This window comes from Pseudomonas sp. SWRI154, assembly GCF_014268645.1.
GTDB classification, from domain to species: Bacteria; Pseudomonadota; Gammaproteobacteria; order Pseudomonadales; family Pseudomonadaceae; genus Aquipseudomonas; species Aquipseudomonas marvdashtae.
Genome location: NZ_JABWQW010000018.1, coordinates 1 through 109,626 on the forward strand (window position 1 = coordinate 1; position 109,626 = coordinate 109,626).

Annotated in this window: 97 protein-coding genes and 1 pseudogene; 42 read left to right on the forward strand and 56 right to left on the reverse strand. The window is 60.7% G+C overall.

Annotated elements, in window-relative coordinates; translation table 11 throughout:
* On the reverse strand, positions 1 to 1,504 hold a 1,504-nt coding region (locus HU806_RS16680), incomplete at its 3' end, for a retention module-containing protein (RefSeq protein WP_186612471.1).
* Positions 1,505 to 1,864: 360 nt separating this feature from the next.
* On the opposite strand from HU806_RS16680, the gene HU806_RS16685 reads away from it, so the two are divergent.
* The 7 genes from HU806_RS16685 (at position 1,865) to HU806_RS16715 (ending at position 10,851) form a co-directional block, all read left to right on the forward strand.
* Positions 1,865 to 3,214 (forward strand): TolC family outer membrane protein, encoded by a 1,350-nt coding sequence (locus tag HU806_RS16685; RefSeq protein WP_186612473.1) that lies wholly within the window; start codon positions 1,865 to 1,867, stop codon positions 3,212 to 3,214.
* Between the two features lie 36 nt (positions 3,215 to 3,250).
* Positions 3,251 to 5,407: a type I secretion system permease/ATPase gene (locus HU806_RS16690; protein ID WP_186612475.1), complete on the forward strand. Its 2,157-nt coding sequence runs from the start codon at positions 3,251 to 3,253 to the stop codon at positions 5,405 to 5,407.
* The gene (locus tag HU806_RS16695) at positions 5,397 to 6,764 is read left to right on the forward strand and encodes an HlyD family type I secretion periplasmic adaptor subunit (protein WP_186612477.1); all 1,368 of its coding nucleotides are present in this window, start codon (positions 5,397 to 5,399) and stop codon (positions 6,762 to 6,764) included. Before HU806_RS16690 ends, HU806_RS16695 begins: the two co-directional genes overlap by 11 nt.
* A gap of 376 nt (positions 6,765 to 7,140) precedes the next feature.
* Positions 7,141 to 8,043, forward strand: coding sequence for a TauD/TfdA dioxygenase family protein (locus HU806_RS16700; protein WP_186612479.1), 903 nt, complete (start codon positions 7,141 to 7,143; stop codon positions 8,041 to 8,043).
* A 37-nt stretch (positions 8,044 to 8,080) separates the two neighbouring features.
* Positions 8,081 to 9,106, forward strand: a complete 1,026-nt coding sequence (locus tag HU806_RS16705) for an ABC transporter substrate-binding protein (RefSeq protein WP_186612481.1) — start codon at positions 8,081 to 8,083, stop codon at positions 9,104 to 9,106.
* 5 nt (positions 9,107 to 9,111) lie between these two features.
* On the forward strand, positions 9,112 to 9,972 hold the full coding sequence (locus HU806_RS16710; RefSeq protein ID WP_186612483.1) for an ABC transporter ATP-binding protein: 861 nt from the start codon (positions 9,112 to 9,114) through the stop codon (positions 9,970 to 9,972).
* Positions 9,973 to 9,984: 12 nt separating this feature from the next.
* Entirely contained in the window at positions 9,985 to 10,851 is an 867-nt protein-coding gene (locus tag HU806_RS16715) for an ABC transporter permease (protein WP_186612485.1), read from the forward strand.
* A gap of 158 nt (positions 10,852 to 11,009) precedes the next feature.
* Here the strand turns inward: HU806_RS16715 and HU806_RS16720 are convergent, their stop codons facing one another.
* Complete coding sequence (locus HU806_RS16720; protein ID WP_186612487.1) at positions 11,010 to 11,354, reverse strand: DUF6124 family protein; 345 nt, start codon at positions 11,352 to 11,354, stop codon at positions 11,010 to 11,012.
* Positions 11,355 to 11,826: 472 nt separating this feature from the next.
* On the opposite strand from HU806_RS16720, the gene HU806_RS16725 reads away from it, so the two are divergent.
* From HU806_RS16725 to HU806_RS16755, 7 genes are all read left to right on the forward strand, one after another.
* Positions 11,827 to 12,315: a cell division protein gene (locus HU806_RS16725; protein WP_186612489.1), complete on the forward strand. Its 489-nt coding sequence runs from the start codon at positions 11,827 to 11,829 to the stop codon at positions 12,313 to 12,315.
* The gene (locus HU806_RS16730; protein ID WP_186612491.1) at positions 12,308 to 13,750 is read left to right on the forward strand and encodes a TIGR01777 family oxidoreductase; all 1,443 of its coding nucleotides are present in this window, start codon (positions 12,308 to 12,310) and stop codon (positions 13,748 to 13,750) included. The genes HU806_RS16725 and HU806_RS16730 overlap by 8 nt, the downstream gene beginning before the upstream one ends.
* Positions 13,751 to 13,759: 9 nt before the next feature.
* Positions 13,760 to 16,195, forward strand: a complete 2,436-nt coding sequence (locus HU806_RS16735; protein ID WP_186612493.1) for an alpha/beta hydrolase — start codon at positions 13,760 to 13,762, stop codon at positions 16,193 to 16,195.
* A 234-nt stretch (positions 16,196 to 16,429) separates the two neighbouring features.
* Entirely contained in the window at positions 16,430 to 16,675 is a 246-nt protein-coding gene (locus tag HU806_RS16740; RefSeq protein WP_186612495.1) for a DUF2789 domain-containing protein, read from the forward strand.
* 119 nt (positions 16,676 to 16,794) lie between these two features.
* Positions 16,795 to 17,376: an alpha/beta hydrolase gene (locus tag HU806_RS16745; RefSeq protein ID WP_186612497.1), complete on the forward strand. Its 582-nt coding sequence runs from the start codon at positions 16,795 to 16,797 to the stop codon at positions 17,374 to 17,376.
* A 47-nt stretch (positions 17,377 to 17,423) separates the two neighbouring features.
* Positions 17,424 to 18,359, forward strand: coding sequence for a sigma 54-interacting transcriptional regulator (locus HU806_RS16750; protein ID WP_186612499.1), 936 nt, complete (start codon positions 17,424 to 17,426; stop codon positions 18,357 to 18,359).
* A 182-nt stretch (positions 18,360 to 18,541) separates the two neighbouring features.
* Positions 18,542 to 19,324, forward strand: a complete 783-nt coding sequence (locus HU806_RS16755) for a MetQ/NlpA family ABC transporter substrate-binding protein (protein ID WP_186612501.1) — start codon at positions 18,542 to 18,544, stop codon at positions 19,322 to 19,324.
* A 176-nt stretch (positions 19,325 to 19,500) separates the two neighbouring features.
* Here the strand turns inward: HU806_RS16755 and HU806_RS16760 are convergent, their stop codons facing one another.
* Positions 19,501 to 20,661 carry an AAA family ATPase gene (locus HU806_RS16760; RefSeq protein WP_186612503.1) on the reverse strand — a complete coding sequence of 387 codons (1,161 nt, stop codon included), beginning with the start codon at positions 20,659 to 20,661 and terminating at the stop codon, positions 19,501 to 19,503.
* A 126-nt stretch (positions 20,662 to 20,787) separates the two neighbouring features.
* Between HU806_RS16760 and HU806_RS16765 the strand changes: the two genes are divergently transcribed.
* Genes HU806_RS16765 through HU806_RS16775 form a run of 3 tightly spaced genes read left to right on the forward strand, consistent with a single transcriptional unit; the run spans position 20,788 to position 25,996 of the window.
* The gene (locus tag HU806_RS16765; protein WP_186612505.1) at positions 20,788 to 21,891 is read left to right on the forward strand and encodes an efflux RND transporter periplasmic adaptor subunit; all 1,104 of its coding nucleotides are present in this window, start codon (positions 20,788 to 20,790) and stop codon (positions 21,889 to 21,891) included.
* Positions 21,888 to 22,952 carry an efflux RND transporter periplasmic adaptor subunit gene (locus HU806_RS16770; protein WP_186612507.1) on the forward strand — a complete coding sequence of 355 codons (1,065 nt, stop codon included), beginning with the start codon at positions 21,888 to 21,890 and terminating at the stop codon, positions 22,950 to 22,952. Before HU806_RS16765 ends, HU806_RS16770 begins: the two co-directional genes overlap by 4 nt.
* Positions 22,949 to 25,996, forward strand: a complete 3,048-nt coding sequence (locus HU806_RS16775) for an efflux RND transporter permease subunit (RefSeq protein WP_186612509.1) — start codon at positions 22,949 to 22,951, stop codon at positions 25,994 to 25,996. The genes HU806_RS16770 and HU806_RS16775 overlap by 4 nt, the downstream gene beginning before the upstream one ends.
* Positions 25,997 to 26,086: 90 nt before the next feature.
* On the opposite strand, the gene HU806_RS16780 is transcribed toward HU806_RS16775, so the two are convergent.
* A complete protein-coding gene (locus HU806_RS16780) occupies positions 26,087 to 28,306 on the reverse strand; it encodes a heavy metal translocating P-type ATPase (RefSeq protein WP_186612510.1) in 2,220 nt (739 codons plus the stop codon).
* A gap of 85 nt (positions 28,307 to 28,391) precedes the next feature.
* Here HU806_RS16780 and cadR point away from each other — a divergent pair, with 85 nt between their 5' ends.
* Positions 28,392 to 28,838, forward strand: a complete 447-nt coding sequence (cadR, locus tag HU806_RS16785) for a Cd(II)/Pb(II)-responsive transcriptional regulator (protein ID WP_186612512.1) — start codon at positions 28,392 to 28,394, stop codon at positions 28,836 to 28,838.
* A 59-nt stretch (positions 28,839 to 28,897) separates the two neighbouring features.
* Here cadR and HU806_RS16790 read toward each other — a convergent pair whose 3' ends face one another.
* From HU806_RS16790 to HU806_RS16800, 3 genes are all read right to left on the reverse strand, one after another.
* A complete protein-coding gene (locus HU806_RS16790) occupies positions 28,898 to 29,869 on the reverse strand; it encodes a thymidylate synthase (RefSeq protein WP_186612514.1) in 972 nt (323 codons plus the stop codon).
* Between the two features lie 48 nt (positions 29,870 to 29,917).
* Positions 29,918 to 30,727 carry a prolipoprotein diacylglyceryl transferase gene (gene lgt / locus HU806_RS16795; protein WP_186612516.1) on the reverse strand — a complete coding sequence of 270 codons (810 nt, stop codon included), beginning with the start codon at positions 30,725 to 30,727 and terminating at the stop codon, positions 29,918 to 29,920.
* 69 nt (positions 30,728 to 30,796) lie between these two features.
* Complete coding sequence (locus tag HU806_RS16800; RefSeq protein ID WP_186612518.1) at positions 30,797 to 31,579, reverse strand: TSUP family transporter; 783 nt, start codon at positions 31,577 to 31,579, stop codon at positions 30,797 to 30,799.
* A 283-nt stretch (positions 31,580 to 31,862) separates the two neighbouring features.
* Between HU806_RS16800 and HU806_RS16805 the strand changes: the two genes are divergently transcribed.
* Entirely contained in the window at positions 31,863 to 32,609 is a 747-nt protein-coding gene (locus HU806_RS16805; protein WP_186612520.1) for an NRDE family protein, read from the forward strand.
* Positions 32,610 to 32,736: 127 nt separating this feature from the next.
* Here HU806_RS16805 and ptsP read toward each other — a convergent pair whose 3' ends face one another.
* Positions 32,737 to 35,016, reverse strand: coding sequence for a phosphoenolpyruvate--protein phosphotransferase (ptsP, locus tag HU806_RS16810; protein WP_186612522.1), 2,280 nt, complete (start codon positions 35,014 to 35,016; stop codon positions 32,737 to 32,739).
* A gap of 22 nt (positions 35,017 to 35,038) precedes the next feature.
* Complete coding sequence (locus HU806_RS16815; RefSeq protein WP_003186867.1) at positions 35,039 to 35,518, reverse strand: RNA pyrophosphohydrolase; 480 nt, start codon at positions 35,516 to 35,518, stop codon at positions 35,039 to 35,041.
* A 143-nt stretch (positions 35,519 to 35,661) separates the two neighbouring features.
* Between HU806_RS16815 and HU806_RS16820 the strand changes: the two genes are divergently transcribed.
* Positions 35,662 to 36,318, forward strand: coding sequence for a histidinol-phosphatase (locus HU806_RS16820; RefSeq protein WP_186612524.1), 657 nt, complete (start codon positions 35,662 to 35,664; stop codon positions 36,316 to 36,318).
* A gap of 57 nt (positions 36,319 to 36,375) precedes the next feature.
* On the opposite strand, the gene HU806_RS16825 is transcribed toward HU806_RS16820, so the two are convergent.
* Positions 36,376 to 36,801 carry a DUF2269 family protein gene (locus tag HU806_RS16825; protein WP_186612526.1) on the reverse strand — a complete coding sequence of 142 codons (426 nt, stop codon included), beginning with the start codon at positions 36,799 to 36,801 and terminating at the stop codon, positions 36,376 to 36,378.
* A 50-nt stretch (positions 36,802 to 36,851) separates the two neighbouring features.
* Positions 36,852 to 38,366, reverse strand: coding sequence for a threonine ammonia-lyase, biosynthetic (gene ilvA / locus HU806_RS16830; RefSeq protein WP_186612528.1), 1,515 nt, complete (start codon positions 38,364 to 38,366; stop codon positions 36,852 to 36,854).
* Between the two features lie 252 nt (positions 38,367 to 38,618).
* Here ilvA and rpiA point away from each other — a divergent pair, with 252 nt between their 5' ends.
* Positions 38,619 to 39,290: a ribose-5-phosphate isomerase RpiA gene (gene rpiA / locus HU806_RS16835; protein ID WP_186612530.1), complete on the forward strand. Its 672-nt coding sequence runs from the start codon at positions 38,619 to 38,621 to the stop codon at positions 39,288 to 39,290.
* 46 nt (positions 39,291 to 39,336) lie between these two features.
* Here rpiA and HU806_RS16840 read toward each other — a convergent pair whose 3' ends face one another.
* The 4 genes from HU806_RS16840 to HU806_RS16855 form a co-directional block, all read right to left on the reverse strand.
* Positions 39,337 to 40,251, reverse strand: a complete 915-nt coding sequence (locus HU806_RS16840) for an SdiA-regulated domain-containing protein (protein ID WP_186612532.1) — start codon at positions 40,249 to 40,251, stop codon at positions 39,337 to 39,339.
* Between the two features lie 116 nt (positions 40,252 to 40,367).
* Positions 40,368 to 41,300, reverse strand: a complete 933-nt coding sequence (locus HU806_RS16845; protein ID WP_186612534.1) for an SdiA-regulated domain-containing protein — start codon at positions 41,298 to 41,300, stop codon at positions 40,368 to 40,370.
* 197 nt (positions 41,301 to 41,497) lie between these two features.
* Positions 41,498 to 42,163 carry a fumarylacetoacetate hydrolase family protein gene (locus tag HU806_RS16850; protein WP_186612536.1) on the reverse strand — a complete coding sequence of 222 codons (666 nt, stop codon included), beginning with the start codon at positions 42,161 to 42,163 and terminating at the stop codon, positions 41,498 to 41,500.
* 43 nt (positions 42,164 to 42,206) lie between these two features.
* Positions 42,207 to 43,601, reverse strand: a complete 1,395-nt coding sequence (locus HU806_RS16855) for a D-2-hydroxyglutarate dehydrogenase (protein WP_186612538.1) — start codon at positions 43,599 to 43,601, stop codon at positions 42,207 to 42,209.
* A 203-nt stretch (positions 43,602 to 43,804) separates the two neighbouring features.
* Between HU806_RS16855 and serA the strand changes: the two genes are divergently transcribed.
* Entirely contained in the window at positions 43,805 to 45,034 is a 1,230-nt protein-coding gene (gene serA / locus HU806_RS16860; RefSeq protein ID WP_003186856.1) for a phosphoglycerate dehydrogenase, read from the forward strand.
* 82 nt (positions 45,035 to 45,116) lie between these two features.
* Here serA and HU806_RS16865 read toward each other — a convergent pair whose 3' ends face one another.
* Positions 45,117 to 45,542, reverse strand: a complete 426-nt coding sequence (locus HU806_RS16865) for a DUF4399 domain-containing protein (protein ID WP_186612539.1) — start codon at positions 45,540 to 45,542, stop codon at positions 45,117 to 45,119.
* A 133-nt stretch (positions 45,543 to 45,675) separates the two neighbouring features.
* On the opposite strand from HU806_RS16865, the gene HU806_RS16870 reads away from it, so the two are divergent.
* Complete coding sequence (locus HU806_RS16870) at positions 45,676 to 46,242, forward strand: transporter substrate-binding domain-containing protein (RefSeq protein WP_186612541.1); 567 nt, start codon at positions 45,676 to 45,678, stop codon at positions 46,240 to 46,242.
* A 203-nt stretch (positions 46,243 to 46,445) separates the two neighbouring features.
* On the opposite strand, the gene HU806_RS16875 is transcribed toward HU806_RS16870, so the two are convergent.
* From HU806_RS16875 to HU806_RS16930, 12 genes are all read right to left on the reverse strand, one after another.
* Positions 46,446 to 47,072 carry a class I SAM-dependent methyltransferase gene (locus HU806_RS16875; RefSeq protein WP_186612543.1) on the reverse strand — a complete coding sequence of 209 codons (627 nt, stop codon included), beginning with the start codon at positions 47,070 to 47,072 and terminating at the stop codon, positions 46,446 to 46,448.
* Positions 47,073 to 47,171: 99 nt separating this feature from the next.
* Positions 47,172 to 47,816, reverse strand: coding sequence for a methionine ABC transporter permease (locus HU806_RS16880; RefSeq protein WP_186612546.1), 645 nt, complete (start codon positions 47,814 to 47,816; stop codon positions 47,172 to 47,174).
* Complete coding sequence (locus HU806_RS16885; protein WP_186612547.1) at positions 47,806 to 48,930, reverse strand: methionine ABC transporter ATP-binding protein; 1,125 nt, start codon at positions 48,928 to 48,930, stop codon at positions 47,806 to 47,808. The genes HU806_RS16880 and HU806_RS16885 overlap by 11 nt, the downstream gene beginning before the upstream one ends.
* 2 nt (positions 48,931 to 48,932) lie before the next feature.
* Positions 48,933 to 49,742, reverse strand: coding sequence for a MetQ/NlpA family ABC transporter substrate-binding protein (locus HU806_RS16890; RefSeq protein ID WP_186612549.1), 810 nt, complete (start codon positions 49,740 to 49,742; stop codon positions 48,933 to 48,935).
* Between the two features lie 21 nt (positions 49,743 to 49,763).
* Positions 49,764 to 51,125 carry an LLM class flavin-dependent oxidoreductase gene (locus HU806_RS16895; RefSeq protein WP_186612551.1) on the reverse strand — a complete coding sequence of 454 codons (1,362 nt, stop codon included), beginning with the start codon at positions 51,123 to 51,125 and terminating at the stop codon, positions 49,764 to 49,766.
* A complete protein-coding gene (locus HU806_RS16900) occupies positions 51,125 to 52,318 on the reverse strand; it encodes an SfnB family sulfur acquisition oxidoreductase (protein WP_186612553.1) in 1,194 nt (397 codons plus the stop codon). The genes HU806_RS16895 and HU806_RS16900 overlap by 1 nt, the downstream gene beginning before the upstream one ends.
* 23 nt (positions 52,319 to 52,341) lie before the next feature.
* Positions 52,342 to 53,583, reverse strand: coding sequence for an SfnB family sulfur acquisition oxidoreductase (locus HU806_RS16905; protein WP_186612555.1), 1,242 nt, complete (start codon positions 53,581 to 53,583; stop codon positions 52,342 to 52,344).
* A gap of 292 nt (positions 53,584 to 53,875) precedes the next feature.
* On the reverse strand, positions 53,876 to 54,643 hold the full coding sequence (locus HU806_RS16910; protein ID WP_186612557.1) for a hypothetical protein: 768 nt from the start codon (positions 54,641 to 54,643) through the stop codon (positions 53,876 to 53,878).
* Between the two features lie 461 nt (positions 54,644 to 55,104).
* A complete protein-coding gene (gene tcyN / locus HU806_RS16915; RefSeq protein WP_186612559.1) occupies positions 55,105 to 55,866 on the reverse strand; it encodes an L-cystine ABC transporter ATP-binding protein TcyN in 762 nt (253 codons plus the stop codon).
* Positions 55,867 to 55,869: 3 nt separating this feature from the next.
* Positions 55,870 to 56,535, reverse strand: coding sequence for a cystine ABC transporter permease (gene tcyL, locus HU806_RS16920; protein ID WP_014336021.1), 666 nt, complete (start codon positions 56,533 to 56,535; stop codon positions 55,870 to 55,872).
* Positions 56,535 to 57,335, reverse strand: coding sequence for a cystine ABC transporter substrate-binding protein (gene tcyJ, locus HU806_RS16925; RefSeq protein ID WP_186612561.1), 801 nt, complete (start codon positions 57,333 to 57,335; stop codon positions 56,535 to 56,537). The genes tcyL and tcyJ overlap by 1 nt, the downstream gene beginning before the upstream one ends.
* A 213-nt stretch (positions 57,336 to 57,548) precedes the next feature.
* Entirely contained in the window at positions 57,549 to 58,547 is a 999-nt protein-coding gene (locus tag HU806_RS16930; RefSeq protein ID WP_186612563.1) for a D-cysteine desulfhydrase, read from the reverse strand.
* Between the two features lie 336 nt (positions 58,548 to 58,883).
* On the opposite strand from HU806_RS16930, the gene betT reads away from it, so the two are divergent.
* On the forward strand, positions 58,884 to 60,845 hold the full coding sequence (betT, locus tag HU806_RS16935) for a choline transporter BetT (RefSeq protein ID WP_186612647.1): 1,962 nt from the start codon (positions 58,884 to 58,886) through the stop codon (positions 60,843 to 60,845).
* A gap of 12 nt (positions 60,846 to 60,857) precedes the next feature.
* Here the strand turns inward: betT and HU806_RS16940 are convergent, their stop codons facing one another.
* Positions 60,858 to 61,598 (reverse strand): SDR family oxidoreductase, encoded by a 741-nt coding sequence (locus HU806_RS16940; protein WP_186612565.1) that lies wholly within the window; start codon positions 61,596 to 61,598, stop codon positions 60,858 to 60,860.
* 132 nt (positions 61,599 to 61,730) lie between these two features.
* Here HU806_RS16940 and HU806_RS16945 point away from each other — a divergent pair, with 132 nt between their 5' ends.
* Both HU806_RS16945 and mgrA read left to right on the forward strand, forming a co-directional pair.
* Complete coding sequence (locus HU806_RS16945; protein WP_186612567.1) at positions 61,731 to 62,621, forward strand: LysR family transcriptional regulator; 891 nt, start codon at positions 61,731 to 61,733, stop codon at positions 62,619 to 62,621.
* A 100-nt stretch (positions 62,622 to 62,721) separates the two neighbouring features.
* A complete protein-coding gene (gene mgrA / locus HU806_RS16950; protein ID WP_186612569.1) occupies positions 62,722 to 63,759 on the forward strand; it encodes an L-glyceraldehyde 3-phosphate reductase in 1,038 nt (345 codons plus the stop codon).
* Positions 63,760 to 63,971: 212 nt separating this feature from the next.
* On the opposite strand, the gene tauD is transcribed toward mgrA, so the two are convergent.
* The 7 genes from tauD to HU806_RS16985 form a co-directional block, all read right to left on the reverse strand.
* A complete protein-coding gene (tauD, locus tag HU806_RS16955; protein WP_186612571.1) occupies positions 63,972 to 64,814 on the reverse strand; it encodes a taurine dioxygenase in 843 nt (280 codons plus the stop codon).
* Positions 64,815 to 64,863: 49 nt separating this feature from the next.
* The gene (gene tauC, locus HU806_RS16960; protein ID WP_186612573.1) at positions 64,864 to 65,703 is read right to left on the reverse strand and encodes a taurine ABC transporter permease TauC; all 840 of its coding nucleotides are present in this window, start codon (positions 65,701 to 65,703) and stop codon (positions 64,864 to 64,866) included.
* The gene (tauB, locus tag HU806_RS16965) at positions 65,700 to 66,494 is read right to left on the reverse strand and encodes a taurine ABC transporter ATP-binding subunit (protein WP_186612575.1); all 795 of its coding nucleotides are present in this window, start codon (positions 66,492 to 66,494) and stop codon (positions 65,700 to 65,702) included. The genes tauC and tauB overlap by 4 nt, the downstream gene beginning before the upstream one ends.
* A gap of 26 nt (positions 66,495 to 66,520) precedes the next feature.
* Positions 66,521 to 67,498, reverse strand: coding sequence for a taurine ABC transporter substrate-binding protein (gene tauA, locus HU806_RS16970; RefSeq protein WP_186612577.1), 978 nt, complete (start codon positions 67,496 to 67,498; stop codon positions 66,521 to 66,523).
* A gap of 245 nt (positions 67,499 to 67,743) precedes the next feature.
* Complete coding sequence (gshA, locus tag HU806_RS16975; RefSeq protein ID WP_186612579.1) at positions 67,744 to 69,327, reverse strand: glutamate--cysteine ligase; 1,584 nt, start codon at positions 69,325 to 69,327, stop codon at positions 67,744 to 67,746.
* Between the two features lie 180 nt (positions 69,328 to 69,507).
* Positions 69,508 to 69,891 (reverse strand): PaaI family thioesterase, encoded by a 384-nt coding sequence (locus HU806_RS16980; RefSeq protein WP_186612581.1) that lies wholly within the window; start codon positions 69,889 to 69,891, stop codon positions 69,508 to 69,510.
* Positions 69,891 to 72,215 carry a Tex family protein gene (locus HU806_RS16985; protein WP_186612583.1) on the reverse strand — a complete coding sequence of 775 codons (2,325 nt, stop codon included), beginning with the start codon at positions 72,213 to 72,215 and terminating at the stop codon, positions 69,891 to 69,893. The genes HU806_RS16980 and HU806_RS16985 overlap by 1 nt, the downstream gene beginning before the upstream one ends.
* A 355-nt stretch (positions 72,216 to 72,570) precedes the next feature.
* Here HU806_RS16985 and ompR point away from each other — a divergent pair, with 355 nt between their 5' ends.
* Together ompR and HU806_RS16995 are read left to right on the forward strand one after the other, a co-directional pair.
* Positions 72,571 to 73,311 (forward strand): osmolarity response regulator transcription factor OmpR, encoded by a 741-nt coding sequence (gene ompR, locus HU806_RS16990; protein WP_003186825.1) that lies wholly within the window; start codon positions 72,571 to 72,573, stop codon positions 73,309 to 73,311.
* A gap of 107 nt (positions 73,312 to 73,418) precedes the next feature.
* Entirely contained in the window at positions 73,419 to 74,732 is a 1,314-nt protein-coding gene (locus tag HU806_RS16995; protein WP_186612585.1) for an ATP-binding protein, read from the forward strand.
* Positions 74,733 to 74,830: 98 nt separating this feature from the next.
* Here the strand turns inward: HU806_RS16995 and rimK are convergent, their stop codons facing one another.
* Together rimK and rimB are read right to left on the reverse strand one after the other, a co-directional pair.
* The gene (gene rimK, locus HU806_RS17000) at positions 74,831 to 75,736 is read right to left on the reverse strand and encodes a 30S ribosomal protein S6--L-glutamate ligase (RefSeq protein ID WP_003196697.1); all 906 of its coding nucleotides are present in this window, start codon (positions 75,734 to 75,736) and stop codon (positions 74,831 to 74,833) included.
* Positions 75,733 to 76,215 (reverse strand): retropepsin-like aspartic endopeptidase RimB, encoded by a 483-nt coding sequence (gene rimB, locus HU806_RS17005; RefSeq protein ID WP_458132189.1) that lies wholly within the window; start codon positions 76,213 to 76,215, stop codon positions 75,733 to 75,735. The genes rimK and rimB overlap by 4 nt, the downstream gene beginning before the upstream one ends.
* A 235-nt stretch (positions 76,216 to 76,450) precedes the next feature.
* Here rimB and hslR point away from each other — a divergent pair, with 235 nt between their 5' ends.
* The 3 genes from hslR to HU806_RS17020 all read left to right on the forward strand — a co-directional run bounded on the left by hslR (position 76,451) and on the right by HU806_RS17020 (position 79,721).
* Positions 76,451 to 76,855 (forward strand): Hsp15 family ribosome-associated heat shock protein, encoded by a 405-nt coding sequence (gene hslR, locus HU806_RS17010; RefSeq protein WP_186612651.1) that lies wholly within the window; start codon positions 76,451 to 76,453, stop codon positions 76,853 to 76,855.
* Positions 76,856 to 77,095: 240 nt separating this feature from the next.
* Positions 77,096 to 77,998 (forward strand): Hsp33 family molecular chaperone HslO, encoded by a 903-nt coding sequence (gene hslO / locus HU806_RS17015; RefSeq protein ID WP_186612587.1) that lies wholly within the window; start codon positions 77,096 to 77,098, stop codon positions 77,996 to 77,998.
* A 178-nt stretch (positions 77,999 to 78,176) separates the two neighbouring features.
* The gene (locus HU806_RS17020; protein WP_186612589.1) at positions 78,177 to 79,721 is read left to right on the forward strand and encodes a phosphoenolpyruvate carboxykinase; all 1,545 of its coding nucleotides are present in this window, start codon (positions 78,177 to 78,179) and stop codon (positions 79,719 to 79,721) included.
* Between the two features lie 264 nt (positions 79,722 to 79,985).
* Here the strand turns inward: HU806_RS17020 and HU806_RS17025 are convergent, their stop codons facing one another.
* Complete coding sequence (locus HU806_RS17025; RefSeq protein WP_186612591.1) at positions 79,986 to 81,050, reverse strand: S8 family peptidase; 1,065 nt, start codon at positions 81,048 to 81,050, stop codon at positions 79,986 to 79,988.
* A 253-nt stretch (positions 81,051 to 81,303) separates the two neighbouring features.
* On the opposite strand from HU806_RS17025, the gene HU806_RS17030 reads away from it, so the two are divergent.
* The 3 genes from HU806_RS17030 to HU806_RS17040 all read left to right on the forward strand — a co-directional run bounded on the left by HU806_RS17030 (position 81,304) and on the right by HU806_RS17040 (position 85,034).
* Positions 81,304 to 83,232, forward strand: coding sequence for a RecQ family ATP-dependent DNA helicase (locus tag HU806_RS17030; protein WP_186612593.1), 1,929 nt, complete (start codon positions 81,304 to 81,306; stop codon positions 83,230 to 83,232).
* Positions 83,233 to 83,339: 107 nt separating this feature from the next.
* Positions 83,340 to 84,566: a 3-hydroxyacyl-CoA dehydrogenase gene (locus HU806_RS17035; RefSeq protein WP_186612595.1), complete on the forward strand. Its 1,227-nt coding sequence runs from the start codon at positions 83,340 to 83,342 to the stop codon at positions 84,564 to 84,566.
* A gap of 48 nt (positions 84,567 to 84,614) precedes the next feature.
* Positions 84,615 to 85,034: an acyl-CoA thioesterase gene (locus HU806_RS17040; RefSeq protein WP_186612597.1), complete on the forward strand. Its 420-nt coding sequence runs from the start codon at positions 84,615 to 84,617 to the stop codon at positions 85,032 to 85,034.
* Between the two features lie 84 nt (positions 85,035 to 85,118).
* On the opposite strand, the gene HU806_RS17045 is transcribed toward HU806_RS17040, so the two are convergent.
* From HU806_RS17045 to HU806_RS17060, 4 genes are all read right to left on the reverse strand, one after another.
* Positions 85,119 to 85,601, reverse strand: a complete 483-nt coding sequence (locus tag HU806_RS17045; RefSeq protein ID WP_186612599.1) for a glycine zipper domain-containing protein — start codon at positions 85,599 to 85,601, stop codon at positions 85,119 to 85,121.
* A 251-nt stretch (positions 85,602 to 85,852) separates the two neighbouring features.
* The gene (locus HU806_RS17050) at positions 85,853 to 88,201 is read right to left on the reverse strand and encodes an FdhF/YdeP family oxidoreductase (RefSeq protein ID WP_186612601.1); all 2,349 of its coding nucleotides are present in this window, start codon (positions 88,199 to 88,201) and stop codon (positions 85,853 to 85,855) included.
* Positions 88,198 to 89,037, reverse strand: coding sequence for a formate dehydrogenase accessory sulfurtransferase FdhD (fdhD, locus tag HU806_RS17055; protein ID WP_186612603.1), 840 nt, complete (start codon positions 89,035 to 89,037; stop codon positions 88,198 to 88,200). The genes HU806_RS17050 and fdhD overlap by 4 nt, the downstream gene beginning before the upstream one ends.
* Before the next feature lie 93 nt (positions 89,038 to 89,130).
* Positions 89,131 to 90,018 carry a LysR family transcriptional regulator gene (locus HU806_RS17060; protein ID WP_186612605.1) on the reverse strand — a complete coding sequence of 296 codons (888 nt, stop codon included), beginning with the start codon at positions 90,016 to 90,018 and terminating at the stop codon, positions 89,131 to 89,133.
* Between the two features lie 136 nt (positions 90,019 to 90,154).
* Here HU806_RS17060 and lysM point away from each other — a divergent pair, with 136 nt between their 5' ends.
* Positions 90,155 to 90,595 (forward strand): peptidoglycan-binding protein LysM, encoded by a 441-nt coding sequence (gene lysM / locus HU806_RS17065; RefSeq protein WP_186612607.1) that lies wholly within the window; start codon positions 90,155 to 90,157, stop codon positions 90,593 to 90,595.
* A 47-nt stretch (positions 90,596 to 90,642) separates the two neighbouring features.
* On the opposite strand, the gene yrfG is transcribed toward lysM, so the two are convergent.
* On the reverse strand, positions 90,643 to 91,305 hold the full coding sequence (yrfG, locus tag HU806_RS17070) for a GMP/IMP nucleotidase (RefSeq protein WP_186612609.1): 663 nt from the start codon (positions 91,303 to 91,305) through the stop codon (positions 90,643 to 90,645).
* 88 nt (positions 91,306 to 91,393) lie between these two features.
* On the opposite strand from yrfG, the gene nudE reads away from it, so the two are divergent.
* Positions 91,394 to 91,960 (forward strand): ADP compounds hydrolase NudE, encoded by a 567-nt coding sequence (gene nudE / locus HU806_RS17075; RefSeq protein ID WP_186612611.1) that lies wholly within the window; start codon positions 91,394 to 91,396, stop codon positions 91,958 to 91,960.
* Entirely contained in the window at positions 91,957 to 92,784 is an 828-nt protein-coding gene (gene cysQ, locus HU806_RS17080) for a 3'(2'),5'-bisphosphate nucleotidase CysQ (protein ID WP_186612613.1), read from the forward strand. The genes nudE and cysQ overlap by 4 nt, the downstream gene beginning before the upstream one ends.
* Before the next feature lie 131 nt (positions 92,785 to 92,915).
* Here cysQ and HU806_RS17085 read toward each other — a convergent pair whose 3' ends face one another.
* Genes HU806_RS17085 through rfbB form a run of 7 tightly spaced genes read right to left on the reverse strand, consistent with a single transcriptional unit; the run spans position 92,916 to position 100,015 of the window.
* On the reverse strand, positions 92,916 to 93,371 hold the full coding sequence (locus HU806_RS17085) for a YiiD C-terminal domain-containing protein (RefSeq protein WP_186612616.1): 456 nt from the start codon (positions 93,369 to 93,371) through the stop codon (positions 92,916 to 92,918).
* A gap of 36 nt (positions 93,372 to 93,407) precedes the next feature.
* Positions 93,408 to 94,799 (reverse strand): sigma-54-dependent transcriptional regulator, encoded by a 1,392-nt coding sequence (locus tag HU806_RS17090; protein WP_186612618.1) that lies wholly within the window; start codon positions 94,797 to 94,799, stop codon positions 93,408 to 93,410.
* Positions 94,796 to 96,604, reverse strand: coding sequence for a sensor histidine kinase (locus HU806_RS17095; protein ID WP_186612620.1), 1,809 nt, complete (start codon positions 96,602 to 96,604; stop codon positions 94,796 to 94,798). The genes HU806_RS17090 and HU806_RS17095 overlap by 4 nt, the downstream gene beginning before the upstream one ends.
* Before the next feature lie 36 nt (positions 96,605 to 96,640).
* A complete protein-coding gene (gene rfbD, locus HU806_RS17100; RefSeq protein ID WP_186612622.1) occupies positions 96,641 to 97,522 on the reverse strand; it encodes a dTDP-4-dehydrorhamnose reductase in 882 nt (293 codons plus the stop codon).
* Positions 97,519 to 98,064, reverse strand: coding sequence for a dTDP-4-dehydrorhamnose 3,5-epimerase (rfbC, locus tag HU806_RS17105; RefSeq protein WP_186612624.1), 546 nt, complete (start codon positions 98,062 to 98,064; stop codon positions 97,519 to 97,521). Before rfbC ends, rfbD begins: the two co-directional genes overlap by 4 nt.
* Positions 98,061 to 98,936: a glucose-1-phosphate thymidylyltransferase RfbA gene (rfbA, locus tag HU806_RS17110; protein ID WP_186612626.1), complete on the reverse strand. Its 876-nt coding sequence runs from the start codon at positions 98,934 to 98,936 to the stop codon at positions 98,061 to 98,063. The genes rfbC and rfbA overlap by 4 nt, the downstream gene beginning before the upstream one ends.
* Positions 98,933 to 100,015, reverse strand: a complete 1,083-nt coding sequence (gene rfbB / locus HU806_RS17115) for a dTDP-glucose 4,6-dehydratase (protein ID WP_186612628.1) — start codon at positions 100,013 to 100,015, stop codon at positions 98,933 to 98,935. The genes rfbA and rfbB overlap by 4 nt, the downstream gene beginning before the upstream one ends.
* Positions 100,016 to 100,180: 165 nt before the next feature.
* Here rfbB and HU806_RS17120 point away from each other — a divergent pair, with 165 nt between their 5' ends.
* The 5 genes from HU806_RS17120 to HU806_RS17140 all read left to right on the forward strand — a co-directional run bounded on the left by HU806_RS17120 (position 100,181) and on the right by HU806_RS17140 (position 107,330).
* Positions 100,181 to 103,093: an aminotransferase gene (locus HU806_RS17120; RefSeq protein ID WP_186612630.1), complete on the forward strand. Its 2,913-nt coding sequence runs from the start codon at positions 100,181 to 100,183 to the stop codon at positions 103,091 to 103,093.
* 179 nt (positions 103,094 to 103,272) lie between these two features.
* Entirely contained in the window at positions 103,273 to 104,151 is an 879-nt protein-coding gene (aguB, locus tag HU806_RS17125) for an N-carbamoylputrescine amidase (protein ID WP_186612632.1), read from the forward strand.
* 3 nt (positions 104,152 to 104,154) lie between these two features.
* Positions 104,155 to 105,261, forward strand: coding sequence for an agmatine deiminase (gene aguA / locus HU806_RS17130; protein WP_186612634.1), 1,107 nt, complete (start codon positions 104,155 to 104,157; stop codon positions 105,259 to 105,261).
* Between the two features lie 241 nt (positions 105,262 to 105,502).
* On the forward strand, positions 105,503 to 105,703 hold the full coding sequence (locus HU806_RS17135; protein WP_186612636.1) for a hypothetical protein: 201 nt from the start codon (positions 105,503 to 105,505) through the stop codon (positions 105,701 to 105,703).
* Positions 105,704 to 106,043: 340 nt separating this feature from the next.
* On the forward strand, positions 106,044 to 107,330 hold the full coding sequence (locus HU806_RS17140) for an OprD family porin (RefSeq protein WP_186612638.1): 1,287 nt from the start codon (positions 106,044 to 106,046) through the stop codon (positions 107,328 to 107,330).
* A gap of 59 nt (positions 107,331 to 107,389) precedes the next feature.
* On the opposite strand, the pseudogene HU806_RS26890 reads toward HU806_RS17140, so the two are convergent.
* The 5 genes and pseudogenes from HU806_RS26890 to HU806_RS17160 all read right to left on the reverse strand — a co-directional run.
* Positions 107,390 to 107,587: pseudogene (locus tag HU806_RS26890) on the reverse strand (DUF2247 family protein); the annotation flags it as partial.
* Between the two features lie 7 nt (positions 107,588 to 107,594).
* Complete coding sequence (locus tag HU806_RS26895; RefSeq protein ID WP_527251157.1) at positions 107,595 to 107,888, reverse strand: DUF2247 family protein; 294 nt, start codon at positions 107,886 to 107,888, stop codon at positions 107,595 to 107,597.
* Positions 107,889 to 107,971: 83 nt separating this feature from the next.
* The gene (locus HU806_RS17150; RefSeq protein WP_186612640.1) at positions 107,972 to 108,349 is read right to left on the reverse strand and encodes an Imm50 family immunity protein; all 378 of its coding nucleotides are present in this window, start codon (positions 108,347 to 108,349) and stop codon (positions 107,972 to 107,974) included.
* 93 nt (positions 108,350 to 108,442) lie between these two features.
* Positions 108,443 to 108,832, reverse strand: coding sequence for an Imm50 family immunity protein (locus HU806_RS17155; protein ID WP_186612643.1), 390 nt, complete (start codon positions 108,830 to 108,832; stop codon positions 108,443 to 108,445).
* Between the two features lie 9 nt (positions 108,833 to 108,841).
* The coding region (locus HU806_RS17160) for an RHS repeat-associated core domain-containing protein (RefSeq protein WP_186612645.1) at positions 108,842 to 109,626 on the reverse strand (785 nt) is incomplete at its 5' end.

Sequence of the window (109,626 nt, forward strand, 5' to 3'; positions counted from 1 at the left end):
CGGTGTAGGTGATCGTGCCGTTTTCGTTCACGGTTGGTGTGGCGGTCAACGTCACGGTGGTGGTGTCATCGACATCGCTGACGATGGTGCTAACCGGAGTGGTGTTCGGTGCGATAGCTTCGAGGTTGCCGCCCGATGCCAAGGCAATCGACTCGGTCACGGTGGTTGGACCTTGGTACACGTCGTTGCCAACGGCTACGTCGAGCACGCCCGAGCTTGCGCCGGCTGCGATGGTAATGGTTTTGCCACTGTCCAAAGTCACGGTGACCGGACCGTTCTGAGCGGTGACGGGTTTGCCGTCAGCACCGGTCAAAGTAGCGGTGTAGGTGATCGTGCCGTTTTCGTTCACGCTCGGCGTGGCAGTCAGCGTCACGGTAGTGGTATCTACCGAGTCGGTAATCGTGGTGACCGCAGGCGCAGTGCTCGGCACCAGGTTTTCAAAGTTACCGCCGGTTGCGCCAGTAATTGTCGTGCTGACAGTGCTGCCATTGTTGTAGACGTCGTTGGCCGGGGTATCGACGTTTACGGTGCCGGTAGTCTGGCCAGCCGCGATAGTGATGACCGAGCCGTTGCTCAGGGTAACCGTCACTGGAGTCTGAGCCGGATTGGTCAGCGTGGCGGTGTAAGTGATCTGCCCGCCTTCGGTAACGGTGTTGCCTGCGCTTAAGGTGACGGTCGTGGTGTCGACGGTGTCGGTGATCTGGGTCACGGCTGGCGTAGTCGGCACGGTCACGGCGATGCCGCTGCCGCCAGTGGTGCCGGTGACGGTGACGCTGATCTGGCTTGGGTCGTTGTAGACGGTGTCGTTCGGTGCGAGCGGCACGTTGACGCTGCCGGTCAGTTGCCCGGCCGGGATCACGATGACGGCACCGTTGGACAGGGTCACGGTCAGGTTGGTCAACGGCGCCTGGGTGACGGTCGCGGTGTAGACCAGCACTCCGCCGGCCTCGGTCAGGGTCGGCGTGGCGCTCAGGGTCATCGTTGCATTGAGCACGGCGTTGGCGGTCGTGTCGGCCGTGGTATCGCCGCCCAGGATGTTGTCATCGGTGGCAGCAGCCGCAGCGAGACCTTCGGTCGGAAAGCCGATCGTCGGATCGACGCTGCCGGCCGTGGCATCCAGCACGACGAAGCTGTGGCCGCCACCAGCGGCACCGCCCGTTCCGGCAGCGGTTGGACCAGCGGCGGTGGCTTCCAGGGCCGTCGTCGGGTCGACGCCTGCGGCGATGGCTTGTTGCAGTTCTTCTACAGACGGCGCGGCTTGGGCGGTAGCCTGTTCAAGGTCAGTGGAAGAGTCCGGGGCGCTGGCGCTCCACTGGGTATCGCGGCCCAGGTCCAGCGTGCGGCCATCGGCCAGCTCCAATGTGACGGCGCCAGCAGGCCCAGTGTCCAACTGATCGCCAACGCTCAGGCGATCGCCTTCAATGAGTACGCGCCGAATACCCTCGGGGGATACGGCGAAAACCTGACCAACAATGCTTTTGACAACGGCAATAACACTGCTCATTGAAGACTCTCCGGGTACCACATTCAGTAGACTTCCATGGACCCGATAGCCTTCAGGGCCAAGCGGTCTGGACGTTCATATTTACGATTTGGAAAAGTTTTTGACGCCTGTAAATGACAATTTTTTGACCGTCATTTCGGCCGATTTTGTTACTGCCAAACTATTGACCTTATGCTGGCCATCCTAAACAATCGCCCCTGTAATGTCACATTGATATTTAAGCGGCGACTTGTTCTTTCGGTGCGTGTTCCAGCCCCTGTTTTGGACTTTCCGACATACGGTCATTCCGGTTGCCATCATTCGATGCAGCGCCACGTTTCGCTGTGATTCAAGACAAGAGTTTCGGGAATAAAACCAACCATGCGTTCGCTTCTGCTCAAGGCTTTACCCTTCGCCCTCGCCGCCAGTTTCGTACAAGCACAAACCTTGCCGCAGGCCATGCAACAGGCGTTGGATGTTCATCCGGAAATTCAGGCAGGCGTAAACAGTCGCCTGGCCGCTGACTATCAGCTCAAGGCGGCCAAGGGTGGCTACCTGCCTAGAGTGGACCTTGCAGCCGGGTACGGCCGGGAAGGCACCGACAGTGTCACCACCCGTTCGGGCAGCAATAATCACTGGGAAACCTTGAACCGCAGCGAGTCGAGCCTGCGGTTGTCGCAGATGGTCTTTGACGGTTTTGCGACGTCCAGCGAAGTAGGGCGTCAACAAGCCAACGTCAGTGCCCGCGCCTATTCACTGCTGGATGCCTCCGAGCGCACCGGGCTGACGGTCGCCCAGGTCTACCTGGACGTGCTGACCCGCCGTGAGTTCGTACGATTGGCCGAGGAAAACCTCAAGAGTCACGAGCGCATTTTCGATCAGATCAAACTGCGCACCTCCCGCGGCGTTGGTAGCGGTGCCGACTTGGACCAGGCTGAAGCGCGCATGGCCCAGGCTCGCAACAACCTGATCACCGAACAGACCAACCTGGCCGACGCCGAGACCAACTACCTCAGCGCCGTCGGCCGATTGCCCGACCAATTGGAGCGTCCCGCCGACTTTCTGGCGTTGCTGCCGGCCAACCTGACCGAAGCCCGCGCCCAGATGCTGGAAAACAGCCCGGTGCTGCGTTCGGCCGAAGCCGACATCGCCGCCGCCGAGCAACAGTACGAAGCCGCCAAGTCGAGCTTCTACCCACGCTTCGACGCCGAGTTGGGTCGCACCGCCGACAACGACCTGGACGGCCAGAACGGCCACAACAATGAATGGCAGGCCATGCTGCGCATGCGCTTCAACCTGTACGCCGGCGGCAGCAACAAGGCGGACCTGGAGTCCAAGTCCTACCTGTCCAACCAGGCGCTGGATATCCGCAACAACGCGCTGCGCCAGTTGAATGAAGAGTTGGGCCTGGCCTGGAACGCGCTCAACAACGCCAACGCCCAGGTGCCGATCGCCCAGCAATACGTCGATCGCAGCGCTAACGTGCGCACCGCCTACCAAAAGCAATTCAGCCTCGGCGAGCGGACCCTGCTCGACTTGCTCGACAGCGAAAACGAGCTGTTCAGCGCGTCCCGTCGCCTGGCAGAAATCAAGAATGTGCAGTTGTTCACCCAGTACCGGATCAAGGCAACCATGGGCCAGTTGCTGAAAAGCCAGGGGGTGGTCGCACCGTTGGCATCGGTTGTGCAGAACGACGTGAAACCCAAGGTTCAATTGCCTGGGATGAATTGAGTCATCCATCCGTTTTTCAGCGAAAGAGTGCCGAGCGTGGAATCAGAAGTCAGTCCAGTCGAACTAGTTCATGACCCGCGCACGCTGCACGATGACCCGCTGTTGGATGGTTTGCTGGCGCTCTGCATGTTGCACCAAAAGCCTGCTAGCGCGGCGATGCTCACCACCGGCCTGCCGTTGCCCAAGCAGCGGCTGAGCGTCGACTTATTGTCACGTGCTGCGGCCCGTGCCGGTTTGCAAGGTCGGGTGCTGCAACGCAAGCTGGAACAGATCCCGGCAATCGCCATGCCGGCGTTGTTGCTGCTTAAAGATGGCCGCAGTGCGGTGCTGCTGGGCTGGGTGGGCGACGATCAGGCGCGGCTGCTGCTCAGCGAAAGTGATGGCGGCGAAGTCACCATCAGTCGCGAACTGCTGGCCGACGACTACAGCGGCAAGGTTTTCTTCGCCCAACCGCAGCATAAATTTGACGTTAACCACGGCACGCTCATTCCCCGGGCACGTTCGTGGTTTCGTGACACCCTCAAGCGTTCCCGCTGGCTTTACGCCGACGCCATCGCAGCCAGCCTGCTGATCAACATCATTGCCATGGCCGCGCCATTGTTCGTGATGAACGTGTACGACCGCGTGGTGCCCAACCAGGCGGAATCGACCTTGTGGGTGCTGGCGATCGGCATCACCGGCGCCTACGTGTTCGACCTGATCCTGAAGATGCTGCGCAGCCTTTGCCTGGACCTGGCGGGCAAGAAAACCGACTTGATCATTTCCGCGACGCTGTTCGAGCGCATCGTCGGCATGGCGATGAAATATCGCCCGGCGCGGGTCGGCAGCTTTGCCCAGAACATCCATGAGTTCCAGAGCCTGCGGGACTTTCTCGCGTCGCTGACCCTGACCAGCCTGATCGACTTGCCGTTCACGCTGTTGATCCTGATGGTTATCGCAATCCTCGGCGGACACCTGGTGTGGATTCCGGTGGTGGCCTTTCCGCTTGCCCTGTTGATCGGCTACGCACTGCAGAAGCCCCTGGTTGCAACCATGGAACGCACCATGGCCCTGGGTGCCGAGCGCCAGTCCAGCCTGATCGAAACCCTTGCCGGTCTGGACGCAGTCAAGGTCAACAACGCCGAGAGCGAACGCCAATACCAATGGGAGCAGACCATCGGCACCCTCAGCCGCCTCGAACTGCGGGTGAAAATGCTGTCCGGCCTGGCGATGAACATCACCTTGCTGATCCAGCAACTGGCCGGCGTGATCATGATCGTCTTCGGTGTCTACCAGATCATCGCCGGTAACCTGAGCATGGGCGGGCTGATCGCCTGCTACATGCTCAGTGGGCGCGCCCTGAGCCCATTGGCCTCGCTGTCGGGCCTGCTGACTCGTTATCAGCAGGCACGGGTGACGATGACTTCGGTCGACCAGATGATGGAGCTGCCTCAGGAGCGCAATTTCGAAGAACGCCCACTGAGTCGCAAGGTCTTGCAGGGTGCCATTGAATGTCGCCAGTTGAATTTCACTTACCCGAACCAGCAGAACGCCGCGTTGAAAAACATCAACCTGGTGATCAAGCCGGGCGAAAAGATCGGCATCATCGGCCGCAGCGGCTCGGGCAAGAGCTCTCTGGCCAAATTGCTGGTGGGCCTGTATCAGCCGGACGACGGCGCGTTGCTGGTGGATGGCGTGGACATCCGCCAGATCGACGTCAGCGAACTGCGCTACAACATCGGCTACGTGCCGCAGGACATCCAGCTGCTGGCCGGGACCCTGCGCGACAACCTGACCTCCGGCGCCCGTTACGTCGAAGACGAGCTGGTGCTCCAGGCCGCCGAACTCGCGGGTGTGCATGAGTTCGCCCGCCTGCATCCGCAGGGCTATGAGCTGCAAGTCGGCGAACGCGGGCAAAACCTGTCCGGCGGTCAGCGCCAGAACGTCGCCCTGGCTCGGGCGCTGCTGCTTAATCCGCCGATCCTGCTGCTGGACGAGCCCACCAGCGCCATGGACAACACCGGTGAAGAGCGCTTGAAACAGCGGCTGGCCGCTGTGGTGGAAAACAAGACAGTGTTGTTGGTGACGCACCGGGCCTCGTTGCTGTCGCTGGTGGACCGCCTGTTGGTGGTCGATCGCGGGCAGATCCTGGCCGACGGTCCGAAGGCCGCCGTGATGGAAGCGTTGAAGAAGGGGCAGATCAGTGTTGCTTAAATCAGGTTTCAGGGGCGCTGTCGGCCGGTATTTCAAAGGTTCCGACTCACTGCACGGCCAACCGCTGCCCGAGGTCAACAAAGCACTGATCGAAGATGCCCCGCGCGTGGTGCGACTGACGATCTGGGGCATCATCGGCTTCTTTGTGTTCCTGGCGCTGTGGGCCAACTTCGCCGTGATCGATGAAGTCACCAAGGGCGACGGTAAGGCGGTCCCATCGTCCAAGATCCAGAAGATCCAGAACCTTGAAGGCGGTATCGTCGCTGAGCTGTTCGTCAAGGAAGGGCAGATCGTCGAAGCCGGCGCGCCGCTGATTCGCCTGGACGATACGCGGTTTGTCTCCAACGTCGGCGAAACCGAGGCGGATCGCCTGTCCATGCTGTTGCGGGTCGAGCGCCTGAGTGCCGAGGTCGATGACCGGCCGCTGAAATTCCCGGCCGACGTGCTCAAGGCCGTTCCGGGCCAGGCGGCGAGTGAAGAGTCGTTGTACATCAGCCGTCGCCAGCAGTTGCACGATGAAATCGGCGGCTTGCAGGAGCAGTTGATCCAGCGTCAGCAGGAACTGCGCGAGTTCGTCTCCAAGCAGGCGCAATATCGTTCCGGCCTGGCGCTGCAACGCCAGGAAATCAACATGTCCGAGCCGCTGGTGGCCCAAGGCGCGGTATCGCCGGTGGAAGTGCTGCGGCTCAAGCGCGCCGAAGTCGAAACCCGTGGGCAACTGGACGCGACGACGCTGGCGATTCCACGTGCCGAATCGGCGATCAAGGAAGTGCAGCGCAAGATCGACGAGACCCGCGGCAAATTCCGCAGCGATGCCCTGACCCAGCTCAACGAAACACGCACAGACCTGAACAAGGCCCAGGCCACCGGCAAGGCCTTGGAAGACCGTGTGAGCCGTACGTTGGTGACATCGCCGGTGCGGGGCATTGTCAACAAGTTGCTGGTGAACACCATTGGCGGCGTCATCCAGCCGGGCAGCGACCTGGTGGAAATCGTGCCGCTGGATGACACGATTCTGGTGGAAGCGAAAATCCGTCCCCAGGACATCGCCTTCCTGCACCCCGGCCAGGACGCCACGGTGAAATTCACCGCGTACGACTACACCATCTACGGTGGGATGAAAGCCAAGCTGGAACAGATCGGCGCCGACACCATCACCGATGAAGACAAGAAAACCACTTATTACATCATCAAGCTGCGCACTGAGCGCAGCCACCTTGGCACGCCTGAAAAGCCCTTGCTGATCATTCCTGGGATGGTGGCGTCGGTGGACATCATCACCGGCAAGAAGACCGTGCTGAGCTACCTGCTCAAGCCAATCATCAAGGCCCGGGCCGAGGCATTGCACGAGCGCTAATGCCGAGTAGTTGATTATTCTGTGGCTTGGTAGCTTTTGTGGCGAGGGAGCTTGCTCCCGCTTGACCGGGCTGGCGCTCCAGTGCGCAGCGCTCATCGCTATTTTTGGGGCCGCTGCGCGCCCCAGCGGGAGCAAGCTCCCTCGCCACAGGACCGTGGTGTTCTTGAAATCCCACAGGATCAGAGTTGCTCCCACGGCTTCTGCCATATGGTTATGCATTTTCAGTATTTAAATTAAACTTCTTATACCCTTAAAGTCATCCCCCTGCGTACCTGCCGACCAATCGGCGCGCCGCACGACACAAACCAACACGGTGACCCCGTGAGTTTTGATCGATTGCGCGCCTATTCAAGCGCGCCGTGCGTGGGAGTGATGTATGCCAGCCGTCTCTTTTTCTCCAGATTCAAATGCCGCGGACTTCGCGCCGCAGTCGTTCGAAGTTCGTCCATTCAGCGATGCGGTCGGTGCCGAGATCGTCGGCCTGGACCTGTCCCAGCCGATCAACGACCAGGATTTCGCCCGCATCCACCGCGCCCACCTGGACTATCACGTCGTGGTCTTCCGCGATCAGCGCATCACCCCCGAACAACAGATCGCCTTCAGCCGCCGTTTTGGCGTGTTGCAAATCCATGTGCTCAAGCAGTTCTTGCTAGCCGGGCACCCGGAGATTCTCATCGTCTCCAACATCGTCGAGAACGGCCAATCCATCGGCTTGGGGGACGCCGGCAAATTCTGGCACTCGGACCTCTCCTATAAAGAACTGCCCAGCCTCGGCTCGATGCTCCACGCCCAGGAGCTGCCGAGCGAAGGCGGCGACACGCTGTTCGCCGACATGCACAAGGCCTGGGACGGTCTGCCCGAAGCGCTGCGTAAAGCGGTGGAAGGCCGTTCGGCGGCGCACTCCTACACGGCGCGCTACAGCGAGACCAAATTCGAAGGCAACTGGCGCCCGACGTTGACGCCGGAGCAACTGGCCCAGGTTGCTGAAGTCGTGCATCCCATCGTCCGTACTCACCCAGAAACCGGGCGCAAGGCGTTGTTCGTCAGCGAAGGCTTCACCACTCGCATCGTCGGCCTGCCGGAGGATGAGAGCAAAGCCATCCTGACGCAGCTGTATGCCCACAGCGTGCTGCCGCAGAACATCTATCGGCATCAATGGCAGCCCCACGACCTGGTGTTCTGGGACAACCGTTCGCTGATTCATTTGGCCGCCGGCTGCCCGAGCCATCTGCGCCGCAAGTTGTATCGCACCACTATCCAGGGCGACGCCCCTTTCTGATCGGCTGCGCTGTGCGCAAAAAGCCCGGAGACTCATCATGTCCAAACGCATTGCTTTTGCACCGTTGGCCGCCGCCATCGGGCTTGGGTTCAGTTTGCTCGCCGGCGGCTTGGTCGCGCCCGCCAGCGCCCACGCCGAGGGCGAGATTCGCATCGCCGAGCAGTTCGGCATCGTTTACCTGTTGCTGAACGTGGTCCGCGACCAGCAGTTGATCGAGAAGCACGGCAAGGAGCAGGGCATCGACATCAAGGTCGATTGGACCCAACTGTCGGGCGGCGCGGCGGTCAACGATGCGTTGCTGTCGGGCTCCATCGACATTGCCGGGGCCGGCGTCGGGCCGTTGTTGACGGTGTGGGACCGCACCCGTGGCAAGCAGAACGTCAAGGCCGTGGCGTCCCTGGGCAACTTCCCCTATTACCTGTTGAGCAACAATCCGAACGTCAAGACCATCGCCGACTTCACCGAGAAGGACCGCATCGCGGTGCCGGCGGTGGGTGTTTCGGTGCAGTCGCGTTTCCTGCAATACGCCGCCGCCAAGCAGTGGGGCGACAAGGACTTCAATCGCCTCGACAAGTACACCCTGGCGGTACCGCACCCGGACGCCACGGCGGCGTTGATTGCTGGCGGCACCGAGTTGACCGGGCATTTTTCCAACCCGCCGTTCCAGGACCAGGCCCTGCAAAACCCCAGCGTCCACGTGGTGCTCAATTCTTATGACGTGCTCGGGCCAAACTCGCCCACGGTGCTGTTCGCCACCGAGAAATTCCGCGAGGAAAATCCGAAGACCTACAAGGCCTTCGTCGAGGCGCTGACCGAAGCGGCCGACTTTGCCCAGAAGGACAAAGGCGCGGCGGCGGACACCTACCTGCGGGTGACCAAGGCCAAGATCGATCGGGCGACCCTGCTGAAGATCATCGACAACCCGCAGATCGAATTCACCGTCACCCCGAAAAACACCTACCCGTTGGCGGAATTCCTCTATCGCGTCGGCGCCATCAAGAACAAGCCGGCGTCGTGGGAAGACTACTTCTTCCAGGACGCCAAACCGTTGCAGGGGAGCTGATTGTCATGAACGCGCCATTGCAAGGCCACGCGGCCAGCAACGCCACCCGCACCGACGTGGCATTGTTGTCGGTGGATAACGTCAGCCTGGAGTACCGCACCCCACAGCGGGTGGTGCGGGCCACCCACCAGGTGAGTTTTGAAATCGACCCGGCGGACCGTTTTGTATTGCTCGGCCCGTCCGGGTGCGGCAAGTCCACGCTGCTCAAGGCTATTGGTGGTTTCATCGCACCGTGCGAAGGCGAGATTCGGCTGCAAGGCCAAACCGTCAGCGCGCCGGGGCCGGACCGGATCGTGGTGTTCCAGGAGTTCGACCAACTGCCGCCGTGGAAAACCGTCAAGCAGAACGTGATGTTCGCGCTGCTGGCGTCGGGCACGCTCAAGCGTCGCGAGGCCGAGGAGCGGGCCCTGCATTACCTCGACAAAGTAGGGCTGGCGGCGTTTGTCGATGCTTATCCTCACACGTTGTCCGGTGGCATGAAGGCCCGCGTCGCCATTGCTCGGGCATTGGCGATGCAGCCGAAAATCCTGTTGATGGACGAGCCCTTCGCCGCCCTCGATGCCCTGACCCGACGAAAGATGCAGGAAGAATTGCTGCTGCTCTGGGAGGAGGTGCGTTTCACCCTGCTGTTTGTCACTCACTCCATCGAGGAAGCGCTGGTGGTGGGCAATCGCATCCTGCTGCTGTCACCGCATCCGGGGCGGGTCCGGGCGGAAATCCACAGCCATCAATATGATCTGCACAGCCTCGGCGGCGTGGGGTTCCAGCACACGGCGCGGCGGATTCATTCGCTGCTGTTCGAACAAGGCCAGTCACCGGATGCCGAACGCGAGCTGGGTTTTGCCGACATTCGTATCGCGTATTGAGGGGAACGTTTGATGAGCCAGTTATCGCCTGTGCGCGAAGAATACGAAGTCGACCTGCAACCGCTGACCCATGTGCCGCTGGAGCGGGAATTGCCCCTGGGCCAGCGCCTCTGGCAACAGGGTTGGCTGCGTAAAAGTCTGATCCTGATTGTGCTGGCGCTGCTGTGGGAGGGCGTGGCGCGTTACCAGAACAATGACCTGCTGCTGCCGAGCTTCCTGCAGACCGCCAGCGCGTTGTACGACGGTATGCTCAGCGGTGAGCTGCTGGGCAAGGTCTGGATTTCCCTGGTGGTGCTGCTCAAGGGCTATTTGCTGGGCATCGTCCTGGCGTTTGGCCTGACCACACTGGCGGTGTCGACGCAGTTGGGTCGCGACCTGCTCAGCACCCTGACGTCGATGTTCAATCCGCTGCCGGCCATTGCCCTGTTGCCATTGGCGCTGCTGTGGTTCGGCCTGGGGCAGAACAGCCTGATTTTCGTGCTGGTGCATTCGGTGCTGTGGGCGCTGGCGTTGAACATGTACGCGGGGTTTCTTGGCGTGTCGGAAACGCTGCGCATGGCCGGGCGCAACTACGGGCTCAAAGGCCTGCGCTTTGTCTTGTTCATCCTGATCCCGGCGGCGCTGCCGTCGATCCTCGCCGGGCTGAAAATCGGCTGGGCTTTCGCCTGGCGCACCCTGATCGCCGCCGAACTGGTGTTCGGCGCCACCAGCGGCAAGGGCGGCCTGGGCTGGTACATCTTCCAGAATCGCAATGAGCTTTACACCGACAAGGTGTTTGCCGGGTTGGCGGTGGTGATCCTCATCGGGTTGCTGGTGGAGAACCTGGTGTTCGACAGTTTGGAGCGGGTGACGGTGAAGCGCTGGGGGATGCAGCGGTAAGCCGCGCTTGAACACTACCCCGTGGCGAGGGAGCTTGCTCCCGCTCGGCTGCGCAGCAGTCGCAAACCGGGCAATGCGGTCTGCCTGAAGGAATGCTGGGGCCTGCTTCGCAGGCCAGCGGGAGCAAGCTCCCTCGCCACGGGGTTTGGGGTGACCTCTCAACCTGATGCTTGAACCTCCAACCGATCCATCTCCCGCTCCACCAGCAAATGCACCCCATCGGCCATTCGACTGATCGCCAGGATCACGCTGCGGCGTGAGCCGTCGATGTCATCAGACAGGTCGGCGGCGATGGCGCTGATGGACAGCAGGTCTTCGGAGGCATTGGCCAGCAGGGTTTCGGTGTCGATGTCCGGGGCGACCATGAAGAGTTGGGCGGTTTGGGATTTTCCTGAGGCTGCATCGGTCGGTTTGGGGTTGAGGTAGTAGTCGAGGGCGCGTTGGGCGGCTTCGTCGAGAGTGCTGGGGCTGGGTGAAGTACGCTTCGTTTCTGCTGTTGTCATTGGGAACTCCTAAACGACTAGTAAGGAGCCTTTGCTACACAGCGAATCCAACCGAGATCGCTGAATGGCATGGGCTGTTTCGCCCTAAACAGATATTTCGGACTTGCACGTCCGTGTCACCGTTTTTTCAGTGACAAACCCAGACTAGCGGTGAGCCCCTAGCCGGACAAGTTCACCAACATCGCCGCAACTCGAAGGAAATCTCCTAGGACGCTGCTGTAAGTAAGCAGCACACCAAACCTGTGGCGAGGGAGCTTGCTCCCGCTCGGCTGCGCAGCAGTCGTAAAATCGGGCGATGCGGTGTGCCTGAAGGAATGCTGGGAGCAAGCTCCTTCGCCACAACGGTATTCGGCTCAGGTTTCAAGTGCTCCAGACGGCGGATTTTATTTATCGCTGCCAGCCCATCAGCCCAGTAAATCTCCTTCCATTTCCTTTAGACTGGCCGCCCTCAAGCAAGCCTTCAGGACATGGAATGCCAACCCCCCACAGCCCTCTTCGCAAAGCCCTGGTCGTTTGGTTATACGCGGCGGCCGTGGCGCATCTGCTCGCCGGCCTCACGCTGACGTGGGCCGGTCACTCCGGCTTGCTCGACGGCTATCTGAACACCATCGAACAGGCGTTCTGGGGCATCAATGCCGTGCCCGCTACGGCCCGCGCGCAACAAGTCTGGTGGCTGGCCTTGTTCGGCGCCACGTTGCAGAGCTATGCGCTTTACATGCTTGCCCTCGTGCACATCGGCAATCGATTCAAAAATGCAATGCCTTGGGGCTGGCTGATTGTCGGCATCTTGCTGTGGGCGCCCCAGGACATGCTGGTTTCCGCCCAAGCCCGAGTCTGGTCGCACCTGTGGTTCGACAGCTTCGCACTGCTCGTTTTACTGCCGCCGCTGTTCTGGCTCTATCGCCACGATTGCCGCACTTCCCTGACTGACAACGCGCCGAGTGCATCCAACCATGGTTGATTTTTCACCGCTGGACTGGGCCGTCGCCCTGCTGATCGCACAGGCCATCCTCGGTGCGCTGGACACCTTGTATCACCACGAACTCACCGTCGCCTTGCCCTATCGCCACAGTGCGCGGCTGGAGCTGTCGATCCACGCCTTGCGCTCGTGCTTCTACGGAATCCTGTTCCTGGGCATGGCGCATCTGGCTTTCGAAGGCACCTGGGCGATCGTCATTGCGCTGCTGTTCGCCCTGGAGATTTGCTTGACGCTGTGGGACTTCGTGGTCGAAGACCGTAGCCGCAAGCTGCCGGCCATCGAGCGCATCATGCACACGGTGCTGGCGGTCAATGGCGGGGCGTTCTTCGCGCTGTATGGGGTGCAGCTGGCGCAGTGGGCGAGTCTGCCGACCGGCCTGAGCGGGATCGACCTCGGCTGGCGCGGCTGGCTTCTGACTCTGTTCGCCATCGGGGTCACTGCCTCGGGAATTCGCGACGGCTTGGCGGCCCTGCGCATGCAACGCGCGGGCACGCCCGCCAACCCGTTTGCCGGTGGCACTTATAGGCGAGTGCTAGTCACGGGGGGCACCGGTTTTATCGGCGAGACCCTGGTCAATCAACTGCTCGACGCAGGACACACCGTTAGCGTGCTGGCCCGCGATCCGCTAAAAGCGGCCTACCTGTTTGACGGCCGTGCCCGCTGCCTGCGTTCTCTGGGCAAGCTGGGCCATGATGAAAGCTTCGATGTGGTGATCAATCTGGCGGGTGCGCCGGTGGCTGGGCCGCGCTGGAGCCCCAAGCGTCAGGCGCAACTCATCGCCAGCCGGGTCAACACCACCGAAGCCTTGATGACCTGGTTGAAAAACGCCCGGCACAAACCGGCGTTGTGGATACAGGCCTCGGCCGTCGGTTTTTACGGCATGCGTGACGCCAGCGAAAGCCTTGATGAAAGTGCCGTCCAGGGCGATGGTTTCATGGCCGAACTCTGTGTGCGCTGGGAAGCCTCGGCCCGGCCGGCCACGGAACTGGGCGTGCGCCAGGTGGTGATGCGCCTGGGCGTGGTGTTCGGTCCGGGCGGTGCGTTGCTGCCGTTGCTGATTCCGTTTCGCCTGGGGTTCGGCGGGCGGATGGGCGACGGTAAGCAGATCATGAGCTGGGTGCACCGCGACGACGTGATCCAAGTGATCGCCCGAGCCTTCGACGACGAAAGCCTGAGCGGAACCTACAACCTGGTCGCGCCGGAAACGGTCAGCCAGGCGCTTTTCGCCGAACGCGTCGGCAAGGTGCTCAAGCGTCCGGTGTGGTTGCACATTCCCGCCGCGCCGGTGCGTGCCCTGGCCGGCGAGATGGCCCAGCTGTTTTTCGACGGCCAGCGCGTGGTGCCCAACCGCCTCGTGGAGGCCGGCTATACGTTCCGTTACCCCACGCTCGACGCTGCCCTGCGCGACCTGGCCTGAGGATCGTCCATGGACAAGCCCCGGATGTATCTGCTGGCCGGTAACGGCAGCGCCGCCGATTGGTGGGAGGATGCGTTGCCGCACTTTCAACGCTACGACGTGGTGCCGCTGGAGCTGCCCGGTTTCGGCAACAATCCCCAAGCCCCTTGCGAAGATTTGCCGGCCTACGCCCAAGCGTTGCTGGCGGCGACGGTCCGGGGCAGCGCGATCATGGCGGTCGGAGTGAACGCCTTGCTGGTGCTACACGCCTTGCAACGTCAGCCGGGACACTTTTGCCGCAGTGTGTTGCTGGCGCCGGTGGGCGCATTTTTGTGGCAGCGGCGACTGCCAGCATTGATGTCGCCGCTGCCGATTCGCAAGACCATTCACTGGCTGCTGGCAAACAAGCCGACGTTGTTTGCCCACAAGTTTTCCAGCCAGGCCTGGACGCCCGCGCAGTACCAACGCATGGGCGCCGGCTACGCCCGCTGCCGGGCCTTTGTGCCGCATTGGGACCTGGTGCGTGCCGATACGGCGCTGCCTTTGCTGGAGTGGATCAGCGACCCGATCGAACTGGTCTGGGGCGATCAGGACAAAGTGTTGGGCGTCGCGCAGGCGGCGGCCTGGTCCGCCATTCTGGCCCGTGCCGATTTGACCATTAGCCTGAAACCCGGCTGGGGCCATTATCCGTGGATCGACTCACCGGCGGAATTCGCCGCGTGGCTGGAGTCGGGCGAGCGTGGCTTCGTCGCGCACACCAAGGGCGGCCGTTTGCGTCTGGCGACACTGGCCGGGCAGCCGGTGCCTGCGGCGCTGTCGCTCAATGACGGTGATGATCCGCGCTTGCCAGGTTTCCTGAAGGGCCAGCCGGACGCTATCTGGGCGGTGCGTTCCTCCAGTTATGGGGAAGATCAGGCCGATGCGGCGAATGCGGGCTTGAGCACCACGTTCCTGCGCGAACCGACGCACAACGTGCCGGCGCGGATTGCCGAGTTGAGCGCGACGGGTGTCGAAGAAGTGGTGGTGCAGCGTTTCATCACGCCACGGCTGTCCGGGATCGCGTTCGTACGTCACCTGTCGGTTGAATTGGAATGGGTCGAAGGTCATCTGGAATCGTTGGCCGACGGCCAGGTGAGCCCCGAGCGCGCGGTTATTTCCCGTCTCGGCGAGTCATGGAACAGCGGCTCGTTCAAACCAGTCCACGGCCTGACCGCCGATGCGCTGTGGCGGTTTCTCCAAGGCGTACTGCGGGTCTTTCACTACGTGCCCGGCGATGTCGAATGGGCCTGGGACGGCACCCAACTGTGGCTGCTGCAGTACCGGCCGATCAGCGACTACGGCTGGCGCCGGCACCTGACCGCCGCCAATATCGCCGAGATCCTGCCGCCGCAACCGAGTGTGTTGGTGGAGTACGCCCAGCGCCGTGCGGCGTCGAGCATTCCGGCAATCATGGCGCGTTGGGACCCGCGGGTTTTGCAGGACAACGAGCCCTTCACGGCGGTGTTTGGCGGCGCTTCGTATATCAACAATGACTTGTTTCTCGCCCGGTTGGCCGACTGGGGCGTCAGCGCCAGCAGCTATGCCGGCGAGGTCGGCGGCGCGACACCGCGCCTGCCTTGGCGGCCACTGCGCCTGCTGCGTTCGCTGCCATTGTTCCGGCGCATGCAACGCATCGCCCGCGGGCATTTGCCGACGCTGGAAAACGGTTTGCGACGCTTTGATCGCGAGCTGCACGAACTGATCGGACAGGGCGCAGACGGCCAGCAACTGGCCGACTGGTTTACCCGCTTCTACGTGTTCGTGGTGCAGGGCAACCTGTGCATCGCCAGCGCCTTGGCCAGCAGTGGAGGCGATTGGCTGGGACGGCCACCGACCGCTTATGACAATCTCGAACACAGCCCCCATCGCCTGCCGTGGGAAACCGATCCGGCGACGCCACGCCCGGAGCCCAGCGCGCTGCCATTGCAGGCATTCCCACTATGGCCGTTGGCGATTCGCCTGGCTCATGGGGCCGGCCTGCCTGGGTTGCGCGGTTACTACTTGCAGGTGCGCGAATGGTATCGCGACAACCTGATGCGGATCTTTTTCCGTCTGCACCACGCCATGCCAAGCGCCGACCGCGAGCATTGGTTTGCACCTCACCCGAACATCCGCAGCCGCGACGGCAGCTTCTGGCAGGACGGTCGCGAAGGCACCGAACAGGCGAGCGGCTTCCTGATCTACCCGGGCCAGGCCCAAGGTATTTTGGGTGAGCACATCCTGTTGGAAGACACCCTGGACCCTGGCCGCCACGCCCACTACCAAAGCGCCCGCGCGGTGATCGCGCGCATGGGCGGCCGCCTGTCCCACGGCTCGACGCTGCTGCGTGAGTTGCGTAAACCTTCGGCGGTGCTGCCTCAGGTGGATGTGGGGTGGGTCGGTCGCGAGGTGGTGTATTGCGATGGGGTGTTGAGGTTGGTGGATTAGGCCGCGCGATGATCTGTCGATCACCGAACCCGTGGCGAGGGAGCTTGCTCCCGCTCGGTTGCGTAGCGATCGCAAACAATTTGAATGCGATCTGCCTGACACACCGAGGCGCCAGGATTTGGGACTGCTGCGCAGTCCAGCGGGAGCAAGCTCCCTCGCCACGGTGTGCTCGGCTCCCAGCGACTAGACTGCAGGAATAGAGCCCTGCCATCCGTTCATGCTCAGGAGTGCTACATGGAATCCCCAGTCCATACGCTGCCCGCGTTATTCAAACAACTCGGCCTGGCTGACGATGCCGTCAGCATCGATCAGTTCATCGCCAGTCACTCGCCGCTCAAACCCGAACTTCACCTGGCCGATGCGTTTTTCTGGAGCGAGGGCCAGCGGCAATTGCTGCGCGACGAGATTCTTGAAGACGCGGACTGGGCGTTGGTGGTGGATCAGCTCGACGTGCTGTTGCGTAAGGGACGCATCGAGTGAGTTCCTGTCCTTGAAATTCGTTATTCCTGTATCGAATTAATAAATAGCTTCTTATTCCTTAAATAATATAACTCTCCTCCTTATACTCGTCCGGGAACAGACACGCGGGAGAGCAACCCATGCGCAACGAATCGATTCGCTACCTGATTGTGCCGGGCTGGCAAGGATCGCCGGAAAATCATTGGCAGACCCATTGGCAGAACAGCCTGCCCAATAGTGCCCGGGTCGAGCAGGCCGACTGGCTGACGCCTCGGCGTGAAGACTGGGTCGCCGCGTTGGCCGAGGCCATTGCGGCCGACAACACGCCGGTGATTCTCATTGCCCACAGCCTGGGTTGCATTACGGTCGCGCATTGGGCGGCCACTGCGCCGGTGCAATTGCTGCGGCAGATTCGTGGGGCGTTGCTGGTGGCGCCAGCGGATGTGGAGCGGCCGGCCTGTGCGCCGGCGCTGCGTAATTTTGCGCCGATTCCTACCGATCTGCTGCCGTTCCCCAGCCAAGTGGTCAGCTCCGACAATGACGCAGCGGTGAGTGCCGCGCGTGCTGTGGAGCTGGCGCGCAATTGGGGAGCCGAGGCCGGCATCCTGGCCGGAGCGGGGCACATCAACGTGAAGTCCGGCCACCAGCGCTGGGAGCAGGGCTTCGCTTATCTCTACCGCTTGCAAAGCCGCATGGAGTACCACGCCCTGCGTCGCGCCTGAATTTTTAGCGCCCCCCGTCTCCCGGCGGTTTGGGGCGGGAGCCTGCCATGAGCCTGCATGAAACCGTCGGTCAGCCCTTGCTGACCTTTCCCGATGCGGAAAAAAGCCCCCTGAGTATCCGCGCCAAGGCGCTGGTGTTCGTCGACCCGCGTTCACGGCAGTTGCGCCAGGAACTGGAAGAATTGGCGCCGCGCTCGGTCTCGGTGTTGATTCGTGGCGAGACCGGTACCGGCAAAGAACTGCTGGCCCGGCACATCCACCGTGAAAGCGATCGCGCCGGGCTGTTTGTCTCGGTCAACTGCGGGGCTATCAGCCCGACTTATGCCGACGCCGAATTGTTCGGTTATGCCGCCGGCAGCCATAGCGGGTCGGCCAGTAGCCGGGCAGGGTGGTTCGGCTCGGCCAATGGCGGCACGTTGTACTTGGACGAGATCGGTGACTTGCCGCTGCCGATTCAGATCAAGTTGCTGGCCGCGCTGGAAAATCACGAAGTCACCCGCGTCGGCGCCCACCAGCCGAGCCCCGTGGATGTGCGCTTGGTCGCGGCCACCAGCATCGACCTGGCGCAAGCAGTGGCTGCCGGGAAATTCCACGACCGGCTTTATCACTACCTGGGTGAAGGGCGGCTCGAATTGCCGGCCCTGCGTGAGCGAGTGGGCGATATCCTGTCCCTGGCCGAGTACTTCCTGGGCATTTACAGCCAGCGCTTGGGCCTGACGGTGCCGCTGATCAGCGAAGCAGCGCAACAGGCACTTGAACGGCACAGTTGGCCGGGCAATACCCGCGAACTGGAAAACGTCATTCACTTCGCGTTGCTGGTCAGCACCGGGAAAGAGATTTTACCGGAGCACTTGAATCTGCCGCCCCAGCTTTCGAGCCTGGAGCTGATTGACCAGCAGATATCCCACGTCATTGCGCAGGGCTCGGAAGCCGAGCGCGCGGCTCTGACGGCGCTGATCACTCAATTGGATCAAAAGCTTTAGAGGAAACACCGCCAAGGGCAATTTTTCCTATATGAGCAAAATGAATATGAACTTGAATAAAAGATATTGTTAAGGCATAAAAAATGTCGGTATCTTCCGCATCACGCCAGCGATAGCACTTCGCTGGCACTCCCACGTTGGCCGTCGTCCATGACGACAGTGATATTCGATAAGGACACTGCATGAAAAAGGTTCTGTTGTTCACCGCATTGGCGGCAGCCCTGACCTCGGGCCTGGCCCAGGCGGCGGAGAAACTGGTTGTCGCGGCCACGCCGGTGCCCCACGCTGAAATTCTCGAGCTGATCAAGCCGGCCCTGGCCAAAGAAGGCGTGGATCTGGAAATCAAGGTGTTCACCGACTACGTCCAACCCAACGTACAGGTTGATCAGAAGCGCCTGGACGCCAACTACTTCCAGACCCTGCCTTACCTCAAAAGCTTCAACGAAGGCAAAGGCACCAATCTGGTGACCGTGATCGGCGTGCACGTCGAACCATTTGGCGGCTACTCGAAAAAGGTCAAGAGCCTGGCCGAGCTCAAGGACGGCGCAACCATCGCCATCCCTAACGAAGGCAGCAACAGCGGCCGCGCTTTGATCCTGCTGCAGAAGGCTGGCCTGATCAAACTCAAGGACCCGAAAAACGCCCTGGCAACGCCGAAAGACATCGCCGAGAACCCGAAGAACTTCAAGTTCAAGGAGTTGGAATCGGCCATGCTGCCGCGCGTGCTGGATCAGGTTGACCTGGACATGATCAACACCAACTACGCCTTGGAGGCGGGTCTCAACCCGGCTAAAGATGCGCTGGTCATCGAAGGTGCGGATTCGCCTTACGTGAACTTCCTGGTGGCCCGTCCCGACAACAAGGACAGCCCCGCCATGCAGAAGCTCGCCAAGGCCCTGACCAGTCCGGAAGTGAAGGCGTTCATCGAGAAGAAATACAGCGGCGCGGTATTGCCGGCGTTCTGATTCGCCCGGTAAGCCTTTTCGCAGTTCCCAACGCCGACGGCTTATGCAGCGTCGGCGTTTTTTATGTTGGCGATTGTTAGGGACCAACGCGGTTACCCGTGGCGAGGGAGCAAGCTCCCTCGCCACGGGTATGCGTTCAACAGCGCCCCGCTGCTTGCCAAAGCCGTCAGCCCCAGCTAGTCCGGCCAATGCCACGCTGGCTCATCCAGCGCCCGTTGCCCGACTATCGCGGTCTGTCCCAGTTCCTTCGCCAATACGATGCAATTGCAGTGCTCATCCTGCTCCAATGCGGCGATCAGGCGTATGGCATGGGAAACGACCCACACTTGGCAATCTGCCGAAGCGCGGACAATCAATCGCGCCAAGGCCGGCAGCAGGTCCGGGTGCAGGCTGGTCTCCGGTTCGTTGAGCACCATCAGCGAGGGCGGTCGCGGCGTGAGCAAAGCGGCTACCAGCAGTAGATAGCGCAGGGTCCCGTCCGACAGTTCGGCGGCGGACAACGGCCGCAGCAGGCCCTGTTGCTGGAACGCGATGGCGAAACGTCCACCCTGCAGTTTGTCGATGTGCAATCGAGCGCCGGGAAAGGCATCGCCTATGGCGGCATGCAGGGCTTCGGAGTCGCCTATTTCAAGGATCGTTTGCAGCGCTGCGGCCAGGTCGCGTCCATCGTGATGCAGCACCGGGGTGCGAGTGCCCAGTTGCGGTTGGCGCACCGGGGCGTCGGCGTCGCTGCGAAAGTGGTCGTAGAAACGCCAGCGGCGGATGAATTCGCGCATCTGCAACACTTCCGGCGAAGCCCGCAGGCTGCCGACCTGGTCGAACAGGCTGTCGAAGGTCGGGGTGTGTTGGGACAACACATCCCAGGAGCGACTTTCGCGAGCGCGGACCATCGGTCCGTTACGGTCTACCAACAGGCTGGCGGGGCGAAAGACTGGGCCGGCCCAGATGCATTCCCGCTTGATTTCAGGGTCCAGTGAAAACGCCGAACTGCTGGGCGCGGGCAGGCCCAGTGAAATCGAATAGCTGAAATCTTCCCCGGCAAATCCAAGGCGCAGGCGCTTGGTGCCCTGGCGCACGATCGCTTGGACAGGGACTTCGCCGCTGCGCATGCGTCGGCTGATTTCTTCCGGCCCGGCCCAGAAGGTTGAGTCCAGTCCGCCTTCACGGGCCAGCGCGTTGACCACGCCGCCCTGTGCCGTCTCGGCGAGCAGGCGCAAGGCGCGATACAGATTGGATTTGCCACTGCCGTTGGGCCCGGTGATCAGGTTCAGTCGGCCCAGGGGAATGACCAACTTATTGATGGACCGGTAGTTGGCCACCGCCAGGGTCTTGAGCATGCGAATTCCTTTTCTTGCATGGATGTCAGAGACGAGTCTGCCTCATTGCCGTGCATTCAGTGAACCCTGTTCTAAGCTCACAGTCGTATCGTCACTGGTACGTCCGTACAACGTAAAGGAGTCTGCATGGCTGGTCCTGGAATCAAATTGATTGTTGGCTTGGGCGTGTGTGCGTTGTTGGCGGGATGCGGTGACAAGAAGCCCGAGGAAAAAGCCTTGCCCAGGGTGTTCATACAGCAAGCCACGCCCAGCGAATACGCCGCCTCGGTAACGCTTACCGGTGATGTCCAGGCGCGGGTGCAGGCCGATCTGTCGTTTCGCGTGGGCGGCAAGATCATCGAGCGCAAGGTCGATGTCGGTGACCGGGTCTCGGCCCGGCAGGTACTGGCCCGGCTCGATCCTCGCGACTTGCAGACCAATGTCGATTCCGCCGAGGCCCAGGTGGCCGCCGAACAGGCGCGGGTCAAGCAGAGCGCGGCGGCGTTCGTGCGCCAGCAGAAACTCCTGCCCAAGGGCTACACCAGCCAGAGTGAATACGACGCGGCCCAGGCGCAGTTGCGCAGCAGCCAGAGCGCGCTGACGGCGGCCCAGGCCCAGTTGGCCAATGCCCGTGAACAACTGAGCTATACCGCGCTGATCGCCGAGGCGCCAGGCATCATTACCGCGCGCCAGGCTGAGGTCGGCCAGGTGGTGCAGGCCACGGAGCCGATCTTCAGCCTGGCCCGGGATGGCGAGCGCGACGCCGTTTTCAACATCTACGAATCGCTGCTGAGCGAGCCGCCGTCGGACGCTGCGATTACCATCAGCTTGCTGGATAACCCGGCAATCAAGACCACCGGCACGGTGCGCGAGATCACCCCGGCGGTGTCCGCCCAGACCGGCACGGTGCAGGTCAAGGTCACCCTCGACAACCTGCCCGAGGGCATGCGCCTGGGATCGGTGGTCAGCGCCACCGCCAAGTCCGCCGGCAAGACTGCCGTCGAGTTGCCGTGGTCGGCGTTGACCAAGAACCTCAGCGAACCTGCCGTGTGGCTGGTGGATGGCGAGGGCCGGGCGCAATTGCATACGGTCACGGTCGGTCGCTACCTGACCGGCAAGGTCATCATCAGCGACGGGCTCAAGGGCGGTGAGAAAGTCGTTACCGCTGGCGGCCAACTGCTGCACCCTGGCGTGCGCGTCGAGATCGCTGAAAATACTTATGAGAAATCCACGCCGGGAGCCCAGCCATGAAGCGCTTGTGGATAGTCTCGGCAGGCCTGCTGCTCGCCGCCTGTTCCAAGGAAGAAGCGCCGCCGGAGCCGGTGCGACCGGTGTTGTCCATTGAGGTCCGTGCCCTCGACCAGCAGGCCCTCGGCCGATTCGCCGGGAATATCCAGGCGCGCTACGAGACCAATATGGGCTTTCGCGTGCCAGGACGGATCGCCAGCCGCAACGTCGACGTTGGCGCCGAAGTGAAGAAGGGTGATCTGCTCGCGACCCTCGACCCCACCGACCAGCAGAACCAATTGCGCGCCGCTCAAGGCGACCTGGCGCGAATCGAAGCGCAGTACATCAACGCCCAGGCCAACGCCCGTCGCCAGCAACAGTTGTTCGACCGTGGCGTCGGCGCCCAGGCGCAACTGGACATCGCCCAGACCGACCTGAAGACCACCGCAGCTTCCCTGGAACAAGCCCGGGCCTCGGTCGAGCAAGCCCGCGACCAGCTCAACTACAGTGAACTGCATACTGACCACGACGCGGTTGTCACGGCCTGGAATGCCGAGGCCGGGCAAGTGGTGACCGCCGGCCAGCAAGTGGTGACGCTGGCTCGTCCAGATATCAAGGAGGCGGTGATCGACCTGCCGGCTGGATTGGCTGAGCGCCTGCCTGAGGACGTGGTCTTCGAAGTCGCCGCGCAACTGGACCCGGCGACCCGCACCACCGCCATCGTGCGCGAGATCGAACCCCAGGCCCAGAGCGCCACCCGCACCCGTCGCGCGCGCCTGACACTGACCGACACGCCGCCGGGCTTTCGCCTCGGCACGGCCATCGGCGTGACCCTGAGTTCAGCCATCGAGCCGCGTATCGAGCTGCCGCTCACCGCGCTGCAAGAGGTCGACGGCAAGGCGCGAATCTGGCTGATCAACCCGCAGGACCAGACGGTCTCGCCACGCGAAGTACAAATTCTCGAACGCTCGGCTGATTCAGTGTTGGTGGCTAACGGCATCAAGCCCGGTGATCGCGTAGTCAGCGCCGGCGTGAACAGCCTCAAGCCAGGGCAGAAAGTGAAACTCGACGAGGAAGCACGATGAAAGGGCCTTTCAACTTATCCGAGTGGGCCCTGCGGCATCAGTCGTTCGTGTGGTACCTGATGTTCGTCGCGTTGCTGATGGGCGTGTTTTCATACATGAATCTGGGCCGCGAAGAGGACCCGTCGTTCACCATCAAGACCATGGTCATCCAGACCCGCTGGCCTGGCGCGACCCAGGAAGAAACCCTCAAGCAGGTCACCGACCGCATCGAGAAAAAACTCGAAGAGCTCGACTCCCTCGACTATGTGAAGAGCTACACCCGGCCTGGGGAATCGACGGTGTTTGTCTATCTGCGCGATACCACCGGCGCCAAGGAAATCCCTGAGATCTGGTACCAGGTCCGCAAGAAGATCAACGACATTCGTGGTGATTTCCCAGAGGGACTGCAGGGCCCTGGGTTCAACGATGAGTTCGGCGACGTGTACGGTTCGGTGTATGCCTTCACCGGCGACGGCCTGTCGATGCGCCAGTTGCGCGATTACGTTGAGCAAGTGCGGGCCGAGATCCGTGACGTACCGGGCCTGGGCAAGGTCGAGATGGTGGGTGAGCAGGACGAAGTGCTGTACCTGAACTTCTCCACGCGCAAACTCGCGGCCCTGGGCATCGATCAGCGCCAGGTGGTGCAGAGCCTGCAATCGCAGAATGCGGTGACCCCGGCCGGGGTGATCGACGCCGGGCCGGAACGGATTTCCGTGCGCACGTCGGGACAGTTCCAGTCGGAGAAGGACCTGGCCAACGTCAACCTGCGGCTCAATGACCGGTTCTATCGCCTTGCTGATATTGCTGACATCCGCCGTGGCTACGTCGATCCCGCGACGCCGATGTTCCGCTTCAACGGCACGCCGGCCATCGGCCTTGCCATCGCCATGAAGAAGGGCGGCAACATCCAGGACTTCGGCAAGGCCCTGCATGCGCGGATGAACGAACTGACCGCTGACTTGCCCGTGGGCGTCGGCGTGCACACGGTGTCGGACCAGGCCGAAGTGGTGGAGGAGGCCGTCGGCGGTTTCACCAGCGCCTTGTTCGAGGCGGTGGTCATTGTCCTGGTCGTCAGTTTCATCAGCCTCGGCATACGGGCCGGCCTGGTGGTGGCCTGCTCGATCCCGTTGGTGTTGGCGATGGTGTTCGTGTTCATGGAATACAGCGGCATCACCATGCAGCGGATTTCCCTCGGCGCGCTGATCATTGCCCTCGGCTTGCTGGTGGATGACGCGATGATCACCGTGGAAATGATGGTCACGCGCCTGGAAAAAGGTGACAGCAAGGAACAGGCCGCCACCTTTGCCTACACCTCGACGGCGTTCCCGATGCTCACCGGGACCCTCGTGACCGTGGCCGGTTTCGTGCCCATTGGCCTGAATGCCAGTTCCGCCGGTGAGTACACCTTCACTCTGTTCGCGGTCATCGCCGTGGCGATGCTGGTGTCCTGGATCGTCGCGGTGCTGTTCGCCCCGGTCATCGGCGTGCATATCCTCAGCACCAACATCAAACCCCACAGCGCCGAGCCGGGGCGTATCGGTCGGGCGTTCAACGGCGGCTTGTTGTGGGCGATGCGCAATCGCTGGTGGGCTATCGGCATCACGGTGCTGCTGTTCGTGCTGGCGGTGTTTTGCATGCGCTTTGTGCAGAACCAGTTTTTTCCGTCTTCGGACCGGCCGGAGATCCTGGTGGACCTCAACCTGCCGCAGAACGCCTCGATGGACGAGACCCGCAAAGCCGTCGACCGCCTGGAAGCGACCCTCAAGGATGACCCGGACGTGGCGCGCTGGAGTACTTACATCGGCGAAGGCGCGATCCGCTTTTACCTGCCGCTGGACCAGCAACTGCAGAACCCGTACTACGCGCAACTGGTGATCGTCAGCAAGGGCCTGGAGTCGCGCACGGCGCTGACCGAACGCTTGCAGAAGCGCTTGCGCGACGATTTCGTCGGCATAGGCAGCTACGTGCAAGCCCTGGAAATGGGGCCGCCGGTGGGCCGGCCGATCCAGTACCGCGTCAGTGGCAAGGACATCGACCAGGTGCGCAAGCACGCCATCGAACTGGCCACCGAGCTGGACAAGAACTCGCACATCGGCGAAATCATCTATGACTGGAACGAGCCGGGCAAAGTGCTGCGCATCGACATTGCCCAGGACAAGGCGCGGCAACTGGGGTTGTCTTCGGATGACGTGGCTCGGCTGATGAACAGCATTGTCAGCGGTTCGCCGGTGACCCAGGTCAACGACGACATCTACCTGATCAATGTGGTCGGTCGTGCCGAAGACGCCGAACGCGGTTCGCCGGAAACCCTGCAGAATCTTCAAATCGTTACTCCAGGTGGCACGTCAATCCCGCTGCTGGCATTCGCCACGGTGCGTTATGAGTTGGAGCAGCCGCTGGTCTGGCGTCGCGACCGCAAGCCGACCATTACCATCAAGGCCGCCGTGCGCGATGAAATCCAGCCCACCGACTTGGTCAGGCAGCTACAACCGGACATCGACAAATTCGCCGCCAAGCTGCCGGTGGGCTACAAGATCGCCACGGGCGGTACGGTAGAGGAAAGCAGCAAGGCCCAAGGACCGATCGCCAGCGTCGTGCCGCTGATGCTGTTCCTGATGGCGACGTTCCTGATGATCCAGTTGCACAGCGTGCAGAAACTGTTCCTGGTGGCGAGCGTCGCGCCGTTGGGCCTGATCGGCGTCGTGCTGGCGCTGGTGCCGACGGGCACGCCCATGGGCTTTGTGGCAATCCTCGGCATCCTCGCGCTGATCGGCATCATCATTCGAAACTCGGTGATCCTCGTGACCCAGATCGACGAGTATGAACGTGACGGCTACGAACCCTGGGATGCGGTGGTGGAAGCGACCGAGCACCGGCGCCGACCGATCCTGTTGACGGCGGCTGCGGCGAGCCTGGGGATGATCCCGATTGCCCGGGAAGTGTTCTGGGGCCCGATGGCCTACGCGATGATCGGCGGGATCATCATCGCCACCTTGCTGACATTGCTGTTCCTGCCGGCGCTCTATGTAGCCTGGTACAAGATTCGCGAGCCCAAGGGTGATTGAAGCGGCTTCAAGCGTTGCCCTTGTGGCGAGGGAGCTTGCTCCCGCTGGGCCGCAAAGCGGCCCCATGAAGCCATGCGTCACCCTGGCCTTTTACTTGTGTAACAACCGCAACCCATTGAACACCACCAGCAAGCTCACCCCCATGTCGGCAAACACCGCCATCCACATGGTGGCGAACCCGGCAAAGGTGACGCCGAGAAAGATCGCCTTGATGACCAGCGCCAAGGCAATGTTCTGTTTGAGGATGCTGGACGTCTGCCGCGACAGCCGGATGAACGCCGGAATCTTGCGCAGGTCGTCATCCATCAAGGCGACGTCGGCGGTCTCGATCGCCGTGTCGGTGCCGGCCGCCGCCATGGCGAAGCCGATTTCCGAGCGGGCGAGGGCCGGGGCGTCGTTGATGCCATCGCCGACCATGCCGACCCGGTGACCCTGGGCATACAGCTCCTCGATGGCTTTCAGCTTGTCCTCTGGCAACAAATCGCCACGGGCCCGGTCGATGCCCACCTGTTCGGCAATCGCCTCGGCGGTGTGGGCATTGTCGCCAGTCAGCATCAGCGTCTTGATGCCCAGCCCGTGCAGTTGCCGGATGGCTTCGCGACTGGAGTCCTTCACCGTGTCCGCCACGGCGAACAACGCCAGGGGGCCCGTGCCGTCGAGTAGCAGCACCACGGACTTGCCTTGTTTCTCCAGGGCAAAAAGTTTCTCTTCCAGCTCCGGTGAGCACAGTCCGAGGTCCTCCACGAGTCGGTGGTTGCCCAGATGATACGTCCGGCCGTCGATGTCGCCGCGCACGCCGCGTCCGGCAAGCGCCGCGAAGTTATCCACAGCGTGCTGTGCCCGCTGGTTATCCACAGCCGCATCGGCAATCGCGCGCGACACTGGATGGTCTGAACGCGCGGCGAGGCTGGCGGCCAGCGCCCTGGCGGTGTTTTCCACCGTCGGGTCCAGCGGCACGTAGTCGGTCTGCACCGGCTTGCCATGGGTGATCGTGCCGGTCTTGTCCAAGGCTACGTAATCGAGCTTGTGGCCATTCTCCAGATAAACGCCGCCCTTGATCAGGATGCCTTTGCGCGCCGCTGCCGCCAGGCCGCTGACGATGGTCACCGGGGTGGAAATCACCAGTGCGCACGGGCAGGCGACCACGAGCAGGACCAATGCCCGGTAGATCCAGTCGAACCACAGCGCGCCCATGAACAGCGGCGCAATGACGGCTACGGCCAGCGCCAGGACAAACACTGCCGGAGTGTAAATAGTTGAGAATCGATCGACGAAACGCTGGGTCGGCGCGCGGGAGCCTTGGGCCTGTTCCACGGCATGGATAATCCGCGCAAGGGTGGATTGATCGGCGACGGCGGTCACGGTGTACTCCAACTCGCCGGCCTGGTTGATGGTGCCGGCGAACACTTTGTCGCCCACGGTTTTGTCCACCGGCAGACTCTCGCCGGTGATGGGCGCCTGATCGATGGTCGAACGGCCGGCGACCACGTCACCGTCCAGGCCGACGCGTTCTCCGGGACGGACCCGCACCCGAGCGCCGAGGGCAATGGCTTTGACAGCCTGGACCTGCCAAGTGCCGTCAGCCTGTTGCACGGTGGCCTGCTCCGGGGCCATTTGCATCAGGCCGCTGATGGCGTTGCGAGCGCGGTCGAGGGATTTGGCTTCGATCAACTCAGCCACGGTGAACAAGAACATCACCATCGCCGCTTCCGGCCACTGGCCGATCAACACCGCGCCGGTCACGGCGATGCTCATCAAGGCATTGATATTCAGGTTGAGGTTCTTCAGGGCGACCCAACCCTTTTTGTAAGTGCCGAGGCCACCGCTGAGAATCGACGCCAGCGCCACCAACGCGACGACCCAGTTTGGCGCGGCGTTGGTGAAATGAATCACCTCGGCACCCAGCGCGGTGACACCGGACAGCGCCAACGGCCACCAAGGCTTGGCGGGTGCGGGCAGGTTGTTGGTGGATTCTTCCTGACCGGCCGTAAACGGTTCCGCTTGCATCCCCAAGGACCCGATAGCCTTGATGATCGGCGCATCGCTGGGCAAGTCGTGAGTCACGCCCAGCACCCGGTTGATCAAGTTGAACTGCAGTTGCTGCACGCCTTCGAGCTTGCCGAGTTTGTTCTGTATCAACGTCTGTTCGGTGGGGCAGTCCATGGCTTCGATGCGAAAACTGCTCAGCCGCGCACTGTCCGTTGGCGCCTTGCCAATGTTGACCAGCGATGGCGCCGCCTTGGATGAGCAGCAGGAATGACCGTGATCGTGACCGTGGGCCGATTTGGGTGTGTGGATGGAGTCGCTCATCGGGTTACGTCCGTGAAAAGTGCCTGTTGCACAGTAGAGACCCTGTAGCCACTATAGGGTCAAGCATCTATTTCGGAGGCGTGCCATGAAGATCGGCGAACTGGCGAAACTCACCGACTGCCAAGTCGAGACCATCCGTTACTACGAGCGCGAGGGCCTGCTGCCGGAGCCCGCTCGCAGCGACGGCAACTACCGCGTCTACACCCAGGCCCACGCCGAGCGGCTGACGTTCATCCGCAACTGTCGCACCCTGGACATGACCCTGGAGGAGATCCGTAGCCTGCTGATCCTGCGCGACAGCCCCCAGGACCAGTGCGAGAGCGTCAATGCGTTGATCGATGAGCACATCCATCACGTCAAGGCACGTATCGACGGCCTGCTGGCCTTGCAGGCGCAACTGATCGACTTGCGCCATCGCTGCGGCGAAGGGCCGGACCTGGATCAATGCGGGATCTTGCAGCGGCTGGAAGTCAGCGGCGCGGTGGCGCCGGAAGTGGAGCATTCACATGTGGGGCGTAGTCACGGGCACTGAGCCCTTAGCACCCATGATCGTTCCCACACAGAACGTGGGAGCGATCAATAGTCGTGTTTCTAGACCGCCATTGGCGCGGTCATCGGCGCGTGGTGTTGATAGCCTTCAAGAGAGAAATCGCTCGGTTCTACCAACTCCAGCCATTCAGGCTGGTACACGCCGGTCTTGGCGAACTCCGGCACGCGCTCGGAAATCACCAGTTTGGGCATCGGGAACGGCTCGCGGGTGAGCTGTTCGTTGAGCATGTCCAGGTGGTTTTCGTAGACGTGGGCATCGCCGATGAAATAGGTGAACCAGCGCGGCGTGTAGCCGGTCAGGCGACCGATCAGGCTCAGCAGCGCGGCGCCTTCGGTGAGGTTGAACGGCGTGCCCAGGCCCAGGTCGTTGGAGCGGATGTAGAGGGTCAGGGAGATTTCCTTCGTCTCGACATTCGGGTGGAACTGGTACAGCAGATGGCACGGCGGCAGGGCCATTTCATCGAGCTGGGCGCAGTTCCAGCCATGGAACAGGATGCGCCGGCTGCCTGGGTCCTTGATGATGGTGTCGACGCACTGGCGAACCTGGTCGATGGCTTTGTACAGCACGACATAGGCCTGGCCGTTTTCTTCGCCTTCGGCAATCTGCCGGTAACCCTGGGCCAGCGTCTGCTGGATGGCCGCCGGGTTGTTCAGGGGGATCTGTTTGTAAGCCGGCCACTTGCGCCACTGCACGCCGTAGATCTCGCCCAGGTCGTCTTCACCCTGGCGGAACGGGTTGGCCAGCCACTGGGCGTTTTCGTTGGCGTTCTGGTCCCAGACCTTACAGCCCAAGGCGCGGAACTCAGCGGCATTGTTCACACCACGCAGGAATCCGCACATTTCTCCGATGGCCGATTTGAAAGCCATCTTGCGCGTGGTGATGGCCGGGAAACCTTCTTTCAGGTCATAACGCAGCATCGCGCCGGGAAAACTGATGGTGTTTACACCGGTGCGGTTGGCTTGCTTGGTGCCGTTCTTGATGACGTGGGCCACCAGATCGAGATATTGCTTCATGGGTTACCTGTGTCCTTGACCCCGAGGTTTGAGCCCCGGGTTCGAATTTTAAACCTTGGCCGTCGCAGCCGGCGCGCGATGATAAGCCAGCCAGATCAGTGCCAAGCCGCCAACGATCATCGGCAGGCACAACACTTGGCCCATGGTTAGCCAGTTCCACGCCAGATAGCCGAGCTGGGCGTCCGGAACGCGGACGAACTCGACGATGAAGCGGAAGATCCCGTAGAACAGCGCAAACATGCCCGATACCGCCATGGTGGGTCGCGGCTTGCGCGAAAACAGCCAGAGGATCAGGAACAGTGCCACGCCTTCGAGAGCGAACTGATAAAGCTGCGACGGGTGGCGCGGCAACTGCGCCGGGTCGCTGAACGGGGGGAAGACCATTGCCCAAGGCACGTCCGTCGCCTTGCCCCACAACTCGGCATTGATGAAGTTGCCAATGCGCCCGGCACCCAGGCCGATCGGCACCATTGGCGCGACGAAGTCCATCAGCTCGAAAAACGATTTGTTGTTGCGCTTGCCGAACCACAGCGCCGCGAGCATCACGCCGATGAATCCACCGTGGAACGACATGCCGCCCTTCCACACTTCAAAGATCAGCGTCGGGTTGGCCAGGTAGGCACTCAGGTCATAGAACAACACGTAGCCCAGGCGCCCGCCGACGATCACGCCCATGGACAGCCAGAACACCAGGTCCGAGAGCTTTTCCTTGTTCCAGGTCGGGTCGAACCGGTTCAGCCGGCGCGACGCCAGCAGCCAGGCGCCACCAATGCCGATCAGGTACATAAGGCCGTACCAGTGGATTTTCAGCGGGCCGATGGCCAGGGCAACCGGATCGATCTGCGGGTAAGGCAGCATTGATATTCCTCGTGAACGTCAAAAAATACCCGGGCGACGCTGCCACCTCGGGATTAAGCCAGGATTGCGTCAGAGCAGAAAACTCAAGCCGACGCTGAACAGCAAAGCGGCGAACAGCCGCTTGAGCAAGCGCGGCGACAGACGATGGGCCAGCCGCGCACCGAAGCGGGCGAAGACCATGCTTGTCAGGGCGATGCCCAGCAGCGCCGGCAAATACACAAAACCGAGACTATGGGCCGGCAACAGTGGATCTTGCCACCCCAGAATCATGAAACTTAACGCACTGACCAGGGCGATGGGCAGCCCGCACGCCGATGACGTGGCGACCGCTTGCTGCATCGGCACGCTGCGCCAGGTCAGGAACGGTACCGTCAGCGAGCCGCCACCGATGCCGAAAATCGCCGAAGCCCAGCCGACCACCGTGCCGGCCAGGGACAACCCGACCTTGCCCGGTACCGTGCGGCTGGCCTTGGGCTTGAAATCCAGGGCCAATTGCGCGGCGACGAGCATGGCGAACACGCCGATAATCTTTTGCAGGTGCGGACCGGAAATCGCTTCGGCGGTGATCGCGCCGAAACCGGCGCCGATCAGGATGCCAACGGTCATCCAGGTGAAAATCTGCCAGCGCACCGCCCCTTTACGGTGATGCTCGCGCACGGCGTTGATCGAAGTGAAAATGATCGAGGCCAAGGACGTGCCGACCGCCAGGTGCGTCAACACCTGCGGGTCGAAACCCTGCAACGTGAAGCTGAACACCAGCACCGGGACGATGATCATCCCGCCCCCCACGCCGAACAACCCGGCCAGTACGCCGGCACAGGCGCCGAGCAGCAGATAGAGCACAAATTCCACCAGCGTCTCCTCGCCCATACCAAAATAAGAGCGGCATGGTAACGGATCGAGGGGCTTGAGCTCTACTGAAGGCGATGGATGCGTTGGTGATGTGTGGGTAGAGTGGTGGAGATGCGAATAATCGCCTTTGTGGCGAGGGAGCTTGCTCCCGCTGGTGGGCGAAGCCCACCCAACAAGGTTTTTGGGGCTACTTCGTAGCCCAGCGGGAGCAAGCTCCCTCGCCACAAGAGCAGTGTTCGGCTTTATTCTTTTAACGGATTGGCATTCTTAACAGGACAACCTGATGTGCCTGATCGTATTTGCCTGGCGCCCCGGCCACTCCCAGCCGCTGATCGTGGCGGCCAATCGCGACGAGTTCTACGCTCGTCCGACCCAGCCCCTGGCCCAATGGCCCGATGCCCCCCACGTATATGCCGGGCGTGATCTGGAGGCTGGCGGCACCTGGCTCGGTGTCCGCGCGCAGGGGCGCTTTGCCGCGCTGACAAACATCCGCGACCCAGGCCAACTGCCGGCATTCAAGTCTCGCGGCGAACTGGTGGCGCGGTTCCTGACCGGAAGTCTTTCGATTGCCGATTATTTGAGCGAAGTCGTGCCTCGTGCCGGCGAGTACGGTGGCTTCAACCTGCTGCTCGGCGATGGCGCCGAACTGTGGCACTACAACGCCCGGGATACCCGGCCACAACAGTTGGCTGAAGGGGTTTATGGCCTGTCTAACGCTGGGCTGAACACGCCCTGGCCGAAATTGCTCAAGGCCCGGGCGGCGCTGGTCGAGGTGCTGGACGATCCGCAACCCCAGGCGCTGCTGGCACTGCTGAATGATCCGCAGCCCGCGCCCATGGCAGAACTACCGGACACCGGGGTGGGATTGGCGACGGAGATGCTGCTGTCGAGTGTGTTCATTGCCAGCCCGGCCTACGGGACGCGGGCGAGCACGGCGTTGATTGTTCATGCCGATGGGACGCGGCATTTGGTGGAGCGCAGTTTCGGGCCGCATGGGGGGCATTTGGGGGAGGTGGAGCTGCTCGCTTAATGCCGGCGATAATCCGTGGCGAGGGAGCTTGCTCCCGCTGGGCTACGAAGTAGCCCCAAAGCTTTTTGGGCGGGCTTTGCCCACCAGCGGGAGCAAGCTCCCTCGCCACAGACGCTCGCTGGAGGATCTAAAGCGTTTTGTTCGAAGCCGGATTGATCATCCGCGCCAACCCGAGGTTCTTCAGCGCCAACTGCAGGGAGCTATGAATCACTTGCGGGTTATCGATGGTCATCAGCTCCGCCAGCAGTTCCTGGGCCTTGCTGAGGTTGATCTGGCGCAGCATCCATTTCACTTTCGGCAGGTTGGTGGCGTTCATCGACAGGCTGTCGAAGCCCATCGCCATCAGCAGCACCGCTGCCGCCGGGTCGCCGGCCATTTCGCCGCAGATGCTCACCGGCTTGCCTTCGGCGTGGGCGTCGCGCACGACGTTCTGTAAAGCCTGCAGCACGGCCGGGTGCAGGTAGTCATACAAGTCCGCTACCCGTGGGTTGTTACGGTCCACGGCCAGCAGATATTGGGTCAGGTCGTTGGAGCCGACGGACAGGAAGTCCACCTGCCGCGCCAATTCCTTGGTCTGGTACACCGCTGCCGGGATCTCGATCATGACGCCGACTGGCGGCATCGGTACGTCGGTGCCCTCGTCGCGTACTTCGCCCCAGGCCCGGTGGATCAGGTGCAGGGCCTCTTCCAGCTCATGGGTACCAGAGATCATCGGCAACAGGATACGCAGGTTGTTCAGGCCTTCACTGGCCTTGAGCATGGCGCGCGCCTGGACCAGGAAGATTTCCGGATGGTCGAGCGTCACGCGGATTCCGCGCCAGCCGAGGAAGGGGTTGTCTTCCTTGATCGGGAAATAGGACAGGGATTTGTCGCCGCCGATGTCCAGGCTGCGCATGGTCACTGGCTGCGGATGGAACGCGGACAATTGCTCGCGGTAGATCGCCAGCTGTTCCTTTTCGCTGGGGAAGCGCTGGTTGATCATGAACGGCACTTCGGTGCGGTACAGCCCCACACCTTCGGCGCCACGCTTCTGCGCCCGCGCAACGTCGGCCAGCAGGCCGGTGTTGACCCACAATGGCATGCGGTGGCCATCGAGGGTAATGCACGGCAGGTCCCGCAGCGCATCCAGGCCCAGGGAAAGTTGCTTCTCTTCTTCCACCACATCGGCAAACTGCTTGCGCAGCACGTCGCTGGGGTTGGTGTAGACCTCGCCGTGGTAGCCATCGACGATCATCTGGATGCCGTCGACCTTGGAATACGGCAGGTCCACCACGCCCATCACCGTGGGAATGCCCATGGCCCGGGCGAGGATCGCCACGTGGGAGTTGCCCGAACCCAATACCGAGACCAACCCTGCCAGCTTGCCTTCAGGCACTTCGCCGAGCATGGCCGGGGTCAGCTCTTCGCTGACCAGGATGGTGTTGTCGGGATAGACCAGCGTCTGTTGGCGTTCTTGCTGCAAATACGCGAGCAAGCGGCGGCCGAGGTCCTTGACGTCGGAGGCGCGCTCGCGCAGGTAGGCGTCGTCCATCAATTCGAAACGGTTGACGTGGTCGGTCACCACTTGGCGCAACGCGCCCTGGGCCCATTGGCCGGTCTTGATGACCGTGGTCACTTCGCTGCCCAGGGACGCGTCGTCGAGCATCATCAGGTAGACGTCGAACAGCGCGCGCTCTTCAGGGCGCAGCTGCGTCGCCAGCTTGGCCGACAGGGCGCGCATGTCGGCGCGCACGCCTTCGATGGCGGTCTTGAACAAGCCCAGCTCGGCCGGGATGTCGGAAATGGTCTTGTCTGGCACCACGTCGAGGTCGGCGGGCGGCAGCATGACCAGCGCGGTACCCACCGCCGCACCCGGAGAGCCTGGGACGCCGACGAACTTGGCTTCCTGGATGCCCTTGCCCTGGCGACCCAGGCCGCTGATCGAACCGGTGGCTTCTGCGTGGGCGATTACCCCGGCCAGTTGCGCGCTCATGGTGACGAGGAAGGCTTCTTCACCTTCGTCGAACTGACGGCGTTCCTTCTGCTGGATGACCAACACGCCGACGACACGGCGGTGGTGGATGATCGGCGCGCCGAGGAACGATGCGTAGCGTTCTTCGCCAGTTTCGGCGAAGTAGCGGTAGCGCGGGTGATCCGCGGCATTTTCCAGGTTCAGGGGTTCTTCACGCGTGCCGACCAGGCCGACCAAGCCTTCGTTGGGGGCCATGCTGACCTTGCCGATGGAGCGCTTGTTCAAGCCTTCGGTGGCCATCAGCACAAAGCGGTTGGTCTCGGGATCGAGCAAATAGACCGAGCAGACCTGGCTGCCCATGGCCTCTTTGACGCGCAATACAATAATGCCCAACGCCGCCTTGAGATCCTTGGCGGAGTTAACTTCCTGGACGATCTTGCGCAGCGTATTGAGCATGGCTCGGGGTCGAACTCCGTCGTCAGTCGCGCGTCAGCAGGCGCGGGGCAAGCTCTTTTAGGGCGCGTCGATACACTTCGCGCTTGAATGTCACCACCTGGCCCAACGGATACCAATAGCTGACCCAGCGCCAGCCATCGAACTCCGGTTTACCGGTCAAATCCATCCGCACCCGCTGCTCATTGGAGATCAGGCGCAGGAGAAACCATTTCTGCTTCTGGCCGATGCACAGCGGTTGGCTGTGCGTCCTGACCAGGCGTTGCGGCAAACGATAGCGCAACCAGCCTCGGGTGCAGGCGAGTATCTCGACATCCTCTCGCTCAAGCCCCACTTCTTCATTCAACTCGCGGTATAAAGCCTCTTCCGGCGTCTCCTGAGGATTGATCCCACCCTGGGGAAACTGCCAGGCGTCTTGATTGATACGGCGTGCCCATAGCACCTGCCCAGCATCATTCGTAAGAATGATCCCCACATTGGGACGGAAACCATCGGGATCGATCACGGCAACAACCTCGCAAACGCATGTCGCCGCATTGTTCCACAAAGGTTGTGAAAGCAGCAACGAGCCTTCCTACCTTATGTGCACTCTTGTGAAAAGTCCGTATTCTGAGCGCCTTTCTTCAGAATTTTCAGCGAGTAACTGCAATGCGGCTGGCTTTATTCGACTTGGACAACACGCTGCTGGGCGGCGACAGCGATCACGCCTGGGGCGATTACCTGTGCGAACGCGGCTTCCTCGATGCCGTCACGTACAAGGCGCGCAACGACGAGTTCTACCAGGATTATCTGGCCGGCAAGCTCGACAACGCCGCGTACCTGAATTTCTGCCTGGAAATCCTTGGCCGTACCGAGATGGAAGTGCTGGCACAGTGGCATCTGGACTATATGCGCGATTGCATCGAGCCGATCGTGCTGCCCCAGGCCATCGAACTGTTGAAAAAACACCGCGACGCCGGTGACAAATTGGTGATCATCACCGCCACCAACCGCTTCGTCACCGCGCCGATTGCCGAACGACTGGGGGTCGAAACGCTGATCGCCACCGAATGCGAGATGATCGACGGGCGCTACAGCGGGCGCAGCACCGACATCCCATGTTTTCGCGAGGGCAAGGTGACCCGGTTGAACCGTTGGCTGGAAGAAACCGGATATTCGCTCGACGGCAGCTACTTCTATAGCGACTCAATGAATGACTTGCCGCTCCTGGAGGCGGTGACGCATCCGGTGGCAGTGGATCCGGACCCGAATCTCAAGGCTGAGGCAGAAAAGCGCGGTTGGCCGGTGATTTCGTTGCGCGGCTGAAACAGCTTTCGCCGGCCTGCTCCAGGTGGCGTTCCAACGATGAAGCCGGGCTGGTTCTTAAACCGGCTTGGCTCCCATCAGCCCGGCAATGGCGACAACGCAGATAAAACTGAACAGTGCCAAGGCAACGGTAAACTTGCCGCTACCTCCTGGTGCCCTGCGCTGTTTATTCAACCGCGCCAACAGCCAGAATCCAGTCAACGCTGCCAAGGTGTAGAGCACACTGGAGGCCAGCAGCCAAGTCTGCCCCAGCGGCCAGCCAATCAGGTGGACCATCCACCAGCCCGTGAATGGCAGGCTTGCCAGTGCCAGGATCATCACCAGCCAGACAAACAACCGTGGGCGTTGCAACGTGCGGGCCGCCGCCGTGGCGTCACCGTTGCGGCGCGTGCGCCAGGTCCAGATGGCCAGCCCCAGTGCGCCGGCCAGAAGCAATACCGTGGCGACACCATGGGCAATCTTCAGCGTGATCAACGTTTCCATCGTTCGATTTCCTTAAGTCGTGCTCAACAGCCTAGCTCCGATCGGTTTCATCAGCCCAGGAACAGCTGATACGCAGGGTTATCGCTTTCATCCCAATACGGGTAACCGATTTCTTCCAGGGCTGCCGGCACCAGGTGGCGTTCCTCGTGAGGCACTTGCAACCCTGCGACCACGCGGCCGTCCGCCGCGCCATGGTTGCGGTAGTGGAACATGGAGATGTTCCAGCGCCCGCCCAATTTATTGAGGAAGTTGAACAGCGCCCCCGGTCGTTCGGGGAATTCGAAGCGCAGCACCACCTCGTCGATGACATGCGCCGCGTGGCCTCCGACCATGTGGCGGATGTGCAGCTTGGCCAGTTCGTTGTCGGTCAGGTCCAGCACCGGGAAGCCTTGCTCGGTCAGGCTGGCGATCAGCGCGCTGCGCGGGTCGTTTTCCGGGTGCGTCTGCACGCCAACGAAAATGTGCGCTTCGCTGCCGGTGTTGTAGCGGTAGTTGAATTCGGTGATCTGGCGCTTGCCGATGGCTTCGCAGAACGCCTTGAAGCTGCCCGGCTGCTCGGGAATGGTCACGGCGATGATCGCTTCGCGGCCTTCACCCAGCTCGGCGCGCTCAGCGACGTGGCGCAGGCGGTCGAAGTTGACGTTGGCGCCCGAATCGATGGCCACCAGGGTCTGGCCGCTCACGCCCCGCGATTCGACATATTTTTTGATCCCGGCCACGCCCAAGGCGCCGGCGGGTTCGGTGATCGAGCGGGTATCGTCGTAGATATCCTTGATGGCCGCGCAGATTTCGTCGGTGCTGACGGTGATCACTTCGTCCACGTAGTGCTTGCAGATATCAAAGGTGTGTTGGCCGATCTGCGCCACGGCAACGCCGTCGGCGAACAGGCCCACCGTCGGCAGTACCACGCGCTCGCCCGCGGCCATGGCTGCTTGCAGGCAATTGGAGTCGTCCGGCTCGACGCCAATGATCTTGATCTCGGGGCGCAGGTATTTCACGTAGGCCGCGATCCCGGCAATCAGCCCGCCACCGCCCACCGGGACGAAAATCGCATCCAGGCGTCCGGGGTGCTGGCGCAGGATCTCCATCGCCACCGTGCCCTGCCCGGCAATGGTGTGAGGGTCGTCATACGGGTGGATGTAGACGTAGCCTTTTTCGTCGACCAGCTTCAACGAGTACGCCAGGGCTTCGGGGAACGAGTCACCATGCAACACCACTTTGCCGCCACGGGAACGCACGCCCTCGACCTTGATCTCCGGGGTGGTCTTGGGCATGACAATGGTGGCCTTGACCCCCAAGACCTTGGCCGCCAGTGCCAGGCCTTGGGCATGGTTGCCCGCCGACGCGGTGACCACGCCGCGTGCGCGTTCTTCATCGCTGAGCTGGGTCAGCTTGTTGTAGGCCCCGCGAATCTTGAACGAGAACACCGGCTGCAAGTCTTCCCGCTTGAGCCAGATATTGTTGCCTAGCCGCTCGGAGAGCTGGCGGGCGGTCTGCAGCGGGGTTTCTACGGCAACGTCGTAAACGCGCGAGGTGAGGATCTTTTTGACGTACTGTTCAAGCATCGGAAAGCATCACTGGGCGGGTTGGGCAGGGCCAAGGAGTCTAACCCGGCTTTTGGCCGGGCGACCACACGAATTAAGGCACTTTGAGCACAGAAACCCCCGTGGCGAGGGAGCTTGCTCCCGCTGGGTCGCGCAGCGGCCCCAGAAAAAGCGATGAGCGCTTCGCACTCAAGCGGGAGCAAGCTCCCTCGCCACGGTTTCTACGCCTATAATGCCGGCCTTTCGTTCCCTCTCGGCACCCTCGGAGCCCGCATGACCCAGGATCAACTCAAACAGGCCGTGGCCCAGGCCGCCGTCGACTTCATCCTCCCGAAGCTGGATGACAAGAGCATCGTCGGGGTCGGCACCGGCTCCACGGCCAATTGCTTCATCGACGCGCTGGCGCAGCACAAAGGTGCGTTCGACGGCGCGGTCGCCAGCTCCGAAGCCACCGCCGCGCGGCTGAAGGGCCACGGGATTGCTGTGTATGAGCTCAACACGGTGAGCGACCTGGAGTTCTACATCGATGGCGCCGACGAAAGCGACGAGCATCTGAACCTGATCAAGGGCGGCGGCGCGGCGTTGACCCGCGAGAAGATCGTCGCGGCGGTGGCCAAGACCTTCATCTGCATAGCTGACGCCAGCAAACTGGTGCCGGTGCTCGGCGCGTTCCCATTGCCGGTGGAAGTCATCCCCATGGCCCGCAGCCACGTTGCCCGCGAGTTGGTGAAACTGGGCGGAGATCCGGTGTATCGCGAAGGCGTGTTGACCGATAACGGCAACATCATCCTGGATGTGCACAATTTGCAAATCACCCATCCAGTAGAACTGGAGCGCCAGATCAACGCCATCGTCGGTGTGGTCACCAATGGTTTGTTCGCTGCGCGCCCGGCAGATGTGCTGCTACTGGGGACCAGTGAAGGGGTGAAGACCCTCAAGGCTTGATCCGATGGAGTGACGGGCACAGTTGTGGTGAGGGGGTTTTTCCCTGTCAGTCGAGCTGCGGTTTCTTGAATACGTAGAACAGGTTCGGCTCACTCACCACGTACAAATTGCCGTCGTCGTCCATCGCCAGGCCCTCGGCCTGGGGGATGGTTTTCTGCAGGCCGTGGCGCCCCTTGCTCAACGACAGCGTGCTCAACGGCCGGCCGTCGATATCCAGTTCGATAATCAACCGCGACTCATCGGACAGTGCCAGCAAATGGCCGCTGCGCTCGTCGTATTGCAGGCTGGAGAGGTCGCGCACAAATAATCCGGCATCGCGCTTGGGATTGTTGATGACGTGGACTGCGTAGGACTTCTCTGGATTGTGGTGGGGAAAACCGTGCACTTCATAAATCAGCATCGGATCGCGCTCCTTGGCCACGAATAGCCGTTTGCCCACCGAATCGTAAGCCAGGCCTTCGAAACCCTTGTTGCCGCTCATGTGCACGCCAAGCGTCATTTGCTCGGCATCGGCTGCGTCGAGGAACCGGGTGTCTTCCTCCAGATGAATCTTGATCAGCCGCTGTTGGCGCTCGTCGGTGATGACGTAAATGTTCTCGCTGATGAATTCCACTGCTTCCGGATCGCCGAACCCGACCAGGGCGATGCGCCGCAATATCTTGCCATCCAGTGACAACTCGATCAGCTCGGCATTCTTGTTGGTGACGGTGAACAGGCTCTTGCGGATCGGATCGAACGTCAGCGCGGAAACGTCGTCGTCCAACCCCTCGATTACCTGTGCCTCAAGCGTGACCTGGTATTGATCCAACGAGATCGCTTGTTCATTGAGCGGATGCCAAAAGGTGTTCAGGTTGAACCAGGCGCGCTCGAACAAACGCAGGTACTGGCCCGCTGCGACCAGCGTAATCAACACGATCATCAGCAGCGGGATCAGGAACTTGGGACGGGCGAGTCGACGCATGTGAGATGAGCTCGATAAGAACAGGTGGTTGGAAATACCACGACTGCCTGAACTGAAGCTTAATGGCCGACTGCCACATCCTACAACGTTAGAGGAATTGCCCTACAGGACCGCTATCAGCGTGATTTTTCGAAACGATAGAACAGGTTCGGCTCGCTCACCATATAGATGTTGCCGGCCTCATCGACGGTAACGCCTTCCGCGCGGGGGACCGTGTCTTTCAGCCCGTTGAAGCCGCCCAGCAACGTCATGAAACTGACCTGTTCACCTTCCTCATCCAGCTCAAGCAGCAAATGGGAGTCGGCAGAGAGCAGCAACATGTGACCTGTGCGAGGGTCGACAGCCAAGGCCGAAAGGTTGCGCAGGTCCAGTTCATGGCTGACATGGATCTGTTTGTCGCCCTTGAGCAGTGGACTGCCGTCGCTTTTCCACGTGAACAGCGCCGGTGGACGCTCTTCGCCCAGCACCAATTGCTGGTTGCGAGGATCCCAGGCGATCGCCTCGAACCCCTTGTTCTGATTATCAGACGCGCCCAGGTCGTACTGGGGGAAATCCTTGTAGTTCAGCGTTTGCGTATTGGCATCGACCTGGACGAGCGACAGGGTATGGCTTCGCTCGTCAGTGATAGCCAGCAGGCCGTTTTCCATATAGGACACGCCTTCTGGATTACTCCAGCCCACCAAGGGCATCTTGCGCAGCACTTCACCCTGCAGGCTCAATTCCACCAGGAACGGGTTCTTGCCCATGACGGCAAACAAGGTCCTGGTTTGCCGGTTGTAGGTCACATCGGAGGCTTCGTCCTTCTCCATGCCCGGCAACGGCTTGGCGTCGATCACGGCGCGGTAGTCCGGTAACCAGATGCTTTCCTGGCGCTGCGCCGGACTCTCGAAACGCTCGGACACCCAGAGCAGGCCGCGGTCATCCCAATGCATAACAAACGCCAAGCCATAAGCGGCGGCCACGGCCAACAGCGACCAGGCATACCAAGGCAGGACGAAGCGAAAGCGGCGGGTGGGTTTGGGGGTGGGCAGGGCTTGGGTCTTGGCCATCAGGAATGCGTTCCAGATAATTCGTGCTTGGGGAATGGCTGGGCTCAGATGCCGCATTCCCCGGAATTATCCGGATGGCATGTGAAAAAAACGGTAAACGCTACGGCACCGATGGCCCCGTGTTTTTGCATGGGAATGTCTCAACGAGCGCTCCGCGTCCTGCTATTGGACACGGAGCGCGGTAACAACCGTTGCGATTAACGAACGCTGCTCTCGAAACGGCTCGCGCCCGGCAACTCCAGCACCAGCTCATCGCCCACGTTCAGTGGTCCGACGCCCGCCGGAGTACCGGTGAGAATCACGTCGCCGGCCTGCAGCGAGAAGCAGCCGGCCATGTATTGAATCATCGGCACGATAGGGTTGAGCATCAGGCTGCTGTTGCCGTCCTGGCGCACTTCGCCGTTGATGGTCAAGCGCACGGGGATGTCGGTCAGGTCAGCAAACGCGTCCTTCGAGACAAAGGGGGCGATCACTGCCGCGCCGTCGAAGGACTTGGCGACTTCCCACGGCAGGCCTTTGCCCTTGAGCTCGGCCTGCTTGTCGCGCAGGGTCAGGTCCAAGGCCGGGGCGAAGCCTGAAATAGCGTCCAGCACTTCTTCGACGCTGGGTTTGGTGGACAGCGGCTTGCCGATCAGCACGGCGATTTCCGCCTCGTAGTGCACCGAGCCGCGATCGGTCGGGATCTTGAAACCACCTTCCAGCGGCACCACGCAACTGCCTGGCTTGATGAACAGCAAAGGCTCGGTGGGCACCGGGTTGTCCAATTCCTTGGCGTGTTCGGCATAGTTACGGCCGATGCACACCACCTTGCCCAGCGGGAAATGAATACGCGTGCCGTCGAGATACTGGTGCTGATAGCTCATTACCGACTCCTGCCTTTTCGAATTTTCATCAGGTGTTTATGGGTCAAATCGCGAAAATCTTGCCCGGATTCATGATGCCGTTAGGGTCGAAAACGGCCTTTACCGCTTTCATGTAGTCGATTTCAACCGCAGAACGACTGTACGTCAGATAGTCGCGCTTGGTCATGCCCACGCCGTGTTCGGCGGAGATCGAGCCGTTGTACTTCTCCACGGTTTCGAAGACCCATTTGTTCACGGTCGCGCATTTGGCGAAGAACTCATCCTTGCTCAGGTTTTCCGGCTTGAGGATGTTCAGGTGCAGGTTGCCGTCGCCGATGTGGCCGAACCAGACGATTTCGAAATCCGGGTAATGTTCGCCGACGATCGCGTCGATTTCCCGCAGGAAGCCAGGGACCTTGGAAACCGTGACCGAGATGTCGTTCTTGTACGGCGTCCAATGGGAAATGGTTTCGGAGATGTACTCGCGCAGTTTCCACAGGTTCTGCAATTGGGTTTCGCTCTGGCTCATCACGCCATCGAGCACCCAACCCTGTTCGACGCAGTGCTCGAAGGTTTCCAGCGCATGGTTGGCGACTTCTTCGGTGGTCGCTTCGAATTCCAGCAGCGCATAGAACGGGCAGTCGGTTTCGAACGGCGCGGGCACGTCGCCGCGACCGAGGACCTTGGCCAAGGCCTTGTCGGAGAAAAATTCGAATGCGGTCAGGTCGAGCTTGTCCTGGAAGGCATGCAGCACGGGCATGATCGAGTCGAAGTCCGGCGTACCGAGGACCATGGCAGTGAGGTTTTTCGGAGCCCGGTCCAGGCGCATGGTGGCTTCGACCACGAAGCCCAGCGTGCCCTCGGCGCCGATGAACAGCTGCCGCAAGTCGTAGCCGGTGGCGTTCTTGATCAAGTCCTTGTTCAGTTCCAGCAGGTCGCCCTTGCCAGTGACGACCTTCATGCCCGCGACCCAGTTACGAGTCATGCCGTAGCGAATGACCTTGATCCCGCCGGCATTGGTGCCGATATTGCCGCCAATCTGGCTGGAACCCGCCGAAGCGAAGTCGACCGGGTAGTACAGGCCGTGTTCCTCGGCCTTGTTCTGCAATTGCTCGGTGACCACGCCCGGCTGGCACACGGCAGTGCGGTCAGTCAGGTTCACGTCGAGAATCTGGTTCATGTAGTCGAATGACACCACGACTTCACCGTTCGCCGCCACGGCTGCGGCGGAAAGCCCTGTACGCCCGCCCGAGGGAACCAGCGCGACCTTGTGTGTATTGGCCCAGCGCACGATGGCCTGGACTTGCTCGGTGGTCTTGGGAAAGACAATGGCGGTCGGTGCGGGTGCGTAATGCTTGGTCCAATCCTTGCCGTAGGCATTCAGCGAGTCGGCATCGGTCAAGACCTTGCCAGGCTCAACCAGGGTCTTCAGCTCATCTATCACGGCAGGATTGGTCATCGACAGAACTCTCGAACAATTCATGGTCATCCTGAGAACGCTTCACGTCGCAGGAATGGGTGTTTGCGGGGGGCATATGCTAGCATACCGACCCCGCAGCGTAGTGCCCAACGGCTGTTCTGCGGCGACGGCTGTCATGCCGGTCGGGCCAGCCTATGCTGCCCGATTCCCTGCCATTTTCTCCGGGACACAGGTTTACGCAGATGAGCAAGACTTCTCTCGATAAGAGCAAGATCAAGTTCCTTCTTCTCGAAGGCGTCCACCAATCGGCTGTCGACGTCCTCAAGTCGGCGGGCTACACCAGCATCGAGTACATCACCAGTTCTCTGCCGGAAGCCCAGCTCAAGGAAAAGATCGCCGATGCTCACTTCATCGGCATTCGCTCCCGTACCCAATTGACCGAAGAGATCTTCGACCACGCCAAGAAACTGGTCGCGGTCGGCTGCTTCTGCATCGGCACCAACCAGGTCGACCTCAACGCAGCCCGTGAGCGTGGTATCGCGGTGTTCAACGCGCCGTACTCCAACACCCGCTCCGTTGCCGAACTGGTGCTGGCCGAAGCGATCCTGCTGCTGCGCGGCATCCCTGAGAAGAACGCTTCCTGCCACCGTGGCGGCTGGATCAAGAGCGCGGCCAATTCCTTCGAAATCCGCGGCAAGAAGCTGGGTATCGTCGGCTATGGCTCGATCGGCACCCAGTTGTCGGTACTCGCCGAAGGCCTCGGCATGCAGGTGTTCTTCTACGACACTGTGACCAAGCTGCCGCTGGGCAACGCGACCCAGGTGAACAACCTGCATGAGTTGCTGGGCATGTCCGACATCGTCACCTTGCACGTGCCGGAAACCGCCGCCACCCAATGGATGATCGGCGAGAAGGAAATCCGGGCCATCAAGAAAGGCGGGATCCTGATCAACGCCGCTCGCGGCACGGTGGTCAAGCTCGACGCCTTGGCCGACGCGATCAAGGACAAGCACCTGATCGGCGCCGCCATCGACGTGTTCCCGGTGGAGCCACGCTCCAACGACGACATCTTCGAGAGCCCGCTGCGTGGCCTCGACAACGTGATCCTGACCCCGCACATCGGCGGTTCCACCGCTGAAGCCCAAGCCAACATCGGCCTGGAAGTGGCGGAAAAACTGGTCAAGTACAGCGACAACGGTACCTCGGTGTCGTCGGTGAACTTCCCGGAAGTAGCCCTGCCGGCCCACCCTGGCAAGCATCGCCTGCTGCACATCCACGAGAACATCCCGGGTGTGATGAGCGAGATCAACAAGGTCTTCGCGGAAAACGGCATCAACATTTCCGGTCAGTTCCTGCAGACCAACGAGAAAGTCGGCTACGTCGTGATCGACGTCGATGCCGAATACTCGGACCTGGCGCAAGAGAAGCTGCAGCACATCAACGGCACCATTCGTTGCCGCGTGCTGTTCTAGGAAGCTGACTGCAAGTCGAGGTTTGGCTTGCGAAAGAAAACGGGAGCCCCGAACAGGGCTCCCGTTTTTTTGTCGGGTACCGTTACTTCACGTTCACGGTGATTTTTTCGGAGACAATCGACGGATCGAACGGCATGTGGCCGCTGTCGCCCAGAATCAATTGCAAGGTGTGCTTGCCTGGAGCCAGCTTGATAGTGGCTTCGGTCTGCGCCTTGCCGAAATGCATGTGGTTGGCGTCGGTCGGAATCGGTGCACCTTCCTCCGGTAGGTCGTCGACATCGATCAGCAAATGGTGATGACCGGTGTTTTTTGTCACGTCGCCTGCCGGGGCCAGGGCGATATTCTTGACACCGAACTTGACCTTGAATTCTTGGCTGACGGTGGCGCCGTCTGCCGGGGAAACAATGAACACTTGCGCACCTTTTGGCGCCGGGGTAGCGGCGCTTGCCAGCATCGAAGCGCCCAGCAACAGACCGGCCAACGCGGTACGAGACATAAAGCTTTTCATTTTTTTCTCCAGTTTTTCCATGAAATCCGCTTGGTCATGACAACTTCATGACCAATCGTTGTCGAAGCCTGCAACAACCATAGCAAAGCGAGCCTGAAACGAGCGTCGCTTGTATAAATACAAAGGAGTGACCATGCGTTTTCTGCCTGGCCTGATCTGCCTGCTACCCCTGTTGAGCCCTCTGGCCCATGCGGAACTGATCGACGACATCAACGACCGTGGCGAATTGCGGATCGCCCTCGAGGCCAACACGGCTCCTTTCAACTTCAAGGAGGACGGAAAGCTCACCGGTTTCGAAGTGGAACTGGGCGAAATGCTTGCCAGTGAACTCGATGTACGGCCCGATTTTGTCGTCACCGATGCCGCGGATCTGCTGGCCGGTGTGGAAAGCGGCAAGTACGACGTCGCCATCAACCACATAGCAATGACCCCGGAACTGGCGGAACGTTTCGACACCAGCGCGACTTACAGCCAACCGGATGCACGATTGCTGGCCAGCAAGGATGAGCCGCAACGTCCGCTGGTCCTGGTCCAGTCATTTCAGCCGGAGGAAAAGCAGGGCCCGCCGCCCAGCCTGGTGATTCCGTTCCAGAAGGGCAACCCGGCGTTCAAGGCCAGCCTGGACAATGCCCTGAGTCGCATCAAGGATGACGGGCGGCTGGAGCAGTTATCGCAGAAGTGGCTGGTCAAGCCGGAGTGACAGGCGCTTAAAAAGTCGGATTCAGGCTCCGTCCTTTGTGGCGAGGGAGCTTGCTCCCGCTCGGCGGCGCAGCCGTCGTAAAGCGGCTGACACGGTCTGCCTGGAAAATTACCTCATCCGGGTTGGGGCCGCTTCGCGGCCCAGCGGGAGCAAGCTTCCTCGCCACGGGGGCCAGCATCCCCCCGGACCAGACCGGTCAGCCTTTAAACTTTACGCCACACACTCGCCAGCCAAGGCTGCTGCTCTCGCGGCAGCCCCGCCGGCCGGTAGTAGTGCTCCAGCTCGACGAAGCCCGCCTCGGTGAGCAATGCCCGCCAGGCGTCCAGGTCGTGATACGCGCCGAAGCGCTGGCCGTTCCAGCCTTCCTGGTTTTCGCCCCGAGGATTTGAGCTGAACAACACGCCGCCGGGTCTGAGCGTGGCGTGCAATTGCTTGAGCACCCGAGGCAGTTCCTGGACGGGAACATGAAACAGCACCGCGTTGGCGAAAATCCCGTCAAAGCGTTCGGCTGGCAGGTCGAGCTGCAAGAAGTCCTGGCGCCACACATCACAGCCGCTGTCCTGGCGCGCCATTCGGGCAAATTCTTCTGAGCCGTCGAGGCCGACCGCAACATGACCCATGGTGGTGAACGTGCGCAGATCCCGTCCCGGACCGCAGCCGAAGTCCAGGATATGAAACGGCGCCTGGCCTTGGATATGCCTCAGCAAGGCGTCGATGTTCTGGCTGACATCATGGTCGCGTGTGCCTTCGCGAAAATCTTCTGCCACTTCGTTGTAGTGACCCAGGGTCGTGGCGGTGATGGTGCGCAGGTCGTCGGGTGTGTGTTTCATGATCACGGCTTGGGTGGGGAGCGTTGGTCGACTATACCGCAAGCAGGCTTGTGGCTTAATCGTCACCGGCAAGCGGGCTCGCTCCCGTGATGCCGCGTTTCAGCGCTTGTTCAGGCTTTGCGCCAAGCGGTCGCCACCCAACTGGATCACTGCCACCAGCGCCACCAACAACACGATCACCGTGAGCATCACCTGGCTGTCGAAACGCTGGTAGCCGTAACGGTAGGCAATATCGCCCAGCCCTCCGGCGCCGATTGCCCCGGCCATGGCGGATGAGTTGATCATGGTCACCAACGTGATGGTAAAACCGCCAACGATACCTGGCAGCGCTTCGGGCAGCAGCACGTGCCAGACGATGTGCCAGCGCCGGCAGCCCATGGCCTGCGCGGCTTCGATCAGGCCATGGTCGACCTCCCGCAGACTGACTTCGGCGATCCGGGCGAAGAACGGCGTGGCGGCGATGGTCAGTGGTACCACCGCGGCCCACACGCCGTAGGTGGTGCCGACGATCAACCGGGTGAACGGAATCAGTGCCACCATCAGGATCAGGAAAGGTATCGAGCGAAACAGGTTTACGAACGCGCCCAGGGCTCTGTTCACGGCGGGTGCTTCATAGATTCCGCCCTTGCCACTGGTGACCAGGATCACTGCCAACGGAATGCCCGCCAGCAAAGCGATCAACGACGACACACCGACCATCAGGAACGTGTCGATAAAACCCTGCAATAACCGATCAAGCCACATAACCCAGCACCTCCACGTGTTGCGCCCAAGCGCCTGCCCGTTGGCGCAATTCTTCCGCGCTCCATGAGGAGCCGCTCACCGCCAGCAATAATTGCCCGAGCCCATGGCCCTGGATCCGTTCGATCCCGCCATGCAGCAGCCGCACCCGTCCGCCGAGGGCATTGAACAACGCAGCGAGGTCCGGTTCATCACGGCTTGTCCCGGTGAATTGCAGGCGCAGCACCGTGGCGGCGGCCGCCGACGCCGGTTGTCGCTGCAAGCGGTTCTGCAACTCCTCAGGCAGCGCGTGCTGCAGCGGCGCCAGCAGCGTCCTGCTGACGTCATGCTGTGGATTGCCGAAGACTTCCCAGACTGGCCCTTGCTCGACGATTCGCCCCTGTTCGAGCACCACCACCCGGTCGCAGACTTCCCGGATCACCGCCATTTCATGGGTAATCAGAACAATTGTCAGGCCCAGCCGCTGGTTGATCTGGCGCAGCAAGCCGAGGATCGATTGAGTCGTCTCCGGATCCAGCGCCGAAGTGGCCTCGTCACACAGAAGAATCTCTGGATCGTGGACCAGCGCCCGGGCGATCCCGACCCGCTGCTTCTGTCCGCCCGAGAGCTGCGCCGGATAAGCCTCGTGCTTGCCCTGCAATCCCACCAGTTCGAGCAGCTCGCGGACTTTTTGCTGCCGTTGTTCCTTGGGCACACCGGCCACTTTCAGCGGCAGCTCCACGTTCTGCCACACCGTCTTGGCCGACATCAGGTTGAAATGCTGGAAGATCATGCCGATGCGCCGGCGCAGCGCCACCAGGCGATCCTCGTCGAACTCGCCAATGTCCACCTGATCGATCAGCACGCGCCCGCTGGTGGGTTGTTCGAGCCGGTTGATGGTGCGGATCAGCGATGACTTGCCAGCGCCGCTGCGGCCGATGATCCCGAACACCTCGCCGTGCTGGATCGCCAGGTCGATGCCCTGCAGCGCATTGACCGGCCCTTGGGCACCCGTGTAAGTCTTGCCCAGGCCGATGAAACGCACGTGGGCGCGATTGAGCTGCGGGTGCAGTTCGGTGTGCTCGGCAGTCCGCGGCTTGGGTGTTTGCTGTTTGGGCAGAGCGTTGACGGCGTTCATGATCAGCTTTCCCAACCGGCTTGATAGAGCTTGCCGTGGGCCTTGTCCAGGGCCGCGCGCACGGCGGGGGAGTGCTGGTAGATGTCGACGAACTTGATCAGCCGAGGATCGTTTTTATTCTTGGGCTGGATCACGAACTGGATTACATATTCCTTGTGGTCGAGGCCGTCGAACAACAGGGCGGACGTGGCATCGAAGGTGTTTGCCAACCGGATGTAAGCCGGATAGCCCTGCACCAGATCGGCATCTTCATAGGCGCGCACCAGTTGCACGGCCTCGACTTGGAGAATCTTGAGCTTCTTCGGGTTGGCGATGATGTCGTCTTCGGTGGCCTTGTAGCCCACGCCCGGCTTGAGCTGGATCAGCCCGGCCTTGGCCAGCAGTTGCAAGCCGCGACCGCTGTTTATCGGGTCGTTGGCAATGGCAACGCTCGCCCCCTCGGACAGCTCGTCGAAGCTTTTGTAGCGTTTTGAATAGAGACCCACGTTGTTGATGATCCCCGGCGCGAACGGCACCAGATCGAATCCGGCGGCGGCCTTGGCGTTTTCCAGGAAAGGGATGTGCTGGAAGTAATTCACGTCAATGTCGCCGGAAGCGAGGCTGACGTTTGGTGCGATCCAATCGCTGAACTCCACCAGTTCGACCTTCAGGCCTTGTTTGCCCGCCTCCTCGACAGCGGCCTCCAGCGGGATGGCGAAGGCGGCGGTGGTGCCAATTTTCAACGGAGCATCAGCCGCAAAGAGAGCTGAGCTGAACAGGCCGAGGGCCAGGGCCAGTGCTTTGACTGGCAGGGTCAGGAGGTGCTTGGTCATGTCGGTTGTTCCAGTCATTGATTAAAAGTGCCGGTAGGTGGAGCCGGTGTGTTGTTCGGGCAAGCGGGCGCCTCCCTGAAAGAGCTTTGCGCGCAGCGTGCCTTCGTCGTATTCGGTCTTGTACGAGCCGCGTCGCTGCAGCTCGGGAATCACCAGGTCGATGAAGTCCACATAGCTCTCTGGCGTGACGATTCGGGTCAGGTTGAAGCCGTCGAGGCCGGTCTCGGCGATCCACGATTCCAGCTCGTCGGCCACCTGCGCGGGCGAACCGACCACGGTGATGTAGCGACCGCCCAAGGCGTGTTGCTCCAGCAGTTTGCGTCGGGTCCAGTCGTTGTTCTGCAGGGTCTTGGTGGCGGACTGGATGGCATTGCTCTTGACGTACTGGATCGGTTCGTCCAACGCGTACTCGGAAAAATCGATGCCCGTCGACGCGGAAAAATGCGCGACGCCGGCTTCGGCGCTGGCATAGCTCAAGTACTCGGCATGTTTGGCCCAGGCGGCGGTTTCGGTCTGCCCGACAATCACGTTCAGGCCCATGAACACCTTGATGTCCTCGGGATGTCGCCCAGCCGCGACGGCGCTTGCGCGGACTTTGTCGACTTGGGCCTTGGTCGCGGCTTTGTTCTGGCCGCTGATGAACACGCACTCGGCATGGCGCCCGGCGAACTGTAAGCCGCGCTCGGAACTGCCGGCCTGGAACAGCACCGGTGTGCGTTGCGGGGACGGTTCGCAGAGGTGATAGCCCTCGACCTGATAGAACTCACCCCGGTGGCTGACCTTATGCACTTTTTCCGGCTGGGCGTAGATCCGTTGCTGGCGATCATCGATCACCGCGTCGTCTTCCCAGCTACCCTCCCACAATTTGTAAAGCACCTGCAGGTATTCGTCGGCCTGGTCGTAGCGACGGTCGTGCTCGACCTGGGCGGTCAGGCCCATGGCCTTGGCGGCGCTGTCCAGGTAACCGGTGACGATGTTCCAGCCAACCCGGCCGCGCGTCAGGTGGTCCAGTGTGCTCATGCGTCGGGCGAACAGATAGGGCGGTTCATAGGTGAGGTTCGCGGTGAGGCCGAAGCCCAGGTTCTTCGTAACCGCCGCCATCGCCGAGACCAGCAGCAATGGGTCGTTGACCGGCAACTGGATCGATTCTTTGAGCGTGACATCCACCGATTGCTGATAGACGTCGTAGACCCCGACGATGTCGGCGATGAACAGCCCGTCGAACAATCCGCGCTCGAGCAACTGCGCGAGCCCGGTCCAGTATTCAATCGTATTGAATTGGGTGGACGTGTCCTGGGGATGGGTCCACAGGCCGTGATTGATGTGCCCGATGCAGTTCATATTGAACGCGTTGAGCAGGATCTTCTTTTTGCCGTGGGCCATCAGATGGTCCCTCGCAGCGGCGGGTTTTCATCGTTGAGGTAGAAATTGCCGACCGCGTGGTATTTCCAGCGCACCGGGTCGTGCAGGGTGTGCACCCGAGCGTTGCGCCAGTGGCGATCCAGGCCGTGTTCGGCGAGGGTCGCCTGGCTGCCGGCCAGTTCGAACAGCGTGCTGCCGGCGGACAGGGAGATTTCGGTGCTGATGGCCCGGGCTTCGGCCACCGCAATCGAGGCTGCCGCCACCGTTTCGGCGTTCGTATCGGCCTGGGCCAGGTCGAGGAATTCACCGGCGCGTTCCAGCAGGGCTTCGGCGGCATGCAGGCGAATGCTCAGTTGGCCGAAGCTTTTGAGGGTATGCGGGTCCTGGGTGGCGACGTCGCTGGTGGCGTCGATCCATGGGCGGGTTTTGTTGCGGACAAAATGCAGGGCGTCTTCGTAGGCGGCGCGGGCGATGCCGGTGTCGATGGCCGCATGGAGAATCTGCGCCAGCGGGCCTACCGGAGTAGGGCGTTCGAAGGCGCTCTGGAACGGCACGACGTCTACGGCGGCGACCTGTACATCTTCAAACACCACCGAGCCGCTGCCCGTGGTGCGCTGGCCGAAACCGCTCCAGTCGTCGATCACGGTCAGGCCTTTGCTGTTGCGCGGCACGAATGCCAATTGCTGCACGCCGTGCTCATCCACCACCGAGGTAGGAATGCGCTGGGCATAGATCGCCCCGGTGGCGTAGAACTTGCGACCATTGATCCGGTAGCCCTCACCGTCGCGACGCAATTGCGTGGTGCGGTCGTGGGCGGTCTTGGTGCCTAGCTCCGCCAACGCATTGCCAAAACGTTGGCCGGCCAGGACTTCGGCATACAGGCGTTGTTTTTGCGCTTCGCTGCCGTTTACCCGCAACACTTCCAGCGCGTAGAAATGGTTTTGCGGGATCTGCCCAAGCGAGCCGTCAGCCTGGGCGATCAGTGCAATGACCTTGGCCAGCGTGACGTTGGATAAGCCCGCACCGCCGTGGGCCTTGGGCACGCTGATGCCCCACAGGCCGGAGCGGGAGAAAGCCTCCAATTCCGGGTATGGCAGGCGACGTTCGCGGTCGCGCAGGGCGCTGTCGCGCTTGAAGTCATCGGCCAGGTCGCTGGCCACGATCAGGGCTTGTTCATCGCTGGTGATTACCGCGACGTGTTGGGAAAGCGTCATGTGCTGCTCCAGAGGTCGGGTCGTCAGATCCAGGAATGTCGGGCCGGCAAGGTGCCGTTCAGGCGATAGTCGCCGACTGCGTGATACTTCCAGCGCACCGGGTCGTGCAGCGTGTGGACCCGCGCGTTGCGCCAGTGGCGATCGAGATTGAATTCCGCAAGGGTGGCGCGGCTGCCGGCCAGCTCGAAGAGTTTTTCGCTGGCTTGCAGGGCGACCTCAGTCGCCAGCACCTTGGCTTCGGCCACGGCTATCGACGCGTGGGCCGCGGACTGAGCGGTAATCGGCGCGGCGTTGACCTGGTCCAGTACCTGCCCGGCCTTGCACAGCAACGCTTCGGCGGCGTGCAGTTCGATCTTCAACCGGCCGACGTCGGCGATGACATACAGATCATCGCTGGCGCGCTCGACCTTGGCGTCGATCCACGGCCGGGCGCGCTCGCGAACGAAGGCGATCGCATCGTCAATGGCGCCCCGGGCGATACCTACGTCGATAGCGGCCTGGATCAGTTGGGAGAACGCGCCTTGTACATTCGGCGCGTCGTTGATGCGCCAGTTATCCAGTACCAGCTCGGCATCGACCCGCACATTATTCAGTAGCACGGTGCCGCTGGCCGTGGTCCGCTGGCCGAAGCCCGACCAGTCATCGACAATCCGCAGACCCGGTGTTCCGCGCCGAACGAACGCCAATACCTGGCGACCCTCGTCGTCCAATGCCTTGACCGCGACCCAATGAGCGAACAGCGCGCCAGTGGAGTAGAACTTCTGCCCATTGATGACAAAGCCGTCAGCGTCGCTGGTGATCCGCGCCCTGAGTTCCAGGGTGTTGCGAGTGCCACGCTCCGGCCCGGCGTTGCCGATGCGCCAGCCTTCGAGCACGCTCTGGAGGAGAATTTTTTTCTGCCGTTCGGTGCCTGTGGCCAGAATTAGCTGGAGCACGCCGAACTGGTTCTGGGGAATTTGACCGAGGGCCGGGTCAGCCGTGGAAATGATCGCGAACACCTCGGCAACGGTGACGGCGGAAACTTGCGGACCGCCGTATTCGCGAGGAACGGCAATGCTGCCGAGCCCGCTGCGGGTGAACTGTTCGATTTCTGACCAGGGAAGTTTACGCTGCTGGTCGCGACGCGCGGCCTGCTGCCGGGCGACCTGTGCCAGTTCATGGGCGGCCTTGATTGCTTCGGCGTCGGTGCGCAGAACCTGTGCCGGCAATAACAAGGGAGCGATGTCTTGGTCGCTCTGGACCTTTGCTTGCGCCAGATCGGACATCACAGCCACTCCGTGGCTGCATGCAGTGCCTTGGCGCCCTGCACTGGGGTGATTGTGTTCCGTACCATACCCACCTCACATCTCAAGAAAACACCGCGATGAATGCGGTGAACAAAAATCAAGAATGTCCGGTGGTCCGGTTTATATACCCTAAACGCGTATAAAAAGTTTTTGAACTAACTTTTAAGAATATCGATAGGTTGGTTTTAAATCGAAGGTATGGGCCCCTTGGACGAAGCGGTTTTTGTGGCGAGGAAGCAAAGGTCCTTGCCACAAAAAACGAGCGTCACCATTATTTTCGATGACGCGATTCGGCGACCATGAGCGGTTCTTTCGCAGGAGGCTTCGGATAGGGATTGGCGCAACCGATTTTCAAAGTCCGTGGTGGCGCCCAATGGGAGTTGTTGCCGACTCGGTCGATGATGCAATAGGTCACCTCCAAACGCAGGTCCTCACCCGCTTCCATGATGACTTCCGGCGGCACCCAGACGTGAACCGGCAGTCCCACCTCGCCAGGCTTTATGGGCGGTAGATCCATGCGTACATCGCCCCAACGCACGGTAATCGCATCGCTGGCCGCCATGTTCAGGTAGGGCTCGATGGTCAACGGCACGCCGCGTTTGATCTGATTGGGATTCACGCCTTGGCGGCGGATGGTGTCCGGGATACGCACCGGCGCCAGGCTCTGGTTCTCGTCGCCGAGCAAGGATGAAGGCCGCCCCCCAGGGCAATCGAGCTTGACCTGCACCTGTTGCGTTGCTGACAGCGACGGCCCTCGTCCAATTTGCATGATCCGATAGTGGATGCGCGAGGTGCCGTTGACGATGAAGCTCTCCGGGACGCGCAAACTGACGCTGCCGTGCATATCTGTCTCTGACAGCAGGCGCGAGCCAACATAGCAGTTGTCCCAGAACAGTTCGATCAGGTCGCCTGGGTCCATGCCCGGGTAAGGGGCAATGACGACTTCCAGGTGTTCGGCGCTGGTGATGTTGATGCCGGTACGTTGGCCGCTGGCCAAGGTGGGCGCGGCCAACTCAGGGAAATTCGACATACTTGTCATGGTGTTCTCCTTGATGTCTAAAACGAACTGTGTTCCCGAAAGTTTAAAGACGACTGATAGTCGCGACACTTTGTGATGTGTTACTACGGAAAATAAATAACGCGTGATGCTTGTTCATTCTAGATATAGGTTTGACAGTTTCACTGTCAATAGCGGCGATTGCTTAATAGTTAATTAAGCAAGTCTTCAGAAATATCCTACGCGTCGGAGTTATTAATGCGCGGCGTCGTGCGCACTTTTCCTCGGAATGCCGCGTTCGTTGACCGCCAGAGCCGGCGTCTTTGGGCTGGCGTGGATGGAGAGATCAATGGAAGTAGAGGGTGCCAAAAATCTGTCTGTTCGTTATTGGGGTTGCCGTGGGAAACGGCGGTTGGAAGTTGTTATTCGACGCGCTGGTGTTGGGCTTTTTAAAGTTGGACTTGGTTCACTTCCCTCCCTGGAAGTGTCGACAAGCCAACCAATTACTGCGCGCCATGTCCGGCCGAGAGGAACTTGCTGAGAAACTGTCGAGTGCGCTCTTCTTTCGGCGCTTCGAACAACGCCTTGGCTTCACCTTGCTCAACAATTACGCCTTTGTCGAAGAACACCACGCGATTGGCTACATCCCGGGCGAAGCCCATCTCGTGAGTCACGATGACCATGGTGCGCTTTTCTTCGGCCAGGCCCCGAATGGTTGCCAGCACTTCACCCACCAGTTCCGGGTCGAGGGCCGAGGTTGGCTCGTCGAAGAGGATCACCGCAGGTTCCATCGCCAGCGCCCGGGCGATGGCCACGCGCTGTTGCTGACCACCGGACAGGCGCCTCGGGTAAGCGTCTTCCTTACCGGCCAGGCCGACCTTGGCCAGTAGCTTGCGGCCCAGGGCTTCAGCGTCGGCACGCGGGGTCTTTTTCACCACCAGCGGACCTTCGGTGACGTTTTCCAGTGCGGTGCGATGGGGAAACAGATTGAAATTCTGGAACACGAAGCCCACCTGCTGGCGCAAACGACGCACCAGCCCTTGCTGCTGGTTCAGCGGGCGACTGCCATCAATCTCGATATCGCCCACCTTGATCCGTCCGCTGGTGGGTTCTTCGAGGAAATTCAGACAGCGCAGAAACGTCGTCTTGCCCGATCCGCTGGGGCCGATGATCGCTACCACTTCGCCTTCTTCAATCTTCAGGTCGATGCCGTTGAGCACCACCTGACCCTTGAATTGCTTTGTCAGTTTTTCCACGACAATCATGGGTCAGGACTCCTGGTCGTGCCGATTGACCCGGGCTTCCAATACGTTCTGCAAGTGCGAAAGCACGCTGGCAAGAACCCAGTAGATCAGCGCGGCGGCAAGATACATGGTAAAGATTTCGAAGGTGCGAGCAGTGATCAGCTGCGCCTGGCGGAACAGTTCCGGTACCTGGATGGTTGCCGCCAGCGCGGTGTCCTTGACCAGGGAAATGAAGCTGTTGCCCAACGGTGGCAGCGCCGTGCGTGCGGCTTGCGGCAGGATGGCCCGGCGCAGTGTCTGGGCACGGGTCATCCCGATACTGGCCGCCGCTTCCCACTGACCGCGCTCGATGGAACTGATGGCGGCCCGCAGGATTTCACACGCATAGGCCGCCATGTTCAGCGAGAAACCGATCAGGGCCGCCGGCAGCGGATCCAGCTCGATGCCCAGTTGCGGCAGTCCGTAATAAATCACGAACAACTGCACCAGCAACGGCGTGCCGCGAAAGAACGACACGTAGATACGCGCGATCCAGTTCACCAGCTTGAAACGCGACAGCCGCATCAGCGCCAGGCCGAACCCCAGCAACAAGCCGAAGAACATTCCGCCCAGGCTGAGGATGACCGTGTAGTACGCGCCCTTGAGCAGAAAGGGCGCGGAATCCAGTGCGAGTTGAAGAGCTGCTTCCATTATTGGGTGACGTCAGCGCTGAAGTATTTTTCCGAGAGCTTCTTCAGCGTACCGTCGGCGCGCAGTTTTTCGATGGCTTTGTTCACGGCTGCCAACAGCTCAGGCTCGCCTTTGCGCAGGGCAATACCCGACTCCTGGCGCGAAAAGGCTTCGCTGGTGACGGTGGTGTCCTTGGCCTTCTTGGCGTATTCCAGAGCGGCCAGACGGTCGATCAGGATGGTATCGATGCGGCCGACGCGCAGGTCCTGGAACTTGGTGGGGTCATCGTCATAGGTTTTGACTTGCGCGCCCGGTACTTCGGCTTTCACCCACTGTTCGTAGTTGGTGCCCAGGCCCACGCCGACTTTTTTACCGTCCAGGTCGGCAGCTTTCCTGATGTTCAGCTCATCGGCTTTTTTGGTCAGTACCAGCGCTTGAATCCCGGAGACGGTGTACGGCTCGGAGAAATCGTATTTTTTCTTACGTTCTTCGGAGATGGTCACTTGGTTGACCACCGCATCCAGTCGCTTGGATTCCAAGGCCGCGAGGATACCGGCCCAAGGCGTGGTCTGCAGCTTCACCTTGACGCCCAGTTCCTTGGCCAAGGCTTCGGAAAACTCTACTTCGAAGCCGGTTAGCTTGCCGCTATCATCAACGAAACTGAACGGTGGATAAGTACCTTCCAAGCCGATCTTGATCTCGCCGGCATCCTTGATTTTTTGCAGTTGCTCACCGGCAACCGCCTGCCCCAACAGGCCGGCGCTCAATGCCAGGCCCAGCGAACCTACCAGCAGGTTGCGACGTAATGCGGAAAAATTCATGACAAGCCCCTGTGTTTTCTTATGAAGACGTTTATCGGCAAGAGAAGGCGTAGCCGCGATACGCAAGTATTGCCACATCCTGCCTTAAAAGCAGGGGATGCGTCTCGTGGCAAATACCTCTGCGGCGCGACTATAAGTTGCGTTTCATAGATTGGAAAATAATATTAAATCATCCATATATTCCAAAGCGGAATGATGCCGCTGTCGGGAGTTTCAAGACCCTAGCGCCGAGTCGTAGGCGAACAACGCCGGCGCGCCGCCGGTGTGCAGGAAGATGATCGGGCCGTCGTCAAAGCGGTCACGACCAAGGCCATCGAGCAGGCCGGCCATGGCCTTGCCGGTATAGACCGGATCGAGCAGAAGGCCTTCCTGGCTGGCCAGCAGCTTGACCGCCGCCAACGTGCCGGCGTTCGGTTCGCCGTAGCGGGGGCCGAAATACTCGTCCCATAGATTCACTTTGAACGCATCCGGAAGGGCGACCCCGAGCAACGCTGCCGCGCGCTCGGCCAGGCCCTGGACCTTGGGATACTGGTCCTCCTCGCTACGGGAAACGGTTACACCAATGACCGCAAGCGTGGGCAGGGTTTCGCTCAAGGCCAGCGCCAGGCCGCTGTGGGTGCCGGCGCTGCCCGAGGCCAGCACCACGGCGGCGAATTCGATGCCGGTGTCCTTGATCTGTTCGGCCAACTCCAGGCCAGCGCGCACATACCCCAACGCGCCCAGCGCGTTCGAGCCGCCAATCGGCACCAGGTAGGGCTTTTTCCCGTTGCTGCGCAGGCGGCCGGCGAGCGCATGCAGCTGTTCGTCGGCATTGTCCAGGTTGTCTACCAACTCGACTTTAGCGTCGAACAGCTCAAGCAACAGCCGATTGCCGTTGCCCAGGTAATTGCTGTCCTCAGTGCCGATGGGGTTTTCCAGCAGCGCGACGCAACCCAGGCCGAGCTTCGCGGCCAGGGCTGCGGTCTGGCGGACGTGGTTGGACTGGATCGCGCCGGCGGTAATGAGCGTGTCGGCACCTTGGGCCAATGCGTCGGCGGCCAGGTACTCGAGCTTGCGTAGTTTGTTGCCACCGAGCGCCAGGGGCGTCAGGTCGTCGCGTTTGACGTAGATGTCCCGGCCGAGCCAACGGGAGAGGCGGTCAAGTTTTTCCAGTGGTGTCGGATGGCCGAGCAGGTCGAGACGACTGAAGCGAGACAACTGTTCTTTGATCATGGGTCCGTACTGGTTGTAGGCGATAGCGGACTATAGGCACGCCGATATTCAGGGGCAACTGGCGTGTGGGACGGAGCACTGAACGAATGCGCTCCCGGCAGCGTCATACCCACCCATGGACTAGTGTAGGAAGCGTGCCGTTGAGCCCTGCGATTAGTCCTTAGCAGCCTGTTCATGTTTAACTTGAACGTTCATTCAAGTTAAACCCTTGGTTTGCTGCCCGCTCACAACAGGAGGCTTGCCTTTGCCGAGTCCGTTTGCGCACGTCATGATTTCGTTTTGCGAGGTGCTTCGTCGATGAGTACTTCGTCCCTTCCATCCAGCGGCCTGGTCCGCATGAATCCGCCGGTGTTCTACTTCGCGGCGACCTTCATCCTGCTGTTCGGCCTGGTCGTCATTGCCGCGCCGGAGCAGGCCGGCGCCTGGCTGCTGGCGGCGCAGAACTGGGCGGCCAACACGGTCGGCTGGTATTACATGCTGGCAATGACGCTGTATCTGGTCTTCGTGGTGGTCACCGCCTTGTCCGGCTACGGCAAGATCAAGCTCGGTGCCGACCACGACGAGCCCGAATTCAGTTACCTGTCCTGGGCCGGCATGTTGTTCGCCGCCGGGATCAGCATCACGCTGTTCTTCTTCTGCGTCTCCGAGCCGCTGACCCACTTGGTCCAGCCGCCCCAGGGCGAGGCCGGAACCGCCGATGCGGCGCGCCAGGCCATGCAGATCCTGTTTTTGCACTGGGGCCTGCACGGCTGGGGAGTCTTTGCGTTTGTCGGCATGGCGCTGGCGTACTTTGCCTACAGACACAATCTGCCATTGGCCTTGCGTTCGGCGTTGTATCCGCTGATTGGCAAACGCATCAACGGCCCTATCGGTTATGCGGTAGACGGCTTCGGCATCATCGCGACGGTGTTTGGCCTTGGCGCGGACATGGGGTTTGGTGTTTTGCACCTCAATTCCGGATTGGATTACCTGTTCGGCATCGCCCACACCCAATGGATCCAGGTCGGCCTGATCGTACTGATGATGGGGGCAGCGATCATCGTCGCGGTGGCCGGTGTCGACAAAGGCGTGCGGGTCATGTCCGACATCAACATGCTGTTGGCCTGCGCGCTGTTGCTGTTCGTGCTGTTTGCCGGGCCGACCCAGCATTTGCTCAACACCTTGATCCAGAACATCGGCGATTACCTCGGCGCCCTGCCGATGAAGAGCTTCGACCTTTACGCCTACAACGAGCCCAGCGACTGGCTGGGCGGCTGGACGGTGTTCTACTGGGCCTGGTGGATTGCCTGGTCGCCGTTCGTGGGACTGTTCATCGCGCGTATTTCCCGTGGCCGCACCATCCGCGAATTCGTGTTTGGCGTGCTGTTGATCCCTTTGGGCTTCACCCTGGCGTGGATGTCGATTTTCGGCAACAGCGCCATCGACCAGGTGCTCAACCACGGCATGAGCGCCTTGGGCATGTCGGCCCTGGAAAATCCGTCGATGAGTCTTTATCTGCTGCTGGAAACCTATCCTTGGAGCAAGACGGTCATCGCGGTCACGGTATTCATCAGCTTCGTGTTTTTCGTCACGTCCGCCGACTCCGGTACTGTGGTCCTGTCGACGCTGTCCGCCAAGGGCGGCAACCCGGATGAAGACGGGCCGAAATGGCTGCGAGTGTTCTGGGGCGCAATGACCGCCCTGGTGACCAGTGCGTTGTTGTTCTCCGGCAGTATCGATGCGCTCAAGTCAGCCGTGGTGCTGACGTCCTTGCCGTTCTCATTGATTCTCTTGCTGATGATGTGGGGCCTGCACAAGGCGTTTTATCTCGAATCCCAGAAGCAGATCGCGCAATTGCATTCCCTGGCACCGGTGTCGGCTTCACGGCGTGGTACGGGTGGCTGGCGCCAGCGCCTGAGCCAGGCGGTGCACTTTCCTTCTCGCGACGAGGTATACCGCTTCCTCGACACCACGGTGCGTCCGGCCATCGAGGAAGTGAAAGCGGTATTCGCCGAAAAAGGCTTGACCGTGGTGACCCAGCCAGACCCGGCCAACGACAGCGTCAGCCTGGAGATCGGTCACGGCGAGCAGCATCCCTTCATCTATCAGGTGCAGATGCGCGGCTACTTCACGCCGTCCTTCGCCCGCGGCGGCATGGGTTCCAAGCAAATCAACAATCGCCGCTATTACCGTGCCGAAGTGCACCTGAGCGAAGGCAGCCAGGATTACGACCTGGTGGGCTATTCCAAGGAACAGGTCATCAACGACATCCTCGACCAGTACGAGCGGCACATGCAGTTCCTGCATCTGGTGCGCTGATCGGAAGGGGCCTCAGACCAGCCCACCGTTTGCCCGCAGGATCTGCCCGTTCACCCAACCGGCGGCCGGGCTGGCCAGGAAGGACACGATGCGGGCGATGTCTTCCGGTTGGCCGAGGCGCTCCAGTGGCGGCATCTTGGCGTAGTGCTGGACCTGCTCTTCGCTTTTGCCGTGCATGAACAGCTCGGTGGCGACTGGCCCGGGGGCCACGGCATTGACGGTGATCTGGCGACCGCGCAGCTCCTTGGCGAAGACCTGGGTCAGGGATTCCACGGCGGCCTTGCTGGCAATGTACACCGAGTAGCCGGGCAGGTTGAGGCCTACGGTGCTGCTGGAAAAATTCACGATGCGGCCGCCATCGTTCAACCGGGTCGCGGCTTCGCGCAGGGTGTTGAAGGTGCCGCGCGTGTTGATGGCGAATGTGCGGTCGAACAGCTCGTCGCTGTGCTGCGCCAGGGGCATGACCTGGAGGATGCCGGCGTTGTTGATCAGCACATCGATTTTGCCCAGCTGTGTTTCGACCTCATCGAACATCCGGCTGACATCCGCCGCGACAGACACATCGGCTTTCACCGCTATGGCCTGGTGCCCGGCCTGGCGCAACTGCACCACGAGCTTCGAGGCCTCGGCGGCGCTGTTGGCGAAGTTGATGGCAACGGCAAAACCGTCGCTGGCCAGTTGCTTGGCGATCTGCGCGCCGATGCCGCGGGAGGCGCCGGTCACGATGGCGACTTTCGAGTTCTGGACAGTCATGGCAAAAGTTCCTCTTTCGGGGGAGTGCGGTGATTCGTTGGAGCCAGATTCACATGTTTACTCTCGGCGATAAATGCATGAGAGTTGCCTTGACTGTTCAATATCCAGCAACAATCAAGGTGCGCCAATCAGATGGATCAAGTCAGGGCAATGAGGGTGTTTGTTCGAATATACGAGCGCAGCAGCTTCACCCTGGCCGCTGATGACTTGAACATGCCTCGCGCCACGCTGACCCATACGCTCAATCAGTTCGAGGCCTGGCTGGGCGTGCGTCTTCTCGAGCGCAGCACCCGCAAGGTGCGTCCGACCCTCGATGGCGAGGCCTACTACCCGCGCTGCGTGCAATTGCTGGCGGAACTCGAAGAGGCCGAGCTGGCGTTTCGCGGCGTGGCGCCCAAAGGCAAGTTGAGGGTGGACCTGCACGGAACCCAGGCCCGGTATTTCGTGATTCCGGCGTTGCCACAATTCATGGCCCGCTACCCGGAGATCGAATTGTTCATCAGCGAGGCCGATCGCTTCGTCGACCTGATTGCCGAAGGCGTCGATTGCGTGCTGCGGTCCGGAACGCTGGGGGATTCGTCATTGATTGGCCGGCGTGTCGCGACTCTTCGGCAGATCACTTGTGCCAGCCCCGGCTACTTGCGCGAGTACGGCGAACCGAAAAGTCTCGATGACTTGCGCCACCATCGGGCGGTGAACTACGTCTCTCGCACCACCGCCAAACTGTATCCGTTCGAATTCATGGTCGATGGCGACATCAAGGAAGTGCCGATCGGGGGCACGTTGTCGGTGTCCGGCGCGGAAATCTACGCCGCCTCGGCCATCGCCGGCCTTGGCCTGATCCAGTGCCCGCACTACCGGATGGAAGAGCAGATCAAGCAGGGCCTGATCCAGGAAGTCCTCACCGCCACCCCTCCGCCGCCCATGCCGGTGTCGGTGCTTTATCCACACAACCGGCACATGTCGCCGCGGGTACGGGTGTTCGTGGATTGGGTGGCGGAGGTGTTTGCGCAGGCGCGTTAGTTAATGTCCCTCCTACCACTGCGGCGAACTTTTGGCCTGGGTGATGCGTCTGTGAAATGTTAGCTTCTGCCTCCAGCCGTCCGAACAGAGAGCCTTTTCGATGACTTACACCGCTGCGCAAAACCGCTACGAGTCCATTCCTTACCGCCGCGTGGGTCGCAGCGGGTTGGTGCTGCCGGCGCTGTCACTCGGGTTGTGGCACAACTTCGGTGACAGCACGCCGATCGAGACTCAGCGAGCCCTGTTGCGTACAGCGTTCGACCTGGGCATCAATCACTTCGACTTGGCCAACAACTATGGCCCGCCCTACGGCAGCGCCGAGATCAATTTCGGCCGCTTGCTGCGTGAGGATTTCAAGCAGTATCGCGACGAGTTGATCATCTCCAGCAAGGCCGGTTGGGACATGTGGCCAGGTCCTTATGGCCAGGGCGGCGGGTCGCGCAAGTACGTTCTAGCCAGCCTTGACCAGAGCTTGCAACGCCTGGGGTTGGATTACGTCGACATCTTCTATTCCCACCGTTTCGACCCCGACACGCCACTGGAAGAAACCGCCAGCGCCCTGGCCACCGCCGTGCAGCAAGGAAAGGCGTTGTACATCGGCATTTCTTCCTATTCCGGCGTGAAAACCCGGGAAATGGCCGCGCTGCTCCAGGAATGGAAAGTCCCGCTGTTGATCCATCAACCGGCCTACAACCTGCTCAACCGCTGGGTGGAGAAAGACTTGCTGGATGCCACCGAAGAGCTGGGCACCGGCGTGATTGCCTTCACGCCGCTGGCCCAGGGCCTGCTGACCGACAAGTATCTCAAAGGCATTCCGGCCGATGCTCGGGTCAACCGTCCGGGTGGCGGCTCGTTGCAGGCTTCGCACTTGTCCGAAGAAAACATTGCCCACGTACGCGCCCTGAATGAAATCGCCCAGCGTCGCGGCCAAAGCCTGGCGCAGATGGCCTTGGCCTGGACCTTGCGCGACCCGCGCGTCACCAGCGCACTGATCGGCGCCAGCCGGCCGGAGCAAATTATCGAGAACGTCGGCGCCTTGAAGAATCTGAGTTTCAGCGCCGAGGAACTGGCCGAGATCGATCGGTTTGCCCAGGAAGGCGGGATCAATCTTTGGGAGAAGCCTTCGTCGGCTGAGTGATTCCAGCCGGTTTATAAGTCGGGCGCAGAACCCGTGGCGAGGGAGCTTGCTCCCGCTGGGCCGGGCTGGCGCTCCAGCGCGAAGCGGCCCCCAGTTCATGTTGCTTGCGCATGATGAACTGATCCGAGATTTTGGGGCTGCTACGCAGCCCAGCGGGAGCAAGCTCCCTCGCCACGGGGATATGAGTCGTTTGGAAGATCCAGGTAGGGCACTCACCTGAAAAACGGCACATCCCCCAACACTGTCGCCCGGTGCATCACTCGTCGGGCGGGACGGTAGTCGTCGACGGCAAAATGCTGAGTCACGCGGTTGTCCCAGAACGCCACGTCGTTGACCTGCCAGCGCCAGCGCAGGGTGAACTCCGGGCGGGTGGCGTGGGCAAAGAGCAGTTTCAGGATCACCTCGCTTTCGGTTTCGGACAGTTCATTGATGCGCGTGGTAAAGCCTTCGTTGACGAACAGCGAGCGACGGCCGCTCACCGGGTGTGTGCGAATCACCGGGTGGGACAGCGGTGGGTTCTTGCGGCGCGCTTGTTCCCAGCGCGCCAGATCTTCGGCGCTATTGCCGAAGCGCTCGAGGGGAAACGAGCGGGTGAAGTCGTGCGTCGCCGTCAGCCCTTCCAGCAAGGTTTTCAGCGGCGCCGACATGGCTTCGTATGCCGCAATGCCACTGGCCCACAATGTGTCGCCACCAAACGCCGGTAGCAGCTTGGCGCTGAGCACCGCGCCCAGGGCGGGTGTCGGGAGGAAGGTCACGTCGGTGTGCCACACAGCATTGTCGCGAACGTCGGTGGCGGCGGTGTCGAGTACCAGAACTTCGGGTTGCTCCGGCACGTTGGGGTAGATCGGATGAATGTGCAGGTCGCCAAAATACGCGGCGAAACGTGCCTGCTGTGGCGGTTCGATCGGCTGGTCGCGGAAAAACAGCACCTGATGATCGAGCAACGCCTGCTCGATGATGTCGCGATCTTCCAGGCTCAGCGGCTGACTGATATCGATCCCCTCGATCTGCGCGCCGAGGGCGGAGCTCAAAGGCGTAATGGTCGGGCGATTCATCTCAATGTTCTCGGTCTGGGCGCCGAATCGTCGGCGTGGTCATTGGGGATCAATGGGCCTGGCCGTGCCAAGGCACTAATTTGCGTTGCAGGGCGCGCAGGCCCATTTCCATGGCGAAGGCGATCAGTGCGATCACCAGGATCCCCAGCACCACGACATCGGTGACCAGGAACTGCGCAGCCGACTGCACCATGAAACCCAGGCCGCTGGTGGCGGCGATCAGTTCGGCGGCCACCAGCGTCGACCAACCTACGCCCAGGCCGATGCGAACACCGGTGAGGATGTCCGGCAGGGCACTGGGAACAATCACATGGCGAATCAACTGCGCGCGCGTGGCGCCCAGCGATTGCGCGGCTCGCAGTTTGGCCGGGTCGACGGTGCGCACCCCAGTGGCGGTGGCGATGGCGATCGGGGCGAAGATCGCCAGGTAGATCAGCAGGACTTTCGACAGCTCACCGATGCCGCACCAGATCACGATCAGTGGCAGATAAGCCAGCGGCGGAATCGGCCGGTAGAACTCGATCAACGGATCCAGCACGCCGCGGGCGATTCGGTTCGCGCCGATAGCGATGCCCACCGGCACGGCGGTCAGCACCGCGAACAACAGACCCAGGCCAATCCGCCCGAGGCTTGCGCCCAAATGTTGCCAGAGCGTGGAATCCATGTAGCCGCTGGTTGCCAGAAGCCAACCTTTTTGCAGCACGGCGGAGGGCGGCGGCAGGAACAACGGTTCGATCAGGCCACTGGCGGTGACTGCCCACCAAAGCGCCAATAACACGATCAGGGTCAGGCCGCTGATCCAGCGCGTACTCAGCTGCCGTTGGACGCGTAGAGGAGGGCGCGCGGGCTCGGCGTCGCTGGCCACGGCTGGAATTTCGTAACTGCTCATGCGCGCTCCTGTTGCCGAGTGGCGCTGCGTTGGGAAAACACCTTGGCAAGCACATGCTCGCGGGTTTCGATGAAGCGTGGGTCGGACTTGATCGACCGCGCTGATTCCCCGGCCCGGTAACGGCGGCCGAAATCCAGGCTCAGGCGCTCGACGATCTGCCCAGGATCGGGAGCCAGCAGGATCAGATCGGTGGCAAGGAACACGGCTTCTTCAATGTCATGAGTAATCAGGAACACGGGCTTGGCAGTGCGTTGCCAGACTTGCAGCAGCAGTTCCTGCATCTGTTCGCGGGTGAACGCATCCAGGGCGCCGAAAGGCTCGTCCATCAACAACACGCGCGGATCGGCGGCCAGCGCGCGGGCCAAGCCGACGCGTTGCTTCTGGCCGCCCGACAGCTGCCAGACGCGACGCTTTTCAAAACCGGCGAGGTCGACCAAGGCGAGCATTTCCCGGGCGCGGGCCTCGCGCTTATCCCTCGCGACGCCTGCCAGTTCCAGGCCGAACCCGACGTTCGCCAAGACGTCCTGCCAAGGCAACAACGCATCGTCCTGGAACACCACGCCGCGCTCGGCGCTCGGGCCCGAGACTGGCACGCCGTCCAGGGTGATCTGCCCAGCGCTGGGCTCGACGAACCCGGCAATCAGGTTTAACAGCGACGTCTTGCCACTGCCGGAGGGGCCGAGGGCAACCAGCAATTGCTCCGGGCCCAGGGTCAGTGAAATATCCGCCAGCACCGGTTTTGTTGCGCCGGGGTACTGTGCGCTGATGCGCTCCAGCTGTAGCAAGGCCATCTTGGCGTCTCCCTTTTTCGTTTTGATCAGCGCGTGATGTATCGGGCGCTGACGTATGGCGCGTAATCAGGCAGCACGGCCTCGACCTTGCCTTGCTCCTTGAGGAACGCGGCGGTGTTGGTGATGGCTTGGGTGGTCGGTGCGCCGAGGCTCACCACCTGATCGGCGGCCAGCGGGAAGACGTTGCCTTGTAGCAACAGGGGGATGTCACTGGCCTTGGCCCCGGAGAGTTTCACCAGTTTGTCGATGTTGGACGCATCGGCCAGCCAGGCTTGCGGGTCTTTGCGGTACTGGGCGTAGGCGTCCAGGGTGACCTTGGCGAAGGCCGTGACAATTTCGGGGTGCTTCTGGGCGAAATCCTTGCGCACGATCCAGGCATCGAACGTCGGTGCGCCAAACTGGGCCAGTTCGGCTGAAGTGATCAGCACCTTGCCGTTTTCCTTGGCCACGCCCAAAGCGGGATCCCAGACGTAAGTGGCATCGATGTCGCCGCGCTTCCAGGCGGCGATGATGGCCGGGGGCGCGAGGTTGAGCACGGTGACTTTCGACGGGTCGATATTCCAGTGTTTCAGCGCGGCCAGCAGGCTGTAGTGACCGGTGGAGACAAATGGCACGGCGATTTTCTTGCCGATCAGGTCTTTTGGAGTCTTGATGCCGGAGCCGTCACGCACTACCAAGGCTTCGGCGGCGCCGATCTGCGTGGCAATGAGGAAGGTTTCTACCGGAACCTTGCGCGTGATGGCAGCGGTCAGCGGGCTGGAACCGAGGTAGCCGATCTGCACATCGCCCGAAGCGATGGCGGCAATGATATCGGCGCCATTGTCGAACTTGCGCCAGTCGATGTTGGCCTGGGTAGCTTTCTCATACGAGCCATCGGCCTGGGCGACTTTTGCCGGGTCGACGGTGGTCTGGTAGGCGACGGTCAGATCCGTCGCCTGGGCAAAAAGGCTCGCCGCGGCCAGGGAAGCGGCCGCGAGAAAGCGAAGGGGGAAACTCAGAGACATGGCAAAGCTCCTCAACAGGCCGCCGGATGTTCGGCGTTGGAGGAGACTAAATGATCTAAGAATTAGTAAATAAATAACTTTTTCGAATTAGCTTATCTGCGAAAAAGTCTATCGCATGTGACACAAACCCCTGTGGCGAGGGAGCTTGCTCCCGCTGGCCTGCGTAGCAGGCCCTTCTTGCGGTCGCTGCGCAACCGAGCGGGAGCAAGCTCCCTCGCCACAGAAGCGTTCTCACCGAGAGGCGGTCAATTACTGATCGCCAAAATGCTCGCCTGATACGAACCCACGAACACGTCAAAGTCTCCCACCTCGTTCTGCTCCAGCTCGGTTTGCTGGACCAAGGACTGGCGAGCGGTTTCTTCGAACGCGGCTTGCTCCTCGGTCGACAACGGTTGGGCGCGGAAGAACTCGGCGTGGGCCTTGCTCTGGCGCAGGGAAAACTGGGCGAAGCTTTCCCGGTGCTCGGCCATGGCGGCCAAGACCTTGGCGGACGGCGTCAGCGACGGGTCGCGGACTTTTGCCTGTTGCGCGTCGAGAGCCTGGCGATGGGCATCACCGCCTTGGCTCTGGTCAAGCAGGGCGGCCAGCGGAGCAATCTTTTCCAGCAATTCCATGGCCCAGGCTTGCATGTCCACCGATTGGCCCTGGCGTTGCAGTTGCAGGCCTGGCTTGCGGCCTTCCTTGACCACGGTCAGGAAGTTGCTCGTGGCGTTGCTGCATTCGCTGTTTTCCAGCTGCGGGCTGTCGTTGAGGCCGCAATACAACAGGAACGCATCGAGGAACCGCGACTCGGTGAGGTCGATGCCCATCGGCAGGAACGGGTTGATGTCCAGGCAACGCACTTCGACGTACTGGATCCCACGGGCCATCAGCGCCTGGATCGGGCGCTCGCCGGTATACGTCACGCGCTTGGGGCGGATGTTGGAGTAGTACTCGTTTTCGATTTGCAGGATGTTGGTGTTGAGCTGCACCCATTCGCCGTTCTGGTGAGTGCCGACTTCCACATACGGCGCGTAAGGGGTTGCCACCGCCTTGCGCAGGCTGTCGGTGTAGCTTGCCAGATCGTTGTAGCAGGGGGTCAAGCCGGCCTGGGCGTTGCTTTGGTAACCCAAGTCGCTCATGCGCAGGCTGGTGGCGTACGGCAGGTACAAGGTGTCCGGATCCAGCTGTTCCAACTGATGCGGGCGGCCACGCAGGAAGCCGGCGTCCAAGGCCGGCGAGGCGCCGAACAGGTACATCAGCAGCCAGCTGTAGCGCCGGAAATTGCGGATCAACGCGATGTAGGCCGACGACTGGAAATCGCGGTCGCTGACGTCACTGGCTTCGTCCTGCCGGAGCAGCGGCCAGAGCTTTTCCGGCAGGGAAAAGTTGTAATGAATGCCGGCGATGCATTGCATGGTCTTGCCGTAGCGCAGGGCCAAACCCTTGCGGTAGACATATTTGAGCCGGCCGATATTCGAGGTGCCGTAATAGGCAATCGGGATGTCCTCCTCGGCCGGCAGCGGGCACGGCATCGAAGGGCTCCACAGGTACTCGTCGCCGAGTTTGCTGTAGGCAAACCGGTGGATCTTGTCGAGGCTGCGCAGGGTGTCGGCCGGGTTGGCCAGCGCCGGCGTGATGAACTCCAGCAGCGACTCGGAATAGTCGGTGGTGATCTGTTCGTTGGTCAGCGCCGAACCCAGGGTCTCGGGATGCGGTGTCTGCGCCAGTTGCCCGTTTTCCGTGACGCGCAGGCATTCACGCTCGATGCCGTGCAGGCATTGTTCGAGCAGGGAGAGGTTGGCGCGCTCGCCGAGCAGGGCCAGGCGGCGGTTTAAAAGGTCGCTCAAGTTGAATTCCTTCACGCGTCAGTCGCCCCAATATGGGGGTGGGCAAGACGGTCTACAAGGGTGAAGTTAAAACTGGCGTAGTCGCCTGGTTTATATGCCAAAGGCTAGTCATCGCAACCCACAGGGGATTTCGCCACTGCATTCATGGCGTCGAAATTAACCCAAATCGATGACACCGAGCTATAGGACAGCGAACGTGCCTTGCGCTTTTGCGACCAGCTTGTCGCCTTGCATCACCTCGGCCTCGACCACCAGCGTGCGCCGCCCCGGGTGGATGACCCGGGCAGTGCACAGAACCTCGCCATCGGACACGGCGCGAATGTAGTTGATCTTGCATTCAATAGTCGCACTCTGCTGGTCAAAGCCATGGACGCTGGAGCAGGCCAGTCCCATGGCGATGTCCACCAGGCTGAACAACGCCCCGCCGTGCAGCTTGCCGCCACGGTTGCGCAACGGCGGCTCAAGGCTCAGGGCGACTTGCGCAACCCCGTCCCCAAGGCTTTGCAGGCGGCAACCGAGCAGCTTGAAAAAGGCGCTTTCCACTAACCCGGCCGGCGTGTCCATCAGCGTTTCTTCAATTGCTTGGCATTGGCGAACAGCGAGGCCATCGCGTTGTTGGCAGGAGCCGCCGTAGCGGTTTCCTTACGCGGCGCGGTGTTTTGTGACTGACGGGGCGTTGATCCCGGACGCGCACCGCGGGCACCGTCGACTTTCTCGCCCGGCGTGTCGCTCATGCGCATCGACAGGCCGACGCGTTTGCGCGGGATATCGACTTCCATGACCTTCACTTTCACCACATCACCGGCCTTCACCGCTTCGCGCGGGTCCTTGATGAACTTCTCGGACAGCGCCGAGATGTGTACCAGGCCGTCCTGATGCACACCGATGTCAACGAACGCGCCGAAGTTGGTGACGTTGGTCACCACGCCCTCGAGGATCATGCCCGGTTGCAAGTCCTTGAGGTCTTCGACGCCGTCCTGGAACTCGGCGGTCTTGAATTCAGGACGCGGGTCGCGACCCGGTTTTTCCAGTTCCTGCAGGATGTCGGTGACGGTCGGCAGGCCGAAGGTTTCGTCGGTGAATTTCTTCGGGTCCAGGCGCTTGAGGAACGCGGCGTCACCGATCAGCGAGCGAATGTCACGGTCGGTCTGGGCGGCGATGCGTTGCACCAGCGGGTAGGCTTCCGGGTGGACCGCCGAGGAATCGAGCGGGTTATCGCCGTTCATGACACGCAGGAACCCTGCGGCCTGTTCGAAGGTTTTCTCACCCAGGCGCGGCACTTTTTTCAGCGCGGCGCGGGTCTTGAACGCGCCGTGTTCGTCGCGGTGGGTGACGATGTTCTGCGCCAGCGTGGCGTTCAGGCCCGAAATGCGCGCCAACAGCGCCACCGAGGCGGTGTTCACGTCCACGCCCACGGCGTTCACGCAATCCTCCACAACCGCGTCCAGGCCGCGAGCCAGTTTCAGTTGGGAAACGTCGTGCTGGTACTGGCCGACCCCGATGGATTTCGGGTCGATCTTCACCAATTCCGCCAGCGGATCCTGCAAGCGACGGGCGATGGAAACCGCGCCACGGATCGACACGTCCAGGTCCGGAAATTCCTTGGAGGCCAGTTCCGACGCCGAGTAAACCGACGCGCCAGCCTCGGAAACCATGACCTTGGTCATTTTCATGGCCGGGTATTTCTTGATCAGCTCGGCGGCCAGCTTGTCGGTCTCGCGACTGGCGGTGCCGTTGCCGATGGCGATCAGATCCACCGAATGCTTGGCGCACAGGGCGGCAAGGATGGCGATGGTCTGGTCCCACTTGTTGTGGGGCACGTGGGGGTAGACCGTGGCGTGATCCAGCAGTTTGCCGGTGGAATCCACCACCGCCACTTTGCAACCGGTGCGCAGACCCGGGTCCAGGCCCAGCGTGGCGCGCGGGCCGGCCGGTGCGGCCAACAGCAGGTCGTGCAGGTTGTGGGCGAACACGTTGATCGCCTCGGTCTCGGCGTTGTCGCGCAATTCGCCCAGCAGGTCGGTTTCCAAGTGGGTGTAGAGCTTGACCTTCCAGGTCCAGCGCACCACTTCGGCCAGCCATTTGTCGGCGGCGCGGTTCTGGTTCTGGATGCCGAACTGTTGGCCGATCATGCCTTCGCACGGGTGCATGGTGCCGGGCAGTTCTTCGCCGACCTTCAGCGCGGAACTGAGGATGCCTTCGTTGCGACCCCGGAAAATCGCCAGGGCGCGGTGGGATGGCATGCTCTTGAGCGGCTCGTCGTGTTCGAAGTAGTCGCGGAACTTCGCGCCTTCCTCTTCTTTGCCGGCGATCACCCGGGCGCTGAGGATGGCTTCCTGTTTGAGGTAACTGCGCAGTTTTTCCAGCAGGTTGGCGTCTTCGGCGAAACGCTCCATGAGGATGTACTTGGCGCCTTCCAGCGCTGCCTTCACGTCCGCCACGCCTTTTTCGGCATCGACGAAGCGCGCGGCTTCGGTTTCCGGGGCCAGGGTCGGGTCGTTGAACAGGCCGTCGGCCAGCTCGCCGAGGCCGGCTTCCAGGGCGATCTGGCCCTTGGTGCGGCGTTTTTGCTTGTAGGGCAGGTACAAGTCTTCGAGACGGGTCTTGGTGTCGGCCAGCTTGATGTCGCGCTCAAGCTGCGGGGTCAGCTTGCCCTGTTCCTGGATGCTGGCCAGGATGCTGATGCGCCGTTCGTCGAGTTCTCGCAGGTAGCGCAGGCGCTCTTCCAGATGCCGCAATTGAGTGTCATCGAGGCTGCCGGTCACTTCTTTCCGGTAACGGGCGATGAAAGGCACCGTGGAGCCTTCATCGAGTAGCGCGACGGCCGCTTCGACCTGTTGTGGGCGTACACCGAGTTCCTCGGCGATGCGGCTGTTGATGCTGTCCATAAAACCACCTGACAAATTGTGAAATCAGGCTCGCCGCCACAGAACCGGGCTCGACGAGACTGGTTGAGCGGCCCTGGGGGCGCCGCTGCCTGGGTCAAGAGGCTGCCAATTGACCCGCTAAATTCAAAAAGTGCTGCCTGGCCAGAGGGGAAACTGCCGCACCGGTGTAACGATCCGGCACGTCCTGGCGCCAAAGGCCGCGCATTATAACCAGCGTTCCGCTGTTCGGGGGCGTCGTGAAACGTGCGCTTGATAGGAGGATCGCTGGAGATAGAGGAAAAATCTGCTAACAATGCACACGGTGCGTATAACGGCAGCTAAGCCATAATGCGCGCCAAGATCAAAGGAGCTTCCTATGAGCAGCACTGCACAAACTGCTGAAGGCGAAAAAATTCTGATTGTTGATGACGATCCAGGGCTGAGCAGCCTGTTGGAACGCTTTTTCGTCAGCAAGGGCTACCGCGCCCGCACCGTACCGAACACCGAGCAAATGGATCGGCTGCTGGCCCGTGAGGTTTTCAACCTCGTGGTCCTTGACCTGATGCTGCCCGGCGAAGACGGCTTGACAGCCTGCCGTCGCCTGCGCGGTGCCAACAACCAGATCCCGATCATCATGCTCACCGCCAAGGGCGACGAACTGAGTCGTATCAAAGGGCTGGAGTTGGGCGCCGACGATTACCTGGCCAAGCCTTTCAACCCTGATGAACTGATGGCTCGGGTCAAGGCGGTCTTGCGTCGCCAGTCGGCCCCGGTGCCAGGCGCGCCGGGCAGCGAAGACGAAAGCGTGACCTTCGGCGACTACGAGCTGTCGTTGGCCACTCGCGAGCTCAAGCGTGGTAACGAGATCCACATGCTCACCACCGGCGAATTCGCGGTGCTCAAGGCCCTGGTGATGAATGCGCGCCAGCCGCTGACCCGTGACAAGTTGATGAACCTGGCCCGCGGTCGCGAGTGGGATGCGCTGGAGCGCTCCATCGACGTGCAGATTTCCCGCCTGCGTCGGATGATCGAGCCCGACCCTTCCAAGCCGCGTTATATCCAGACCGTCTGGGGCGTAGGCTACGTGTTCGTGCCGGATGGCGCCGCCAGCAAGTGATCGGCGATTTGTAGGAGCGGGTGGCCTGGCTGGATATTTTCCAGGCGACTCGCGATCCGTCACTGTGCGAGCATCGCTCGCTCCTGCAAGTATGTAGCGGTTATTTCATGAAAACCCCTGTGTGGTTCCCCCAGAGTTTCTTCTCTCGCACCCTCTGGCTGGTGCTGATCGTCGTGCTTTTTTCCAAGGCGCTGACGTTGGTTTATCTGTTGATGAACGAGGACGTGCTGGTGGATCGCCAATACAGTCACGGCGTTGCCTTGACCTTGCGCGCCTACTGGGCAGCCGACGAAACCAATCGAGCGAAGATCGCAGAAGCGGCAACGTTGATCCGGGTCGTCGGTGCCGGCGTGCCGGAAGGGGAGCAGCACTGGCCGTACAGCGAGATCTATCAACGCCAGATGCAGGACGAACTGGGCGCCGATACCGAAGTGCGGCTGCGCATGCACTCGCCGCCGGCCTTGTGGGTGCGTGCCCCAAGCCTGGGGGACGGTTGGCTGAAAGTGCCGCTGTACCCTCATCCATTGCGCGGCCAGAAAATCTGGAACGTGCTTGGCTGGTTCCTCGCGATCGGCCTGTTATCAACCGCTTCGGCGTGGATCTTCGTCAGCCAGCTCAACCAGCCGTTGAAGCGCCTGGTCTACGCCGCTCGTCAACTGGGCCAGGGCCGAAGCGTACGGTTGCCGGTCAGCGATACGCCCAGCGAGATGACCGAGGTCTACCGCGCCTTCAATCAGATGGCGGAGGATGTCGAGCAGGCCGGGCGCGAGCGCGAGCTGATGCTCGCCGGCGTTTCCCATGACTTGCGCACGCCCTTGACCCGGTTACGACTGTCGCTGGAGCTGATGGGTGAGCATACCGACCTGACCGATGAAATGGTCCGCGATATCGAAGACATGGATGCGATTCTCGACCAGTTCCTGGCGTTTATTCGCGACGGTCGCGATGAGTCGGTGGAAGAAGTGGATCTCAGCGAACTGGTGCGGGAGGTGGCCGCGCCCTACAACCAGAACGAGGAAAAAGTCCACTTGCGCCTGGAACCGATCCAGCCGTTCCCGCTACGCCGCGTGTCGATGAAGCGTTTGCTGAACAACCTGATTGGCAACGCCCTGAATCACGCCGGCACCGGTGTGGAAGTCGCTGCCTATGTTTCTGGCGACACCAGCGCGCCTTACGTGGTGCTTAGCGTCATGGATCGAGGCGCCGGCATTGATCCGTCCGAACTGGAAGCCATTTTCAACCCGTTCACCCGCGGCGATCGTGCCCGGGGAGGGAAGGGCACCGGCCTGGGCCTGGCTATCGTCAAGCGCATTGCTTCGATGCATGGCGGTAACGTGGAGTTGCGCAACCGAGTCGGCGGCGGGCTGGAGGCTCGGGTGCGCTTGCCGTTGGGGTTGATGTTGCCCAGGGATGCGGTATAGAGGCAGCTACGAGTTATAAGTTGCAAGCTGCAAGCTGCAAGCTGCAAGCTGCAAGTTAAAGCGGTTCAGCATGCAGCTTGCGGCTCATAGCTGTTTCTTTAACCTTTTCCCTTGGTCCGGGTCATGTTCGGCCCGCCGTTCTTTTCCAGATGCTCGATGATGATCCCCGCCACGTTCTTGCTAGTGGTGGTCTCGATCCCTTCCAGTCCCGGCGAGGAGTTGACTTCCATCACCAGCGGCCCGTGATTGGAACGCAGGATGTCCACGCCCGCCACGGCCAGGCCCATGACTTTTGCTGCGCGCAGGGCGGTCATGCGTTCTTCCGGGGTAATCTTGATCAGGCTCGCGCTGCCGCCGCGATGCAGGTTGGAGCGAAACTCGCCTGGCTTGGCCTGGCGTTTCATCGAGGCGATGACCTTGTCACCGACCACGAAGCAGCGAATGTCCGCGCCACCGGCTTCCTTGATGTATTCCTGGACCATGATGTTCTGCTTGAGGCCCATGAACGCCTCGATCACCGATTCCGCCGCCGTCGCGGTCTCACAGAGGACCACGCCGATGCCCTGTGTGCCCTCCAACACCTTGATCACCAGCGGCGCGCCGTTGACCATCGCGATCAGGTCAGGAATGTCGTCGGGAGAGTGGGCAAAGCCGGTCACGGGCAAACCGATACCGCGCCGGGACAGCAATTGCAGAGAGCGCAGCTTGTCCCGGGAGCGGGCAATCGCGACGGACTCGTTGAGGGGAAACACGCCCATCATTTCGAACTGGCGCAATACCGCGCAGCCATAGAACGTCACGGATGCGCCGATGCGTGGAATCACCGCATCGAAGCCTTCCAGCGGTTTGCCGCGGTAATGGATCTGAGGCTTGTGGCTGGCAATGTTCATGTAGGCGCGCAGGGTATCGATCACCACCATTTCATGGCCACGTTCGGTCCCGGCTTCAACCAGGCGACGAGTGGAATACAGACGCGGATTTCGCGACAGCACAGCGATCTTCATGCAACACCTGTGGCAGAGGTAGTGGACGCCGGGAATGCCGGCTTGTCTTGAACGTATTTGATGCCTGGATTGACCACCAGTTGGCCGTCAATCAAGGCCTTGGAACCCAGCAACAGGCGATATCGCATGGATTTGCGGCAGGCCAGGGTGAACTCGACCCGCCAGAACCGATCGCCCAGCGCCAACGTGGTGCTGATCACGTAGCGGACCTGGGCGTGGCCGTTGGAACTCTTGATGGTCTTGCGCGCCACCAGTGGCGCTTCGCAGCGACGATGGCGCAACTGCACCACCGTCCCTAGGTGCGCGGTGAAACGCACCCATTTTTCACCGTCGCGCTCGAAGGGCTCGATGTCGGTGGCGTGCAGGCTGGAAGTGCTGGCGCCGGTGTCGATTTTTGCCCGCAAGCCAGCGACTCCCAGATCCGGGAGCGCCACCCATTCGCGCAGACCGACGACGGTCAGATGGTCAAAAGTCTTCAATAAAAACAACCTGCAATCGGCACATCGGATCGTGGGCCCGCGAATCGCGGTATTCACGCAGAATAATCACAAAATGGCGACAGTTATCTACACACATGTTTGCGCTTGTAACCGATACCGACCCTGGCCAAGCGCGTGGGCGGTTCGGGCGGGCATTCTATCTGTCTGATCGGATTCGTGCGCCCGACAAAAACGGTAGTACAGTTCTGGCTATTGGTTGGAAAGAGGAATGGCAGTGGCACAAAAAAACGAAGAGGACGACAAGGTTCGTCTCGATAAATGGCTGTGGGCGGCGCGATTCTATAAGACCCGTGCACTGGCCAAGGCGGCCATCGAAAGCGGTAAGGTTCATCATCGGGGCGAGCGTTGCAAGCCTGGCAAAGAGCCACGCATCGGTGATGAATTTGTCATCCGTACCGGGTTCGATGAGAAGACCGTGGTGGTCGAGGCCCTGTCGATCGTGCGTCGCGGCGCGCCAGAAGCGCAGGCGCTGTATCGGGAAACCGAAGCCAGTATCGCCAAGCGCGAAGCAGCGGCAGCACAACGCAAGGCCGGTGCCCTGGGCGTCAGCACCGATGGCAAGCCGAGCAAGAAGCAGCGCCGCGACCTGTTCAGGTTTCATGGCAGCAATAGCGAATAAGGCATCTGCCACACCGGTAACCCGTGGCGAGGGAGCTTGCTCCCGCTCGGTTGCGCAGCGACCGTAAGATTTTGGGGCCGCTGCGCAGCCCAGCGGGAGCAAGCTCCCTCGCCACAACAGCACTGCAAATGTGGATGGGCAGTCCTTCCCGTCAGGCAAAGTCATGCCTTGCTTGGAACCCACCCTGAATGCCCATAAAATGCCCGCCATCATTTGTCATCACCTCAGATACCAGACCCTATGACTGATTTACCGGATACCGACTACACCCAGCGTTTCATCTTCGATGACAGCGATGCCCGTGGCGAATTGGTGGCGCTGGAGCGTAGTTACGCCGAAGTCCTCGCCAAGCACCCCTATCCGGAGCCGGTCGCGCAAATGCTCGGCGAACTGATGGCGGCGGCGGCGTTGCTGGTGGGTACCTTGAAATTCGATGGCTTGCTGATTCTCCAGGCCCGTTCCGAAGGCCCGGTGCCGTTGTTGATGATTGAATGCTCCAGCGAGCGCCAGATCCGTGGCCTGGCGCGTTATCACGCCGAGCAGATCGCCCCCGACGCGACGCTGGCCGACATGATGCCCAACGGCGTGCTGGCCTTGACGGTCGACCCGACCCAAGGCCAGCGCTACCAAGGCATCGTCGATCTCGACGGGGCGACGTTAGCCGATTGCTTCACCAACTATTTCGTCATGTCCCAACAGACCAACACCCGTTTCTGGCTCTACGCCGACGGCCGGCGCGCCCGTGGTCTGCTGCTGCAGCAACTGCCCGCCGACCGCATCCGAGATCCGGAAGAACGCGACGCCAGCTGGCAGCACGTTACCGCTCTGGCCAGCACCTTGAGCGCCGATGAATTGCTGGGCCTGGACAACGAAACCATCCTCCATCGCCTCTACCACGAAGAGCAGGTACGCCTGTTCGATGGTCAGCCGTTGCGCTTCGAATGCAGTTGCTCTCGTGAACGTTCCGCTAATGCGCTGGTCAGTCTGGGTCTGGAAGATGCGCAGCAACTCGTGATCGAGCATGGCGGGGCCATCGAAGTCGATTGCCAGTTTTGCAATGAGCGCTACCTGTTCGACGCGGCGGACATTACGCAATTGTTCGCTGGGGCGGGTGTCGACACACCGTCAGATACTCGTCACTAAAACGGTTCAGCGCAGGTAAATCTCCTAGCAAACGCCGGTTTTACGCCGTACTGACGGGAGGGCCCTACTTTTTTTGGGCTTTTCTGGCATAATCCGGCCCACTTTTTTCGGGTAGTAGTGCGCGACTTCCTACTACAAAACGTTTGGAGCACTCGGCCACGGGCCGACGGGGAATCTCATGACGCAAGCCAATAACGCCGTGTACACCGATCTGAGTGTCGATGATCTGGTCAAAGAAGCCCTGAATCGCGGTGAAGGCGAGCTTGCCGATACTGGCGCGCTGGTTGTTCGTACCGGTCATCGTACCGGCCGTTCGCCGGTTGACCGTTTCATCGTGGAAGAGCCGACCACCCAGGACGCCATTGCCTGGGGCCCGATCAACCGCAAGTTCCCGGCCGACAAGTTCGACGCCCTGTGGAACCGCGTCGAAGCCTACCTGGGCGAGCGCGAGCGTTTTGTCTCCCACGTGCATGTAGGGTCCGATCCTGCGCACTACCTGCCGGTCAAGATGACCACCGAGACGGCCTGGCACAACCTGTTCGGCCGTTGCCTGTTCATCAACCCCGAGCAATACAACGCCGGCGGCAAGGACGAGTGGCAGATCCTCAACGCACCGAACTTCGTCTGCGAGCCTGAGCGTGACGGCACCAATTCCGATGGCACCGTGATCATCAATTTCGCGGCCAAGAAGGTGCTGATCGCCGGCATGCGCTACGCCGGTGAAATGAAGAAAGCCCTGTTCTCCGTACAGAACTTCCTGTTGCCCGCTGTCGACGTGCTGCCAATGCACTGCGCCGCGAACATGGGCGAAGACGGCGACGTGACCCTGTTCTTCGGTCTGTCGGGCACCGGCAAGACCACCCTGTCCGCAGACGAAAGCCGTTACCTGATCGGCGACGATGAACACGGCTGGGGCGTGGGTGTGGTCTTCAACATCGAAGGCGGCTGCTATGCAAAGTGCATCGACTTGTCCGAGAAGAACGAGCCGGTCATCTGGAAAGCCATCCAGCACGGCGCCGTACTGGAAAACGTCGTCCTCGACCCGGTCACCAAGAAAGCCGACTACGCCGACGACAGCCTGACCCAGAACAGCCGCGCTGCCTACCCGCGTGAGCTGATCGAAAAGCGCGCACCGAAAAACCTCGGTGGCGAGCCAAACGCGGTAATCTTCCTGACCTGCGACCTGACCGGTGTACTGCCGCCCGTGTCGATCCTCAGCGAAGAGCAAGCCGCCTACCACTTCCTGTCCGGCTACACCGCACTGGTGGGCTCGACCGAAATGGGCTCGGGCAGCGGCATCAAGTCGACCTTCTCCACCTGCTTCGGTGCCCCGTTCTTCCCGCGTCCAGCCGGTGAATACGCTGAGCTGCTGATCAAGCGTATCCGTGGTTTCGGCTCCAAGGTCTATCTGGTCAACACCGGTTGGACCGGCGGCGGCTACGGTGTCGGCAAGCGCTTCAACATCCCGACCACCCGTGCGGTGATCGCGGCGATCCAGAGCGGCGCGCTGATCGGTGCTGAAACCGAACACCTGGACATCATTAACCTGGACGTGCCGCTGGCTGTTCCAGGCGTCGAGACTGGCCTGCTGAACCCACGCAACACCTGGGCCGACAAGGCTGCCTACGACGAAGCGGCCAAGGCATTGGCCGGTCTGTTCATCGAGAACTTCAAGAAGTTCGAAGTGAGCGACGCGATCAAGGCGGCGGGTCCGCAGTTGTAGGGTTTGATTGCTGAAATGAAAAGCCGCCCTGTATCAGGCTGTGTGAAAATCTAGCAGTCTGCGCGGCACTCAAAGAAAATGCTCCGTATCGAAAGATACGGAGCATTTTTCGTTATGGCCTGCATAAAAGTCATCAAGAGGATGGCTTATGGCTTCCGGGACAAGGCCTATTTCTTCTTGAAAATCAAGGCCGCCTTCCCCGGAAAACCGTGAAGAGCCAAAATTCAGGGGGATCGCTGCTCATTGAAAAAGAAAAGGAAATAGTCAGTCAACCATTGACCCTGGAACTCGCCGCGAAGCCGCCTCAAGGTCCATCAATCCTCGGCCATAGGCTTCGCTGTTGGCATAGATACCTGTGCGGTTGGTTGTCGCCAGCAGGTGTTCGCGCACTTGCTGTGGGCTGAGTTGTGGATAGCGGCTTTGCAGGGCCGCCAAGGCGCCACTGACCAGGGCTGCGGCCGGGGAGGTGCCGGCGGTTTGCACGTAATGGCCATCCTTGCCCACCGTGAGTAAGCCTGCCTCCACGCCGGCATCGCCCCCGGGTACAGCGATACACCAGGCAGCCGCGACGCCGCAATAGTTGGATTTTGCGTTAATGGCACTGCCGTCGTTTTTCAATGCGACGACCGCGATCCAGCCTTTTTCCAGTTCAGGTAATGCCAGCGGCAATCCCGGTTCGGCCAGGGGTTCTCGCTTGAGTTCGTTGCCGGTCGGGAAGACAAACACCGCACCCTCCGAGACTAGCCTTCGGGCGACGGCCAGGGCGTCGGGCATCACTTGGTTGTAGCGCGCCTCATTGATTTCGGTGGCGGGGATGGCGTTGGCCCACGAGTTGTTGAACAGACGGGCGCCCTTCTCGAAGCCGCTTTGCCAGGACTGCGCGATCTCGCTGTCGAAAAAGAAGGGTTCGTTGTCATCGCCAAAGCGAAAAGGGATCAGCCGGGCATTGAACGCGATGCCATGCATGCCCTGGTTGTCCTTGTTGGCGGCGAGTATGCCGGCCATTTGCGTGCCATGACCGACGCGGTCAACCGTGCCGGGACGGTTCTCGACGTAATCGAATCCCGGATCACTCAGTCGGCCTTCGAATTCCTTCAGGTCGGCGCTGAGCCCCGAGTCGATCAGCGCCACGGTCACGTCCTGGCCCGTGCCGCCGCGTGCATACAATGCCGAAGCCTTGACCACGGCCAAGCCTCGTTGCGCGTGATATTCCGGGCTCTCGAACACAGCCGGTTCCTCGACGGGTCGTTCGGGAATGGACAGGCAACCGACCAGCAGTGAGGCCGAGGTTATCGCCAGGGCGCGTAGCGCGGAAATTGGGTATGGCATCGTTCGTTCCTTGAACATCGTCTTGAGCACCAGGCGTCCTGGCCTCGATGTAACGCATGAATTGGACGCGAACCTTAACCTGCAAATTGAAGGGAAACGAGGCATTAAAGTGCCCGGGTTTGTATCACCTCATGGCAGAGCGGAAGGACCCGAGGCTGTATCATCCGGTATCGTTTTTAACCCAACCTTTCTCGACTCGCTGCGCTGCCCGGCTAGGCTTTGGGCATCACAGCAGTCAAAGGAGCGACCGCTTATGCACAGCACCCTGGAACAGGTTTTCGGTTATCCACAGTTTCGTCCCGGTCAGGAAGCCGCCATCGGCGCGATCCTTGCCGGTCGGTCGGCGGCGGCGATTTTTCCTACCGGCTCGGGCAAGTCCCTGTGTTATCAGTTGCCGGCCTTGCTGTTGCCCCACCTGACACTGGTGGTCTCGCCGCTGCTGGCGCTGATGCAGGATCAACTGGCGTTCCTGCAGCGTCACGGTATTGCCTGCGCCAGTATCGATTCGGCCCAGAGTCGTGATGAAGCCAACGACGCCATGGCGCGGGTGCGCTCGGGGGAGTTGAAGGTCCTGATGGTTTCTGTGGAGCGACTGAAGAACGAGCGCTTTCGCAATTTCCTGCAACAGGTGCCGATTTCATTGCTGGTGATCGACGAGGCGCATTGCATCTCCGAATGGGGGCACAACTTCCGCCCGGACTACCTCAAGCTTCCCGATTACCAGCATCAGTTCAATATTCCCCAGGTGCTGCTGCTAACGGCCACCGCGACCCCTAAGGTCATCGCCGACATGCAGGCGAAGTTCGCCATCGCCGCCGATGATGTGGTGACGACCGGCTTCTATCGGCCCAATCTCAATCTGCTGGTCGAGCCCGTGCGTGGCGTGGACAAGCGTCAGCGGCTGGTGCAGTGGCTGGTCGAGCGGGCCGGGCAGCCGAGCATCGTCTACGTCACCTTGCAGCGTACCGCCGAGCAGATCGCTGGGCACCTGAGTCAGCACGGCATCGAGGCCGAGGCCTATCACGCCGGGCTGCCTCATGAGCAGCGCGAAGTTATCCAGCGGCGCTTCATGGGCGGCCAATGCAATTGCATCGTCGCGACTATCGCGTTCGGCATGGGTATCGACAAAAGCGACATCCGTAACGTGGTGCATTTCGACCTGCCCAAATCCATCGAAAACTACAGCCAGGAAATCGGCCGCGCGGGACGGGACGGCCAGCCGTCCGACTGCCTGGTGCTGGCTAACCGGGACAGCCTGAACATTCTTGAGAATTTTGTTTATGGCGACACGCCGGAGCTTACCGGTATTCGCTGCGTGCTCGATGAGTTGAAGGGCGCCGTGGATGACGGGCAATGGGAGTTTTTGCTGGGGCCGTTGGCGGACAAGAGCAATATCCGCCAATTGCCGCTCAAGACGCTGTTGGTGCAACTGGAGCTGCGCGGTCTGATTGCACCGCGCTATGCCTATTACGCGGAGTATCGCTTCAAATTCCTGACCGAGCCGCAGGCTCTGCTTGAGCGTTTCGAAGGTGAGCGAAGGGATTTTGTCTCGGCCATCATCCAGACTTCCAGTCGCGCCCGTACTTGGGCGACGGTTAATTTCGAGGGGATGTATCAGCAGTATCACGCGGAGCGGAATCGTGTGGTGAAGGCGTTGGATTATTTCCAGGAGAAAGGCTGGATCGAGTTGGAAAGCAAGCAGATGACCGAGGTCTACAACGTCCTCGACGCCGATTTTGATTCAAGGCTGTTGAGTGCGGAGCTGCACGCTGATTTCACTCGGCACGAGGAAACAGAGATCGGCCGGATCCACGCCATGCTCGAGTTGTTCGCCACGGACCACTGCCTTGGTCATCGATTGGCGCGCTATTTTGGCGATGACGAAGCGCCGCAGGAGTGCGGCCATTGTTCGGTATGCCACGGGCATGTCGCTCGCTTGCCGGAACCACCGTCGTTGCCGCCGCTTGTGGATGAAAGTTTCGAAAGCCTGTGTAGCGACTTTATCCACAAGCATGAGCAGCACACGGGCGACGTGCCTTGCGCCGAACGGCTGACCCGGTTTCTCTGCGGCATCAGCGTACCGCTGTTCACCAAGCTGAAGGCCCGAACGGTCCGTGGATACGCGGCGCTGGCGGAGTATCCCTATGCCGAAGTTCGCCACTGGACCCAGGCGCACCTGTGAACTGCATCCATCCGCTGAATGCCCTTCATCACACGAATAAATTTCAAAAATGTTCGGTGGCTGACTAATGTGAAGGCTGTCTTTGGATCGCCAACAAGGGAGCAAACATGAGCCAGACATCCTTCGATATCCAGCGCGCCGCCGTGGTCGGTGCAGGCACCATGGGCCGCGGCATTGTCATGTGCCTGGCCAATGCTGGCGTCGCCGTGCAGTGGGTTGATAACAATCCGCAAATGCTTGAACAAGCGCTGGCCACGGTGGCCGATACCTACGCCCACAATGTGCGCCAAGGGCGTATCGAACAAAGCGAGGCCGACGCCCGGATTGCCCGGATAACACGGGCGGATGACTACGCGGCGATTCGTAATGTGGACCTGGTCATCGAAGCGGTCTACGAGAACCTCGAACTCAAACAGAAAATATTCCGCGAGCTGGATGGCATGCTCAAGCCCGAAGCGATTCTGGCCAGCAACACCTCGGCGCTGGACATCGATGCCATTGCCGCGGCCACACGCCGGCCAACCCAAGTGCTCGGCCTGCATTTCTTCAGCCCCGCTCACATCATGAAGCTGCTGGAGATCGTCCGCGGCGCGCAGACGTCAAAAGCTGTGCTGGACGCTGCCCTGGCGTTAGGCAAACGCATGGGCAAGGTGAGCGTGATCTCGGGTAATTGCCACGGGTTCATTGGCAACCGGATGCTTCGTCCTTATGTGCTTGAGGCGCGCAAGATGCTGCTGGAGGGGGCGTTTCCCTATCAAGTCGACGCGGCATTGCAAGATTTTGGCTTCGCCATGGGGCCGTTTCGCATGTACGACGTGGTCGGGATCGATCTGGAATGGCGTGCGCGGGAACTGGCGGGCCAAGGCCAGGATGCGCCCGAAGTGCAGGTGGACAACCGTCTGTGCGAGTTGGGACGGTTCGGCCAGAAGAGCGGCAACGGGTACTATCACTACGAACCGGGCAGTCGTCAGGCTGAACATGATGTCGAGGTCGACGCGCTGGTGCAGCGGGTCAGCGAAGAGCTGGGTTTTCAGCGGCGCGAAATAGGCCCTGGGGAAATTCTTGAGCGTTGCCTGCTGGCATTGATCAACGAAGGCGCGAAGATTCTCCAGGAGGGCATTGCCGAGTCTTCCCACGACATCGACCTGGTCTACCTCAACGGCTACGGTTTTCCGGCAGAAAAGGGCGGCCCGATGGCCTGGGCTGACCAGCAAGGGCTTGGAGACATCCACACGCGCTTGCTGGAGCTCGAAACGAAGCAGGGCGACCAATGGAAGCCTGCTCGCTTGATCGGCGAACTGGCGGTGCAAGGCAAGGGCTTCTCGCAGCGGTAACCCTGGGACCGGCAACAAGCCCAAAACTGATAACCCTAAGGACACGTAATGCCCCAACGCAGCGAGTATCTGCACTTCCAGCCCGTGACCACGCGCTGGCATGACAACGACGTGTACGGCCATATCAACAATGTCACTTACTACAGCTTTTTCGATACGGCGGTGAATACCTATCTGGTCGAGACCGGCGGCTTGGATATCCATGAAGGAGACGTGGTGGGTTTCGTCGTGAGCTCGGCGTGCGATTACTTTGCATCGATCGCTTTCCCGGATCGGATTGAAATTGGCCTGCGCGTCGGAAAACTGGGCAACAGCTCCGTGCAATACGAGCTCGCGGTGTTCAAGGCGGGAGAGGATGAAGCCTGTGCGGCGGGGCGCTTCGTGCATGTATTCGTTGACCGGGCATCTAACCGGCCCGTGGCGATCCCGGATCGGCTACGCCAGGCTTTGGAACCCTTGGTGGCCTGAAACGAAAATCGCAGCCTCCGGACATTCTCTGACGAGAACGGCCGAAGGCTGCGATCTTTTTAACGGTCTGGATTAAACCAACCGTCAGTCATCGTGATAGCGATGTTTGTGCTTGTGCTTGCGATGCCCATAGGCATGGCCGCGGCCCGGGTGGCCATCACGGTAGTAGCGACGATCACCACGACGACCTTCATAACGGTCGTCATCGTCGTCCCGGCCCATGTAGTTACCCAGGGCGCCACCGGCGCCGCCGCCCGCTGCGGCACCGATCAGGCTCCCTGTGCTGCCGCCTACGCTACGGCCGACCACGTTACCACCGGCTGCGCCCAGCGCGCCGCCGATTGCCGCTTCGCCGCGGCTATGTTTGTCTGCGCCGACTGCGCTACCGCCCGCGCCGCCCAGGGCTGCGCCGATAGTGGAGCCGGTGTTGCCGCCCAGGGACTGGCCGACGACCGAACCCAAAACCCCGCCCAATGCGCCGCCTACACCTGCTTCGGCAGTACCGCCGGCAGAAGCGACGCCACTGACAAGGCCAAGGGACAACAAGAGAATGGAGGAGAACTTCATAGAGGAGCCTCAAAGGGATGACGGCGCGATCCTGAGGCTGGCTTCGCTTGGTTACAATCGAAATCCGACGAGTAACACGACTTGTGCACAATTGGCTAAGTTATTGTTTTTAGTGCGGAACTTAAGGTGTTTTTGCCGGTCTTTAGCTACTTCGGACAGGCCGTTTTCTTTGGAAAATGGCCTTTTTTGTGGGTGTTTGAAAATACGAGCGTAACGTGGCGAGGGAGCAAGCTCCCTCGCACAAGATCATGTCAGGCTGACTTGGCCATGATCAACCCGCTCTCGCTCGCTGCTTCCAGGCGGATCGCCACGAACTTCGAGGTTGGGGTGTGGCTGCCGTCGCCGGTGCTTTCCAACGGCACCAAGGGGTTCACTTCGGGGTAATAGGCCGCGGCTTGTCCGGCCGGGATGTCGAAGGCCAGCAACGTGAAGCCCTTGACGCGCCGCTCGCGCCCATCCTCCCAGAGCGAGACGATGTCAGCCTTCTGCCCCGGCTTGAAGCCCAGGCGGATGATGTCCGCTTCGTTGACGAACAACACATCACGTTGGCCCTTTACGCCGCGATAACGGTCATCAAGTCCATAGATGGTCGTGTTGTACTGATCGTGCGAGCGCATGGATTGCAGGATCAGGTCCGGCACTTTGCCCGTGGCGTGGGTGCGCTCATGAATCAGATCGGTCGGCAACCGGTTAGGCTTGAAGTTGGCGCGGCCCGATGGGGTATTCCAGCGACGGGCGCCAGCACTGTTGCCCAGATAAAAGCCGCCGGGGTTCTTGAGTTTTTCGTTGAAGTCCCTGAAGCCGGGAATGGTCTCGGCGATCAGGTCGCGAACACGGCTGTAATCGGCCACGAGCCAGTTCCAATCCACCGGGCGGCTGCCCAGCGTGGCAGCGGCGATGCCAGCAACGATCCACGGCTCGGAGCGCATCTGGTTCGACAGCGGCTGCAATTGGCCATTCGAGGCGTGAACCATGCTGAAAGAGTCTTCCACGGTCACCGCTTGCGGGCCTTCTGCTTGCACGTCGATGTCTGTACGGCCCAGGCACGGCAGGATCAGCGCCTCTTTCCCGTGGGCCAGGTGGCTGCGGTTGAGCTTGGTGCTGATCTGGACGGTCAGGTCGCAGTTGCCCAAAGCTTCGAAGGTCCGATGGCTGTCTGGCGTCGCCTGGGCGAAGTTGCCACCCAGCGCGATAAACACTTTTGACCGGCCCTCGGCCATGGCGTGGATCGCCTCGACCACGTTGTGGCCGTTTTCACGCGGTACCTTGAATTGGAAGCGTCGCTCCAGCGTGTCCAGGAATGCAACGGGCGGACGCTCGTTGATGCCCATGGTCCGGTCGCCCTGCACGTTACTATGGCCACGCACCGGGCAGAGTCCCGCGCCTGGCTTGCCGATGTTGCCGCGCAGCATCATCAGGTTGGCGATTTCCTGGATGGTTGCCACCGAATGGCGGTGCTGGGTGATGCCCATCGCCCAGCACATGATCACATTGCTGGCCTTGGCGTACATACGGGCTGCCTGCTCGATCTCGGCCAGGGTCAGGCCGGATTGCTCGATGATCTGCTCCCACGAGGTGTCATCGACCACCGCCAGGTATTCCAGCGTGTTGGTGCTGTGCTCATTGAGAAATGCATGATCGAACACCGCGGGTGCGCCGTTTTTCTGGGCTTCACGTTCCCATTGCAGCAAGAACTTCGCCATGCCGCGCAGTATGGCCATATCGCCACCCAAGGCTGGGCGGAAATAGGCAGTGTTGGTCGGTTTGTCGCCGTTGGTGAGCATTTCCAGCGGATGTTGCGGATGCTGGAAGCGCTCCAGGCCACGCTCCTTGAGCGGGTTGATACACACCACCTGTGCACCGCGCTTCACTGCTTCGCGCAGTGGTTCAAGCATCCGCGGATGGTTGGTGCCCGGGTTCTGGCCCCAGACAAAAATAGCATCGGCGTGCTCGAAGTCGTCGAAGGTTACCGTGCCTTTGCCCACGCCGACGCTCTGGGACAGCGCTACGCCGCTGGCTTCATGGCACATGTTCGAGCAATCGGGGAAATTGTTGGTGCCGTAGGCGCGCACGAACAACTGGTACAGATAGGCCGCTTCGTTGCTGGCTCGGCCCGACGTGTAGAACTCGGCCTGGTTTGGGCTGGAAAGTCCTTGCAGGTGTTTGCCGATCAAGGCAAATGCCGCCTCCCAACTGATGGGCTTGTAGCGGTCGGTTTCGGCGTCATAGCTCATCGGCTCGGTCAGGCGGCCCTGGTACTCAAGCCAGTAATCGCTCTGCTCCAGCAACGAGGTCACGCTGTGCTTGGCAAAGAACGCACCGTCGACGCGACGCTTGGTGGCTTCCCAGTTCACGGCCTTGGCGCCGTTCTCACAGAACTTCACCATGCCGCTTTCCGGCGAGTCACCCCAGGCGCAGCCGGGGCAGTCGAAGCCGCCGTTCTGGTTGGTCTTGAGCATCATGCGGATATTCTTCAGCGCGTTATCGCTGGTCAGCCAGGCCTGGGCAACGCTGATCAGCGCACCCCAGCCACCGGCCGGGCCCTTATAAGGCTTGTAGCGCGGTGCGGGTTTCTGGTTGGCTTGTTGATGATTGCTCACGCTTGATTCTCCATCGCAGGGCTGTAGACCCGCGGCGCACTTTTTTGCGGCAGGTGGATGAGATTGAGGTTGTGTTGGCGCGCCCACTGCACGGCGAGGCCCGTGGGTGACGACAGGCTGACCAGGGTCTGGACGCCCGCGCGCAATACTTTTTGAATCAGTTCAAGACTGCAGCGGCTGGTGACAATCGCCAGGCCGCCGGCTACTGGGATTTGTTGTCGGACCAAGGCCCCGATCAGTTTGTCGAGGGCGTTGTGCCGGCCAATGTCTTCGCGGCCCAGCAGCAACTCGCCTTGGGCGTCCATGAACAATGCTGCGTGTACCGCGCCGCAGTGCTGGCCCAACGGCTGGAACTGGCTGATACGCTGGCGCAGTCCGTCGAGCCATTGCGCAGGCGGTAGCGGGGCGCCGGGCAAGGCTTTGAGGTTTGGCAGCGCTTGTTCTACGGCTTCGACTCCGCAGAGTCCGCAGCCGCTGGTGCCAGCTAGCTGGCGGCGTTGCTGCTTGAGATTCCAGAAAGCGCGGTTGGCGATCGTGACTTGGGCGTATTGCGCGGAACCCGCCCCGCTCAGTTGCAGGTCATAGATATCCGCCGGGTCTTCAATGATGCCGCTGCCGAGGCTGAAACCGACGATAAAGTCTTCAAGATCAGTGGGCGTGACCAACATCACCGCTTGGCTGATGCCGTTATAGGCGATCGCCAACGCCACTTCCTCGGCCAGCGCGGTGCTGTCTGATTGAGAGTGGTCGAGATTGCAGTAGCGATAGCTCTGGCTGGCGGCTGGCGTGGAGGGTTCCACAGCAGGCACTGGACAGACCGGAGGCTTGTCGTTCATGGGCATCACTGAAAGTGAGAATAGTGGTAAGACTAAATGCGGCAATCTGCCACGTCTAATTGCTATTACTGATCTTCCAATAGATGACGTCGATCAAGAGATGGTGGTTGATTTCTGATAGAGGGCGAAACAAGCCTCGGCCAAGGCCGAACGTGGAGCGCCGCGCCGCATGATCAGCCCCAGCGGAACCAGGGTCTGGGCGTTTTCGATAGGCTGGATCCGCAGGTCTTCGGTGAGGACGTTCAGTCCGCTCTCCAACGGCACCACGGCGCAGCACAATCCACCATGCACAGCTTGTAACAATTGATGCACCGCGTCGGTTTGCAGCAGCGGTTGGGGGGCTAGGCCTCGACTGTGGAAACTGTGGTCGATGGATTGGCGAAAATGCATGCCGCTGGTAAGCATGCCCAGGGGCAGCTCCACCAGCGCTTCCCAGGTCAGCGGTTCCTCACCAAAAAAGAAAAAGCGTTGGTCATACAGCAGGCCCATGCGGGTATGGCTGAAGGGCAGGGCCTCGAAACGATCGTTGTCCAGGCGTTCCAGGTAGGAAATACCCAAGTCGATGCGGTTGTTTGCCAGCTGTTCGAGGATGCGTTCGGAACTCAAGGACGATAATTCGAAACGCAGGCTGGGGTGGTCGGTGTGCAGGCGCTGCATCATCGACAGCGGGTCGAAGTCCGACAGCGGCACCACGCCCAGGCGCAACGTTCCCACCAGATTGCCCCGGCAGGCCGCTGCTTCGGCCTGTAGCCCGTCGTAGGCCGCCAGCACGGTGCGCGCCCAGGCCAGCACTCGTTCCCCTGGTGCGGTGAAACCCTCGAAACGCTGGCCCCGGTTGACCAGCGGCAGGCCGAGCTCTTCTTCCAGGCTGCGCAGGCGCATTGACAAGGTGGGTTGAGTGATATGGCAACGGGCGGCGGCTTGGCCGAAGTGACGGGTTTCTTCGAGCGCGATGAGAAATTTCAGCTGCTTGATGTCCATCTTCGCTCCTGGGCGCGGGAAGATTGTGATTCTAGCGCCTTGGGCGTGGTGAGGTCATTGGTCGGTTGGAGAATGGGCTCGGTTGGCTTGGTCTAGTCTTATCCGTCTGGACATTTAAACCCAAGGAGCGTGCACCATGAGTATTTTTAGCTTTGTGAAGGAAGCGGGAGAAAAGCTTATCGACCTGCTGACTCCCGGCAATGCCAATGCCAGCGAGCAGTTGAAGGAACACATCAGCAAGGTCGGGCTGGGCAATCCGAATGTGCAAGCGACGATAGACGGCGACAAAGTCACCCTGACCGGTGAAGTCGGTAGCCAGGAGGAGAAAGAAAAGATCCTGTTAGCCGCGGGCAACATCGCTGGCGTCGGCAGCGTGGATGACCAGATCACCGTGACTGGGCCGGTGGCAAAGGCGGCGCGTTTCGTGACGGTGAAAAAAGGTGACACGCTCAGCGCCATATCCAAGGCCGAGTATGGTGACGCGAACCAGTACAACAAGATTTTCGAAGCCAACAAACCGATGTTGTCGCATCCAGACAAGATCTACCCCGGGCAGTCACTGCGTATCCCTGAGTAACCCGTACCCCCGTGGCGAGGGAGTAAGTCCCTCGCCAAAGGCTTGCACTAGAGCCCTTGGATCAGCGTCCGATAATCCGTTACCGCGTCGAACTCCCCCGTATCCTTCGGCCCCTTGCGACTGTCCGGCTCGCTGATCGCAAGCAGGTGCGCCACGCCGAAGTCCCTGGCGCTGCGCAGCACCGGCAAGGTGTCGTCGATAAACAGGCTGCGAGCTGGGTCGAAACTCAGGTCGGCTTGCAGGGCGTCCCAGAACTGCGGGCTCTCCTTCGGGAAGCCGTAGTCATGGGAACTGATCAAGCGTTCGAAGTAGGGTGCCAGTTCGATGCGTTCCAGTTTCAGCGACAGCGAATCCCGATGGGCATTGGTAATCATCACGACCCGTTTGCCTGCGCGCTGGATGGCCGCGAGAAATGTATCGGCATCTGGGCGCAGGGCAATCAAGTGGGCGGTTTCAAGTTTAAGTTCACGCACCGGCAGCTTCAGTTCGGCGCTCCAGAAATCCAGGCAGTACCACTGCAACTGGCCGGCGTTGCGCTCGAACAGCGGCTGCAACTCCATCTCGGCCATCGCGCGGCTGACGCCATGCAGCTCGGCGTAGCGCTGGGGCAGGTGCTCCAGCCAGAAGTGGTTGTCGTAATGCAGGTCCAGCAGGGTGCCGTCCATGTCCAGCAGAACCGTATCGATCTCATGCCAAGGCAACAAGGCCATAAAACTTCTCCAGCGGTAAGCAGATATCCGACACAAACAATCAGAATAGGCCGGGTATAGTAGCCCGCTATCGCCCAGGGAGCCGTTCATGCGCCAGAAACCCACCATACTCGACCGACGGATCGTCGCCACCAGCCGCCTGTTTTGCGTGGAGGAACTGAAACTGCGCTTTTCCAACGGTGTGGAGCGCACCTACGAACGCCTGGCGGGCAAGGGCGCAGGCTACGGCGCGGTGATGATCGTCGCGATGCTCGATGCCGACCATGCCGTGCTGGTGGAAGAATACTGCGGCGGCACCGATGCCTACGAGCTCTCGCTGCCCAAGGGGCTGATCGAGCCGGGCGAGGATGTGCTGGCGGCGGCCGAGCGCGAGCTCAAGGAAGAGGCCGGTTTTGGCGCGCGTCAACTGGAGCACCTGACCGAACTGTCGTTGTCTCCCGGCTACATGAGCCAGAAGATCCAAGTGGTGCTGGCGACCGACCTGTATGAAGAGCGGCTGGAGGGCGACGAGCCCGAGCCGATGCGTGTGGACAAGGTCAACCTGGGCGAATTGTCTGCCCTGGCCCAGAACCCTCAATTCACCGAGGGCCGAGCGTTGGCGGCGTTGTACCTGGCGCGTGACCTGCTGACCCAGCGCGGAGCCTACCTGCCATGAATTTCCCCCATCCCCTGATGGCGCCCGTAATCGAGCTGGCGCTTGAAGCCGGTGCGGCGATCCTGCCGTTCTGGCGAGCCAACGTAGAAGTTGCGCACAAAGCTGACGAATCACCAGTGACCGCTGCGGATATGGCTGCCCACGATGTCATCGTGGCTGGGCTGACCGCGCTGGCACCGGATATCCCGATCCTCTCGGAGGAGGACGCCGATATTGCCCAATGCGTGCGCGCCGAATGGAAACGCTGGTGGTTGGTGGACCCTCTCGATGGGACCAAGGAGTTCATCTCCGGCAGTGAGGAATTCACCGTCAACATTGCGTTGATCGAGGACGGTCGCGTGGTGTTCGGCGTGGTCTCGATGCCCACCAATGGCCGCTTTTATGTTGGCGGAGCGGGACTGGGCGCCTGGCGTGCCGACAAAGGCGTCGAGCCTTCGCCTATCGCAGCACGGCACGCGATGGCGCCCGGTGACGTGTTTACCATAGTCGCCAGCCGTCGCCACACCAGCCCGGAGCAGGAGCGCCTGTTGAGCGGATTAAGCGAAAGCCTGGGACCCTTGCAGTTGACCAATATTGGCAGTTCATTGAAGTTTTGCCTGCTGGCCGAGGGCGCGGCTGATTGTTATCCGCGGTTGGCGCCAACGTCCCAGTGGGATACCGCCGCCGCCCAGGGCGTATTGGAAGGCGCGGGTGGCGAAGTGTTGGACTTGGACGGCCAGCCATTTTGTTATCCGGCGCGGGAGTCACTGTTGAACACTTCGTTCCTGGCGCTGCCGGCGAAAGCGGCATGGCGTGGAAAGTTGTTGGAGCTTGCTCGTTCTTAAACCCTGATCTTTGGCCAGGAAGTTTTTGTGGCGAGGGAGCTTGCTCCCGCTCGGCTGCGCAGCAGACGCTTTGGGGCCGCTTCGCTGCCCAGCGGGAGCAAGCTCCCTCGCCACAGGGGCTGTTGCGCCAATTAACGGTGCAACACGTACTGCCCCTCGAATTGCACCGCCACCTTTTCGCTGCCTACATTCATCACTTGCGTCTGCAACGCCAGCCGTGCCCGGCCGTAACGCCGATAGGTGGCCAGGAAGCGTTTCCAGGTTTTCTCATCTGGTGCGTCACAGATGACAGTCCCATCGCCAGTGACGGGCAGCGGATAAGTGATCTGCCCTTCCTGAATGACGATGTGCCCATCCTCGATGCCTTCCTCGCGCAAGGCCAGGTGCAGCCAGCCCCAGCCGCCAAGTACCGCGCCGCAATACAGGCTGCCGCCGAACATGGTGCTTTTATGATTGACGTTGGCCGCAATCGGCAGGAACAGGCGCAGTTGTCGCGCCTGCCAATCGAGCACTCTCAGGCCCATGTCCTGGGTCAACGGGATGTCCCGGTGCAGGGTCGTTTCCAGGTAACGGCTGTCGCGGTTCATGCAGGCCCTCTTGTTTGAAGGTGAGTTGGCAGGCGCTCAATCGGACTCATCGGCCGAGCCAGGGTTGCTGTCGCCAAATGTAAGCCCGTGCTTGCGCAGTTTGTCGTGCAAGGTCTTGCGCGGAATGCCCAACGCTTCGGCGAGGCTGCGTACCGAGCCGTGGGGGCGGGCCAGCTCGGCGGCAATCAGGGTCTTTTCGAAATTCTCCACCTGCTCGCTCAGGCCGCCGCTGATGATTTCCACCGGCGCGCCTAGGCCCGTGTCGGGTGCGCTATTGTCCAGGGCCAGTTCCAAGCCCAGGGCGAAGCGTTCGGCGGCGTTCTGCAGTTCGCGGACATTACCTGGCCAGCCATGGCGCAACAGCAGCGCACGGTGGGCCGGCAGCAGTTCGTGGGGCGGCAGGCCGTGGCGCGCACTAGCCTCATCAGCGAAATGCTGGAACAGCATCAGCACGTCCTCACCCCGTTCGCGCAGCGGCGGGATGCGTAGCGGCGCGACATTCAGGCGGTAGTACAAATCGGCGCGAAAACGGCCCTGATCGGCGGCTTGGCGCAGGTCTTCCTTGGTGGCGGCGATGACCCGGATGTCCAGGGGGATTTGCTGATTGCCCCCCAGGCGCTCCACCACGCGTTCTTGCAGCAGGCGAAGCAGCTTGACCTGTACGTCCAGGCTCATGCTTTCGATTTCATCGAGGAACAATGTGCCGCCGTTGGCGAACTCGAATTTGCCGATACGGCGCTTCTGCGCGCCAGTGAAGGCGCCGGGTTCATGGCCGAACAATTCGCTTTCCACCACGGACTCAGCCAACGCGCCGGCGTTGATAGCCACGAACGGCCCGTTACGCCGGCCTGACAGGTCATGCAGTGCGCGGGCGACCACTTCCTTGCCGGCCCCCGTTTCGCCGAGGATCAGCACGTCGGCGCGGGTCGCGGCCAAGGCGCCGATCTGCTCGCGCAGGCGCGACATGGGGGCCGATTGTCCGACCAGCCGGGCGCTGAGTTCATGACGGTCACTGAGGGCCAGGCGTAGGCTGCGGTTATCCAGGACCAGTCGCCGCAAGGCCAGGGCCCGGCGTACGCTATCGAGCAACTGGTCACTGGCGAACGGTTTTTCGAGGAAGTCGTACGCTCCGGCGCGCATCGCCTGGACCGCCAGCGGTACATCGCCGTGACCGGTGATCAGCAGCACCGGCAACTCCGGATCCTGGCTATGCAATTGGCCCAGCAGTTCGAGGCCATCCATGCCCGGCATGCGTATATCGCTGACCACCACGCCCGGCCAATCGCGGGGCAATTGCCCGGCCAGGCCGTTGGCCTCGCCCAAGGGCAGGATCTTCAGTCCAGCCAGGTCGAGGGTCTGGCTCAGGGCCTGACGCAGATGGGGATCGTCGTCGATCAGCACCACCTCAATCTGGTTATCAATGGTCATACACTACGGTCCTCGGACGGTTGCAGGCTCACCCCGGGCGCACCGGCGCGCAGCTTCAGGGTAATCAGGGCGCCGCCTTCCTTGTGGTTGGCGAACAACAGTTCTCCGCCGAAGGCACGCATCAGGGTGTCGCAGATCGCCAACCCGAGGCCAAGCCCCTGGGTGCGCGTCTTGGTGGTGTAGAACGGCTCGCCGGCGCGGCCCAGGGCTTCCATGCAGAATCCCGGACCGTTATCGCGAATGTACAAGTTGACGCCGGTTTCCGTCGCCTGGGCACTGAGCCACAGTTTGCGCGGCGGTCCCTTTTCGGTCAGGGCATCAAGGGCGTTGGCCAGCAGGTTACCCAGCACCTGGCGCAGGCGCGTTTCGCCGGCCTCCACCCACAAGGCAGCGGCCGGCAAGTCGCGGATCAGCTCCACTTCCATGCTGCGCCGGCGTTTGGCAAGCAGCGCGAGGGCATCGTCGAGCGCCGGTTGCAGGGCGACGCTTTCCGGTGCGTGGCGGTCCCTGCGGGCGAAGGCGCGCAGGTGAGCGATGATCGAGGCCATGCGCCCGGTCAGTTCGCTGATCAGCTTGAGATTGCCCCGAGCGTCTTCGGTGCGCGAGTGATCGAGCAATATCTCGGCATTCTCGGCGTAACTTCGGATCGCCGCCAGCGGCTGATTGAGTTCATGGCTGATGCTGGCCGACATGGTGCCCAGGGCTGACAACTTGCCGGCCTGTACCAGATCATCCTGGGCGCGGACCAATTCCTGTTGGGCCTGCTCGCGCTCAAGCACTTCCTGTTTCAGGCGACGGTTGAGTCCCTCCAGATCGCTGGTACGTTCCGCGACCCGGCCCTCCAGTTCGTGACGAGCCTTGGCCTCGAAGGCGATCCGGTCCAGATAATGCCGCCGGCGCTGCATCATCAACCCGAGCAACAGCATCAATACCAGCAATGCTGCACCGCCGGTGGCCACCACCGTGCGCACTGGCCGGTCGATCAGCGTGCGCGGAGCGAGGATGCTCACGCTCCAGCCTGTCTCTTCGATGACTTGGGTCTGGGGCAGCCAGGCACCACTGTCCAGATGGAGCGGTTTAGGGTCCCGTGTCGGATAAGGCTGCACCGCACTGATTGCCTTGCTTTCTTCCTCGCTCAAGGGGCGGGTCGCGCGAAATCTCCATTCCTGGCGCGAGGTCAGGATCACTACGCCGTTGTGGTCGGTAACCAGCAACTGCTCAGGTGTCTTGCCCCAGAGGCTTTCGGTGTGATCGAGGTCAACCTTGACCACCAATACACCGATGACTTTTTCGCGATCGCGTACCGCGGCGGCGAAAAAATAGCCGCGCTTGCCTGACGTGGTGCCCAGGCCGAAGAAGCGCCCCAGGCGCCCGGCCATGGCTTCGATGTAGTAAGGGCGGAAGGCGAAATTGCGGCCGACGAAACTGTCGTGCTTGTCCCAGTTCGATGCCGCCAGGGTCTTGCCAGAGGCGTCCATCAGATACATGACTTCGGCGCCGGTCTGGGCGCTGATGTTTTTCAGCAACCGGTTGGCATTGCCCTGGGTGACCCCATCGTCCGGCGCCGACAGGGTCGCGCGCAGGGCCGGCAGCTCGCCGAGAATCTGCGGCAGCACTTCATAGCGGTGCAGGGTCCCGAGGAGGTTGGCCACGTAGAGGTCAAGAGTCTGGCGGTTTTGTCCAGCCAGTTCGCTGCGGTAATAACGCTCGGCCAAATGCTCAAGCGGCCATAGCAATGGCGCCAGGCACAGCGCAAGCAGGGCCAGGCTGCGCCAACGAGGTCTGCGGGGAAGGGTGGAATTCATGAGCATCGGGCGCCTGTGGTGACAAGCGCATTATGCCTAGGCTTGTCCGGCAAGACACTGCTGCAACGCGCTTCGCCAATCTGGCTGGCTTACACCCCATTCCTCGGTCAGGCGTGTGCAGTCCAGCCGTGAATTGAGTGGACGCGGCGCCGGGGTCGGGTACGCGCTGGACGGGATAGGCTCAAGCACCGCGCAAGGCTTGTGGTGTTCGACGAGGTCTTCGCCGATGGCTTGGGCAAAGCCGAACCATGACGTCTGGCCCTGGGCTGTCAGGTGATAGGTGCCCCAGGCGCCGCACCGCCCGGCCTGCCAGCGTTCGATCAGCTGCGCGGTGCTTTCGGCGATGGTGCCAGCCCAGGTCGGTGCGCCGATTTGATCAGCAACTACCCTAAGGTGAGACTTTTCCTGCAGCAGGCGTTGCATGGTCAATAGGAAATTGCGTCCCGCCGAGGAATAGACCCAGCTGGTGCGCAAGATCAGGTGTTCTCCACCGGCCTGGTGGATGGCCTCTTCGCCAGCCAGTTTGCTGCGACCGTAGACGCTCAGCGGGTTGGGCGTGTCATCTTCGGTGTATGGCTCGGGCTTTCGACCATCGAAGACGTAGTCGGTGGAGTAATGGATCAGCGGAGCGTCCAGCTCAGCAGCAACTTGGGCAAGGATGCCCGGTGCGCTGGCGTTGATGGCGAACGCGCGCTGCGCTTCGCTCTCGGCCTGGTCCACGGCCGTGTGGGCGGCGGCGTTGATGATCAGGTCGGGCCGCAAGGCCTCGACCTGCGGGCGAAGTTGATCCGGCTGCGCCATGTCGAGCTGGTTGCTACCCAGCACAATCAGTTCGCCCATGCCGGCCAGGCGTGATTGAAGCGCCTGGGACACTTGGCCGTTCTGGCCGATGATCAGGATGCGCAGGGAAGCACTCATGGGAACAGGTCTGCCTCACGCAAGGCCTTGCCGGCCTGGTCCTTGGGCGACAGGATCGGCGCGCCTTGCAGTTGCCAATCAATTGCCAGTTGCGGATCGTCCCAGCGAATGCAGCGCTCGGCGGAGGGCGCGTAGAAGTCGGTGGTTTTGTAAAGAAAATCGGCGGACTCGCTGAGCACGACGAAGCCGTGGGCGAATCCTGGCGGAATCCACAGTTGGCGGTGGTTCTGCGCCGACAGGCGTACGCCGGTCCACTGGCCAAAAGTAGGCGAGCTGCGACGGATGTCCACCGCAACGTCCAGCACTTCGCCCGCCGTGACCCGCACGAGTTTCCCCTGGGCCTGTTCAATCTGATAGTGCAAGCCGCGAAGCACGCCCTTGGCTGAGCGCGAGTGATTGTCCTGGACGAACGGGAGCGTAGACCCCGTGGCGTCGGCGAACGCTCGTGCATTGAAACTCTCATAAAAGAAACCGCGATCATCGCCAAACACCTTCGGCTCGATGATCAGCACGTCCGGCAGTCGTGTGGCGATGACGTTCAACGTGTTTCTCCAGCAATCTTGAACAGGTACTGGCCGTAGCCGGTCTTGCCGAAGTAATTGGCACGCTCGAGCACGTGTTCGCGGTTGACCCAGCCCTGCTGGTAGGCGATTTCTTCCAGGCACGCGACCTTCAGGCCCTGGCGATGCTCAATGGTCTGCACGTATTGCGAGGCCTCCAGCAGGCTGTCGTGGGTGCCGGTGTCCAGCCAGGCAAAACCGCGGCCGAAACGCTCGACATGCAAGTCCCCGCGTTGCAGATAGGCATTGTTGACGTCGGTAATTTCCAGTTCGCCACGCGCGGATGGCTTGATGGCCTTGGCGATCTCTATCACGTCGTTGTCGTAGAAATACAGGCCGGTCACCGCATAGCTGGACTTGGGGGCGGCAGGCTTCTCTTCGATGGAAACCGCGCACCCTTCAGAATCGAAGTCGATCACGCCGAAACGCTCCGGATCCTTGACCCAATAACCGAACACCGTTGCGCCACTTTGCCGGTTGACGGCGGTTTGCAGCTGCTCGCCGAAATGTTGGCCGTGGAAGATGTTGTCGCCCAGGATCAGGCACACCGGGTCCTTGCCAATGAATTGCTCGCCAATCAGGAATGCCTGGGCCAGGCCATCGGGAGTTGGCTGTTCGGCGTAGCTGAAATGCACGCCGAACTGGGCGCCATCGCCCAGCAGATTGCGATATTGAGGTAGATCCTGCGGCGTGGAAATGATCAGGATGTCCTTGATTCCGGCGAGCATCAGCACCGAGATCGGGTAGTAGATCATCGGCTTGTCGTAGACCGGCAATAACTGTTTGGAAACTCCGAGGGTAATCGGATGCAGCCGTGTGCCGGAACCGCCGGCCAGAACAATGCCCTTCATCATGCAATCGTATCCTTGTCGTCGAGCGAGCCCAGGCGCTCGCCCTGATAGCTGCCATCCTGGACGCGCCGGCACCACAGCAGGTTTTCGAGGTACCACTGCACGGTCTTGCGCAGGCCGGTCTCGAAGGTTTCCCGAGGTGTCCAGCCCAGTTCCCGTTCGATCTTGCCGGCGTCAATGGCGTAGCGCAGGTCATGGCCGGGACGATCCTTGACGAAGGTGATCAGGTCGGCGTAGTGCTCGACCCCCCCGGGCTTGTGTGGTGCCAGTTCTTCAAGCAGGGCGCAGATGCTGCGCACTACGTCGATATTCGTTTGTTCATTGTGGCCGCCGATGTTGTAGGTCTCGCCGACCACGCCTTCGGTGACGACCTTGAGCAGCGCACGGGCATGGTCTTCGACGAATAGCCAGTCGCGTACCTGCCGGCCATCGCCATACACCGGCAACGGTTTACCGGCCAGTGCGTTGAGGATTACCAGCGGGATCAGCTTTTCGGGGAAGTGGAACGGCCCGTAATTGTTTGAGCAGTTCGTCAGCAGCACGGGCAAGCCGTAGGTGCGCTGCCAGGCCCGGACCAGATGGTCGGAGGCAGCCTTGCTGGCTGAGTAGGGCGAGCTCGGTGCATAGGGGGTGGTTTCGGTAAACAAATCATCCACGCCGTGCAGGTCGCCATACACTTCGTCGGTGGAAATATGGTGGAAACGAAACGCCCGTTTTTGCGCCTCGCAAAGTGTCTGCCAATAGGCGCGGGTGGCTTCCAGCAGGCTGTAGGTGCCGACGATGTTGGTCTGGATGAACTCCGCCGGACCATCGATGGAGCGGTCCACATGAGACTCTGCAGCCAGGTGCATGATGGCGTCCGGTTGAAATTGCGCGAGCGCCGCACTGACGGCCGGTTGGTCGACGATGTCGGCCTGCACGAAGGCATAGCGGCTGTCGTGATCGATACTGCTCAGCGATTCCAGGTTGCCGGCGTAGGTCAGCTTGTCGAGGTTCAGAACCTGGTGTTCGGTGTCCAGGATCAAATGCCGTATGAGCGCCGAGCCAATGAAGCCGGCACCGCCGGTAATGAGAATGCGCATCCGGTTAAGCCTTTTTCCAAAAAGGGCAATGACAATGGAGCATAGCTTGTAGGCATGACGAGGGCGGTGCAAGCGAATACCCCAGGGACAAGAGAGGGGGTTGCTAATCCCTCGACTCAGTGGCGTGATAGGCGCCCAAGACAAAACCTACTCAGGGGTCGTTGTATGCCGCTCGCTACGTTGGTTCATCGTGCCAGTTTGCCAAGCCCACAAATCAGCGCCGAGCAGGCGTTGGTACTGCTGCGCTCGAATTACGGACTCAGCGGTGACCTGCGACCCCTCGGCAGCCACCAGGACGTCAACTACCGCGTCGACAGCGAACGCGGGCGCTTCGTGTTGAAGATTTGCCATGGCAACTACGCCGTCCAGGAACTCCAGGCCCAGCATGCCGCCCTCAAGCTGCTGGCCGAGCATGGCGCGGTGGAGGTGCCGCGAGTCATCGCCGCCAGCAACGGCCAGGACCTGCTGACGCTGGATGTCGACGGGCAAGCGGTCCATGTGCGCTTGCTGGAATACATTGACGGCCAGTCGCTCACTCAACTGTCGCACCTGACGCCCGACCTGGTGACCGGTCTGGGAAAATTGTGCGCGGACATGGACTTGGCCCTGGCCTCGTTCGACCACCCGGGCCTGGAGCGCACCCTGCAGTGGGATGCACGGCATGCGCCGGCCTTGATTGACCATCTATTGCCCATTATCAAGGATGATCAGCGCCGGCAATTGATCGCCGAGGTCGCGCAGCAGGCCGAACGGCGCTTGCAGCCGCTCAAGGCGAGCCTGCCGGTGCAGGCGATCCATATGGACATCACGGATGACAACGTGGTTTGGCAACGCGATGCCCAGCGCCAATGGCAATTACAAGGTGTGATCGATTTTGGCGACCTGGTCCGCACCTGGCGCATCACCGACTTGTCGGTAACCTGCGCGGCCCTGTTGCATCACGCCGACGGCGATCCGTTTTTCATCCTGCCGGCTATCAAGGCCTATCACGCGGCCAATCCGTTGCGGCGCGAAGAGCTTCTGGCGCTCTGGCCGTTGATCGCAACTCGCGCCGCAGTGCTGGTGCTCAGCGGCGAGCAACAAGTCGCTGTCGATCCGGTGAATCAATACGCTCGCGACAATCTTGAGCATGAGTGGGAAATTTTCCGCGTCGCCCATTCCGTGCCGCCTGAGTTGATGGATGCGGCGATTCTTGCCGCCGCGGATCACAGCCTGCCGTCCATTGCCAACGAGGGTTTCGCCCCTTTGCTGCCGACCTTGGTGGGACGTGATTTTGCGCTGATCGACCTGGGCGTACTCAGTCCACATTTCGAGGCCGGCAATTGGGAACAGGCTGGAATTGACCAACGTCTTCTCAGCGAAGGCGCGGCGCTGCACGGGTTGGCTGCCAGTCGCTACGGCCAGTACCGGCTGTCCCGCACCCGGCCGGACAGTGCCGTCGAGCCCGATACTTATCCGCTACACGTGGAATTGCATGTCCCTCAAGGTACGCCGCTGGAGTCGCCTTTCGCCGGGGTGGTGCACAAGGATGCCGAGGGCCTGTTGCGGCTCGACGGTCCGCAGTTGAGCGTGCGCTTGTGGGGTGTATCGTCGTCACTTCATTCCGGCGCCGCGCTGGTCAAGGGACAGGTCTTGGGTGAAGTGGTTGGCCCGTTGCGGGTTCAACTGTGCCGGGGCGCGCATCTGGCCCCACCACTGTTCTGCACGCCCTCCAGGGTGAAGGCCTGGCAGGCGCTTTGCCCATCGCCTGCGACGTTGCTGGGGCTGGCTTGCGATGCCGAGCCGGAAATCGATCCCGCCGCGCTGCTGGCCCGTCGCGATGCGAGTTTTGCTCGTTCGCAGAAGCACTATTACGTCGACCCGCCGCACATCGAGCGTGGCTGGCGTAACCATTTGATCGACATGCAGGGCCGCTCTTACCTCGACATGCTCAACAATGTCGCGGTGTTGGGGCATGGGCATCCGCGCATGGCGGCGGTCGCGGCCAGGCAATGGTCGCTGCTCAATACCAATTCGCGTTTTCACTACGCGGCGATCGCCGAGTTTTCCGAGCGCCTGTTGGCGCTGGCGCCATCGAACATGGATCGAGTGTTCCTGGTCAACAGCGGCACCGAGGCCAACGACTTGGCGATCCGCCTGGCCTGGGCCTACAGCAAGGGACGCGACATGCTCAGTGTCTTGGAGGCCTATCACGGCTGGTCGGTGGCGGCCGACGCCGTTTCGACGTCCATCGCCGACAACCCCCAAGCGCTCAGCAGTCGTCCGGATTGGGTGCATCCGGTGACCGCGCCGAACACTTATCGCGGCGAGTTCCGTGGCGCTGACAGTGCGCCAGACTACGTGCGCAGCGTCGAGCACAACCTGGCAAAAATTGCCGAGCAGAAACGCCAACTGGCCGGTTTCATCTGCGAGCCGGTGTACGGCAATGCCGGCGGGATCGCGCTGCCACCGGGGTATCTGAAGCAGGTCTATGCCTTGGTGCGCGAGCGCGGTGGCGTCTGCATCGCCGACGAGGTGCAAGTCGGTTACGGACGCATGGGTGAGTTTTTCTGGGGCTTCGAGGAGCAAGGAGTGGTGCCGGACATCATCACCATGGCCAAGGGCATGGGCAATGGCCAGCCGCTGGGAGCCGTCATCACCCGGCGAGAAATCGCCGAGGCGTTGGAAGCCGAGGGGTATTTTTTCTCCTCCGCCGGTGGCAGTCCGGTCAGTTGCCAGATCGGCATGGCCGTGCTGGATGTCATGGAAGAGGAGGACTTGTGGGAAAACGCCCGAGTGGTCGGAGGGCATTTCAAGGCGCGCCTGGAGGCCTTGATCGACCAGTATCCGCTGGTCGGCGCGGTGCATGGCTCCGGGTTCTACTTGGGCGTGGAGCTGATCCGCAACCGCGCCACCCTCGAGCCGGCCACCGAAGAAACCACGGCGCTGTGCAATCGTCTGCGGGAGTTGGGCATCTTCATGCAACCGACCGGTGATTTTCTAAACATCCTCAAGATCAAGCCCCCGATGGTGACCACCCGTCAGAGCGTGGATTTCTTTGTCGATATGCTGGCGAAAGTGCTGGAGGAGGGGCTGTAGCCAACCGGGAGTTGCCGGTCACCCTGCAGGCGTGGGTCCGCTCACGCATGCAGGGTATGATAAGCCGATTTTTGTCGGCTTTTTCTAGGGTTTTTTTCTTGTATATGATTCTTCTCCTCTTTCTAAGCCGATTTTTATCGGCTATAAAGTCGGCACTGCCATCGCCCAGGAGATGATTCATGACTCGTATCGTTACCGTCGCCGCCACTCAGATGGCCTGTTCTTGGGATCTCGAAGCCAATATCGAGACCGCCGATAAGCTGGTTCGCCAGGCTGCCGCCCAAGGCGCACAGGTGATTCTCATCCAGGAATTGTTCGAGACGCCGTACTTCTGCCAAAAGCCCAACCCGGACTATCTGCAACTGGCGACGTCGGTCGACGAGAACGTCGCCATCAAGCACTTCCAGAAAATTTCCAAGGAACTGCAGGTTGTGTTGCCGATCAGTTTTTTTGAACTGGCCGGACGGGCGCGTTTCAACAGTATTGCGATCATCGATGCCGACGGTCAGAACTTGGGCGTGTACCGCAAAAGCCACATCCCCGATGGGCCTGGCTATCATGAGAAGTACTATTTCAATCCGGGCGATACCGGCTTCAAGGTTTGGGATACCCGCTACGCCAAAATTGGCGTGGGCATCTGCTGGGACCAGTGGTTTCCGGAATGCGCTCGCAGCATGGCGCTGCAAGGCGCGGAGATTCTGCTGTACCCAACCGCCATTGGCAGCGAGCCGCACGACAAGACCATTTCTTCGCGCGATCACTGGCAACGTGTGCAACAGGGTCATGCCGGCGCCAACCTGATGCCGCTGGTGGCCAGTAATCGTATCGGCAATGAAGAGCAGGATGGCTACGACATCACGTTTTATGGCTCCTCGTTCATCGCCGATCAGTTCGGTGAAAAAGTCCAGGAACTCGGCGAAACCGAAGAAGGCGTGCTGGTACATAGTTTCGACCTCGACGAGCTGGAACACATTCGCAGTGCCTGGGGCACTTTCCGAGATCGGCGCCCGAACCTGTACGGCGCGATCAAAACCCTCGACGGCTCACTGGAGTCCTGATTCATGACAACTTTGCACAGCACTCCGCGCGCGGACGGTTTTCACATGCCTGCCGAGTGGGCGCCACAGACGCAGGTCTGGATGGTCTGGCCCGAGCGCCCCGATAACTGGCGCCTGGGCGGCAAGCCCGCGCAAGCCGCCCATGTGGCGGTCGCCAAGGCCATCGCCCGTTTCGAACCGGTGACCGTGGCGGTGTCCGCCGCCCAGTTCGAGAATGCCAAGGCGCGCCTCGATGTGCCGAATATCCGCTTGGTCGAGATGTCTAGCGATGACGCTTGGGTCCGGGACACCGGCCCGACGTTTGTAATCAATGACAACGGCGAAGTGCGTGGCGTCGACTGGGATTTCAACGCTTGGGGCGGGTTTGACGGTGGTTTGTATTCGCCATGGAACCGGGACTCGCAAGTGGCCGCAAAGATTCTGGAAATCGAGCGCAGCCCGCGTTATCGCACCGAAGGCTTTGTGCTTGAAGGCGGCTCGATCCATGTCGATGGCGAAGGCACCTTGATCACTACCGAGGAATGCCTGCTCAACCGCAATCGCAACCCGCATATGAGCCGTGAAGAAATCGAGGCAGTGCTCAGCGCCCAATTGGCGGTGGACAAGATCATCTGGCTGCCGGACGGCCTGTTCAATGATGAAACCGACGGCCATGTGGATAACTTCTGTTGCTACGTGCGTCCCGGCGAAGTGCTGCTCGCTTGGACCGACGATCCACATGACCCAAACTATCCCCGCTGTCATGCGGCGATGGATGTCTTGCAAAACAGCACCGACGCCAAGGGACGCTCGTTCACAGTGCATAAGATGCCTATTCCCGGGCCGTTGTACGCCACTGAAGACGAATGCGCGGGCGTAGACGCCGTTGAAGGTTCCCAGGAACGCAATCCGAGCGTCCGCTTGGCCGGCTCGTACGTGAACTTCCTGATCGTCAACGGGGGCATCATTGCCCCAAGTTTCGACGATCCGCTGGACGGCGCGGCAAGGGAATTGCTGCAAAGTCTTTTCCCGGAGCACGAAGTGGTGATGGTGCCTGGCCGGGAACTGTTACTGGGAGGCGGGAATATCCATTGCCTTACCCAACAGCAACCTGCGCCGTGGGTAAAATGAGTGGCGATGTAACAGCCCGGTAAGGTCAGTCGCAACGGCTCTGAGCCGGACTTTTTGGATCCATCCTGGTAAGCCCGCGTCCCGATTGGGGCGCGGGTTTTTTTGTGTCTGGTTTGTTAGCCACGGGCGACGTTGGCATAGCTCTTGTATCGCCATCCAGGCAGTTCCGAAAAACGGGGCTGCGTTGTTTTGTCATAAACCTCGGATAAATTGGCCGCTCATCAACCAGGAGGGCGCTGGAATGAACATGATAAGCGAGCGCACATGCCATCCTTTGGCTGTTAATGGTGAGTCGCTTCAAGCCTTGGCGCAGTGGTTGAAATCCAACGGAACGCGTCAGATCAGGGAGCCTGATCCGCGGCGGATGATCATGGAGCGCTACCCCGTTGGCCTGTTCAGCGAGGCAGAGCTGGAAGCGTTGTGGGATGTGATGCAAGGATAGAATTCGAAGGATTGATACGAAGCGCTGGCCGGGATGGCAGCGCTTTTTTTATGCGCATTGATTTCTGTTCGGCAGGATACATTCACCTAGCGTCTTAGACGTTTTTCGCCTAATCACAGACGATTCACGAAATTGACACAGGCTTCAAGGCGCGACTAGGATTCGCCCCACGCCTGTGGCCAACAGCCATGACTCTTAAATAATAAAAAGGCCCGACACGGTAACGTCGTGGGCGGGCCTTTTCATTATTTCCAGGAGCAAGAGTCTGAAAAAGAGCGCGAAAAGCGCCGTTTCGGTTGCCGGTTGCAGTGCGTATCAACTTCGTACAAGGAAAATAATCATGTTGAACACGCGCATCAGTTTGATCGCACTGGGGATATTGAGCTGCACACACGCCATGGCCAACGACCAAGCGCAGTCCAAGGGATTCGTTGAAGATAGCAGCCTGAAAGTGCTGCTGCGCAACGCCTACATCAACCGCGACTACAAGGACGGCAACCAGGACAAGGCCGAATGGGGCCAGGCGGCCATCGGTACGTTCTCGTCCGGGTTCACCCAAGGCACCGTGGGCGTCGGTGTGGATGCGTTCGGCCTGTATGCACTGCGTCTGGACGGCGGTAAAGGACGCTCCGGTGCACAGGGTATCGACTTCTTCAAAAAGGGTGACAGCGGCAACGCGGCCGACGACTTGTCCAAGTTCGGCGCCGCGGTGAAATTCCGCGTCTCCAGCACCGTCTTGGCTTACGGCGACCAGATGCCGACCCTGCCGGTCTTGAACTATGACAATTCCCGCCTGCTGCCGGAAAGCTATACCGGCACGTTGATCACCTCTAAAGAAATCAAGGGACTGGAACTGAACGCCGGCCGTTTTACCGCCGAGTCGCGCAAGAGCGCCGAGGGCCGTGACAGCGGCGGTTTGAAGTCGATCAACGTGTTGGGCGGCAGCTATCAATTCACCGAACAGTTCAAGGCTTCGCTCTACGCCTCGGATGTCGAGGACGTACTGAAGAAGCAGTACGTGAATGCCAACTACGTGTTCCCGCTGGCCAAGGATCAGTCGCTGACCCTGGACTTCAACGGCTACCGCACCAAGCTGGACAACAGCTACGTTCGCGAAAACAACGTCACCGGCGACGACAACAAAATCTGGAGCCTGGCAGCCACCTTCGCCACCGGCCCGCACAGCTTCACCCTCGCTCACCAGCGCAGCACCGGCGACAGCAACCTGGGCTACGCCTACGGCGGCTATCAGCGTGGACAGAATCGTGTCGGCGATGGCGGCAACACCATCTACCTGGCCAACTCCTACTGGTCGGACTTCAACGCCGAAGACGAACGCAGCTGGCAATTGGGCTATGGCCTGGATTTCACCACCTTCGGCGTACCGGGCCTGACCTATAACGTTGCGTACGTGCGCGGCGACAACATCACCACCTCCACCAGCGAGGGCGGAACCGAGCGCGAAATCTTCAACCAGTTCAAATACGTGGTCCAGGGCGGCCCGGCCAAGGATTTGAGCGTACGGTTGCGCAGCTCGGTGTTGCGCGTGTCGCAGAAGTCCAGTGAGTACAACGTCAGCGGGAATGAGCTGCGGGTGTTTGTGGATTATCCGATTAATGTTTTTTGATGGGTGATTGGGTTTAAAAATTTATATAAAACCCCGGCATGTTGATTGGCTGGGGTTTTTTATTGTGGGTTTCTCTGTTCGGCGAATAGTTTTTTATATCGCAATAGAACAGCTTTCCAATTTTTGAGCAGGTAATCTTCTGATCCTTCCATACCATCCGGTGCTGGCATGTAGCGAATCAATGGCGCTATTTTCTCTGGGTAATCGAAGTCTGCATATAATGTTTCTAGCTCTTCATATACGTTGCTGTATAGATGTTTATTGTCAAAAAAAAGAAAGTGACAGGAATAGCCAGGGTTCGGTTGTGTTTGCCGTTTCTTGCTGGCTCTGGCTCGCCAGAATGCTTAGCAGTTGATGTATGAGGTGCTGATTTTCTGCCGGTGCTACGGCAATTTCATATGCCTTCTCAGGGTGTGTAATGGTCAAGCTGCAATATATGTAAACTGAAATTCCCTTTTCATCTATGTACTTTTGTTCGAGCCCATATAGAAGGTCGCTCCAGTTTAACCATGGCGCTAGCCTATAGATGTAGTGGCCGTCGAGAGTCATCGATTGCATCGTTTTATCCCGCTTTTAATGGAGAACGCATCGATATTTTTCTGACCTATGTTTCGCCCCCTATGGCTCACTCGGGATGTTTTTTATAGGCGGAAGGGCCGCGCAGTAAATAGATCTTTGGTTTTGAGTTCGATTAGTGATTCGTTATTTGATGCGTGGATAATAAAGCTGTCATATTGCTGAGTGATTCGCAGCTGCAGTTTGTATTTTGTTGGTATGGTTGAGATTTTTAGCTTTTTTGGAAAGCTGCAATTCAACCCTAACTGGCAAGTGTTGAGCCCTGATTGCTTCCATTTTTGCGAGGGCATGTCAGCATATTCAGCGATATCGAATTCAAATGTGATTGTTGGAGTATTGTTGTCTATGCCTAACGAAAATAGCTCTATTTCCCCGATAGGTATGGGTGAGGAATAAATTTTGTTGAAAGAGGTGCTGCCTTGGAGGTCGTTCCAAAAAATCATTTTTCAATACTTAAAGTAGCCAAAGAGAGACGAAAAACTAAATTCCCGCTTTTCCCTCCCTTTCTGCTGCCCCCTTTTTTGCTGAAGTGAATGCTATTCGGAGTGGTCGTTGTAATAGGCTTTTATGTTGGAAATGGAAATGCCTCTGGCTATGCAGTTTATTACGCAGTTATCTGAAATTTTTAGAAGTATTTCGTGAGCTTCTGTGCTTTTTGCGATGGTTATACAGATGGAACCATGAAAATTAAATTTGCTGATGCTTATTGAATCAATTTGGTCAAGTAGTAGGTCGAATTCAAATTCGTTGTATCCGTTCTCTATCCATTTGGCGGGGCAGTTATTAGTCTCTATTGGGCTGGCTAATTTTAATGTTATTGAGCAGTCCATTAGGGTTGCATAGACGATGCTGAGGTATTCTGGTGTGTAATTATCTCCAAATACGGATGTCCATTTTTTTTTGTTTGTAATGTAGTCTGTCCACATGATCAGATCTCACTCGAAAACGTAGTGTCCTGAGACACTTCTAAGGTGGAGGGTCTTGTTTCGATGTCCATTTCCGGTGGCTGGGTCATGTTCTCTTACATTGAAGTGCGGCTTGTGTGATGCATGGTCACTAGGGTAGTCCTGATGGCCCCAAGAATGCTCTTGAATTACCACGCGATCATTATCAATGTTTTGATAGTGATACTCACGAGTGTAAACAGTGCGGCCTTCTGTATCCAAGACGTTTTGCTTCCCTACGCCGTTTTCACCTGTTTTGGTCAATGGAATGTGATTTACATTTATAGGATCGGCTGAGGTAGGAATTTTTGCGTCGCGTTTTGCTTCTCGAAACGCAGCTCTGCGAGAGCCCATTACTTTATCTGTACGGGTCCATTTCTGCTGTCCTGGACACTCATTCAACCCCAACGGATCCACCCACCCCGTCGGGTTGGGCACGTACAGGTAGGCATTCAACCCACCTGCCAGCTTTATCGGATCAGCCGTCAGATACCGCCCCGTCTCCGGATTGTAGTACCGATGTCGGTTGTAATGCAGGCCGCTTTCCCGGTCGTGGTATTGCCCTTGAAAACGTAGCGGTTGGTGCAGTCTCGGGCCGTTGCCGTGGCGCAGTTCGGTGAGTTTGCCGTAGCCGTTGTACCGCGCCGCCCAAACCACTTCGCCTTGATGACTGGTCAACTCCTGCGGCGTGCCGAGGTGGTCGAGGTGGTAGTAGAACGGTGTGGCTTTTTCTGGGCCTTCGCCTTCGAGCAGGGCGAGGGGGCGGAAGGTGCCGG

What these genes read in the sequence shown, in the direction of transcription:
- tauA (WP_186612577.1), bottom strand. Translation starts at nt 67,498, where the DNA reads ATGTCTCTGAGTTTCCCCCTTCGCTTTCTCGCGGCCGCTTCCCTGGCC.
- ompR (WP_003186825.1), top strand. Translation starts at nt 72,571, where the DNA reads ATGAGCAGCACTGCACAAACTGCTGAAGGCGAAAAAATTCTGATTGTT.
- HU806_RS16775 (WP_186612509.1), top strand. Translation starts at nt 22,949, where the DNA reads ATGAAAGGGCCTTTCAACTTATCCGAGTGGGCCCTGCGGCATCAGTCG.
- HU806_RS16995 (WP_186612585.1), top strand. Translation starts at nt 73,419, where the DNA reads ATGAAAACCCCTGTGTGGTTCCCCCAGAGTTTCTTCTCTCGCACCCTC.
- HU806_RS16890 (WP_186612549.1), bottom strand. Translation starts at nt 49,742, where the DNA reads ATGACCAAGCACCTCCTGACCCTGCCAGTCAAAGCACTGGCCCTGGCC.
- tcyL (WP_014336021.1), bottom strand. Translation starts at nt 56,535, where the DNA reads ATGGAAGCAGCTCTTCAACTCGCACTGGATTCCGCGCCCTTTCTGCTC.
- HU806_RS16865 (WP_186612539.1), bottom strand. Translation starts at nt 45,542, where the DNA reads ATGAAAAGCTTTATGTCTCGTACCGCGTTGGCCGGTCTGTTGCTGGGC.
- HU806_RS17150 (WP_186612640.1), bottom strand. Translation starts at nt 108,349, where the DNA reads ATGATTTTTTGGAACGACCTCCAAGGCAGCACCTCTTTCAACAAAATT.
- HU806_RS17085 (WP_186612616.1), bottom strand. Translation starts at nt 93,371, where the DNA reads ATGAACCGCGACAGCCGTTACCTGGAAACGACCCTGCACCGGGACATC.
- mgrA (WP_186612569.1), top strand. Translation starts at nt 62,722, where the DNA reads ATGACTTACACCGCTGCGCAAAACCGCTACGAGTCCATTCCTTACCGC.
- ptsP (WP_186612522.1), bottom strand. Translation starts at nt 35,016, where the DNA reads ATGCTCAATACGCTGCGCAAGATCGTCCAGGAAGTTAACTCCGCCAAG.
- nudE (WP_186612611.1), top strand. Translation starts at nt 91,394, where the DNA reads ATGCGCCAGAAACCCACCATACTCGACCGACGGATCGTCGCCACCAGC.
- HU806_RS16740 (WP_186612495.1), top strand. Translation starts at nt 16,430, where the DNA reads ATGGAATCCCCAGTCCATACGCTGCCCGCGTTATTCAAACAACTCGGC.
- HU806_RS16910 (WP_186612557.1), bottom strand. Translation starts at nt 54,643, where the DNA reads ATGACAAGTATGTCGAATTTCCCTGAGTTGGCCGCGCCCACCTTGGCC.
- HU806_RS16855 (WP_186612538.1), bottom strand. Translation starts at nt 43,601, where the DNA reads ATGACCAATCCTGCCGTGATAGATGAGCTGAAGACCCTGGTTGAGCCT.
- HU806_RS16745 (WP_186612497.1), top strand. Translation starts at nt 16,795, where the DNA reads ATGCGCAACGAATCGATTCGCTACCTGATTGTGCCGGGCTGGCAAGGA.
- HU806_RS17095 (WP_186612620.1), bottom strand. Translation starts at nt 96,604, where the DNA reads ATGAATTCCACCCTTCCCCGCAGACCTCGTTGGCGCAGCCTGGCCCTG.
- lgt (WP_186612516.1), bottom strand. Translation starts at nt 30,727, where the DNA reads ATGCTGCCTTACCCGCAGATCGATCCGGTTGCCCTGGCCATCGGCCCG.
- HU806_RS16985 (WP_186612583.1), bottom strand. Translation starts at nt 72,215, where the DNA reads ATGGACAGCATCAACAGCCGCATCGCCGAGGAACTCGGTGTACGCCCA.
- HU806_RS16685 (WP_186612473.1), top strand. Translation starts at nt 1,865, where the DNA reads ATGCGTTCGCTTCTGCTCAAGGCTTTACCCTTCGCCCTCGCCGCCAGT.
- hslO (WP_186612587.1), top strand. Translation starts at nt 77,096, where the DNA reads ATGACTGATTTACCGGATACCGACTACACCCAGCGTTTCATCTTCGAT.
- rfbD (WP_186612622.1), bottom strand. Translation starts at nt 97,522, where the DNA reads ATGAGTGCTTCCCTGCGCATCCTGATCATCGGCCAGAACGGCCAAGTG.
- yrfG (WP_186612609.1), bottom strand. Translation starts at nt 91,305, where the DNA reads ATGGCCTTGTTGCCTTGGCATGAGATCGATACGGTTCTGCTGGACATG.
- rfbA (WP_186612626.1), bottom strand. Translation starts at nt 98,936, where the DNA reads ATGATGAAGGGCATTGTTCTGGCCGGCGGTTCCGGCACACGGCTGCAT.
- HU806_RS16930 (WP_186612563.1), bottom strand. Translation starts at nt 58,547, where the DNA reads ATGATCAAAGAACAGTTGTCTCGCTTCAGTCGTCTCGACCTGCTCGGC.
- HU806_RS16875 (WP_186612543.1), bottom strand. Translation starts at nt 47,072, where the DNA reads ATGAAACACACACCCGACGACCTGCGCACCATCACCGCCACGACCCTG.
- HU806_RS17140 (WP_186612638.1), top strand. Translation starts at nt 106,044, where the DNA reads ATGTTGAACACGCGCATCAGTTTGATCGCACTGGGGATATTGAGCTGC.
- rpiA (WP_186612530.1), top strand. Translation starts at nt 38,619, where the DNA reads ATGACCCAGGATCAACTCAAACAGGCCGTGGCCCAGGCCGCCGTCGAC.
- HU806_RS16895 (WP_186612551.1), bottom strand. Translation starts at nt 51,125, where the DNA reads ATGGCCCACGGCAAAAAGAAGATCCTGCTCAACGCGTTCAATATGAAC.
- HU806_RS16900 (WP_186612553.1), bottom strand. Translation starts at nt 52,318, where the DNA reads ATGACGCTTTCCCAACACGTCGCGGTAATCACCAGCGATGAACAAGCC.
- HU806_RS16755 (WP_186612501.1), top strand. Translation starts at nt 18,542, where the DNA reads ATGAAAAAGGTTCTGTTGTTCACCGCATTGGCGGCAGCCCTGACCTCG.
- tcyN (WP_186612559.1), bottom strand. Translation starts at nt 55,866, where the DNA reads ATGATTGTCGTGGAAAAACTGACAAAGCAATTCAAGGGTCAGGTGGTG.
- HU806_RS17025 (WP_186612591.1), bottom strand. Translation starts at nt 81,050, where the DNA reads ATGCCATACCCAATTTCCGCGCTACGCGCCCTGGCGATAACCTCGGCC.
- HU806_RS17040 (WP_186612597.1), top strand. Translation starts at nt 84,615, where the DNA reads ATGCCCCAACGCAGCGAGTATCTGCACTTCCAGCCCGTGACCACGCGC.
- fdhD (WP_186612603.1), bottom strand. Translation starts at nt 89,037, where the DNA reads ATGAACGACAAGCCTCCGGTCTGTCCAGTGCCTGCTGTGGAACCCTCC.
- HU806_RS17020 (WP_186612589.1), top strand. Translation starts at nt 78,177, where the DNA reads ATGACGCAAGCCAATAACGCCGTGTACACCGATCTGAGTGTCGATGAT.
- HU806_RS16850 (WP_186612536.1), bottom strand. Translation starts at nt 42,163, where the DNA reads ATGAGCTATCAGCACCAGTATCTCGACGGCACGCGTATTCATTTCCCG.
- HU806_RS17135 (WP_186612636.1), top strand. Translation starts at nt 105,503, where the DNA reads ATGAACATGATAAGCGAGCGCACATGCCATCCTTTGGCTGTTAATGGT.
- HU806_RS16845 (WP_186612534.1), bottom strand. Translation starts at nt 41,300, where the DNA reads ATGGCCAAGACCCAAGCCCTGCCCACCCCCAAACCCACCCGCCGCTTT.
- HU806_RS16735 (WP_186612493.1), top strand. Translation starts at nt 13,760, where the DNA reads ATGGACAAGCCCCGGATGTATCTGCTGGCCGGTAACGGCAGCGCCGCC.
- HU806_RS16750 (WP_186612499.1), top strand. Translation starts at nt 17,424, where the DNA reads ATGAGCCTGCATGAAACCGTCGGTCAGCCCTTGCTGACCTTTCCCGAT.
- rimK (WP_003196697.1), bottom strand. Translation starts at nt 75,736, where the DNA reads ATGAAGATCGCTGTGCTGTCGCGAAATCCGCGTCTGTATTCCACTCGT.
- HU806_RS17030 (WP_186612593.1), top strand. Translation starts at nt 81,304, where the DNA reads ATGCACAGCACCCTGGAACAGGTTTTCGGTTATCCACAGTTTCGTCCC.
- rfbB (WP_186612628.1), bottom strand. Translation starts at nt 100,015, where the DNA reads ATGCGCATTCTCATTACCGGCGGTGCCGGCTTCATTGGCTCGGCGCTC.
- HU806_RS26895 (WP_527251157.1), bottom strand. Translation starts at nt 107,888, where the DNA reads ATGCAATCGATGACTCTCGACGGCCACTACATCTATAGGCTAGCGCCA.
- HU806_RS16710 (WP_186612483.1), top strand. Translation starts at nt 9,112, where the DNA reads ATGAACGCGCCATTGCAAGGCCACGCGGCCAGCAACGCCACCCGCACC.
- cysQ (WP_186612613.1), top strand. Translation starts at nt 91,957, where the DNA reads ATGAATTTCCCCCATCCCCTGATGGCGCCCGTAATCGAGCTGGCGCTT.
- tcyJ (WP_186612561.1), bottom strand. Translation starts at nt 57,335, where the DNA reads ATGAATTTTTCCGCATTACGTCGCAACCTGCTGGTAGGTTCGCTGGGC.
- betT (WP_186612647.1), top strand. Translation starts at nt 58,884, where the DNA reads ATGAATCCGCCGGTGTTCTACTTCGCGGCGACCTTCATCCTGCTGTTC.
- HU806_RS17155 (WP_186612643.1), bottom strand. Translation starts at nt 108,832, where the DNA reads ATGTGGACAGACTACATTACAAACAAAAAAAAATGGACATCCGTATTT.
- HU806_RS16770 (WP_186612507.1), top strand. Translation starts at nt 21,888, where the DNA reads ATGAAGCGCTTGTGGATAGTCTCGGCAGGCCTGCTGCTCGCCGCCTGT.
- HU806_RS16870 (WP_186612541.1), top strand. Translation starts at nt 45,676, where the DNA reads ATGCGTTTTCTGCCTGGCCTGATCTGCCTGCTACCCCTGTTGAGCCCT.
- HU806_RS16945 (WP_186612567.1), top strand. Translation starts at nt 61,731, where the DNA reads ATGGATCAAGTCAGGGCAATGAGGGTGTTTGTTCGAATATACGAGCGC.
- HU806_RS16760 (WP_186612503.1), bottom strand. Translation starts at nt 20,661, where the DNA reads ATGCTCAAGACCCTGGCGGTGGCCAACTACCGGTCCATCAATAAGTTG.
- cadR (WP_186612512.1), top strand. Translation starts at nt 28,392, where the DNA reads ATGAAGATCGGCGAACTGGCGAAACTCACCGACTGCCAAGTCGAGACC.
- HU806_RS16840 (WP_186612532.1), bottom strand. Translation starts at nt 40,251, where the DNA reads ATGCGTCGACTCGCCCGTCCCAAGTTCCTGATCCCGCTGCTGATGATC.
- lysM (WP_186612607.1), top strand. Translation starts at nt 90,155, where the DNA reads ATGAGTATTTTTAGCTTTGTGAAGGAAGCGGGAGAAAAGCTTATCGAC.
- serA (WP_003186856.1), top strand. Translation starts at nt 43,805, where the DNA reads ATGAGCAAGACTTCTCTCGATAAGAGCAAGATCAAGTTCCTTCTTCTC.
- HU806_RS16790 (WP_186612514.1), bottom strand. Translation starts at nt 29,869, where the DNA reads ATGAAGCAATATCTCGATCTGGTGGCCCACGTCATCAAGAACGGCACC.
- HU806_RS16765 (WP_186612505.1), top strand. Translation starts at nt 20,788, where the DNA reads ATGGCTGGTCCTGGAATCAAATTGATTGTTGGCTTGGGCGTGTGTGCG.
- HU806_RS16905 (WP_186612555.1), bottom strand. Translation starts at nt 53,583, where the DNA reads ATGTCCGATCTGGCGCAAGCAAAGGTCCAGAGCGACCAAGACATCGCT.
- HU806_RS16705 (WP_186612481.1), top strand. Translation starts at nt 8,081, where the DNA reads ATGTCCAAACGCATTGCTTTTGCACCGTTGGCCGCCGCCATCGGGCTT.
- HU806_RS16885 (WP_186612547.1), bottom strand. Translation starts at nt 48,930, where the DNA reads ATGAACGCCGTCAACGCTCTGCCCAAACAGCAAACACCCAAGCCGCGG.
- HU806_RS16780 (WP_186612510.1), bottom strand. Translation starts at nt 28,306, where the DNA reads ATGAGCGACTCCATCCACACACCCAAATCGGCCCACGGTCACGATCAC.
- tauB (WP_186612575.1), bottom strand. Translation starts at nt 66,494, where the DNA reads ATGGCCTTGCTACAGCTGGAGCGCATCAGCGCACAGTACCCCGGCGCA.
- HU806_RS16940 (WP_186612565.1), bottom strand. Translation starts at nt 61,598, where the DNA reads ATGACTGTCCAGAACTCGAAAGTCGCCATCGTGACCGGCGCCTCCCGC.
- HU806_RS16725 (WP_186612489.1), top strand. Translation starts at nt 11,827, where the DNA reads ATGCCAACCCCCCACAGCCCTCTTCGCAAAGCCCTGGTCGTTTGGTTA.
- HU806_RS17120 (WP_186612630.1), top strand. Translation starts at nt 100,181, where the DNA reads ATGCCGCTCGCTACGTTGGTTCATCGTGCCAGTTTGCCAAGCCCACAA.
- HU806_RS17035 (WP_186612595.1), top strand. Translation starts at nt 83,340, where the DNA reads ATGAGCCAGACATCCTTCGATATCCAGCGCGCCGCCGTGGTCGGTGCA.
- HU806_RS16805 (WP_186612520.1), top strand. Translation starts at nt 31,863, where the DNA reads ATGTGCCTGATCGTATTTGCCTGGCGCCCCGGCCACTCCCAGCCGCTG.
- HU806_RS16980 (WP_186612581.1), bottom strand. Translation starts at nt 69,891, where the DNA reads ATGGACACGCCGGCCGGGTTAGTGGAAAGCGCCTTTTTCAAGCTGCTC.
- HU806_RS17090 (WP_186612618.1), bottom strand. Translation starts at nt 94,799, where the DNA reads ATGACCATTGATAACCAGATTGAGGTGGTGCTGATCGACGACGATCCC.
- HU806_RS16720 (WP_186612487.1), bottom strand. Translation starts at nt 11,354, where the DNA reads ATGACAACAGCAGAAACGAAGCGTACTTCACCCAGCCCCAGCACTCTC.
- HU806_RS16700 (WP_186612479.1), top strand. Translation starts at nt 7,141, where the DNA reads ATGCCAGCCGTCTCTTTTTCTCCAGATTCAAATGCCGCGGACTTCGCG.
- tauD (WP_186612571.1), bottom strand. Translation starts at nt 64,814, where the DNA reads ATGAATCGCCCGACCATTACGCCTTTGAGCTCCGCCCTCGGCGCGCAG.
- HU806_RS17045 (WP_186612599.1), bottom strand. Translation starts at nt 85,601, where the DNA reads ATGAAGTTCTCCTCCATTCTCTTGTTGTCCCTTGGCCTTGTCAGTGGC.
- ilvA (WP_186612528.1), bottom strand. Translation starts at nt 38,366, where the DNA reads ATGCTTGAACAGTACGTCAAAAAGATCCTCACCTCGCGCGTTTACGAC.
- HU806_RS16715 (WP_186612485.1), top strand. Translation starts at nt 9,985, where the DNA reads ATGAGCCAGTTATCGCCTGTGCGCGAAGAATACGAAGTCGACCTGCAA.
- HU806_RS16880 (WP_186612546.1), bottom strand. Translation starts at nt 47,816, where the DNA reads ATGTGGCTTGATCGGTTATTGCAGGGTTTTATCGACACGTTCCTGATG.
- tauC (WP_186612573.1), bottom strand. Translation starts at nt 65,703, where the DNA reads ATGAGCAGTTACGAAATTCCAGCCGTGGCCAGCGACGCCGAGCCCGCG.
- HU806_RS17060 (WP_186612605.1), bottom strand. Translation starts at nt 90,018, where the DNA reads ATGGACATCAAGCAGCTGAAATTTCTCATCGCGCTCGAAGAAACCCGT.
- aguB (WP_186612632.1), top strand. Translation starts at nt 103,273, where the DNA reads ATGACTCGTATCGTTACCGTCGCCGCCACTCAGATGGCCTGTTCTTGG.
- HU806_RS16730 (WP_186612491.1), top strand. Translation starts at nt 12,308, where the DNA reads ATGGTTGATTTTTCACCGCTGGACTGGGCCGTCGCCCTGCTGATCGCA.
- HU806_RS16825 (WP_186612526.1), bottom strand. Translation starts at nt 36,801, where the DNA reads ATGGAAACGTTGATCACGCTGAAGATTGCCCATGGTGTCGCCACGGTA.
- aguA (WP_186612634.1), top strand. Translation starts at nt 104,155, where the DNA reads ATGACAACTTTGCACAGCACTCCGCGCGCGGACGGTTTTCACATGCCT.
- HU806_RS16820 (WP_186612524.1), top strand. Translation starts at nt 35,662, where the DNA reads ATGCGGCTGGCTTTATTCGACTTGGACAACACGCTGCTGGGCGGCGAC.